The following is an 83897-nucleotide window of genomic DNA, read 5'->3' as shown; positions in this document are numbered from 1 at the left end:
GAGCCCGCCCGCCCCCATGAGCTCGTCGTAGGTCCCGTCCTCGACGATGTGCCCGTCGTCGATCACCACGACGCGGTCGCAGTTCCTGATCGTCGAGAGGCGGTGCGCGACCACGACGCGCGTGCAGCCGAGCGCGCCGAGCGAGTCGGAGACCGCCCGCTGCGTCACGTTGTCGAGCGCGCTCGTCGCCTCGTCGAAGATCAGGATGCGGGGGCGCGCCGCAACGGCGCGGGCGATGAGGATCCGCTGCCGCTGCCCGCCGGAGACGCCTCCCCCTCCGTCCGTGAGCATGGTCCTCATGCACGAGGCTCAGCGGCACGCCTCCACGAACGAGCGCCAGAGCGCGCGGTCGGTCTCCAGGGAGCGCCAGGTGTACTCGGGGTGCCACTGCACGCCAACGCAGAAGCGCGCGCCGGGCACCTCGATGCCCTCGGGAACGCCGTCGGTGGCGCGGGCGACGAGGCGCGCGCCCTCGCCGAGGCGGCCGACGCAGCAGTGGTGGCTCGAGTTCGCCTGGACGAGCGTGGCGCCGCCGAGCGCGCGGGAGAGGGCCGATCCCCCCTCGACCTCGACGGGGTGGGCGGGGTCGTTGAGCACCATCTGGTGGCGCCACAGCGCCATCCCCTCCCGAGGCTCGAGGCCCGGCACGTCCATGCAGAGCGTCCCGCCGAGCACGACGTTCAGGAGCTGCGTGCCCCGGCAGGTCGTGAGGATGGGCTTGTCGAGCTCGAGCGCGCGCCGCAGCAGGCGGCTCTCGAAGCGGTCGCGCTCGGGGCAGAGGAGACCCTCGTCGTAGGGGGCGTCGTCGCCCCACAGGCGCGGGTCGACGTCCTGGCCGCCCGGCACGGCGAGGCCGTCGGCCAGCTCGAGGTAGTGGTCGAGGACCGCGTCGTCGTCGGTGAGCGCCATCATGAGGGGGGTCGCCCCCGCCGCGACGAGCGCGTCGGCGAAGACGCAGGCCATGCTCTCCTCGGTCGCGAGCTGCTCGGGGACCTGGGCGGTCGGGGTCTTGCGCTCCCAGCGCGGGGAGACGAGGACGAGGGGACGACGCGATGCCATGCTTGGCGGCTCCTTTCGGAACGCGGGGTGCGGTGTCGTGCGAGGTCGTGCGGCGCGCGGCGCGGCGGTGCGACGCGCCTGCCTAGTGGCCCCTGATGGAGTCCAGGAAGTCGCGGGCGCGCTGGCTCCGGGGATGGTCGAAGAACTCGTCGGGCGAGCCCTCCTCCACGATCTGGCCGTCGGCCATGAAGACCACGCGGTCCGCCACGCGGCGCGCGAAGCTCATCTCGTGCGTGACCACGACCATCGTCATGCCCTCACGCGCAAGCTCCACCATGACGTCGAGCACCTCGTTGATCATCTCGGGGTCGAGCGCCGAGGTGGGCTCGTCGAACATCATTGCCTTGGGACGCATGGCGAGCGAGCGCGCGATGGCGGCTCGCTGCTGCTGCCCGCCCGAGAGCTGCGCGGGGACCTTGTGGGCCTGCTCCGCGACGCCGACGCGCTCGAGCAGCTCCATGGCCTGGCGCTCCGCCTCCTCGCGCGGCACGCCGAGCACGTCGCGCGGACCCAGGGTGACGTTGTCGAGCACCGTCATGTGCGCGAAGAGGTTGAACTGCTGGAAGACCATGCCCAGCTCGGCGCGCATGCGCGCGAGCTCGCGGCCCTCCTGCGGCAGCGGCTCGCCCTCGATGAGGATCTCGCCGGAGTCGATGGTCTCCAGGCGGTTGATGGTCCGGCACATCGTGGACTTCCCGGAGCCGGACGGCCCCACCACGACGAGCACCTCCCCCCTTCCGACCGCGAGGTTGACGTCCCGCAGGACGTGAAGGTCGCCGAAGTGCTTCTCGACGTGCCTGAGCTCGATGACGGGAGTGCCCTTCTCGGTGGCGCTCTGCATGCTGCCCCTCCGTTCGGTTCCGCTAGCGGATGATCTTGACGCCGGTGCGGTGCGCCACGTAGACGGACGCCCTGTTGATCGCGTAGTTGATGAGGATGTAGACCACGGCCACCACGAGGTACATGGAGACGAGCGCGTCGTAGCGCGTGATGAGCACGCGGGCGTTCTGCATGAGGTCGGGGTAGCTCACCACGTAGGCGACCGTCGTGTCCTTGACCACGACCACGAGCTGGGCGATCAGCGACGGGATGACGTAGCGCACCGCCTGTGGCAGGACGATCTTGAACATGGTCCTGGCCGGGGAGAGGCCGATGGACTTGGCCGCCTCCACCTGCCCCCTGGGAACGGCGTTCACGCCGGCGCGGAACACCTCGGCGAGCACGCCCGAGGCGGCGAGCGCAACCGGAAGCGTGAGCATCCAGAAGCTCGGCATCTTGACGCCGTACTGGGGCACCACGAGGAAGAAGAAGTAGATGAGCAGGAGGCTCGGGACCCCGCGGAAGAAGTCCGTGACCACGCGGCATGCCGCCGCGAGCGGACGGACGCCGCTGGTGCGCCCGAGCATGAGCAGCAGGCCCAGCACGAGCGCGATGACGCCAGCGGTCGCGGCGACCTGCACGGTGCCGAGCAGTCCCTGGAGCAGGAAGCGCCACGTGGTCCACTGCAGGAAGAACGACCAGTAGCGCGCAGAGAGCTGCCCCGTCACGTAGAACTGCCACACGACGGCGGCCGCGCCCAGGAGCACCAGGACGGCCGAGACGGCCGTCCCCAGGGCGATCCTTTTGCGCGTGCGCGGTCCGGGCGCCTCGTAGAGCGCGTCGCGCATGGTCTGCGGCTTGGGCGGGCGCGTCTTCATCGCAAGATCCTCACCTTCCGGTCGATGCGGTTGCCCACGAGCGAGATGACGAACGCGGTGACCAGGTAGCCCGCCGCGGAGACCAGAAACGCGAGGACCCCGCCGGTGGCGCGCGAGTTGACGTAGTCGACGACGCCCGTGAGCTCGGGCGGCGACAGCGGGACCTGCGAGCCGAGCGCCGTGGTGAGCATCACGGCGATGAGCAGGTTGGTCATGGGAAGCACCGTGGAGCGGAGCGCCTGGGGAATCACGACGCGCCTCAGGACCTGCCCGAAGGAGAGCCCGAGGGAGCGCGCGGCCTCGACCTGCCCCACGCCGATGGTGTTGATGCCGCTCATGAAGTTCTCGGACCCGAAGGCCGTCGCCATGAGCACGGTGGCCGAGATGACGCAGGTGCGCCAGTCAAGGACGACGCGCAGGTACGGGAGGGCGTAGGCGATGATGATGAGCAGCGCCACGCCGGGAATGTTACGGAAGACCTGCACGTAGAGGTCGCCCACCGCACGCAGCGGGGCGAAGGGCGAGACCCTCGCAACCGTGACGAGCACGGAGAGCACCATCACGAGCACGAACGACACCGCCGTCATGCTCCACGTGGCGAGCAGGCCGTCGAGGTAGTTCTGCCCAAACGTCGAGAGAAGCTCCGAGAGCCCCATGGAACCTCCTTACGCAGATGGGGCCTCCGTCGGCGCGCGCCACGGAGGCCCCAAGCGCACTTGAATCCTGGCGTCCGCTACGCGCCGATTGCGGGCGGCTCGGGGACCTCGTCGATGCCGGCACGGTCGCCGATGCAGACCTGCCAGAGGTCCGCCCAGAGGCCGGAGTCCTCGATCTCACTCAGGAACGCGTTCACGAAGTCGACGCCGTCGGAGCCCAGCGGCAGGCCGATGCCGTAGGCGTCGACCGGGCCGAAGGGATCGCCGGCGAGGCGGTAGCGTCCCGGGTTGCGCGTCATCGAGCCCATCTGCATGGTGGTGTCGATGACGTAGGCGTCCACGCGGCCCTGCGAGAGCGCCGTGCGGGCCTCCTCGTCGGTGGAGAACTCCTGGATGTTGGCGTCGGGCGCGTACTCCTCCAGGATGGAGGGGCCGGTGGAGCCGGACTGGGCGGCGACGTTGCGGCCGGCGAGGTCCTCGACGGAGTTGATGTCGGTGTTGTCGGCCATCACGAGGATGGACTGCTGCGTGGTGTAGTAGGGGCCGGCGAAGGAGATGACCTCCTTGCGGTCGTCATTGATCGAGTAGGTGGCGAAAACGCAGTCGACCTGGTCGTTCTGGAGGACCGACTCGCGCGTGTCGGAGGTGACCTGCGTGATCTCCTGCGCCCACTCGTCGCCCAGGACGTAGCGGGTGAGCAGCTGCGAGAGTCCGGCGTCGAAGCCGCGGGTGCGGCCGTCGACCTCGTTGAGCAGGCTGAAGAGCATGGAGGTCTGGACGCCGCCCACGCGCAGGGTGCCCGCGTCGCGCACCGCCGTGGCCCACTCGCTCGCCGAGACGGTGGCGTCGTCGGCGACGGGGCCGGTCGCGAGCAGCTCGTCATAGGCCGTTGCGTCGAGCTGCGCCTCCTCGCTCTGCTGCTCGTCCGATGCATCGCCGGCGGGGGCGTCCGTCCCCTCCCCGGTGTCGCACGCGGCGAGTCCCGCCGTGGCAAGCGTCGCGGCGGCGAGGCCGATCGCGCGGCGGCGGCCGATCGTGAGGTTGTCAAGCGTCATGCTGGATTCCTTTCCCTAGGTGTCCCCAGCGGCACATTCTTAAAGTCTACCCAAGAGGCGGGATTATATTCGGCTGGGCGAGCGCGGCGAAATGAAGCGCTAACCGTACGGTCGGCCGCCGGGGACTCCCGGGCAAGAGACGAGATGGGCTGAGCGCTGGGCCCTCCCGCCGTCGCGGCCCCCGCGGGCCGGGCACCCGTCGGCCGCGCCGCCGACCGGGGGCGCAGGGCCGGCAGACGCGATGCGGGGAGGCGGCAAGGCCGGCCTGCGCGACGCGGGGAGGCGGCCCGAGCATGCCTGGGCGCACGGTTCCGCCCCCTCCGGGGCCCCGTTCTGTGCCATATGGCAGTCTGGGCAATATGGCATGCTCGACCAGCCGGCAGCCCGGCCAATCGGCAGCTCGGCCAGCCGGCAGCCCGGCCAGCCGGCAGCTCGGCCAGCCGGCAGCCCGGCCAATCGGCAGCTCGGCCAGCCGGCAGCCCGGCCGGGCGGCGCCGCGGCCGGACGAAGACAGGTGCGCCCGCCGCCCTCGCCAGCTCCGGAGCGGACCGGTTTTGCCTCTCAACACTGTTCAGCTCACAGAAAAGAGGGCCCGGCTCACGCTGAGCCGGGCCCCGGGGACGCGCGACGAGCGGCAAGCGCTACCCCAGCAGCTCCTCGACGTCGAGGGCAATCATGTACTCCTCGTTGGTGGGGACCACGAGGACGGTCACAGCGGAGTCGTCGGCGGAGATGACGCGCGGCTCGCTCGCGCGGCCGGCGTTCTTCTCGGGGTCGATCTTGACGCCCATCCAGCCGAGGCGCTCCGCCACGCCGGCGCGCATCTCGTCGGAGTTCTCGCCGATGCCCGCGGTGAAGACCATCGTGTCGAAGCCCTCCATCGAGGCGGCCATCTCGGCGATGAGCTGGGAGGTGCGGTAGTAGAACATGTCGAGGGCCATCTGGCAGTTGGCGTCGCCCTTCGCGGCGCCGTCCTCGACGTCGCGGGAGTCGGACGACACGCCGGAGACGGCGAGGAGGCCGGACTGCTTGTTCATCATCGTGTCGATGTCATCGATGGAGTAGCCGCCCACGCGGTTGAGGTAGAACACCGTGGCGGGGTCGAGCGTGCCGCAGCGCGTGCCCATGATGAGGCCGTCGAGCGGGGTGAGGCCCATCGTGGTGTCCATGCACGCGCCGTCCTCGATGGCGCAGAGGGAGGCGCCGGAGCCGAGGTGGCAGCTCACGAGCTTGTGGCACTTGTCGCCCAGCAGCTCCTTGGTGGAGCGCCAGATGAAGCGGTGGCTCGTGCCGTGGGCGCCGTACTTGCGGACGTGGTACTTGTCCACGACGTCGCGCGGGAGGGCGTAGCGCCAGGCGCGCTCGGGCATGTTGTAGTGGAAGGCGGTGTCAGGGACGATGACGTTGCCGATCTCGGGGAACATGTCGCGGCAGATCTCGATGACGTCGGCCTCGGCGTAGTTGTGCAGCGGGGCGAGCGGGGCGACCTCGCGGACCCAGGCGAGGGTCTCGTCGGTCACGACCGCGGACTCGGGGAAGTACCAGCCGCCCTGGACCACGCGGTGGCCGATGCCGCCGATGGGCTTGTCGACCGTCTTGAGGATGTCGAAGACGTACTTGATGGCGGTCTTGTGGTCGGGGAGCTCGACCTCGAGCTTCTGCTTCTCCCCGCCCAGCTCCTCGTGACCGACGAACGAGCCGTCGATGCCGATGCGCTCGCAGTTGCCCTTCGCGTAGACCTCGCGCGTGTCGACGTCAAGAAGCTGGTACTTGAGCGACGAGCTGCCGGCGTTGATGACAAGGACGTTCATGACTCTCCTCTCGCGGGGGCTCCCCCGCCCCTCGTTGTGACTGTGGCACCCATGATACGCCCGCGACCCAGCCGCGGGCCCGTGCGCAGGGACAAAAAATCAGGCGGGGAGGAGCCCCTCGCCGAGGCCGCGCCCGCCGAGCACGTGCATGTGAAGATGCATGACGGTCTGGCCGGCGGCGGCGCCCGTGTTCATGATGCAGCGGAAGCCCGACTCGGCGACGCCGGTCCTCTCGGCGACGGCCCTCACGGCGCGCTCCATCGAGAGCAGCGTCTCGGCGGGGACGTCGTCGACGAAGTTGTCGTGGTGGGCCTTGGGGACCACGAGCACGTGGACGGGCGCCTGGGGGTTGAGGTCGTTGAAGGCGACGACGTTGTCGTCCTCGTAGAGGAACTCGCTCGGGATCTCCCCGTTGGCGATCTTGCAGAAGATGCAGTCGGACATGGTGGCTCCAATCGGAAGCTGGCGGCATACGGCTCCATTGTAGCCGTCCGCGAGTCGGGCGCCGGGCGGCCCCCGGGGGCCGGTGGCCGGCGCGCCGGGGGGCGCTACTCGCCGAGGTACGCGGTGCTCGGCGCGGAGGAGGTGTCCGTGACGGGCGCCGACTCGTCGGTCGCGTCGAGAAGGACGCGGACCTTCTGCTCCGCGCCGGCGAGACGCTCGCGCAGGCTCCTCAGGATCTCGACGCCGCGCGCGTACCGCTCGAGCGACTCCTCGAGCTCGAGGTCGCCGGACTCGAGCTGCCGCACGATCTGCTCGAGCTCGATGGAGGCCTCCTTGAACGTCATGGCCTCGATGTCGGCCGCTACCTTGTCTGCCATGTCCTTCTCCTATCCTGGTCTGTTGATGCGTCGCCCTCGCCCCCGCGGGACGGGGCGGCCTACTCGTCGTGCGTCGCGCTCACCGTTGCCTCGAGCTCGCCGGACCCGAGCGTCACGCGCAGCTCGTCACCGACGGAGAGGTCCCCGGCGGACCTCACGACGCGGCCCTGCGCGTCTCGCGCGATGGCGTAGCCGCGCGCGAGGACCGCGAGCGGAGAGAGCGCCTCGAGCGAGGCGGCGAGCCGCGCGAGCGCGCCCTCCGCCGGACGCGTGAGCCGCGGGGCCAGCTCCGAGAGGCGCGCGGCGGACGCCGCGAGGGCCTCCCCGCGCCTCGCGAGGGAGCGCGGGATGGCGTCGTGGAGGCGCTCGGCGGTCTGGTCGAGGTCCGCGCGGCGCGCGAGGAGGGGCGCGAGCGGGTCCCGCAGGCAGGTGCGGGAGCCGAGCGCCTCGAGCGCGACGCGCCTGCGGGAGAGCTGGGACTCCGCGGCGGCGCCCATGGCCCGCGCGAGCGCCTCGACGCGCTGCGAGCGCACCGCGACCGCGGCGGACACGGCGCGCCCGAGCCGGACCTGCCGCTGGAGCATCTGGCGCTCGACCTCGTCGATCGCGGGAGCGACCGACTCCGCGGCGGCGGTGGGCGTCGAGGCGCGACGGTCCGCCACCATGTCGGCGATGGTGGTGTCGGGCTCGTGCCCGATGCCCGTCACCACCGGGACCGGGCACGCGGCTATGGCGCGCGCGAGCGCCTCGTCGTTGAAGCACATGAGGTCCTCGAAGGAGCCCCCTCCGCGGACGAGCAGGATGGCCTCGGGGCGAGACGCGGCCGCGACGCCGAGGGCGCGCATGATCGTGGCGGGGGCGTCGGCGCCCTGCACCGAGCACCCCACGACGTCGATCTCGACGAGGGGGTTCCTGCGGGCGAGCGTGCGCCTGACGTCCTCGATGACGCTGCCCGACAGCGACGTCACCACGCACACGCGCGAGCAGAACGCGGGGATGCGGCGCTTGCGGGCCGGGTCCATGAGCCCCTCGCGCTCGAGGCGGCGCGCGAGCTCCGCGACCTGCTGGCGCAGGAGCCCCTCCCCGGCGGCCTCCACCCTGCTCGCGACGAAGGAGAGCCTTCCGGAGGCCTGGTAGACGTCGAACTTGCCCGTGAGCTGCACCGCGAGGCCGTCACGAAGCTGGAACCCCATCTTGGCGGCGGTCCCGCGCCACACGATGACGCTCATGGAGGCGCCGTCGTCCTTGACCTCGAAGTAGCAGTGCCCGGACCGGGCGTTGGGGCCACGGAACCCCGAGACCTCGCCGTTCACGACGAGCGTGGGCCATGACGAGACGGCGCCCTTGGCGAGCGCGACGGCGTCGGACACGCTGATGGGCTCCTGCCCCCCTCGGCGCTCCCCCATCACTCCTCGCCCCGTCCGCCGTAGCGACCGAGCAGGTAGACGAGCTGGATGATCGAGGTGAGGGCGGCCGCGACGTACGTGAGGGCGGCGGCGGTGAGCACCGAGCGCGCGCCCTTCTCGTCGAGGCCCGACCCCGCCGCGGAGAGGTACGCGACGGCGCGCCGCGAGGCGTCGATCTCGACGGGGAGCGTCACGACCTGGAAGAGCACGGACACCGCGAAGAGCGCGAGCGCGAGCTGGACGAGGCCGAGGGTGTTGAGGAGCACCCCCGCGAGCAGCACGACAACCCAGAACTGCTGGGCGACGTTGACCGCGGGGACGAGCGCCGTGCGCAGGCGGTAGAGCCCGAACCCGCGGGCGGCCTGGATGGCGTGGCCCGCCTCGTGGCAGGCGACCGCCACCGAGGCGACCGAGGCGCCCCGATAGTTGTCGTCGGAGAGGTGGAGCCGGTTGTCTCGCGGGTCGTAGTGGTCGGTCAGGCTGCCGGGGGTCCGCGTGATGCCCACGCCCGCCGCGCCGCCCTCCTCGAGCATGCGCCGCGCCACGTCGGCGCCCGTGCCGCCCACGCGGGCGGGCACCTGCGACCACTTGCGATAGGTGCTCCTGATGTAGGCCTGGGCGGCGCCGCCGATCACGAGGGCGACGAGGGCTATCAGGTAGTAGCCCATGTCTATGCCGTAGCCGAATCCGTAGTAGAGAGGCATGGAAAGCTCCAATCTCGGGGTCATGGGTTCATTCTACCCAGTGCGCCGGACACAAGTCGCCCCTCTCTGCCGACCCCTACAGCAGCTCGATGCGGCCCTCCTTGACGGTGAGGCCGACCTCGCCCGAGAGCAGCCGGGCCAGGGTGCGCCCCGCGAGCTCCCAGCGCCAGTCGCGCGACAGCGGGGAGCTCTCGCGGTCCTGCAGGAAGTCGAGCAGGTCGTCTCTGGTGGCGATGAGCTGGGTCGCGACGCCGCTGCGCTCGGAGACGAGCCTGAGCACCGCGTACATGAGGTCGATCACGCCCTCGGTCTCGGGCGAGGGCCTGAGGTGGCGGTTGACCTTGGGGCACTCGTCGGCCGGGCACGCCTGGCCGCGCGCGACCGCCTCGATGAGGCCGCGAGCGTCGCGCTCGGGGATCTGGTCGGTGCCGCGGATGCGCCGGAGCCGCTCGAGCGAGCCGGGGGCGCGCTTGCAGATCTCGACGACCACCTCGTCCGACGCCACCCACTTGCGGGGGATGTCCCGCTCCGCGGCGCTGCGCTCCCGCCAGGCGCAGACCTCGCGGGCGAGCGCGAGCTGCCGGCGCGTGAGCGATCCGGCGCGACGCAGCCGCAGGTAGGCCTCCTCGGGGGCGCGGCGGATGCGCGAGGGGTCGCAGAGCGCCTCCATCTCGGGGAGCACCCACGAGAGCCGGTCGCCCTCGACGAGCTGCGACACCATCCGCCCATAGATGCCGGGGAGGTAGCGGACGTCGTCCTCCGCGTAGTCGAGCTGCTCGGGGTCGAGCGGGCGGCGCGACCAGTCCGTGAGCGACTCCGCCTTGGGCAGGCGCACGCCGCAGTACGCCTCCACGAGCGCCCCGTAGCTCACCTGCTGGCGCAGCCCGAGGAACGCCGCCGCGAGCTGCGTGTCGAAGACCGGGGCGCAGACGCACCCCATGCCGTCGAGGATGACCTCGAGGTCCTGCGAGCACGCGTGGAACACCTTGGTGACCGAGCGGTCCTCGAAGAGGCGCGCGAGCGGCGAGAGGTCGTCGATCGCGAGCGGGTCAATGGCGGCGATCTCGTCGCCGAAGCTCACCTGGACGAGGCAGAGCTTGGGGAAGTAGGTCTTCTCGCGCAGGAACTCGGTGTCGACGGCGATGACCTTGGAGCCTGCGGCGCGGGCGCAGAAGGCCTCGAGCTGGTCGTAGGTAGAAAGGTACAAGGGCGCTCAGGTCCTCTCATGCGAGGTTTGGGTACACTGTGGTGAGGCGGCCATGGGCCGACACAATGATAGCCAAACCCCGGCGTCGTTCCCGATGGGAGAAGGACCGTGCGCACGCTCGTCATTCACAATCCAAAGTCCGGCTTCGGCTCGGACGCCATCTTCCAGTTCGAGCGGGCGCTCGCGCACCCCGGCGACGAGTGCGTCATGCGCGTCCTCGCGGGCGACTTCGACGCGACGGACGCCTGCGCCGACGCCGAGGAGTTCGACATGGTCGTGGTCTCGGGCGGAGACGGAACGGTGTCGAGCCTGCTCTACGCCCTGCGCGGGCGCGAGGTCCCCGCCTGCGTCTTCCCCTCCGGGACCGCCAACCTCCTGTGCGCCAACATCGGCAACGCGCCCGAGCCCTCGGCACTGGCACGCGCCTGCCGCATCGGGAAGACGGCCGCCATCGACCTCGGCGAGCTCAGCTGGCGCGACGAGACGGGCGCGACGCGCACGCGCGGGTTCGGGCTCATGTCCGGCACGGGCTTCGACGCCCAGCTCATGCAGGCCGCCCTTCCCAACAAGGCGGTCATGGGGCAGGCGGCCTACTTCGCCGCGGCGCTCGCCAACCCGCGCCCCTCGGTCGAGCGCTTCACCATCACCGTGGACGGGACGACCGTGGAGAGGGAGGGGATCACCTGCCTCGTCGCCAACAACGCGACGATCCAGGGCGACATCCAGATCGTGCCCGACTGTCGCATGGACGACGGCATGCTCAACGTCATCGTCGTCGAGACCGAGGACGCGGCGCAGCTCCTGAAGCCGCTCGCGTTCGGTCTCGTCGACCGGACCGGCAAGGCCATCGGCCGCCCCCACATCGAGAGCTTCGCGGGCAGCAGCATTACGGTGAGCTCGTCCTCGCCCGTCCCGCTCGAGATCGACGGCGAGGTCATCCCCGGCGAGGTCACCTCCTTCTCGGCACGGGCGGTGAGCGCCGCGGTGCGCGTTGTGGTCGACGCCATGAGCCCCTACGGCTCCGCCGACGACGGCTCGTCGCGCTTCGGCGAGTCCGACGTGATCGCCTACCCGCAGGCCTGACGCGGACGGCGCCGCGAGCCGCCCCTCAGAGCGCGAGCGAGAGCAGCGCGTAGGACGCCATGCCCGCGAGCGCGCACCAGATGAGCGAGCCGGTCCGGCGCGCCACCACGACCACGAGCGCCGCGGAGGCGAGCGCGGGCACGCCGATCCCCGACGCGGGGTCGAACAGGTCGTTCGCAACGAGGGCCGCGAAGGCGGCGGGAGGGATGAGCCCGAGCGCCTCGCTCAGCCGCGGCGAGAGCTCGCGGCCGCCCAGGGCGAGCAGCGGGACGCACCGGCAGGCGAGAATGACCGCGAGCACGCAGAGGTAGAACACGACGAACTCCGAGGAGCTCACCTCGAGGCCCTCCCCCCTCGCGCCCCCGAGGCGCACGCGAGCCCCGCCGCCACGCCGACGAGCGCGCCGACCAGCACGGCGAGCGAGCCCGCGCCGAGCGCCTTGAGCGCGACGACCGCCGCGGCGGAGCTCGCCGCGACGACGACCGTCGCGCGCGACCAGCGCTGCCCCGCGAGCAGGCAGATGAAGATCGAGGTCATCGCGAACGACATGACCGCCGTGGGAATCGCGAGGGCGGGGCCGACCAGGGCGCCGATCGCGTTCGCGACCGCCCACGAGAGCATGCTCGCCACGTTCACGACCGTGGCGCGGACGGGCGTCCACGACGCGTCGCCCGCGAGGCGCGAGAGGTTCACGCCGAAGCTCTCGTCGGTGACGGTGGCGGCGAAGAGCGCCGCGAGCGGGCGGGGCGCGGAGCGCAGGTAGGGCGCGAGCGCCGCCGAGTAGAGCAGCTGCCGCGTGCTCACGAGCGCCACGCTCGCCACCATCGAGACGAGCGGCACCCCGGCGAGCGCGAGCGACGCCATCATGAACTGGCCGGCGCCCGAGTAGAACGTCGCGGACAGCAGGAAGGCGGCGAGCGGCGAGAGCCCCGCCTCCGCTGCCATGACGCCGCAGGGGACGCCGATCGCGAGGTACCCCATCATGACCGGCAGCGCGACGGGGAGGGCCGCGCGGACGTCCTCGAGGCTCATCGGAGCGCGTCGTCGGCCGGGAAGCGCACGCCCGCCTGGGCGCGGATCTGGTCCATGACGAAGAGCGAGTCGAGCGTCACGGCCTCGTAGCGCCGCACGCGGTCGAGCGCGCTCCCCTCGCCGCGAACAGCGGCGACGAAGTCGGCGATCTCGCAGACCATGTCGCGCTCGGGAACGCTCGTCGAGACGGGGCGCAGCTCCGAGGCGCCCATGCGGAACACCTGGCCGCCCCCCTCGGGCTCGTGCAGGCGCAGGTTCACGGGGCACGAGATGGCGTCCCACACGAGGGTGCCTCGCTCCCCCTCCACCTGAGACCCCAGGCAGTCGTCGCTCGTCTTCCCGTAGGAGAGGCTCACGACCTTGTCCGGGTAGCCGAGCAGCGCCTCGCCGGCGAGGTCGATGGTGCGGTACGGGTCGTCCTCCGCGCACCCGGGCACCTCGGTCGTGACCGAGATGGAGCTCACGCGCTCGGGTCGCCCGAAGAGCGCGACCGCCGGCTCCACGCAGTAGACGCCGATGTCCATGAGCGCCCCGCCGGCGAGGCGCGGGTCGAAGATGTTGAGCCGCTCCCCCGCGAGCAGGCGGGCCATGCGCGAGGTGACCTTCGAGAAGCGCATCGTGGCCTTGCGGACCTGCCCGAGCTCCCCGGAGACGATGCGCTCGACCTCGGCGAAGCTCGGGACGTGCAGGCTGCGCGTCGCCTCCATGGCGACGAGCCCCGCCTCGCGCGCCGCATCGAAGACGAGGCGCGCCTCGCGCTCGTTGGACGCGAACGCCTTCTCCACGAGCACGTGCTTGACGCCCGCGACCATGGCGAGCGCCTGGGCCGCATGGGCGCCGTTGGGGCTCGCCACGTACACGGCGTCGACCGCGTCGCTCGCGGCGAGCGCGGCGAGGTCGTCGAAGAACTCCGTCGCCCCGAAGCGCTCGCCGAACTCGCGCGCCCGCGCGAGGTCGCGCGAGTACGACGCCACGAGCTCGGCGCCCGCGGCCTCGGCCAGAGCCTCGCAGAACTGCTCGCAGATGCCGCTCGTCCCGATGGTCGCAAACCTGACCGTGCCCATAGCTGTGCTCCTCTCCGCGCGCTGCCCGCGGCGCGGGCACCCGATGGGCAGATTCTACACCGCCGCGTCGCCCGCTCGCTCGGCGGCCCCCGGCGCGCGAACGTGCGAACTGCTATGGTGGAGGGGTCACTTTCGCAGAGGAGCGCCATGGACACCGAGTTCGCCTTCGAGGGACGCGTACGCTACAGCGAGTGCGACGAGGCCGGACGCCTCTCGCTCTTCTCGCTGACCAACTACCTGCAGGACTGCTCGTCCTTCCAGTCGGTCGAGATCGGGAGCGGGATCAACGGGCTCGAGGGGCGGGGGCTCGCGTGGGTGCTCGCCAACTGGCGGATCGAGGTCGACCGCATCCCCGCCTTCGGCGAGGGGGTTCGCGTGTCGACCTGGTGCTACGAGATGACGCGCGCCCACGCCCGGCGCAACTTCACGATCGAGGCGGGCGGCACGACGGTCGCGAGGGCCGACTCCCAGTGGTTCGTCTACGACGCCGCCCGGGGGCGCGCGACGCGCGTGCCCGAGGACCAGCTCGCCTACCTCGCCGACAGGCCCCCGCTCGCCATGGGGCCGCTGGGGCGCAGGATCGTGCCGGAGGGGCCGGGCGAGGCCCGTCCCCCGATCGTGGTCGAGCGACGCGACATCGACACCAACCACCACGTCAACAACGCGCGCTACGTGTCCTTCGCCCTGCGGGCGCTCGACGGGGCGGGGCTCGAGGTGCCCGAGGCGCCGCTCACGCTCCAGGTGCAGTACCGGGCGATGACGTTTCTCGGCGACGCGCTCGTGCCCGTGGTGCACCGCGCGGAGAGCGGCTGCGACGTCGACCTCACGGGGGACGACGGCGCGACGCGCGCGATGGTCAGGATCAGGGAGAGGGAGGGACGCGCATGAGCGTTCACGTGAGCGCGGGGATCATCCACCGCGACGGGAGGGTCCTCGCCGCCCGGAGGGCCGACGGGGAGCGGGCGGGGCTCTGGGAGCTCCCGGGGGGCAAGGTCGAGCGCGGGGAGGACGCCGTGCAGGCCCTGCGCCGCGAGCTGCGCGAGGAGCTCGGCTGCGAGGTCGGCGCGTGCTGGCTCTACGACACCATTGAGTACGACTACCCCGAGTTCCACCTCACGATGGACTGCTACGTCTGCACGCTCGCCGGAGCCTCCGAGCCCACGGCGAGGGAGGGGGTCCACGACGAGCTGCGCTGGCTCGCCCGAGACGAGCTCCTCGACGTCGAGTGGCTGCCCGCCGACCTCGACCTCGCGCGCGGGCTCACGTACTACTGGGACGAGGCGATCGGCGACCAGATGCTCTAGGCGCCGCGCCGCAGGGGCATGGCGGGGGGCCTCGCCATGCCCTACTATGACATGAGAGCCCGAGAGGAGACCGCATGGACGAGAAGCACGACGACGCCCCGCAGGGCGAGCCGATCATCGAGAGCGCGAGCGCGACGACGAGCCCCGACAACGCTCGGTCGGGGCACGCCGCCTACGTCATCTTCGGCGTTGCCGTCGCCCTTCTCCTCGCGCTGTGCGCGGGGCTCTCGAGCTGCGCCACGTCGATCTCGGACGTTGCGCTGCGCAACGTCGGCGTATACGGGCAGGGATACGGGTACGGGCGCGACACGGACCGAGGCTACGAGCCCGAGGACCTTCTCGACGAGATCCTCGACGAGGTCGACCTCGTCGAGCACCACACCTACGGATACCTTGGCTAGGCGCGGCGCGCGCCGGACGGGAGCCCCATGAGCAAGGCGGACGACATCTTCATCTCCATGTGCTCCGACATCATCGAACACGGCACCACCACCGAGGGCCAGCGGGTCCGCCCGCGGTGGGAGGACGGGTCCCCCGCCTACACGATCAAGCGGTTCGGCGTGTGCAACCGCTACGACCTGCGCGAGGAGTTCCCGGCGCTGACGCTTCGGCGCACGGCGCTCAAGTCGGCGATGGACGAGGTCCTCTGGATCTACCAGCGCAAGTCGAGCAACATCCACGACCTCAACTCCCACATCTGGGACGAGTGGGCGGACGAGTCGGGCTCTATCGGCAAGGCGTACGGCTATCAGGTCGGCGTGCGCAGCCGCTACCCGGAGGGCGAGTTCGACCAGATGGACCGGGTCCTCTTTGACCTGCGCGAGAACCCCTACTCGCGGCGCATCATGACCAACCTCTACACGTTTGCCGACCTCCACGAGATGAACCTGTACCCCTGCGCGTACAACGCCATCTACAACGTGACGCAGGAGCCGGGAGAGGACCGGCCCACCCTCAACATGGTGCTCGTCCAGCGCAGCCAGGACGTGCTCGCGGCAAACAACTGGAACGTCTGCCAGTACGCGATCCTGCTCATGATGGTGGCTCAGGTGAGCGGCATGGTCGCCGGCGAGCTCGTCCACATGATCGCGGACGCGCACATCTACGACCGCCACGTGGAGATCGTCCGGGAGCTCATCTCACGCCCCACCTTCCCGGCCCCCCGGGTGAGCCTCAACCCCGAGGTGACCGACTTCTACGACTTCACGACCGACGACCTCATCGTCGAGGGCTACGAGCACGGCCCCCAGGTGAGGAACATCCCCATCGCCGTCTGAGCACCCGTCCGGTGGTCGGCCCCTCACGGAAAGGACAGACATGAGTTGCAGGGTGAGCGCGATCGTTGCGGTGTGCGACGACTGGGGAATCGGTCTCGACGGTGACATGGTCGTGCGCAACCGCGAGGACATGAGGCACTTCGTCGCGTGCACGACCGGCCACACCGTGATCATGGGCCGTCGCACGCTCGAGAGCCTTCCCGGGGGGCGGCCCCTCAGGAACCGCCGCAACATCGTGCTCACCCGCGACGCCGCGTTCGCGCGCGAGGGGGTCGAGGTGGCGCACTCCATCGAAGAGGCGCTCTCCGCCGTCGCCGACGAGGACGAGGCGTGGGTCATCGGGGGCGCCGAGATCTACCGCCAGACGCTCCCCCGCTGCGAGCGCGCCGTCGTGACGCGCAACCGCTGCACACGGACCGCCGACGCGTTCTTCCCCGACCTCGACGCCGACCCGGCCTGGAGGGTCGTCGAGGAGCGTCCCGGGGGAACCACCGATGAGGGCATCGCGTTCGACTTCGTGACGTACGCACGGGCGTAGCCACCCTCCCGCGCGTCTTCGTCGCGGCCGGACGCGCCCGCGCTTCCCACAACCGCCCCTTGCGCCCGAACCCCGGGCGGTTGGGTATAACTTTTTATGTTCGAGGCAGTAGATGCGGTCGTCCCGGAGCCCCCAACGCCACGACGCACGTTCTTCTCGCCCGAAATGACGACTTTCGGCTGCGATTGGGTACCCCGGTCAAGGCGCCGGGAAGCCCGGCCTGCCGAGCGACACCCACTCGTTGGGGTTTCCCGACAAATCCGGACCATTGGGGTGCGCAGAGTCGACCAGATACCCAATCGTCCCGGTTGCCTGACATGGACCGCGCCCGAGGGGCGTCCAAACGGGACACCGGAGCGTCGGACGCGCCCGCGTGCCTCCGCCAGCGACCCCGCTACTCCCCCGTCGCCGCGAGCCCGGCCACGACGTTCGACCCGCCGTACAGGGCCGAGAAGAACCCCTCGCTGCCAGCGACCTGAGGCGACCAGGTCCCGTCCTCCCCCCGCGCGCACGGGACGTCAACCGACGTGGTGACCATGCCCTCCCCGGCGTCGAGGTGCGCGTAGACGCGCTCGACGAGGTAGTCGAAGAGCACGGCGCGTCCTCCCTGCGCGTAGGCTTCCTGCGCCTCCGGCGTCGGCTCCCATGCCCCGAAGTCGGCGGCTGCCGCGTCGAGCGCGGACGAGAGGCTCGCGTTGGTGACGCTCACGCTGACCGTCGCCGCGTCCCCCTCCGCGGTCGCCTCCCCCACCTCGAACGAGAAGTGCGCGAAGCAGTGGCGGTGCCACTCGTCGGCGCTCACGCCAAAGCGCTCGAGCGCCTCGATCGTCGCGGCGTCGCCGTAGTCGGCCGCCGGCCACGGGGAGTCCTCGGGCTCGTCCCCCTCCTCGTCGGGCACGGGCACCACATAGGTCTCGAGGAGCGACGACACGGCGTCCCGGGCCCGGTCCGCGTCGGACCGGAAGGCGCCGAGCGCCGCGGCCACGCACAGGACCGCGACCGCCACGACGGCGACCGCCGCTCCCGCGACCATTCGACGAGCGACCCTCACCATGAGCTCCTCCCTGTTGACGTCACCCAAGCTTAGCCCATCTTGGGCGGGAGCGCGCGCGAGGCCACGGCCGGGACGCGGTCGGGAGGGCCCCGCAACGAGACGGGCCCGCCAGCCGAGGCTGACGGGCCCGTGCGTTCAGAGCTTGCGCCCAGGGGCGACGACGCTAGTCGATGTCGAGCGCGGCGTCGACCTGGCTGCGGAGGAACTCCTCCTTGTCCTTGCGGCCGCGGGAGAGCTCAGCGGCGGCCATGACGGGCACCCAGTAGTGAATCTTCTGCTTGGCGACGTCGGCCTTCTTGGAGAAGAGGTCGAGGTACTCCTCGGCGTGGGCCGTGTGATACATCTTGAAGAGGATGTAGGTCATCGCGGCGTCGGCCTCGGGCAGGCCACGGGTGACGTGGGTCCAGTCGCAGGCGTAGAGCGTGCCGTCCTCGGTGACGATCACGTTGGAGGGGTTGAAGTCGCAGTGGCAGATGGCGCGGCCCTGACCCATGCGGTCGGCGCGCATCTGGAGGTCGTAGCGCACGGACGGGTCGAGCTCCTTGACCTTGCCGACCATGCCGGCGATCTTGGTCTTCTGGTCCTTCAGGAGCTCCGGGGCGGGCGTGCCCTGGATCTCGATCTGGAAGTCGACGAACTGCTCGAGGAGCTTGGCGTACTCGTCGGTGCCCTCGGCCGCGTCCATGAGCGAGCGCATGGTGACGCCCTCGATGTACTCGGTCGAGAGGGCCCAGGAGCCGTCGGCGACCTGGGAGACCTCGATGATCTTGGGCACGCGGACGCCGGCCTCGACGACGCGGGCGATGTTCAGCGCCTCGTTGAAGACGTCGGACGCCGGCTTGGTCGCCTTGAAGACCTTGACGATGCGGTCGCCATCGACGTAGACGGTCTTGTTGTGGCGCTCGACGATGGCCTGCTTGCTGTCAGAAAGTTCCATTGCTGCCTCCTTCTGGGCAACGAGAAGAACCGACTGGGACTAGTCCTCGTAGGAGCTGGGCTCGCGGCCGTAGAAGGCGTCGAGGTAGAGCTCCTTGATCTCGGACACGAGCGGGTAGCGCGGGTTGGCGCCGGTGCACTGGTCGTTGAAGGCGTTCTCGGACATCTCGTCGAGCGTGGCGAGGAAGTCCTTCTCGGTGACGCCGAAGCCGGCGATCGTCTCGGGCACGCCCACGTGGGCCTTGAGCTCCTCGATGCGGGCGATGAAGTTCTCGAAGACCTCGCGGTCGTCCTTGCCCTGGATGCCGCAGAAGCGGCCGGCCTCGGCGTAGCGGGCGAGGGTCTTCGGGTGGTCGTACTGCGGGAAGGTGCCCATCTTCACCGGGCGCTCGGCGGCGTTGTAGCGCATGACGCGGGTGAGGATGACGGCGTTGGCCAGGCCGTGGGCGATGTGGTGGTAGGCGCCGAGCTTGTGGGCCATCGAGTGGTTGACGCCGAGGAAGGCGTTGGCGAAGGCCATGCCGGCGAGGCAGGAGGCGTTGGCCATGTGGTCGCGGGCCTCGACGTCGGTGCCGTCGTCATAGGCGCGCTCGAGGTAGTTGAGCACGAGCTTCATGGCGCGCAGCGCGATGCCGTCGGTGTAGTCGGACGCCATGATGGAGACGTAGGCCTCGAGGGCGTGGGTGAGCACGTCGACGCCGGAGGCGGCGGTCAGGCCCTTGGGCTGGGTCATCATGTTGTCGGTGTCGACGATGGCCATGTTGGGCAGGAGCTGGTAGTCGGCGATCGGCCACTTGGTGCCCGTGGTGGCGTCGGTGATGATCGAGAAGGGCGTGACCTCGGAGCCGGTGCCGGAGGACGTCGGGATGGCGACGAAGAACGCCTTCTGACCCATCTCGGGGAAGGTGTAGACGCGCTTGCGGATGTCCATGAAGTCCATGGCCATGTCCTCGAACTTGGCCTCGGGGTGCTCGTACATCATCCACATGATCTTGCCGGCGTCCATGGCGGAGCCGCCGCCGATGGCGATGATGCAGTCAGGCTCGAACGCCTTGACCTGCTCGAGGCCGCGCTCGCAGTCCTGGAGCTTGGGGTCGGGCGAGATGGACCAGAAGCTGGAGTAGACGATGCCCTGCTCGTCGAGGGACTCCTCGATCTTCTTGGTGAAGCCGCTCTTGTAGAGGAAGGAGTCGGTGACGATGAAGGCGCGCTTCTTGCCGTAGACCTCGGAGAGCTCGCGCAGGGCCACGGGCATGCAGCCCTTCTTGAAGAAGACCTTCTCGGGGACTCGGAACCACAGCATGTTCTCACGCCTCTCTGCGACGGACTTGATGTTGAGCAGGTGCTGGGGGCCGACGTTGCCGGAGACGGAGTTGCCGCCCCAGGAGCCGCAGCCGAGGGTGAGCGACGGCGCCATCTTGAAGTTGTAGATGTCGCCGATGCCGCCCTGGGCGGCCGGGGTGTTGATGAGGATGCGGCAGGTCTTCATGCGCTTGGCGTGCTCCGCCATCTTCTCGGTCTCGCGCGTGTCGATGAACAGCGAGCTCGTGTGGCCGTAGCCGCCGTCGGCGATGAGGCGCTCGGCCTTGGAGAGGGCGTCCTCCCAGTCGGAGGCGCGGTACATGCCGAGGATGGTCGTGAGCTTCTCGTGAGCCCAGGGCTCGGAGGGCTCGACGGACTCGACCTCGCCGATGAGGACCTTGGTGCTGGGCGGCACGCTGACGCCCGCGACCTCGGCGATCTTGGGGGCGGGCTGGCCGACCATCTTGGCGTTGACGCCGCCGTTGACGATGACGGTGTTGCCGACCTTGGCGATCTCGTCGCCCTGGAGGAAGTAGCAGCCGCGCTTCTGGAACTCGGCCTTGACCTTGTCGTAGATGCCGTCGAGGACGATCACGTTCTGCTCGGTGGCGCAGATCATGCCGTTGTCGAAGGTCTTGGAGTGGATGATCGAGTTCACGGAGAGCTCGACGTCGGCGGTGTCGTCGATGATGGCCGGGTTGTTGCCCGGGCCGACGCCCAGGGCCGGCTTGCCGGAGGAGTAGGCGGCGTTGACCATGCCCGGGCCGCCCGTGGCGAGGATGATGTCGGCGGAGCGCATGAGCTCGGCGGTCATGTCGAGGGACGGGACGTCGATCCAGTCGATGATGCCCTCGGGGGCGCCGGCCTTGACGGCGGCGTCGCGCACGATGCGGGCGGCCTCGGCGGTGCAGGCCTTGGCGCGCGGGTGCGGGGAGATCAGGATGGCGTTGCGGGTCTTGAGGCAGATGAGGCACTTGAAGATGGCCGTGGAGGTGGGGTTGGTCGTCGGGATGACGGCGGCCACCAGGCCGAGGGGCTCCGCGATCTGCTTGTAGCCGAAGGCCTTGTCGTCGGAGATGACGTCGCAGGTCTTCATGTCCTTGTACTTGTTATAGATGTACTCGGAGGCGTAGTGGTTCTTGATGACCTTGTCCTCCATGATGCCGTAGCCGGTCTCCTCGACGGCCATCTTGGCGAGGGGGATGCGGGCCTTGTTGGCGGCCATGGCGGCCTCGTAGAAGATCTTGTCCACCTGCTCCTGGGTGAATTTCGCGAACTCGGCCTGCGCGGCGCGCATCTCCTTGATGCGAGCTTGCAGCGCCTCGACGCTGTCAATCGTGGTCGTAACGTTGTCTGCCATGCGTTCCTCCTATTTCTCGGACCGCGCGGAGACGCATCGCCGACGCGGTCGTTAAAGGACAGGTAAAGCGCTCGTTGGTTCGGCCACACTCGTGAATCCACAGAAGTATAGCATCACTTTGACGCAGGCCTCGCGGACCCCCGGCTCCGCGCGCGGGGCGGGCCCTCGCGCCCGCCCGGCAGCGCACGGCCCGCTACGCGCGCCCCGAGAGTACGTCGACGACCCAGTCCACGTCGCCGGTCGTCTTCATCTTCTCGAGGACCGCCTCGTCCTCGAGGATCCGGCAGATGTTGGCGAGCACCTCGAGGTGCTCCTCGCCCTTGCCGGCGATGCCGAAGACCAGCTGCGCGCGCTCGCCGTCGAACTCGACGCCCTCGGGGTACTGCTGCAGCACCACGCCGGTCCTCTCGACGCTGTCCTTGGCCTCGTTGGTGCCGTGGGGGATGGCGATGCCCATGCCGATGTAGACGCTCGTGAGACGGTCGCGCTCGACCATGGCGTCGACGTAGGGCTGCTCGACGCACCCGCGCTCCACCAGGAACGCCCCCGAGTCTCGGATGCAGCGCTGGCGGTCGACCGGCGCGAGGCCGAGCCGCACGTCGGCGGCCGTGATCTTGAGGCTCGGGCGGTCCTGCTCGACGGGCTCCGTCGCGCTCGCCGGCGTGGTCTCCATGAGCTCGGCGGCATGGCTGAGCTGCGTGAGCGACTTGTAGAGCGAGTCAAGGGCGGGGTCGTCGAGGAAGTTGTCGATGGTCACGATCTGGGCCTGCGGGGCGCTCTTGCGGGCGCGCTCGGAGAGCACGCGCTGGCAGACCACGATGTCGGCGTCGGCGGGGACGGTGTCGACGCTCGAGTGCTCGACGGTGAGGTCGGGGCGCTCGGCCTTGATGCGGTTGCGGAAGCGCGTGGCGCCCATCGCGGAGGAGCCCATGCCCGCGTCGCAGGCGAAGACGATCGTGCCGCCCTGGGTGTCGGAGATCACCGCGGCCTCCGCCGTGCCCTTCATCTCGCGCATCTGCTGGCTCGCGGAGTCGATGTCGGCCACGGCCATGGAGCGCACGAGCGGGACCGCGATGGCAAACGAGACGCCCGCGGCGATCGCGACGCCGATGATGTTGGTGAGCATGAGGTCGGAGGGCGTCATCGAGAGAAACGCGATGATCGACCCCGGGGAGGCGGCGGAGGTGAGGCCCGCGCCGGTGAAGCTGAACCACGCGATGGCGCACATGTTGCCCACGATGGGGGCGATGATGACCTTGGGGTTCATGAGCACGTAGGGGAAGTAGATCTCGTGGATGCCGCCGAAGAAGTGGATGATCACGGCACCGGGGGCGGACTGGCGGGTCTTGGCGTCCTTGCAGAAGAAGCAGTACGCGAGAAGGACGCCGAGGCCGGGACCGGGGTTCGCCTCGAGCATGTACATGATGGAGCGCCCGGTGGCCTCGGCCTGCGCGATGCCGATGGGCGTGAAGATGCCGTGGTTGATGGCGTTGTTGAGGAAGAGCACCTTGGCGGGCTCGATGAAGATCGCGAGCAGCGGCATGAGGCTGTACTGCATGAGGATCTGCACGCCGCCCATGAGCACGGCCAGGATGGTCGTCATGATCGGGCCGATCGCCACGTAGCCGAGCATGGCGAGCACCATGCCGAGGATGCCCACGGAGAAGTTGTCGATGAGCATCTCGAAGCCCGCGGGCGTTCGGGTCTCCATGAACTTGTCGAACATCTTGATGACCCAGCCGGCAAAGGGGCCCATGACCATGGCGCCCATGAGCATCGTGGTGTCCGGAGCGCCCGCGATGCAGCCGATGACGGCGATGGCGCCCGTGATGCGACCGCGGTCGCCGCCGGTGAGGTAGCCGCCCTGGGCGGCGATGAGCACGGGGATGAGGTAGCTGAGCATCGGGGTGGCGATGCTCGCGAACTGCGCGTTGGGCAGCCAGCCCGTCTCGATGAAGAGGGCGGTGAGGAAGCCCCAGGCGATGAACGCACCGATGTTGGGCATGACCATGCCGCTCAGGAACTTCCCGAAGCGAGAGAGACCGTCTCTGACAGACATGGGTCCCTCCTTCCTTGAGGCCCGTCGCAACGGGCCGACGCGTTGAACAGAGTGGGCGCGCAGGCGACCCAATGACTTTTGTTTCAACGACTCCGATTCTAGACTTTTGTTTTGATAAGTGACTCTCAAGCGAGAAGAACCGGGTAAATGGTCGATATTCCGGGATAAACGGTCTTCTTCTCGCAAATTTGACTGTTGGATTGACAGTCACATTGTTGTTGCTATGATAGCACTCGACTTTTGTTTCGACAGTATTCGCCATCGCAGCAACAGAGGGAAGGAGAGGACATGATCTACACCGTCACGCTCAACCCGGCGCTCGACAAGACGGCGACGGTCGACGGGTTCGTCGTGGACGAGGTCAACCGCATCGGCGAGCTGCGCGAGGACCCGGGCGGCAAGGGCATCAACGTCACGAAGGTCATCGCCAAGCTCGGGGGGACGAGCCGCGCCGTCGCCCTTCTCGGAGGCTCGGTCGGCGGCAGGATCGAGCGCATGCTCGCTGCCGAGGGGATCGACGTGTGGGCCTTCGAGGCGCACGGCGAGACGCGCACCAACCTCAAGGTCGTCGACCCCAGGCTCGACACCCACACCGACATCAACGAGCCCGGCCCCGTCGCCTCCGTCGCGCAGCTCGACGACATGCGCTCGGCGCTCGTGGCCGAGCTCTCCCCCGGCGACATCGTCGTGCTCTCGGGAAGCCTCCCCAAGGGCGCCCCGGTGGCGACCTACGCCGCGTGGGCGCGGGCGTGCTCCGACGCCGGCGCGAAGGTCTTCCTCGACGCGGACGGCGACGCGCTCGTGCGCGGCCTCGACGCGCACCCCTACCTTGTGAAGCCCAACGACGCCGAGCTCTCCCGGCTCTGCGGCGAGCGGCTCGGCGACACCGCCGACGTCGCCCGGCGGGCGCGGGAACTCGTCGAGGGCGGCGTGAGGCGCGTGGTCGTCTCCATGGGCGGCGCGGGGGCGGTGGTCGTGGACGGCGAGCGCGCGCTGCTCGCCCGCTCGCCCAGGGTCCCTGTCGGGTCGACGGTCGGCGCGGGGGACTCGGTCGTCGCGGCGCTCGCCTACGCGGAGGAGCGCGGCATGTCCCTCGAGCAGACCATGCGCCTCGCCATGGCCACGGGGGCGGCAAACGTCATGCAGTCCGGCACCCAGGCGGCCGAGCGCTCGCAGGTCGACGCGCTCGTGGACCGGGTCGTCATCGAGGAGCTCTAGGCACGGCCGCCCGCGGCCGAGCGCCGCGGGCGAGGGAACGGAAGAACACCCACAAGAGAGGAATCACCATGAAGGCACAGGCGGTACGTCTGCACGCAGCGAACGACCTCAGGCTCGAGGAGTTCGAGCTCCCCGCGATCAAGGACGACGAGGTCCTCGTGAGGGTCGTCTCCGACAGCATCTGCATGTCCACCTACAAGTGCGCCTCGCTCGGCGTCGAGCACAAGCGCGTCCACGAGGACGTCGCCGAGCACCCCGCGATCATGGGGCACGAGTTCGCCGGAGACATCGTCGAGGTCGGCGCCAAGTGGTCCGACCGGTTCAAGCCCGGCATGAAGTTCACCATCCAGCCCGCACTCAACTACAAGGGCACCATGTGGAGCCCCGGCTACTCCTACGAGTTCTGCGGCGGGGACGCCACCTACTGCATCCTGCCCGCCGAGGTCATGGAGTGCGACTGCCTGCTCGAGTACACCGGTGAGGCGTACTACCAGGCGTCCCTCGCCGAGCCCATGAGCTGCTCGATCGGGGCCTTCCACGCCGCCTACCACACCCAGATGGGCGTCTACACCCACGAGATGGGCATCCGCGAGGGCGGCAAGCTCGCCATCGTGGCGGGCGCGGGCCCCATGGGGCTCGGGGCGCTCACCTACGCGCTGCACTGCGACCGCAGGCCGAGCCTCGTGATGGTGGCCGACATCAACCAGGACCGCCTCGACCGCGCCGCCGAGCTCTTCCCGCCCGAGGAGGTCAAGGCCGAGACGGGCATCGACCTCGTCTTCGTCAACAACGGAACGCTCGACGACCCCGTGGCGGGGCTGCGCGAGGTGTCCGGCGGCACCGGCTTCGACGACGTGCTCTGCTACGCGCCGGTCGCCCCCGTGGTGACCCTCTCCGACGCGATCCTCGGGCGCGACGGGTGCCTCAACTTCTTCGCCGGCCCCACCGACAAGAACTTCTCCGCCGAGATGAACTTCTACGAGGTCCACTACGGGAGTCACCACGTGATGGGCACCACGGGCGGCAACACCGACGACATGGTGGAGTCCCTCGAGCTCACCGCCGCCGGCCGCGTCGACCCCTCCGTCATGGTGACGCACGTGGGCGGGCTCGACGCCGCTGCCGAGACCACGCTCAACCTGCCCAAGATCCCGGGCGGCAAGAAGCTCATCTACACGCACGTGCGCATGCCGCTCACCGCGCTCGAGGACCTGCGCGCCAAGGCCGCCGAGGACGAGCGGTTCGCCGGCCTGGCCGACATCGTGGAGGCGAACCGCGGCCTGTGGTGCCCCGCCGCGGAGCGCTACCTCCTCGAGCACTGGGCATAGCCTCGCCTGACGCTGGCGTCAGGTTTGACACCGATACCTGACACCGGTGCCAGGGGAAAGTGTCAAGTTCAGCGGGCGCCCCGCGGCGGCGGGGCGCCCGCGCCCTTCTCTGCCCGTGGATTGGTATCATGCGAGGAAGCGAGAGGGAGGAGCGACATGCCAGGCAACATGCAGGAGCGGCGCGAGGGGATCGTCCAGTTCGTGACGGCAGAGGGGAGCGTGACGTTCGGACAGATCAAGAAGGCGTTCCCCGACGTCTCGGAGATGACGCTGCGCACCGACCTCAAGGCCCTCGACGAGGCGCGGCGCATCGTGCGCACCCACGGCGGCGCCCGCTCGGTCGAGTTCGTCGTGGGGACCGACGACCTCCTGCTCAACCGAAGCACGAGGAACGTGGAGGCCAAGGCGGCCATCGCGCGCAAGGCGCTCTCACTCGTGCGCCCCGACACCACGATCTTCCTGGACTCAGGCTCCACCACCACCGCGCTCGCCCGCGAGATGCCCGACGACAGGCTCATCGTCTTCACCAACAGCCTCACCTGCGCGGCCGAGCTCGCTCGGCTCGAGCGCGCCCGCTGCATCATGGTGGGCGGGAACCTCAACCGCTACTCGATGAGCCTCAACGGCTCCAAGACCGTCGAGGACGTCCACGACCTCAGCTTCGACCTGCTGTTCCTCGGGGTGACGTCCTACCAGAGCGCCACGGGCTTCGCCTGCGGCTCAGATGACGAGGCCGCCCTCAAGCGCGCGCTCATCGCCCGGGCCGAGAAGACCGTGGTGCTCATGGACTCGTCCAAGACGGGGCTGCGCAGCACGTTTCGCATCTGCGGCCTCGAGGACGTGGACGCGGTCATCTCCGAGGGGGGCCTCTCCGAGCACTTCCTCAAGAGGTGCGAGGAGGCCGACGTCACGGTCCTGTAGGGCCGAGGGCGCTCCGGAGGGGGCGTCCCCTACTCGAGAAACTCCTCGAGGCCCATGACCTGATCTCGCGCGTCGCGCGCGTCAGCCTCCCAGACGAGCCACTCCCCCGCCGGCGCGCCCGACAGTCGAATCGCCACGCGCGGGCCGAAGCCGCCGACGAGCCTGCCTGCGGCGCGCTCGAAGTCGGGGTCGGACCTGAGCCCCGGGTAGCGCACCGCCTCCACGCGCGGGTGGCAGGCGAGGTAGTTCGCGACAACCTGTGCGGCGTCGGAGACGACCCGCCAGCGCTCGGCGCCAACCTCCGCCCCCATCCCCGCGAGCGCGTCAAGGGAGAGGGCGCCCGCGGCCTCTGCCGCAGACGCCCTCCGGATGTCCAGGCTCTTCTCGCCCACCGCTAGCGACGCGCCGCGATCTCGGCGCAGACGTCGGTGATGAAGTCCTCGAGGTTGGCAACGTGCGTCTCGTTGGAGCGGTCGCGCACGGAGATGGTGCCGGCCTCGACCTCCTGCTCGCCCAGGATGAGCATGTAGGGCGGGCGGTCGACGGAGCGCGCCTCGCGGATCTTGTAGCCGATCTTCTCGTCGCGCTCGTCGAGGACGGCGCGGATGCCGGCGGCCTCGAGCCGCCTCGTGACCTCGCGCGCGTAGTCGCGGCTCTTCTCGGAGACCGGGAGCACCTTGACCTGGCACGGGGCGAGCCAAGTGGGGAACTTGCCGGCGAAGTGCTCGATCAGGATGCCGATGAAGCGCTCGATCGAGCCGAAGCACACGCGGTGCAGCATGATCGGGCGCTGCTTGGAGCCGTCGGCGTCCGTGTACTCGAGGTCGAAGTTGAGCGGCATCTGGAAGTCGAGCTGAACGGTGCCGCACTGCCAGGTGCGCCCGAGCGAGTCCTCCAGGTGGAAGTCGATCTTGGGCCCGTAGAAGGCGCCGTCGCCCTCGTTGACCACGTAGTCCTTGCCGAGCTTCTCGAGCGCGAGGCGAAGCGCCGCCTCGGCGCGCTCCCAGTCCTCGTCGGAGCCCATGGAGTCCTCGGGGCGCGTGGAGAGCTCGAGGTGATAGGTGAAGCCGAACTTCTGGTACACGGAGTCGATCAGGTTCACCACGCCCACGATCTCGTCGGTGAGCTGGTCCGGACGCACGAAGAGGTGGGCGTCGTCCTGGTTGAAGCAGCGCACGCGGAACAGGCCATGGAGGGCGCCGCGCATCTCGTGGCGGTGCACCAGGCCGATCTCGCCCGCGCGGATGGGCAGCTCGCGGTAGCTGTGGGGCTGCGCCTTGTACACGAGCACGCCGCCCGGGCAGTTCATGGGCTTCACGCAGTACTCCTCGTCGTCGATGATCGTGGAGTACATGTTGTCCTTGTAGTGGTCCCAGTGGCCGGAGGTCTTCCAGAGCTCCTTGCTCATGATCATGGGCGTGGAGATCTCGACGTAGCCGGCGGCGCGGTGGATCTCGCGCCAGTAGCTGAGCAGCTCGTTCTTGAGCGTCATGCCGTTGGGCAGGAAGAACGGGAAGCCCGGGGCCTCGTCGCGCATCATGAAGATGCCCATCTCGCGGCCGATCCTGCGGTGGTCGCGCTTCTTTGCCTCCTCGAGCAGGCGCAGGTGCTCGTCGAGCTCCTCCTTGGTGGCGAAGGCGGTGCCGTTGACGCGGGTGAGCATCTTGTTGTTCTTGTCGCCCTTCCAGTAGGCGCCCGAGACGCCCGTGAGCTTGAAGGCCTTGAGGGCCTTGGTGTAGGTGAGGTGCGGGCCCACGCACATGTCGACGTACTCGCCCTGCTGGTAGAACGTGATGCGGGCGTCCTCGGGGAGGTCGCCGATGTGCTCGACCTTGTACTTCTCGCCGCGCTCCTCCATGAGGGCGATGGCCTCGGGACGGGGCAGCTCGAAGGTCGTGAACTTGAGGTTCTCCTTCACGATCTTCTTCATCTCGGCCTCGATCGCGGGGAAGTCCTCCTCGGAGATCTTCTGACCCTCCGGCAGGTCGATGTCGTAGTAGAAGCCGTTGTCGGTGGCGGGTCCGTAGGCGAAGTCGGCCTCGGGGTAGAGGCGCTTTACGGCCTGCGCCATGATGTGGGCGGCGCTGTGGCGGACGACGTGGGTGACCTCGTCGGCGGGGCACTCGTCGATGTGGCCGTCGTTGTAGAGGACCTTCATGGTTGCTCCTTTGCGAAGGGGGTCTGCTCAGACAAGAAAAACGCCCGAACGCCACGGGTGGCTTCGAGCGATATGCGGCGCCTGTCCGTGGCACGCCGGCCATGGGAAGGGACAGACGCCTAGATAGTCTGAGTTCGGGCGCTATGTGCGTTGAAGCGGCGCATCTTAGCCTTTCGTCTCGCTTGCACCCCATAGGTTTACCACATCTGGGCGCGGAGTATGCGCGAGGAAACAGATTCGCAGCACGCGGGCACGGGGCGCGGGCGCGGTGGACGTGCGGGTTGCGGACGGTCCTGGGCCCGATTCCGACCGGAACCAGCACGAGCGAGAAGTACGTGCGGGTTGCGGACGGTCCGCACCCCCATTCCGACCGGAACCAGCACGCGGGCGGGGCGCCCGGCGCGTCGCAAACTGAAAAGGGCCCCCGCCGAGGCGAGGGCCCGAGGTCGCGCGTCCGGATGCGCTACTGAATGCGGGTGCGGCAGTACGGGCACACCTTCCAGTCCGCGTTGAGCGGGCGGTGGCAGGTGGGGCAGACGTTGCGCACCTGGGTGTTGCAGATCGGGCAGACCACGAAGTCGCGGTCGATGGGGGCGCCGCACTTGGGGCAGATGCCGTAGTGGCTGAGCTGGTGCTCGCGCAGGGCGATGTCGAGGTCCTGCTCCTCGCGGTCGATGAGGTAGGAGCTCGGGCGCAGGATGACGTAGGCGAGCAGGCCCACCACGGGAATCACCGAGATGATGGCCCACATCCACCAGGGCTCCGCGCCACGGCGCTGCGCGTCGCGAATCACGTAGACGATGGAGAGGATGTAGAGCATGACGACGCACACGACCATGAGATAGAGGACCATGCGGACCTCGGGGGTGATGAGCTGGTCAAGCAGTTCGGGCATCTCGGAGACTCCTTACTTTGCGCGGCGGCGCGCCGCCCGCGACGTCACAGACAGCGGAATTGTAGCAAAAGCTAGGCGAAGTGGGCCGCAAGCTCCCCCGCGAGGGTGATGGAGCCGCACGCAACGTACGATTCTCCACACAATGCCGACGCGGCGGCCCCCACCGACGGGTAGGTCCCCACCACCTCCGCGCCCGCAACGCGGAAGAGGTCCGCAAGCTCCTCCGCGGGGAGCGCGCGCGGGCTCGAGGTCTGCGTGACCGCGACGCGCGGGAACGCGCCGGCGAGAAGCCCCACGATGCCGTCCACGTCCTTGTCGGCGAGAACCGCGGCGAGCAGGGTCGGACGCCCGTCGCGCTCGGGTGCGACGTCGTCGACGGCCGTGAGGAAGGTCTCCACCGACTGCGGGTTGTGACAGGCGTCGATGAGCACGGGGGGCTCGGGCCGCAGGAGCTGGAAGCGCCCCGGGGTCGGGCAGCGCACCACGGAGGTGAAGAGGGCCTCGGGGTCGAGCGTGCGGCCGAGGTGCTCCTCGGCGAGGGCGACCGCGCAGGCGATATTCGCGGCTTGGTAGGCGGGCTTGAGCGCCGCGAGCTCCGCGTAGGTCGCGCGCGGCGTCGTCACGTCGAGCTCGAGGGGCCCGCCGATCCGATGCGGGCGCCGCGTGATGACGTAGCTCGCGCCCGGCAGGCCCGCGTGGGCGCGCGGGGTCCCGGGGTGCATCTCCCCCGCCGCGTCGCAGGCGTGCTCGGGCCGAAGGAGCACCGGGACGACCCCCTGCTCGCGCGCGCGGGCGAGGAAGACGTCCTCGACCGAGTCGGGCGTGGCGGTGCCCGCGCCGAGCACGCAGCGCCTGCCGGAGCGGATGATCGCGGCCTTCTCGCCCGCGATCTCCTCGAGCGTGTCCCCGAGCACGCGCATGTGGTCGAGCCCGATGCCCGTCACCGCGACGGTGCGCACGGACTTCGCCGCCGAGGTCGCGTCCCACCGGCCGCCCATGCCGCACTCGAGGACCGCCACGTCCACGCCCGCCTCGGCGAACGCGACCATGGCCGCGACGGTCAGCGTGTCGAACTCCGTGATGTCGTACGGGCGCTCGCCGGCGGCGCGGCGGCGCGCGTTCACCCGCTCGCCGGCCACGTGCGCGGCGCTCACGCCGTGGGCGAAGGCCTCCTCCGAGACCGGGGCGCCGTCGACCTCCATGCGCTCCGTGTAGCTCACGAGCTCGGGGGAGGTGTAGAGCGCCGTGCGAAGGCCCTCGCCCGAGAGGATCGCCGCGGTGTAGCGCGAGGTCGACGTCTTGCCGTTGGTGCCGGCGACCTGGACGCACTCGAAGGCGAGGTCGGGGTCGCCGAGCTCGGCGAGCATGTCCTCGACGGTCTCGAGCATGGGGCAGATGCCAAAGCGCAGCGCCCCGCGCACGATGCCGAGCGCCTCCTCGTAGCCGATCTCGGGAACCTCAAACGGCACGTGGTACATGTTCTTCTCCAATCGTCGGGACGCGCCCGCGGCGGTCGGGCGCACGGCGGCATCGTCCCGCCGCGCGGCGAGCGCAGGCCGTCGCCTCGTGGCAGCGCCTCACAGCCCCAGCAGCCTCAGGGCCTCCTGACGGGTCTTGAGGTCTCTCATGCAGCCGCGGACCGCCGAGGTGGTGGTCAGCGCGCCGGCGGCGCGCACCCCGCGCATGGTCATGCACGTGTGCTCGGCCTCCATCACCACGATCACGCCGAGCGGGTCGAGCTCGCGCACCATGGCGTCGGCGACCTGCCCGGTGAGGCGCTCCTGGACCTGGAGCCTGCGAGCGTAGCCGCTCACGCACCGGGCGATCTTCGAGAGCCCGGTGATCCGGCCGTCACGCGGGATGTAGCAGACGTGGGCGCGCCCGGTGAAGGGCAGGATGTGGTGCTCGCACAGCGAGGAGAACGGTATGTCCTTGACGATCACCATCTCCTGGTTGCCCGGCTCGTGGAACTGCCGGCGCAGGTGGGCGCCCGGGTCCTCCTGCATGCCGCCGAGGATCTCCTCGCAGGCGCGCGCGACGCGGTCCGGCGTCCCCAGGAGCCCCTCGCGGTCGGGGTCCTCCCCAATCGCGAGCAAAAGCTCCCGCACCGCCGCCTCGACGCGCGGCTTGTCGATGGGCCCGTACCCCTGAGCGTTCGTCTCCACTGGCGTGCCTCCCGTCGCGCGCTATCCCCGCGCGCGGTCGCGACCGTACACGAACCAGTAGGATACCCCCACGAGCAGCGCGCCGCCCACGAGGTTTCCGAGCGTCGCCGCGCTCAGGTTGGAGGCCGCCCCCGCGAGGTCCACGCCGCCCGGCGCGCCGAGCGCCTGGAGCATGAGGGCGTAGGGCAGGAAGAACATGTTGGCCACGCAGTGCTCGAACCCGCAGGCCATGAACGCCATCACCGGGAGGAGCGCCGAGAAGAACTTGTCGGTGACCGACGTCGCGGCGTGGCCGATCCAGACCGCGAGGCACACGAGCAGGTTGCAGAGCACGCCGCGCGCGAAGGTGACGCCCCAGCCGAGCGCGACCTTGCCCTCGGCCACGGCGACGGCCGCCTCGCCGAGCGCCCCGCCGTTGGCCGAGGCGACGCCGGCGGCCGCGAGCAGCGCCGCGGCGAGCACGGCGCCGACGAGGTTGCCCGCGAGGACGAGGGCCCAGCTCGAGAGGAGCCTCCCCCACGAGAACCGGCCCGCGAGCGGGCCCATGACCATGAGGCAGTTGCCGGTGAACAGCTCCGCCCCGGCGGCGAGGATCAGGAAGAGCCCGAGCGTGAACGAGAACCCGCCGAGCAGCTGCGTGGCGGCGAAGCCCAGGGTCGCGTCGGACTTGACGACGAGCATGAACGTGGCGCCCAGCGAGATGAACGCGCCGGCCATGACCGAGAGCGCAAGCGAGCTCGCGACATCGGTCGACGCCTTGGTCTCGGCCACGCGCTCGTTCTTTCGCTCCATGGAGGCGGGGGTCATGGCCCCGCTGTAGGAGGAGGACGGCTTCTCTGTCACCTTCATTGACGGGTCCTCTCAGCAGACTCGACGACATGTCTGACCAGCATGGCGGTGGTGACGGCACCCACCCCGCCGGGAACCGGCGTGATGGAGCCCACCACGGGCTCGACGGCGTCGAAGTCGACGTCGCCGACGAGCCGGCCGGCGGCCTCGTCCCAGTTGATGCCCACGTCCACGACCGTCTGCCCGGGGCGGACGAAGTCGGCGCCGATGGCGCGGGCGCGGCCGAGCGCGGCGACGACAACGTCGGCGCGCCTGCAGCACGCGGCAAGGTCGGCGGTGCGGCTGTGGCAGGTCGTGACCGTGGCGTTTCTCTCCGTGAGCAGCGCCGCGACGGGCCGCCCGATGACCAGCGAGCGCCCGACCACCGTGACCTCGGCGCCGTCGAGCTCGCACCCGTAGTGGTCGAGCAGGGCGAGGACCGCCTCGGCGGTGCACGGCGCGAAGCCGGCCCCCCGCCCCGAGAGCGTGCGCAGCAGCGAGGCGTCGGTGAGCGCGTCGACGTCCTTCGCGGGGTCGAGGGCGCGCGCGGCGGCGGACTCGTCGAGGTGCCCGGGGAGCGGCCGCAGGAGCAGCACCCCGTGGACCGACGCGTCGGCGCTCAGGTCGCGGAGAAGGGCCTCGAGCTCGCGCTGCGAGCAGGTCTCCGGGAGCGCGCGGACGAGCGCGGAGACGCCCGTCGCCTCGCAGCGCCTGAGCGCCGCGCGCTCGTAGGAGAGGTCGTCCTCGCGCTGCCCCACGCGCACGACCGCGAGCGCGGGCTCGACGCCCGCGCGCGAGAGCCGCTCGACGCGCGCCGCGAGCCGCTCGGTCACGGCGCGGGCGACGGGGGCGCCCCGCATGAGCTCAGCCACGCTGCCCCCTCCCGCGGATCCGCGCCGTCACGGCGTCCGCGAGCGCACGCGCGCGGGGGGAGAACCCCTCGAGCAGCTCGTCGCAGCTCGCCTCGATCCTCGAGGCGAGGGCGCGGTCCCTGAGCATGGTGGCGTTGACGTACACGTTGACGCTCGCGCCCTCGAGGGCGGCCCGGGCGAGGTACGCCCCCGTGGCGACGTCGGAGGCGAGCGCCGGGGCGCAGACGCCCCCCATGCGCTCGAGCAGCGCGATGGCCCGGCAGCACTCCCCCATCGTCGCGAGCGGCGCCATGCAGGCGCCCTCGATCGCGCGCTCGACGGCGTCTGCGCGGCGCGGGTCGTCGCGGGGCAGGGCGAGGGCCTCCGTGACCGGCAGGAAGCCGGCGGCGTCCTCCTCGATGAGCTCGAGCAGCCGGCAGCGGACCTCCTCCGCCTCGTCCATGAGGGCGAGCACCTCGCCCTCGACGTCCGCGTAGCGCGGCTTGCCGGCCGTGAAGGAGCCGGCCATCGAGCACAGCGCCGCGGCGAGCGCGCCGGCGAGGGCGACGGCGCCGCCGCCGCCCGGGACGCTCGAGCGCGCCGCGAGCCGCTCGCTGAACTCCTCGCAGCTCAGCTCGGAAAGACTGTCGTCCAAGGGGCCTCCTCGTGGTAGGGCTCGCCTGGCGGCGAGGCGGGCGGGGCGCCGGGGCCGACTCGCCCCGGCGGCTGCGCGCTAGAACAGGCCGACGATGCGGCCGTCGGGGGTGACGTCGATCTTCTCGGCGGCGGGGACCTTGGGCAGGCCCGGCATGGTCATGATGTCGCCCGTGAGCGCGACCACGAAGCCGGCGCCGGCGGAGACGCGCAGGTTGCGCACCGTGATGCGGAACCCCTCGGGCGCTCCGAGCCTGGTCTGGTCGTCGGTGAAGGAGTACTGGGTCTTCGCCATGCACACGGGCAGGCCGCCGAAGCCCTGCTCCTCGAGCTGGGCGAGCTGGCGGCGCGCCGGCGCGGTGAAGTCGACGCCGTCGGCGTGGTAGACGCGCGTCGCGATGGCCTCGACCTTCTCGGCGATGGTGCCGTCGAGCTCGTAGGCGTAGCGGAAGTCAGAGGGCTCCTCGCACAGGCGCACGACCTCGCGGGCGAGCGCCTCGCCGCCCTCGCCGCCCCTGGCCCAGACCTCGGAGAGGGCCACGTTGACGCCGAGCTCGCGCACGCGGCGCTCGACGAGCTCGAGCTCGGCGGCGGTGTCCGTCGGGAAGGCGTTGATCGCGACGACCACGGGCAGGCCCCAGACGTCCTTGATGTTGGACACGTGGCGCAGCAGGTTGGGCAGGCCCGCCTCGAGCGCCTCGAGGTTCTCGGTCGTGAGCTCGGCCTTGGGCACGCCCCCGTTGTACTTGAGGGCGCGCACGGTCGCGACGAGGACCACCGCGCTCGGCGCGAGGCCCGTGGCGCGGCACTTGATGTCGAGGAACTTCTCGGCGCCCAGGTCGGCGCCGAAGCCGGCCTCGGTCACCACGTAGTCGGCGAGGCGCAGCGCCGTGGTGGTGGCCATGACCGAGTTGCACCCGTGGGCGATGTTGGCGAACGGGCCGCCGTGCACGAAGGCGGGGTTGCCCTCGAGCGTCTGCACGAGGTTGGGCTTGATGGCGTCCTTGAGCAGCGCCGTCATGGCGCCCTCGGCGTGGATGTCGGCGACGGTGACCGGCCTGCGGTCGTAGGTGTAGGCGATCACCATGCGCGCGAGGCGGGCCTTGAGGTCGGCCAGGTCGGTGGCGAGGCAGAACACGGCCATGACCTCGGACGCGACCGTGATGTCGAAGCCGTCCTCGCGCGGCGTGCCGTCGGCGACGCCGCCCAGGCCGTCGACCACGTTGCGCAGCTGGCGGTCGTTCATGTCGACGCAGCGCTTCCACACGATGCGGCGCGGGTCGATGCCGAGCGCGTTGCCCTGCTTGATGTGGTTGTCGAGCATGGCGGCGCAGAGGTTGTTGGCGGCGCCGATGGCGTGGAAGTCGCCGGTGAAGTGGAGGTTGATGTCCTCCATGGGCACGACCTGGGCGTACCCGCCGCCCGCGGCCCCTCCCTTGATGCCGAAGACGGGGCCGAGCGAGGGCTCGCGCAGGCAGAGCATGGTCTGGTGCCCCATGCGGTTCATGGCGTCGGCCAGGCCCACCGAGGTGGTGGTCTTGCCCTCGCCGGCGGGCGTGGGGTTGATGGCCGTCACGAGGACGAGCCTGCCGCGCATGGGGCGGTCCGCCAGCGAGTGGATGTCAACCTTCGCCTTGGTGCGGCCGTAGGGCTCGAGCATGTCCTCCGTGAGGCCCGCGCGCGCCGCGACCTCGGCGATGGGAAGCATCGTCGCCTCCTGCGCGATCTGGATGTCCGACTTGTACTCTGCCATGACCGTCCCCTTCGTCGTTGTCCGCCCGGCGGTCCCGCCGGAACCTCTACTATAGCGCGACGCGGCGGGGCGCTCGCGCGACCGCGCCGCGGGAGCGGGCGCGCCCTCAGGCCCGCGCGTCGGCGACGGAGCGGCGCTCCACGAGCGTCGGCGCGATGCGGACGGCGCGCGGCCGCTGGCCCGGCTCCGTCCCGCGCAGCGCCAGCTCCACCGCGACCTCGCCGCGGCGCGCCAGGTCGAAGCGGACCGTGGTGAGCCCCACGTGCGGGATCGTGCCGCGCAGGGAGTCGTCGACCCCCACCACGCTCACGTCCTCGGGCACCCGGCGCCCCGCGTCGCGCAGAGCCTCGACGACGCCGACCGCCATCTGGTCGTTCGCCGCGTAGACCGCCGTCATGGAGGCGTCGCGCGCGAGCGCCGCGCCCGCCTCGTAGCCGCTGTCCGCCGTCCAGTCGCCGCGGAGCGGCTCGGTCGGCTCGATCCCGCGCGACGCGAGGGCGTCGCGCCACCCCCGCTCGCGGAAGCTCGCGTCGACGTTTCCCGTGGGCCCCCCGACGTGGCGTATCTCGCGGTGCCCGTGCGCCGTGAGGTGGTCCATCACGAGCGTCGAGCAGCCGTACTGGTCGGAGTCGACCGTCGGGCACAGCGGGTGCTCGCGCATCGTGAGCAGCACCGTGCTGAGGCCGGGCTGGGGCTGGAAGGCCATGAAGTCCTCCGCGAGCAGGCTCATGCTGATGATGAGCGCGTCGATGGGCAGGCCCACCATCCTGCGCGTGGCCTCGGCGAGCGAGAGCGGCGCGCGCTCGTCCATCTCGACCGTGGTGACCGCGCAGCCCACCGCCCCCGCCGCGGAGAGGATGCCCTTGATCGTGACGAGGTTGCCGAACTGCTCGACGTTGTACAGGCAGAGGCCGACCGAGTTGTAGCGCCCGCTGCGCAGGGACTTCCCGGCGAAGTTGGGCCTGAAGCCGAGCTCCTCCATGGCGAGAAGGACGCGCCGCCGCGTGTCCTCGCTCACGTTGGGGAGCCCGTTGGCGACCCGCGAGACCGTCTGCTGCGAGACGCCCGCCACCTGCGCGACCCGGGCCATCGATACCGCGCCCGAGCGCCCCCGCGCCCCGCCAGAGCCCGCCATGTCCTTCTCCCCCTGCCAAGCCGACCGTTTGCAGCCCAATTCTAACCGATGGCGGGAAAGCCGACGTTCTCGCGCCGGCGCGTCATGAGTACGTTAACATTGCCTTAGGGGCGGCCTCTTCCCCGCCCATGGGCCTCGACGGAGGGAGCACCGTGATCGAGATCACCTCGTTCGGAACCACCCCGGACGGCGCGGAGGCGCGCGTCTTCGAGCTCGCGGAGGGAGCCGCCCGCGTGCGCGTGAGCGACTTCGGGGCCACGGTCGTCGGCGTCGACGTGCCCGACGCGCGGGGCTCCGTCTCCGACGTCGCGCTCGGCTTCGCCGACGTGAGCGGGTACGCGGGCCCCAACGGCGCCTGCTACGGCGGCACCATCGGCCCCGTTGCCAACCGCACCGACCGCGCGGAGGTCCCGATCGACGGGACGACCTACCGGCTCGCCGGCAACGACGGCCCGGACCGCGCCAACAACCTCCACAGCGACCTCGACCGGGGCCTGCACAAGCGCCTGTGGTCCGCGGTCGCCGACGAGGGGAGAAACGCCGTCACCATGACCTGCTCGCTCGCCGACGGGGAGCTCGGCCTGCCCGGAAACCGCGCCTTCACCGCGCGCTTCGAGCTCGCGGACGGCGCGGACGGCTCGATCGAGCTCACGGTCACGTACGGGTGCGAGTCCGACGCGCCCACGTACGTGAACATGACCAACCACAGCTACTTCAACCTCTCCGGCCACGACTCCGGCGACGTCCTCGGCACGCTCGTGAGCGTCGACGCCGACGGCTTCCTGCCGCTGCGGGACGACTGCGTCTCCGCCGGCGAGGTGCGCCCCGTCGACGGAACGCCCTTCGACTTCCGCGAGCCCCGCGCGCTCGGCGAGCGCATCGACGCCGACGACGAGCAGATTCGCATCGCCCGGGGCTACGACCACTGCCTCTGCGTGCGCGGCTGGGAGGGTGCCGGGTCGCCCCGCCACGCCCTGCGCGCGGTTGACCCCGCGAGCGGCCGGTCGCTCGACGTCCTCGTCACCGCCCCGGGCGCGCACCTCTACACCGGCAACTGGCTCGACGACCGCGACGCCAAGGGCGGCGCCGCGTACGCACCGCGCAGCGGGTTCGCGTTCGAGCCCGAGTTCTACCCCGACTGCGTGCACCACGGCGACTGGCCCCAGAGCGTCTGCGGGCCCGGCGCGCCCTACGCCTCGACCATCGTCTACCGCTTCTCGGTCGCGCGATAGCGCCCCGACGTCCCCCCTTCGGCGGGCGCGCCGCGCCCGCCGCCCCACGAGCAAGCGCCCCTCACGGGGCTCGACGAAAGGAGCAGCATGGCAAGCGAAGCAGCACAGGGGGCCCCGGCCGCGACGGCACGGGAGCTCTTCGAGCGCGAGTTCGGGGAGGCGGCCCACGGGCCGCTCCTCGGGGTCCACGCTCCCGCCCGGTCGGAGATCTCCGGCAACCACACCGACCACGAGGGGGGCCACGTCATCGCGGGCGCGCTGAACGTCGCGATCGACGGCGTCGCCGCCGCGAACGGCACCGACCGCGTGCGCGTGGCGAGCGCCGGCTACCCCACCTTCGAGATCTCGCTCGACAGCCTCGAGGCGCGCGAGGACGAGCGCGTCACCACCGCAGGCCTCGTGCGCGGCATGGCTGCGTGCATGGCCGGAACCGGGCGCACGCCCGCGGGCTTCGACCTCGCCATGACGAGCGACATCCCCTCCGGCGGCGGCCTCTCGAGCTCGGCTGCCGTCGAGGCGGCTCTCGGCCGCGTGATGGAGGCGCTCTGGGAGGGCCCCGAGGTGAGCCCCGTCGAGCTCGCCAAGATGGGCCAGCTCGCCGAGAACCGCTACTTCGGCAAGCCCTGCGGCCTCATGGACCAGGCGGCCGTGTGCCTGGGCGGCCTGGCGTTCATGGACTTCGAGGACGCCTCCGAGCCCCGCACGGCCAAGCTCGAGCTCGACTTCGACGCGGCGGGCTACGCGCTCTGCCTCGTCGACGTCGGCTGCGACCACGCCCCCTTCACCGATGACTACGCGGCGGTGCCCGTCGAGATGCAGCAGGTCGCCCGCGAGTTCGGCCGCGAGCGCCTCTGCGAGGTCGACCCCTCCGAGTTCGACGCGCGCATCCCCGAGCTGCGCGAGAGGCTCGGCGACCGCGCCATCCTGCGCGCCATCCACTACTGGCGCGAGAACGAGCTCGTCGACGCGCGCTGGGACGCCCTGCGCGCCGGCGACGTCGACCGCTTCCTCGAGCTCACCCGCGCGTCGGGCGCGAGCTCGGCGATGTTCCTCCAGAACGTCTCGACCGGCGGCTCGTTCCAGCCGGCCATGCTCGCCCTCGGCCTCGCCGAGCGCATCCTCGACGGCCACGGCGCCGCGCGCATCCACGGCGGCGGCTTCGGTGGGTCCATCCAGTGCTTCGTGCCGCTCGACATGGTCGACGACTTCACCGCGCAGATGAACGCCTGGCTCGGCGACGGCGCCTGCGTCCACTACCAGATCGCCGAGAAGGGGGCGCACGCGGAATGGCTGTAGAGATGACGGACGAGCTCACGCCCGAGGGCCTGCGCGGCTGCCTCCAGGGCCTCGTCGACTACGCCGCGGCGCGCGGGCTCGTCCCCTGGGGCGACCGCGTGTGGTCCTACAACGCCACGCTCGAGGCGCTCGGCGCCACGGGCCCCGGCCCCGACGAGTCCTGGGTGCTCGCGGAGGAGCCCGCCAACGACGCGGAGCGCGAGGCGCTCGCCGAGCTCGACCTTGAGGCCACGCTCGCGGCGCTCGCCGACGTCGCCGCGGCGAACGGCCGCGTCGAGGACACCGCGGGCGGGCGCGACCGCGTCTCCATGCAGGTGATGGGCACCCTCATGCCCCGCCCCTCCGAGACGGCGGCGCGGTTCTTCTCGCTTCTTTCCGAGGGTCGGGCCAAGGACGCCACCGACTGGTTCTACGGCGTCTGCTGCGACGCCGGCTACGTGCGCCGCGCGGCCATCGCCCGCAACGTCCAGTGGAGCTCCCCCACCCGCTGGGGCAACCTCGAGATCACGATCAACCTCTCCAAGCCCGAGAAGGACCCGCGCGACATCGCCGCCGCGGGCGCGGCCAAGGCCACGGGCGAGAAGTACCCCGCCTGCCAGCTCTGCATCGAGAACGAGGGCTACCCCGGTCGCGGCGCGGCCATGGCCGGCGGCGAGCACCCCGCCCGCCAGAACCTGCGCATCATCCCGATCGAGCTCGACGGCGAGCGCTGGGGCCTGCAGTACAGCCCGTACGCCTACTTCAACGAGCACAGCATCGCCATGAGCTCGCACCACCGTCCGATGCACATCGACGAGAAGGCCCTGCGCTGCCTGCTCGACTTCGTCGACCTGCTCCCCCACTACTTCATCGGCTCCAACGCCGACCTGCCCATCGTGGGGGGCTCGATCCTCTCGCACGACCACTTCCAGGGCGGCGCCCACGAGTTCCCGATGATGCGCGCCGAGGTCGCGGGGACCTTTGCCATGGATGCCTTCCCGGGCGTCGAGGGCGCCGTGCTCGCCTGGCCGCTCTCCGTGCTGCGCCTGCGCAGCGCGAGCCGCAACGAGCTGCTCGCCGCCGCCGTGCACGTCATCGACGCGTGGCGCGCCTGGACCGACGAGTCCGTGGGCGTGGTCGCGCTCGACGCGGACGGCACGCGCCACAACACCGTCACGCCCGTCGTGCGCCGCGTCGACGCCGAGGGCAACGTGGGCGGCGACCGCTACGAGGCGTACCTCGCGCTGCGCTGCAACGTCACGAGCGAGGAGCACCCGCTCGGCGTGTTCCACCCGCACGCGGAGTACCACCACATCAAGAAGGAGAACATCGGACTGATCGAGGTCATGGGCCTGGCCATCCTCCCGCCGCGCCTCGTGGGCGAGCTCGGCGCCGTTCGCGCGCACCTGCTCGAGGGCGTCTCCGCCGGCGCCGACGCCGACGCCGTGCGCGCCGCGCTCGACGCCGACCCGCTCTGCGCGAGCCACGCCGCCTGGGCCGAGGACGTCTACGAGCGCCGTCGCGACGAGCTCACCGAGGACGGGGCCGAGCGCATCCTGCGCGACGAGGTCGGCGAGGTCTTCGGCCACGTGCTCGAGGACGCCGGCGTCTTCAAGTGGGACGAGGCGGGCGTCGCCGCCCGCGACCGCTTCGTCGAGAGCCTGTGACGTGGCACTGGCGTCACGTCATAGCGTCAACCCCGGGGCCGCCCGCGACGACATCGGTCGCGGGCGGCCCTCGTGCGCGGGTCCCGGCGCGTCCCGCCCGCCCGGCGCGAGCCGCGGGCGCCGCGACGGGACCTACTCGTAGCGCTCGTCGAAGACGCGCCGCGTCTTCTTCTCGCTCCTCGGCAGGACGCCGAGCTCGACGACCTTCACGAGCGGCGTGAAGCCGATGCGCCGCTTCACCTCGTGCGCCACCTCGTCCGCGAGCTCGAGGAAGTCCTGCGTGCCGTCCGTCTCCACGTAGATGCGCATGGTGTCGCGCCCCTCGAGGTGGGAGATGCGGATCTGGTACTCGCTCGAGAGCTGCGGGTACTCCTGGAGCACCTCCTCGATCTGGCGCGGGAAGACGTTGACGCCCTTGATCTTGACCATGTCGTCGGAGCGGCCCTGGAGCGAGTCGATGCGCGGGAAGCCGCAGCCGCAGGGACACGGACCCGGGATGATCCGGCTGAGGTCGTGCGTCCGGAAGCGGATGAGGGGCGCGCCCTCCTTCACGAGCGTGGTGATCACGATCTCGCCCCACTCGCCGTCGGGCAGCGGCACGCCCGTGGCGGGGTCGACGATCTCTATGTAGATTAAGTCGTCCCAGTAGTGCATGCCGTCCTCGGCGTCGCAGGAGATGCCGATGCCCGGGCCGTAGACCTCGGTGAGGCCGTAGATGTCGTAGACCTGGATGCCGAGGCCCTCCTTCACGCGCTCGCGCATCTTCCTGCCCCAGCGCTCGGAGCCAATGACGCCCTTGCGCAGCGCGATCCGGTCGAGCATCCCGCGCCGCTCGACCTCCTCGGCCAGCAGCAGCGCATAGCTCGACGTGGCGCCGATCACGGTGGTCTGGAGGTCGACCATGAACTGGAGCTGCTTCTCGGTGTTGCCGGGGCCCATGGGCACCGCCATCGCGCCGAGCTTCTCGGCGCCCGCCTGAAACCCGATGCCCGCCGTCCAGAGGCCGTAGCCCGGCGTGATCTGGATGCGGTCCTCGGAGGTGATGCCGGCGAGCTCGTAGCACCGCGCGAACTGCACGGCCCAGTCCTCGACGTCGCGTGCCGTGTAGGGGATGATCACGGGCGTGCCCGTGGTGCCCGAGCTCGAGTGGATGCGCACGATCTCGCGCTCGTCGACGGCGCTGACCCCGAGCGGGTAGCAGTTTCGCAGGTCCTCCTTCTCCGAGAAGGGCAGCGCGAGGAAGTCCGCCTCGGTCCGGACCTCGGTGACGCCCGCCTCCCGGAGGCGCCGACCGAAGTAGTTGTCGGACGCGACGAGGCGCCGGACCTGGTCGTTCACGAGCTTGAGCTGGGACTCGCTGATCTTCATGCGGGGCTCCTTTCACCGTGCAAAGGGGACAGTCACTTTTGCACGCCTGCCCGTGCAAAAGTGACTGTCCCCTTTGCACGGTGCAGGGCGAGAAGGTCGAGGTCGAGGAAGCGGGGCGAGACGGTGGCGCGGACGGCGGCCTCGAGGTCGTCCACGGTGACGGGGCCAAGGGCGCCGGCGCGAGCCGCGGCGCCCAGGAGGACGACGTTGAGCACGCGCGCGGTGCCGAGCTCCGCCTCCGCGGCCGCGGCGTCAACGACCGCGAGGCTCCCCGCGCCAACGCGCTCGCGCAGGTAGCCCATGATGGCGGGCAGGTCGTAGGCGGGGCCTCCCGTGGCCGCGGAGACCGGGACCACCGGGGCGTCGCTCGTGACGACCATGCCGCCCGGCCGCAGGAACGGCAGCTGGCGAACGGCCTCAGCGGGCTCGAAGGCCACGATCGCGTCCGCGCGCCCGCGCCCGATGAGCGGGGAGCGCGCCCCCTCCCCCAGCCTCACGTGGCTGAACACGGAGCCCCCGCGCTGGGCCATGCCGATGGTCTCGGCGGTCCTGACGGGAAGGCCGCGCCCCATGGCGGCGCGGGCGAGCAGCTTCGACGCGAGGACGGCCCCCTGGCCGCCCACGCCGGCAAGGATGATGTCCGTGCTCCTGGCGGTCTCGCTCACAGGCGCTCACCTCCCGAGATGGCGTTCGTGGGACAGACCTGCTCGCACAGCGTGCAGCCCGTGCACTGCGCGGCGTCGATGCGGACCTTGCCGCTCGCCGCGTCCGGCACGAGGGCGGGGCAGCCGAGCTCGCGAACGCACCGCTGGCAGCCCACGCACCTCTCGGCGTCCACGGTGCTTCTCGCCTGCGGACGGGCGAGCACCACGCACGGGCTCCGGAAGATGATGGCCTTGACGCCCGGCTCGTCGGCCACGCGGCGCACGGTCTCGACGGCGCGCTCGTGATCGAGCGGGTCCACGGTCTCCACCACCGTGAGCCCGATGGCAAGAAGGACGCGCTCGATCGAGACCTTCTCCACGACCTGGCCCATCATCGTGCGACCGGTGCCGGGGTGCGGCTGGTGGCCCGTCATGGCGGTGGTCGAGTTGTCCAGCACCACGAGCGTCATGCTCGCCTGGTTGTAGAAGGCGTTCACGACGCCGGTGATCCCTGAGGCGAAAAACGTCGAGTCGCCCACGAACGCGAAGGCCGCGGTGTCCGGCTCGACGCGCGTGACGCCCTGCGCGATGTTGATGCCCGCCCCCATGCACAGGCACGTGTCCACCATGTCGAGCGGCGCGGCGTTGCCGAGCGTGTAGCAGCCGATGTCGCCACAGAAGAGCGTCTTGCGGCCGCGCATGGCCCTCTTGACGGCATAGAAGCTCGCGCGGTGCGGGCAGCCGGCGCAGAGGACGGGCGGGCGGATGGGGAGCGTGGGCGGGACCGGCCGGTCCTTCTCCGTGCTCAAGCAGCTTTGGCCTTCGGCCTGCAGAACTGCGCGCGGAGAAGGACCGTCCGGCTTGGGCACGCGCGCGTCGCGGCCGAGAAACGCGTCGAGCGCCGCGCCCACGCTCTCGACGGTGTTCTCGCCCGACGGCTGGACGTCGCCGCTGAGCTTGCCGCGAATCGTGACCCGCAGGCCGCGCCGCCCGCAGGTGGCGACGAGCGCGCGCTCGATCACCGGGTCGAGCTCCTCGACGCAGAGGACCTCGTCGAGGCCGTCGAGAAAGTCGGCGGCGAGGTCCTCGGGGAACGGGTGCGGCGTCGCCACGCGCAGGACGCGGACGTCGTCCCCCTCGCCGAGGTTCTCGGCCACGTAGGTGGCGCTGATGCCATGGGTGGCGATGCCGCGGCGCGGGCGGGCGTCCGGTCCGGCCGTCTGCGTCACCGTGTTTCTCGCGTAGCTGGAGAGGCGCGCGGCGAGCTCGGCGTCGCGCCGCTCGATGGCGGCGTGGGCGCGCACGGAGAGCGCGGGGAAGATGACCCAGCGACCCGGGTCGCGCACGAAGCCCTCGGGGTCGACCGAGCGCCACTCGCCCGGGTCGGCCACGAGCACGTCGGCGTAGCCGTGGTCCACGCGCGTGGTCGGTCGCAGCAGCACGGGGCAGCCGAGCTCCTCGGAGAGGTCGAAGGCCTCGACCATCATCTCGTAGGCCTCCTGCGGGTCTGACGGGTCGAGGATGGGGAGCTTGGCATAGGCGGCAAAGGTGCGGGTGTCCTGCTCGGTCTGCGAGGAGATGGGGCCGGGGTCGTCGGCCACGAGCACGACCATGCCGCCCTTGACGCCTATGTAGGAGAGGCTCATGAGCGGGTCGGAGGCCACGTTGAGCCCAACCTGCTTCATGGTGACGAGCGCGCGTGCCCCCGCGTAGGCGGCACCGGCGGCGACCTCGAGCGCCGCCTTCTCGTTGACCGACCACTCCACGTAGGTACCCTCGGCGCGACGGCGCGCGACGGTCTCGAGGACCTCCGTCGACGGCGTGCCGGGGTACCCCGCGACGACCCCCACGCCCGCGGCGAGCGCGCCGAGGGCCATGGCCTCGTTTCCCATCAGGAACTCTCTGTGCATGGCGCCCCCCTTCGTTGCGCTGCACTCTACCAGAGCGCGGGCGCGGGCGGGCGAGGCGTCGCGAACCGGTAACGAAGGGCCGCTCGAGCGGCGCGGAAGGCGCCAGCCCGAGCGAAACGCACGGTTCTTCTCGCCGGGGCGTGCGAAGGGCTCGGGGCAGGCGCCCCGCCCGCGTGTCGTACACTCTTGGGCGGCATGGCAGGGCGAGAGGGGCGGAGGCACCGTGGCGGAGACGGCAACGGACAGGCTGAGGTTGGTGATCGGCGACGAGGGGCTCGCGCGGCTCGCGTCGTCGCGCGTGGCGGTGATCGGGCTCGGCGGCGTGGGGTCGTCGTGCGCGGAGGCGCTCGCCCGCGGCGGCGTGGGGCACCTCGTGCTGCTCGACCGCGACGTCGTGGCGCCGAGCAACATCAACCGCCAGGCGCTCGCGTTCACGAGCACCATAGGTCGCCCCAAGGCCGAGGTCATGCGCGCCATGGCGCTCGACATCAACCCCGCCGCCGACGTCGTCGCCGTGACCGCGTTTCTCGACAAGGACGCGCTGCCCGAGCAGATGGACGCCCTCGGACCCCTCGACTACGTGATCGACGCCATCGACACCGTCGCCCAGAAGCTGCGCCTGGCGGCCTGGTGCCAGGAGCGCGGCGTCCCGGAGCTCTCCGCGATGGGCGGCGCCAACAAGCTCGACCCGTGCCGGCTGCGCTTCGCCCGCATCGAGGACACCGTCAACTGCCCGCTCGCGCGCGTGATGCGCAAGGAGTGCCGCCGCCGCGGCATCCGCGGCCTGTGCGTGCTGTTCTCCGACGAGGAGCCCGTGCGCATGGAGGCGATCTCCGACGAGCGCTGGATGCGCGAGGGGTCGCTCCTGGGCACGATGAGCTACCTGCCGCCCATCATGGGGCAGATGCTCGCGAGCCGCGCCATCCGCGACCTCCTGGGCTGGGCGTAGGGCGTCAGTCGCGCAGGGCGCAGGCGAGAAGGACGTCCACCACCAGCGCGCACGCAAGCGCCGGGAGGATGCCGAGCAGTCCCGCGAGCCCGACGGCGAACAGGGACAGCGCGCCGCACACGAAGCCCGTCGCCCGAAGCGAGCCCGAGCCCCGCGCACGACGCGGGTCGTCGAAGGCCGCGCTGAGCGTGAGGGCCACGATGAGCGCCCAGGCGAGCAGGACGGTCGGCGCCGCGGGCGCGGTCCCGAGCGCGGGGGTCGCCAGGGCGACGCCCGCCGCCGAGGCGGCCAGCGCCACCACGAGCGCGGGCAGCGAGTCGAGCGCGAGGAGCTGGAGCGTCCCCATGGGCAGCTGCGCACGGACGAGGCGGTTTCGGCAGTCCTCCCGGAAGACGTGGGCGAGCGGGCACGGCTCGCGCAGGGCGAGCGTCGCGCAGAGGTACCACGAGAGCAGCACGCCCGCGCTGGCGCGCGCCTCGATGAGCAGCGCCCCCATCGGGACCATAAGCGCCCCCCACGACAGGATCCCCAGCAGCGCCGAGGGGTGGCGCGCTAGGCTCGCGAGGGCGTGGGAGACGGCCGCCGCGGGACCGTGCCAGAAGTGCCAGGTCCTTCTCGCCCGGGGGTGATGCGCCAGGCGGCGGCGCCGGCACGCCTCCCGATAGGCGCCGGAGTTGACGAGGGAGAGAAAGCGCAGCGACCGGCGCGCCGCATAGAGCTCGTTGTCGTCGACGACGAAGGCCATGTCGGCGCGCGACGCGAGCCTGAGCGCGGCGGCGAACAGGACGACGCCGAGGACGAGCGCCGCGGGCGCGAGGGCGACGCCCGCCAGAAAGACGAGCGTCGGCAGGAAGGCGAGCAGGGCGACGGACGCCAGCGCGGCAAGGGCGCCGGAGGCGAGCGTGACCGCGAGGCGGCGACGGCGTGGCGCGGCGCTTCTCGCCAGGCCGGCGAGGGTGCCGAGCAGGCGGACGGCGGGCATCACGGTCGCGCCGAGCGCCGCCCAGGCGAGCCGGCTCGGGGCGAGCGCGAGCACGCCGAGGAGGTAGGACCCCAGCGCGCCCGCCGCACAGGCGGCGACGAGTCCCCGGACGAGCTGGACGGCGAGCAGGTCGCGCGGGCTCGCGACGCGGGAGAGCCAGGCGATGTCGGGGCCGGCGAGGCGCAGCGGGGTCTCGCGCAGGGCGAGGAGCGACCAAGCGGCGAGCGCCGACGCAGGAACGAGGGCGAGAAGGAGCATCGAGAGCGCGCCCGCGACCGAGCCGAGGGCGTCGCGCGCGCCCTCCACGAGGGAGACGACCTGAGCCCACGAGAGCGCAACCACCACGGCGGCGATCGCCAGCAGGTAGAGCTGGTAGGCGCGCTCGAGAAAGCCGCGGTCCTCGTCGATGTCGGCGCCCGCGGCGAACAGCAGGAAGCGCAGGTCGCTTCTTGCGTGGCGCAGTTCGAGCCGGGCGAGGAGCCCCAGGGGGCCGCGGGCGCTCACCCCAGGCCCCCGGCCGGGCGGAGGGTCCCGTCAGCGAGCTCGAGCGTGAGGTCCGGATTGAGGCCGGGAACGTCGTGATGGCAGCTCAGCAGCACGGCCGTGCCCTCGGAGGCCGCCGCGGCGAGCTCCCCGGAGAGCACGAGCGAGGCCTCGTGGTCGAGCGGTCCGTGGGGCTCGTCGAGCAGGAGCACGCGCGGGCGCAGCGCGAGGGCGAGCACGAGCGCGAGCTTCTCCCTCATGCCGCGCGAGTACGCGGAGGGAAGGAGGCGCTCGCGACCCGCAAGCCCAAAGCGCTCGAGGAGCTGCTCGGCGCGCGGGCGGGCCTCGTCGGCGCGGTTTGCGGCGAGGATGAGCTCGACGTGCTCGATGGCCGTGAGGTCGTCGTAGAAGGTGGGCACGTCGGGCACGAAGGAGAGCGTGCCCGGCTCCAGGCGCGTGCGGCCGGTGAAGGGGCTGCCCAGGAGGCGTATCTCGCCCTCGCGCGGCGCGAGCCAGCCCGCCAGGCAGCGGAAGAGCGTCGACTTCCCCGCCCCGTTCGGACCGACGAGAAACGCCACCTGCCCGGGCGCGAGCGAGAACGACACGTCCTCCCAGACGGGCACGTCCCCGTATCCGAAGCTAAGGTCGCGAACCTCAAGTGCAGCGCCCATGCGCCCCCTCCCCTCGCGATGCGAGGCAGCATATCACCACCGCCGCCCAGCTCCAAGCCGACCTCCTTGTAGGCGCATGCCGACACGTTCCCGGCCAGAAGTGTCGGTACGCGCCTACGGACCCCACCGCGTAAGCGCTTGCCGACACTTTCCCCTCAAAAACCGTCGGCACGCGCCTACAGACCCGCCCCCCAGCCCGAGCGAGGGCCACAACGCAGGGCGCCCGCCCTTCTCGGCCGGCGACTTCTGCGCAACGCGCAGTGAGCCGGCGAGAAGGACGGGCGCCCCCAGGTGCGTACGGACCTACGAGAAGTCGGCGATCTGCGCCTTGAGCTGCTCGATCGTCGCCGTGAGCTCAGCGGCCTGCGCGCGCTTCTTCTCGATGACGGCCGGCGCAGCCTTGGCGACGAAGCCCTCGTTGGCAAGCGTGCGCTCGACGCCCGCGAGGTCCTTCTCGGCACGGGCGAGCTCCTTGGCGAGGCGCGCGGACTCCGCAGCGAGGTCCACGAGGTCGCCCACGCGGACGAAGATCTCGAGCGCCCCGTCGGCGACCGACACGCAGCCCTCGCCCTTCTCGACGTCGGACCCGGCGGAGAACGCGGCGACGTGGCCGACGCTCCTCACGAAACCCTCCTGGCCGACGAGCACGGCCGCGTCGTCGTCGGAACAGCGCACGAGCACGTCGAGCTCGGCGCGGGGCGAAAGGCGGTAGCGGGCGCGCGTGGAGCGCACGCAGGAGATGACGCGCTTGGCGAGCTCGAAGTCGCGCTCGGCGCGCTCGTTCACGAACTCGGAGAAGCGCTCGGGCTCGGGCCAGGCGGCGACCATGAGGAACTGCGCGGAGTGGTCGTCGAGGCCGCTCGCGGGCAGCGCGTCCCAGACGCTCTCGGTCACGAAGGGCATCACGGGGTGGAGCAGCCGCATGCAGGCGTCGAGCACGAAGACGAGGTTGCGCTGGACCTGGAGGCGCTCGTCGGGCGTCCCGTCGAGCAGGCGGCCCTTGCACAGCTCGATGTACCAGTCGCAGACGTCGCCCCAGAAGAAGCTCTGGATCTCGCGCGCGTAGTCGCCGAAGGCGTAGGTCTCGAGCTGCTCGGTGGCGCGCGCCACGGCGCGGGCCAGGCGGCTGAGCATCCAGGCGTCCTCGGGCGTCACCGCCGCGGGCGCGCCCGGCTCGTAGCCCTCGAGGTTCATCTGGACGAAGCGGCTCGCGTTCCAGATCTTGGTCACGAAGCCGCGGGCCTGCTCGGTGCGCGGGCTGTCAATAAGCTCGTGGGTCTTCTTGTCGATGTTGGCGTCGAACTTGACGTCCTGGTTGTTGGTGATGAGCGTGAGGAGGTTGTAGCGCATGGCGTCGGCGCCGTACTTCTCCATGAGCTCCATCGGGTCGACGCCGTTGCCCTTGGACTTGGACATGCGACTGCCGTCCTTGGCCAGGATCGTGGCGTAGATGTAGACGTCGTGGAAGGGCACCTCGCCCGTGAAGTACAGCGAGCTCATGATCATGCGGGCCACCCAGAGGGCGATGATGTCGCGCGCGGTCACGAGGACCTTAGTGGGGTGGTGCTCGGCGAGCTCGGAGGCGTCGTCGGGCCAGCCCTGCGTGGCAAAGGTCCACAGCTGGGAGCTGAACCAGGTGTCGAGCACGTCCTCGTCCTGGTGGACGTGGTGGCCGCCGCACTTGGGGCACGTGTCCACGTCCTCCATGAGGGCGTCCTCCCAGCCGCAGTCCTCGCAGTAGAAGACCGGGATGCGGTGGCCCCACCACAGCTGGCGCGAGATGCACCAGTCCTTGAGGTTGTCCATCCAGGTGAGGTAGGTCTGGGTCCAGCGCTCGGGGTGGAACTTCACCTCGCCGGACTTCACGACCTCGGTGGCGCGCTCCTTGAGCTTGTCCACGGCAACGAACCACTGCTCGGAGAGCCAGGGCTCAAGCGCGGTGTCGCAGCGGTAGCAGTGCATGACGGAGTGGTCGAGCTCCTCGACCTTCTCGAGCAGGCCGTGCTCCTCGAACCACGCGACCACGGCCTCGCGGCACTGGTCGCGGTTCATGCCGGAGAACTCGCCGTAGCCGTCCACGACGACGGCGTGCTCGTCGAAGATGTTGATCTGCTCGAGGTCGTGGGCCTGGCCCATCGCGTAGTCGTTGGGGTCGTGCGCGGGCGTGACCTTGACGAAGCCCGTGCCGAAGCCGGCGTCGACGTGCCAGTCGGAGAAGATGGGGATCTCGCGGTTCACGATGGGCAGCATGACCTTGGCGCCCACGAGCTTGGCCTTCTCGGGGTCGCTCGGCGAGACCGCCACGCCCGTGTCGCCGAGCATGGTCTCGGGGCGCGTGGTTGCCACGGTCACGTACTCGACGCCGTCCACCGGCTCCACGAGCGGGTAGCGCAGGTACCAGAGGTGGCCCTTCTCGTCCTTGTACTCGGCCTCGTCGTCGGAGATGGCGGTGCAGCAGGAGGGGCACCAGTTGACGATGCGCTTGCCGCGGTAGATGAGGCCGTCGTGGTACCAGTCGCAGAAGACCTTGCGCACGGCGCGGGAGAACTCGGGGCTCATCGTGAACTTCTCGTCGGAGAAGTCGATCGAGCAGCCCATGCGCTTGATCTGGGAGACGATGGTGCCGCCGTACTCGCGCGTCCAGTCCCAGCAGGCGTCGAGGAACTTCTCACGGCCGATCTCGAGGCGGCTCACGCCCTCGCTCTTGAGCTTCTTGTCGACCTTGGTCTGCGTGGCGATGCCCGCGTGGTCGGTGCCGAGGATCCAGCGCGTGGAGCGCCCGCGCATGCGGCTGTAGCGCACGTAGGTGTCCTGGATGGAGTCGTCCATCGCGTGGCCCATGTGCAGGATGCCCGTCACGTTGGGCGGCGGGATGACGACGGTGCAGTCGCCCACCCCCTTGCTGCGCTGGTAGCAGCCGGCGTCGATCCACCTCTGGATGAGCTCGGGCTCTGCGGTCTGGGGGTCGTAGGTCTTGGGCATCTCTTCCACGGCATGTCCTCTCGTGGCGCGCGTTCATATCAGCCCAACAGGATAGCACGTGAGCGGGGGCGGGGCCGGGCTCCTCGTCGCGGCGCCGCGCGGGGCGCGACATCGGCGGCGCCTTGGGGTACCGTGGGGAGCGTGCGACGGCTTCGGGAGGACGCGGAGGACCCATGTGCGAGAAGGACGAGACGGCCGGCACCCCATCGCGGACGGACCCGCGGCTCTTTGACGCGCACTGCCACCTCGGCTGGTTCGCCGATCCCGTCGCCGCGGCGCGCGACGGCGCGGCGGCGGGGCTCTCCGCGCTGGCCGTCACGGTGAGCCCGGGCGAGTACCTGGCGCTGCGCGGGCGCCTTGCGGGCGAGAGGAACGTGGCGCTTGCCGCCGGCCTCCACCCGTGGTGGGTGCGCGACGCGCGCGACGCCGACGAGCTCGCCGCCCTGCTGCCGGGTGTGCGCCACGTCGGCGAGGTCGGCCTCGACGCCGCGCCCCGGCGCGTCGCGACGTGGGAGGCGCAGCTCGCCTGCTTCGAGCGCATCTGCGAGGCGTGCGCCCGCACGAGCGACCCCGACGCCCCCAAGGTCGTCTCGGTCCACGCGGTGCGGAGCGCCGGGGCCGCGCTCGACGCCCTCGAGCGCACCGGGGCCGCGGGGTCGTGCCGCTGCGTGCTGCACTGGTTCTCAGGCAGCTCGGACGAGCTCTGGCGCGCGGTGCGCCTGGGGTGCTGGTTCTCGCTCGGGGAGCGCGCGCTCGCGACGCGGCGCGGGCGGGAGTACGCGCGCGTCCTGCCCGCGGGGCGCATCCTCGCCGAGACGGACCTCCCCGAGGCCGAGGGCTCCCCCGCCACAGCCCGTGACGTCATCTCGTCGCTCGAGCGCGCGGTCGCCGGCATCGCCTCCGCGCGCGGGGCCTCCCCCGACGAGACGCGCGCCCTCGTCGCCCGCAACGCGGAGCGCCTCCTGGGCTGACGCGGCACGCGCCGCCGGGTCCGACGGAGGCGCGGCACGAAGTCCTTCTCGCCGGTTTGTGACCGACCGCCCGCAATGGTAGAGTTGACAGGTCGTACAGGACAAGGAACCGAGGACCCATGAAGCCGCTGCGCAAGACAACGCACGTGAGAAACCCGCTCTCGTCCACGATGCTCGCGAGCACCTCCGGCGACCTTGACCTGCCGCTCGACGACGTCGTCATCGTCTTCGCCTGCAGCGAGAACTTCGTCCCGTACCTCTCGGTGGCGATCCAGTCGATCCTCGAGAACGCGAGCGCGAGCCGTCGCTACGACATCGTGGTCCTCACGCGCGACATCTCGCCGGCGAGCATGATCTTGCTCACGCGCCAGACCAAGTCCGACAACGTCGGCATCGGCTTTCTCGACGTGGACGCCGCGCTCGGCGACATCGAGCTCCCCCACCACGGGCACTTCCGGCCCGAGACCTACTACCGCCTGCTCGCGCCGCAGCTGCTGCCCAACGTGGACAAGGCCATCTACCTCGACTCGGACCTCATCGTCGACGACGACGTTGCCGCCCTCTTCGACGTCGACGTCACGGGCTACCCGCTCGCCGCGACGCGCGACGCCGACACCATCGGCCAGATCGACGGGTACGACGCCACCGTGGGACCCTACCTCGCCCACGAGCTCGGCATGAGCGACCCGCACGACTACTTCCAGGCCGGCGTTCTGCTGATGAACCTCGCCGAGCTCAGGCGCACCGTGACCCCCGAGGAGTTCCTCGCCCTGTCGACCGAGCGCATGTGGCGCTGGCTCGACCAGGACGTCCTCAACAAGGTCGTCAACGGAAACTACGTGCGCGTCCACATGCGCTGGAACTACCTCATGGACTGGCAGCACCTGCGCCGCACCCACATCGTCGCCAACGCACCGGCCGACGTGCGCGAGGAGTACGAGCAGGCCGCCGCGGACCCCGCGATCATCCACTTCGCCGGACCGGACAACCGACCCTGGCTCTACCCCGACGCGGACCGCGCCGACCTCTTCTGGCACTACGCCATGCGCTCCCCCTACCTCGACGAGATTCGCGGCCAGCTCGAGGAGTCCCGCGCGTCGGCTGCCGGCCTCGCCAAGCGCCTGCAGGTCATCGCCCTCTACAAGGGCATCATGCCCGCCTTCGACAAGGTGTGCCCCGCGGGCACGCGTCGCCGCAGGGCAATCATCACCACCTACATGAACCTCGGCGGCTCCAACCTGTAAATTGCGGCCAGGCCTCGACTCAAATAACGGATATGCGTACATCGAGGCACGCCCCCAAGGTGCATGATTAGCTCTTCTCGGCCGTTGCGCGGGAGGCGGATGCGGCGCTTAGGAATCCCCGCCCGTTTGCGTCGCGTGCGTCAAGCCTCCGGTTCGGAGCGCGTCGCACGCGGCGGCGATTCCTCTTGTGCTTACGTTCTCTCTGCCGTTGCACCACCGTTCTTCTCGGTGCATAGAAACCCCCGTGCGTTTGAGGGAACGGGAAGCCGCGGGCGAGAAGGACCGAAGAGGGGCGCGCGTCCGATCGCAAACGGGCGCGGATTCCTAAGCGCTCCAAACTCCCCCCGCGCAACGGCCGAGAAGAACAAAGCGCACTCCGGACCAAGCGCTCCCAAACCAAGCGCCAGCCCCACGGCATCGCCGCGAACAAAAAGCGGCGCGCCCGGGCTCGAGGCACCGGGCGCGCCGCGCAGGGGCTTCTTCTTCGCCTGACTAGCCCTCCAGGTGGTGCTTGCCGTGCGCCTTAGTGACCAGGCGCGGGCTCGCGCCGCCCCCGACGCTCTCCTTGGTGACGATGACCTTGGTGATGTCGAGGTCGCTCGGCAGGTCGAACATCGTGTCCTGCAGCGTGGCCTCGCAGATGGCGCGCAGGCCGCGGGCGCCGGTGCCGCGCTCGAGCGCCTGCCGCGCGATCTCCACGAGCGCGTCGTCCTCGAAGACCAGCTCGACGCCCTCGAGCTCGAACATGCGCCTGTACTGCTTGACGAGGGCGTTGCGGGGCTGCGTGAGGATGGCGACGAGGTCGTCCTCGGTGAGCTCCCGCGTCGCGGTGATCACGGGGATGCGGCCGAGGAACTCGGGGATCATGCCGAACTTGTGGAGGTCCTGGGGCATGACCTGGCCCATGAGGTAGTCCTCGTCCTTCTCGGCGTTCCTCCCGACCTCGGCGGCAAAGCCGACGCCCTTCTTGCCGATGCGGTCGGCGACGATCTTGTCGAGCCCGACGAAGGCACCGCCGCAGATGAACAGGATGTTGGTGGTGTCGATGCGAATGAGCTCCTGCTGGGGGTGCTTGCGGCCGCCCTGCGGGGGCACGCTCGCCTCGGTGCCCTCGAGGATCTTGAGGAGCGCCTGCTGCACGCCCTCGCCGGAGACGTCGCGCGTGATGGAGAGGTTCTCGGCCTTGCGGGCGATCTTGTCGATCTCGTCCACGTAGACGATGCCCACCTGCGCGCGCTCCACGTCGCCGTCAGCGGCGGTGATGAGCTTGAGCAGGATGTTCTCGACGTCCTCGCCAACGTAGCCGGCCTCGGTGAGGGTGGTGGCGTCCGCGATGGCAAACGGCACCTCGAGGAAGCGGGCGAGCGTCTGCGCGAGCAGCGTCTTGCCGGTGCCGGTGGGGCCCAGCAGCAAGATGTTGCTCTTGGCGATCTCGACCTCCTCGGCGCCCTCCTCAACCTCGTCGTTTCCGGAGAGGATGCGGCGGTAGTGGTTGTAGACGGCCACGCTCATGGCGCGCTTGGCCTGCTCCTGCCCCATGACGTACTGGGAGAGCTCGTCGTAGATCTCGTGGGGGGTGGGGAGGTCCTTGATGGGCGGCATCCCCTCCTCGAGCTCGAGCGCCTCGTCGTCATCGGGGAACTCCGCCTCGTCGATCATGTCGGAGCACGCGTGGACGCACTCGTCGCAGATGTAGACGCCGCCGGGGCCCGCGATGAGCTTGCTCACCTGGCTGCGGGTCTTGCCGCAGAACGAGCAGCGCATCTCGCTCCCGAAGCCACCGTAGCTGTCGTTGTTGGACATGGGCTACTCCTGGCTCTGGTCGGCGCGCGACGTGATGACCTTGTCGACCAGGCCGTACGCGCAGGCCTCCGAGGCGCGCATGTAGTTGTCGCGCTCGGTGTCCGCGTTGATCCGCTCGATGGGCTGGCCGGTGGCCTCGGCGAGGATCTCGTTGAGGCGGTTGCGGATCCAGCGGGTCTCGTCGGCCACGATCTGGATGTCGGTCTGCTGCCCCTGGACGCCCGAGCTCGGCTGGTGGATGAGCACCATCGAGTTGGGCAGGGCGAGGCGCTTGCCCTTTGCGCCGGAGGCGAGGATGGCGGCGCCCATGGAGGCGGCCATGCCCACGCAGATGGTGGAGACGTCGGGCTTGATGAAGTTCATCGTGTCGATGATGCCGAGGCCCGAGTAGACGTCGCCGCCGGGCGAGTCGATGTAGAGCGCGATGTCCTTGTCGGGGTCCTGGCTCTCGAGGTGGAGGAGCTGCGCGATCACGAGGTTCGCCGAGTCGCGCGTCACCTCCTCACCAAGAAACACGATGCGGTCGTTGAGCAGGCGGGAGTAGATGTCGTAGCTGCGCTCGCCGCGCGGCGTCTGCTCGACGACATAGGGTATGAGCGGGATGTTGGTGGGCTGGTGCATGGATGCTCCGTTTCTTGTAGAAAGCCCCGGACGAGGTCGGGCTCGCCCGGGGCGCTTCGTCGTGCGGAGCGAGGGACTACTCGGCGTCCTTCTCGCCCTGCTCCTTGGCGCGCTCGGCCACCTCGTCGACGATGTTCACCTTGCAGTTCTCGACGAGCCAGTCGAGGGCCTTGGTGCGACGGATGGAGTCGCGGATGGCGGGCAGGCGACCCTCGTTCTTCCACTCCTTGTAGGAGGCGTCGACGTCCTCGACGCCGGCCTTCTCGAACTCGGCGCGGACCTCGTCCTCGCTGGCCTCGAGGCCGAGCTTGGCGGCCACGGCGTCGAGGGCGAGCGACTGGCGCGCACGCTCCTCGGCCTGGACGCGCAGGTCGGCGATGAAGTCGTCGGACTTGATGCCGCGGGCGCGCAGGAACATGTCGAGGGAGACGTTCTGGCGCTGCAGCTGACCGAGGAACTCCTGCGCGAGCTCGTTGAAGATCTCGTTCTGGTAGGCCTCGGGCACGGTCTCGAGGTCGAGCAGCTTGCCCACGGCCTCGACGACGCGGTCCTCCTTGAGGTTGAGGATGGAGGTCTTCTTGTCGCCCTCGATCTCCTCCTTGACGGCCGCCTTGAAGGCGTCGACGGTGTCGTAGCCGTACTTCTTGGCCATCTCGTCGTCGAGCTCGGGGGTGACGGCCTTCTTGATGGCGTTGAGCGTCACCTTGACGGAGAAGGTGTGGGAGTGCTCCTCGCCCTCGTGGACGTGGGTGTGCGTCCACTCGATGGCCTTCTCCTCCCCCTTCTTCATCCCGACGATGCCCTCCTGGAGCTGCTCGGGGACCTGCTGGCCGTCGAGGGCGAGCAGGCGGTTCTTGCCCGCGAGGTGGCCGGCGCCGTCAACGTTCTCGATGTCGACGGAGACGACGTCGCCGGGCTCGACGGCGCGGTCCTCCTCGACGTCCTCGTAGGTCACCTGGTAGCTGAGGAGCTGGTTGATCTGCCAGTCGATCTCGGCCTCGGTGGCCTCCTCGGGCGGGAGGTTGATCTCGGGGGCGTCATAGGAGGTGAGCTCAGCCGCGGGGCGGACGCCGATGGTGGCGTCGACGACGTAGTCGGCGCCCTCGGCGGCGAGCTCGGGGTCGGCGCCCTCGGGGCCAAAGCTCACGCGGCCCACGGGAGTGACGTCGAGCTCCTCGAGCATCATGGGCTCGAGGGCATTGAGCAGGTCGTTGGTGGCCTGGGCGAGCACCGCCTCGCGGCCGATGATGCCGTCGATCACCGGACGGGGCGCGTGGCCGCGACGGAAGCCCTGGAAGTTGTACTTCTTGGCGATGTCGCGATAGGTCTTCTTGATGGCTGCGTTGACGTCGGCGGCGGGGACGGTGACCTTGGCGGCCATCTTCTCGTCGACGGGCTGCTCAGCGGTGACGGTGATCTTCAACGTTCCTCCAGTGTCTCGTGCCTGGCGGGCCGGCCCCGCCATGTTTCCCTGCGTGGTGCGGGCGAAAGGAATCGAACCTTCACGGGGTCTCCCCCACTGGAACCTAAATCCAGCGCGTCTACCAGTTCCGCCACGCCCGCGGTTTTCACAGCCTTTGAATCATAGCAAACTTCTACAGGATACCCGCATCTCGGCAGATAATTCACGCGCGGCGAGAAGAACCGGCGAGCCGGGGGCGCGGGCGCACGGTCCAAGGCGCCGGCCCGAGCCGGACGCACGGAATCGGACGCAAGGGCGTGCGCCTGGCTCGGGGCATGCGAGAAGAGCGCGCAGGCCGTCAGTTCTTCTCGCCGTCCACGTAGTAGCTGGCCTGAGCCTCCCACATCCTTGCGTAGAGGCCACCCGCGGCGAGCAGCTCCTCGTGGGAGCCGCGCTCGGCCACCCGCCCGCCGTCGAAGACGATGATGTCGTCGCAGAAGCGGCAGCTGCTCATGCGGTGCGAGATGTAGATCGCGGTCTTGCCGGCAACCATCCGGTCGAAGCCGGCGTAGACCTCGGCCTCGCTGATGGGGTCGAGCGCGGCCGTGGGCTCGTCCAGGATCACGACCGGCGCGTCCTTGTAGAGCGCGCGGGCGAGCGCAAGCTTCTGCGCCTGGCCGCCGGAGGGCGCCACGCCCGGGCCCAGGTCGTTGTAGAGGCGGGTCTCGAGGCCGTCCGGCCACCCGCGCACGAAGCCGGCGTCGGCCTGGTCAAGCGCCGCCCAGAGGCGAGCGTCGTCGCGCGGGTAGCCGGCGGCGAGGTTCTCCCACACCGGGAAGGCGAAGAGCTTGAAGTCCTGGAAGACCACCGCCATGAGGTCGCGGTACTCGTCCTCGTCGTACTTCTCGACGTCGATGCCGTTGAGCGTGATGCGACCGGACGTGGGGCGGTACAGGCGGCACAGCAGCTTGATGAAGGTGGTCTTGCCCGCGCCGTTGGGGCCCACCACGGCCATCTTGCGTTTGGTGCCCAGCCTGACACGTGGGGCGCGGCGGGCCGGCAACCCACGCGACGCCGTTGCGGCCCCTATGGGAGGGGCGACCGCGCACACCTTTCCATTTTTGGGGCGCCGCTCGCCAAAATGAGAGGGTGTGCGCGGTCGGCGACGGCGCACTCCGGCCGAACGGCCCGCCCGTCGCCAAGCGAGGCGGGCACGCGGCGAGAAAGCCCCGGCCTGTGCTTTGGGGGTCGCGGATTTGCGCGCGTCCCGCGCGCACCGAGCGGCGTCTGCCCAGTTGGGCGAGACACGCCCCCCATCGGCGGTTCGGCCGGCGGGGGCAGAGGCTCGGCAAGTGCGATAATGGCGCGCGAGCACACGCACGGAAGGGAGCCGCATGCAGCCCATCAATGCCAGGCCTTTGCCGGACGACCGGCACGCGTGCATCCTCTGGCTGTCGCGCGCGGGCTTCGTGCCCGGGGCGGACGGCAGCCCCGTCGAGGCCGAGCCCTCCCCCGCCTCCGCCGCCGCGCGCGTGGCCGAGGGCCTCCTCTCCTCGCGCCTCTTCCCGCCGGGGCGCCACGGTGCCGGCATGAGCCGGCTGCAGGTCAGCGAGATCTGCTCGCTCCGGCACGGGCTCGTGGTCGGGCCCGACATGAAAAGCGTCGCCGCCCTCCACGAGGCCATCGTGCTCGTCACGCCGCTCGCGGACGGCCGGCTGCCGGGCGTCGTCGCCGATGCGCTCACGCGGTTCGGCCCGCACGACCTTACGGGCGCCACCGTGCTGCCGGTCGTGACGCTCGCGGACAGCACGGGGGAGCCCGGCGAGGCGCTTCTCGCGGACCTGCGCTCCGTGCTGCCCGGCGCGGCGATCGCCGATCCCGTCGCCCTTCTCGGCACGACGGAGTACGAGATGGCGCCTCAGCTCGAGCCTCGCCTCGACGAGCTCGTCCGCTAGGCCCGAGTCGCCCGACCTAGGCGCGGCGCAGGCGCACGGCCGTCCCCGAGCAGCAGGTCATGATCATGCCCTCGAAGGTCTCGTAGCCGATGCTCGCGCCCACGACGGCGTCGGCGCCGAGCTGGGCGGCGCGCTGCTGCATCTCGTCGAGCACCTCGTTGCGGGCCTGCTGGAGCTCCTCCTCGTAGCCCGCCGAGCGCCCTCCGAAGACGTTCCTGATCCCGGCGCCGAGGTCGCGGAACATGTTGATGCCGCTCACGGCCTCGCCGGTGACGATGCCCAGGTACTCCACGATCTGGTGCCCCTCGACGGAGTTGGTGGTGGTAACGATCATCGCGTCTCCTCTCTCGACGATGCGAAGGGACCGTCCCCTCGCATCACTAGCGTAATGACAAGGGCGGCGCCGTCGAGGCGAGCCGAGAGCCGCATCCCCTGGGCGGCGGCGAGCTGGGCGGCAACGGCGAGCCCGAGGCCGGAGCCGGCCGTCGCGCGCGAGGCGTCGGCCTGGTAGAAGCGCTCGAAGAGCCGATCGGCGTCGATGGCGCCGGGGTCGGCGACCGGGTTGGAGAACTCCACGTCGACGCGGTCCCCCTCGCCCGTCGCCACCCGCACGGAGAGCGGCCCGCTCCCGTGCCTCAACGCGTTTGCCACGAGGTTCTCCGCGATGCGCGAGAGCGCGTCGGAATCGGCGATCACCGTGGGCGCGGGGTCGCGCACCTCGAGCGCGGGCTCCCAGCCACGCGCCTCGAACTCGGGGTAGTGGCCCAGGAGGGCCTGCTCGAGCAGCGGGCGCAGCGCGACCGGCCCCAGCTCGAGCGGGGTGTCCGGGTCGGCGGCGCGCGCGTAGGAGAAGAGCTCGTCGAGAAGCCCCGACATCGCCGCGAGACGGGCGTCTGCCGCGGCGAGCTGGGCGTCCTTGCGCCCGGGATCGGCCTCCTCGCGCGCGAGCTGCAGATAGCCACGGGCCCCGGTGAGCGGCGTCCGCACGTCGTGGGAGAGCGCGGAGAGCCCGCGGGAGAACTCGTCGGCTGCCCGCAGCGCCTCGACGCGCTCGGCGTCCGCCGCGTCGAGCTCGGCGTTCACGGCATCCACGAGGCCCACCATCCCGGGCAGGCGACTGCCGCAGGTGAGCCGCGCGTTGCTCGCGCGCTCGCGGCTCACGAGGAAGCGCGACTGTCGGGCGAGCTCGCTCGCGTAGCACGCGAGCACGAAGAGCGCGCCAAACCCCATGCCGAGCGCGATGGCCACCACGAGCACGAGTCCCTCTGCCATGCGAAACCTCTCCACGACACGTCCCAGCCATTCCATCCTAGAGCCTGCGAGCAGCCATTCCGCCACAGAGTAGAGCCAGTGGTAGAGCGGCTCGAGGAGCGCGTCCGGGCTCATGCCACGTCACGCCTCGAGCCCACGGCGGCCGAGAGCGCCGCGCACGCGAGGCAGAGCGGCGCGCAGACGACGAGCGCGCGGAGGGCCGGGGCCACGCCGGTCGAGTCGACGGCGAGCATCGCGGCCGCGCCCTGCTCAATCGAGCGCATCGTGACGTAGGGCGTCCACGCCAGCGCTGCCTCCAGGGCAGGCCCCCAGCCAAGGCCGAACATGTTGCTCACGAGCAGGAGGAACGAGAAGAACCCCTGCTCGAACACAGCCGAGAGCAGCAGGAAGGCGACGATGAACGCTATCGCTCGAATGCGCGTGAGCTGGCCCGCGAGCAGCACGACGAATGCGTAGGCGCACGCCACGAGCCATCCCTCGACCGCCCAGACAGCAATCTGCCAGAGCGGCTCGACGTTTGCCACCGGGCGCATGGTCACGAAGGCCCCGACGCCGCTGAGGGCGAGGTAGGCGAGCAGGGCAGCGCCCGAGAGGATGACCGTGAGCAGGCACTTCTCGGCAAAATAGGCGCTGCGCCCACGAAGCGACGAGAGGAGCGTGCGGTCAAAGCCGGTGTCCGAGTCGGCGGTCGAGAGATGCGCGGCCACGAATGGCGCGACCATGACAGCGAGCCCGATGCTCGAGCCGCGGCCGGCGAGGCGGAGGGCGCCGGAGCTCGTAGTGAGGCCGTCGTAGACGACCCCGGGCTCGAGCGGCCACCAGATCGTGAAGACGGCCGAGCCCAGGGTGGCGAGCGCCACGAGCGCGAGCACCACCCACGGCCATCGCGAGCGGGCCACACGGTAGAGATCGGACCTGAGCAGGGCGATCATGCGACATCCCTCCTTGAGACGAGCAGCGCGTCGGCGGCGACGGTCGCCACGATGGTCGGCATGCAGACGACGAGCGCGCGCACGGCGGGCGCCAGGCGCACCGCGTTGTCCGCCGAGAGGAGCGCCCCGGCGCCCTCGCCGATGGCGCTGACGACCTGCGCGGGCAGCCACGGGGCAACGGCGGCGGAGAAGTCGAGGAAGCTGCCCCCCGCAAGGTAACAGAGGGCGTCGATGCCCACGACGACACCCCCCTCGAGCAGCCCCGTGGACGCGAGGATCGCAAAGCCCATGCTCACCGCCTCGCTGCGAGTGAGGTGCGCCACGAGCACGGTGAGCACCGCGTAGGTCGAGCCCACGAGCCAGTTGCATCCAAACCAGACCGCCACCTGCCACGCGGGCTCGGGGGCGAGGACGGGCACGCCGGAGATCGGCACGGCAATAAGCCCCAGCACCAGCGCGACGACCAGCGTGGCCATGGCGAGAAGGACCGAGAACGCGCACTTCTCGACAAACCACGCCACGCGCCCGCGGCGGCTCAGCGAGGAGAGGACCGAGCGGCCAAAGCCGATGTCATTCCGGTCGCTGCACACGATCGCCGCCATGACGGCGGCGAGGATCTCGATGCCGCCGAGGCTCAGCGCCGACCCGGTGAGGCTGTCGAAGGCGACGGGGCCCATGCTCGTCCAGCGCATGAGCAGGGCGGGAGCGAACGTCAGGAGCGCCATGAGGGCAAGAATCACCCAGGCCCAGCGGGAGCGCACGACGCGATAGGCGTCCGCGCGCAGCAGGGCCATCATCGGGCCTCACCGTCTTCAGCGTGCAAAGGTGCCTGTCCCTTTTGCACGCCCATGAGCTCGACGAAGTACTCCTCGATGTCGCGCTCGACGGTCGCGAGCTCGCGGACCTCGACGCCGGCCGAGAAGCACGCGGAGCTCACCTCGTCGAGCGAGGAGCCCGTGACCACGAGGGCACCGTCGGGCTCCGCGCGGAAGGCGGCGGACGGGAGCGCCTGCTCGAGGAGGGCCAGGCCGCGCTCGGGGCGGGCGAGGCGCACGCGCACGGAGCTGCCGCAGCGCTCGTGGAGCTCCACGTCGGTAAACTCCGCGGTGAGGCGACCCGCGGAGATGACGCCGAAGCGCGTGGCCACGCGGTCGAGCTGGTCGAGGACGTGGCTCGAGATCACGACGGTGACCCCGTGCTCGTGGTTGAGCCGCACGAGGGCGAGGCGCATGGCGCGCGTAGCCTCGGGGTCGAGCCCGTTGAACGGCTCGTCGAGCATCAGCAGGTCGGGCGCGCCCACAAGCGCGAGCGCGAGCCCCAGGCGCTGCCGCATGCCGAGCGAGTAGGCCTTCACGCGGCGGTGGTCGCACGGGTCGAGGCCGACGAGCGCGAGCAGGTCGTCCGCAACGGCGCCGGCGTGCGTGAGGCCGAGGGCGAGGGCCTTGGCAACGAGGTTGTCTCGGGCGGTGAGGCTGGCCAGGACGCCGGGGCTCTCGATGAGGGCACCGATGCGCGAGAAGCCCTGCGGGGTGGCGCCGCCGCCCACGGGGTCGCCGAAGAGGACGACCTCGCCGGCCGTGGGGCGCGCCAGGCCGCAGACCATCTTCATCGTGGTGGACTTGCCCGACCCGTTCCTGCCCACGAAGCCGTAGATGTCGCCCGCGGCGACGGTCATGTCGAGGCCGTCGACGGCAAGCTTGCTCCGGTAGCGCTTGGTGAGGCCGTGCGTCTCTATGACGTTCACGCTCGCTCCTTTCTAGAGGCTGCCTCTCAGTCTGGCGGGCAGTCCTTTAGAAACCGTGAGCCAAATCTAAAGAAATCTTGAGAGTGATCCAATTGGGGATAGGCCCCTCTTTGATCACGCGAGCTTGAAGCCCATGCCCCAGACGGTCTTGAGGTAGTCGTCGGTGCCGGTGGCACGCAGCTTGGCGCGGATGTTGGAGACGTGCGCCGCAACGGTGGAGTCGTCGCCGGCGAAGGGCTCGCCCCACGCCAGCTCGAAGAGCTCCGACTTTGAGAACACGCGGTTGGGCCTGCGAACGAGGGTCTCGAGAATGTTGAACTCGATCTTGGTGAGCGCGACCTCCCCGCCCTTCTCGCCGGCCTCACCGGGAGCCACCGCGAGCGTGCGGGCCTCGGGGTCAAGCTCCCAGCGCCGCCAGGTCAGGACTCCTCCCACGGGGCCCGTCGACCCGCGGTGCCGCAGCTGCACCTCCACGCGCGCGGCCAGCTCGTCGAGGTCGAAGGGCTTGGTGAGGTAGTCGTCGGCGCCTAGGTGCAGCAGGTCGATCTTGTCCGCGGCGGCAGTGCGCGCGGAGATCACGATCACGGGCGTCGCCTCGTCGCGCTCGCGAATGAGCCCCACGAGCTCCTCCCCCGTCGCGCCCGGAAGCATGAGGTCGCAGATGACGACGTCGTAGGACGCGTCCCTCTCGCCCGCGCCGCCCAGCAGCAGGCGCGCCTCAGAGCCGGAGAACGCCTGCGTAACGGCGTGGCCGTCGCGCGAGAGCCGAGTGGCCACCACGTCGTTGATTGCCGCGTCGTCCTCTATCACCAGCACCCGCGCCATGATTCTCCAAAGTAATGAAGTGACCGTCCCTTCGTATCATAGCGGCATGGACCCCAGAATGATTCAAAAGGGGACTGTCCCCTTTTGAATCATGGGGATGTAAGGGCGGCCATCCAAGCGTAAGTATCCGCTCCCCCTTGTTAAGAGCGCCGTAATCAACGGTCAGCGCAGCGAAAGGGCTCCCCAAACGCGAACGATTCCACCGCAAGCGGACTCTAACGTAACTCTCGGCTTGGCCGACGACACGAAGCCGTCGGCAAATGGGAAAGGCAATCGAAGGGAGCTCTTGTGAACAACACCAGCGCGCGTGGCATCTCTCGCCGCTCATTCCTCGGCATGCTCGGCATGGCGGGCTTTGCCTGCGCGGCGGGCCTCGGCCTCACCGGCTGCGAGGACAGCGCCGCCCCCGCGACGGAGGCCGTGGACTACAACTCCATGTCGCTGGACGACATCATCGCCCAGGCCAAGGAGGAGGGCCAGATCAACTCCGTGGGCATGCCGGACACCTGGGCCAACTGGGTCGGCACCTGGGATGACATCGAGGAGAAGTACGGCATCACGCAGGCCGACCAGGACATGTCCTCCGCCGAGGAGATCGCCATGTTCAAGCAGGAGGGCACCGACGGCACCAAGGACATCGGCGACGTGGGCCAGCAGTGGGGCCCCACCGCCGAGGCCGAGGGCGTGACCCTCAAGTACAAGACCAGCTACTGGGACGAGATTCCCGACTGGGCCAAGGACGACGACGGTGACTGGGTCGTGGGCTACTACGGCACGATGTCGATCATCTCCAACGACGACCAGGTCCCCAACCCGCCCACGACGCTCGCTGAGCTCGCCGACGGCGACTACAAGGTCTCCATCGGCGACATCACGGCCGCCGCGGCCGCGCAGCACGCGGTGCTCGCCATCGCCGTCGCCCTGGGCGGCGGTCTTGACGACATGCAGCCCGCCTACGACTTCATCACCAAGATCGCCGAGGCCGGCCGCCTGGACGTCTCCGACGTCTCCGTCGCCCGCCTGGAGTCCGGGGAGGTCGCCGTGGGCCTCAACTGGGACTACAACTCCCTCAACTACCGCGCCCAGATCGTCGAGAACAACCCCGACGCCAAGTTCACGGTGAGCATCCCCACGGACGGCTCCGTGCAGTCCGGCTACGCCACCATCATCAACGCCAACGCGCCGCGCCCCGCCGCCGCCTGCCTCGCCCGCGAGTACATCCTGTCCGACGAGGGCCAGATCAACCTCGCCCGCGGCTACGCCACGCCCATCCGCAGCTCCGTGGAGCTTCCCGAGGACGTCAAGGCGCTGCGCCTCCCCGATGAGCAGTACGGCGACCAGGTCCAGTCCATCGACTACGACAAGTGGACTGACGTCACCAACGAGCTCGTGACCTGGTACCAGGAGAACATCATCCCCATCCTGGGCTAAACGCACGACGATCACCCGCCGCCGTCATCGGCGCACCCGGGCGGCCTCAGGGCCGCCCTTCTTCTTGGGGCCCAGCGTTCTTCTCGCCAGCAGGCCCTGCGGGGCGAGAAGGACGCGGCCTCTCACCACTGACCAGCACAGAAACCGTGTAAGGAGGTACCGTGGCAGACATCTCTCAGGCAGGCGCCGCCCTCGCCGCAGACGCCGCCGCGTCAGGAGCAGGACGGACCGCCGCCCACGCCTCGGCCGAGGAGGCCAGGCCACCGAGGGGCCGCAAGTGGGTCGGCTACATCGCCTTTCTCCCCTTCCTGCTCGTGATCGTGGGATACGAGCTGCTCCCGCTCGCGCAGCTCGTCCTGGACAGCCTTATTGGCAAGGAGTCCGGCGCCTTCGGCCTCGAGAACTTTATCAAGGTCTTCACCACCCCGCTCTACCAGCAGTCCATTATCAACAGCGTGTGGATCAGCCTGGTCTCAGCCGTTGTGGGCATCGTCGTGTCGTTCCTTGCGGCGCGCTTTGCCTACGAGTCGAGCGAACGCGTGCGCAACGCCTTCACGATGGTCCTCAACATGATGTCCAACTTCTCCGGCGTGCCCCTGGCGTTTGCCTTCATGATCCTCATGGGCAACTCCGGCGTCCTCACCATCCTGGGCGAGCAGTGGGGAATCCCCTTCCTCGCTGACTTTGACCTCTACACCGGCGAGGGCCTGCTCGTGCTCTACATCTACTTCCAGATCCCGCTGGCGACGCTGCTGCTCCTGCCCGCCTTCAGCGGCATCAAGAAGTCGTGGCGCGAGGCGGCGATCATCCTGCAGGCATCCCCGCTGGACTACTGGTTCAGGATCGTGATCCCCAACCTCATGCCGTCCATCCTGGGCACCCTCTCCGTGCTCTTCTCCAACGCGCTGGCCGCGTACGCCACCGCCTTTGCCGTCGTCATGAACAACTACGCGCTGCTCCCCCTGCAGATCACGTCCAAGTTCAAGGGCGACGTGCAGATCGACGCCGCGACGGGCGGGGCGCTGGCCGTGGTGCTCATCATCCTGATGGTCGTCTGCACGCTCATCAACAACTACTTCACCAAGCGCGCATCCAAGGGGCGTGAGATCATATGAGTCTGAAGACCAAGGCCGTCGGGGCATCCGCCCCTGACAAGAAGACCCCGCTCGCCGCAAGGATCTTCCTGGGCGTCGTCGCCCTGTACCTGCTGGTTCCGTTTCTCACCACGCTCGTGTACTCGCTCTTCGTCGAGTGGACCGACGTCCTTCCCTCGGGCTTCACGCTGCGCAACTACGCGGAGCTCTTCACCAACTCGACGTTCTGGTTCTCCATCGGCCGCACGCTCGTCCTGTGCCTGGTGAGCGTGGCCATCACCATCGTTCTTCTCCTCCTGGCCATGTACGTCGTCGTGGCCGTGAACCGCAGGCTGGGGCGCTTCATGCAGTTTGTCTGCATGATTCCCTACGCTCTCCAGGGCGTCATCCTCTCCATCGGCATCATCTCGCTCTACACCGGAACCGGGACGATCCTCTCCAACCGCATGTTCATGCTCTTTGGCGCCTACACCATCCTCGTGCTGCCCTACATCTACCAGGGCATCCGCAACGCGCTCAACGCCATCGACGCGAACATGCTCATCCAGGCGGCAGAGATGCTCGGCTGCGGCCGCTTCCGCGCCTACGTGCAGGTGGTGCTCCCCAACATCGTGTCGGGCATCCTTGTCTCGAGCCTCCTGGCCGAGAGCATCGTCTTTGGCGACTTCGTTCTCGCCAACAACATCGCGGGCACCAACTACCAGAACATCCAGGTGTTCCTCCAGGCCAACATGGCCCGCTCCAGCGGCCTGTCGAGCGCCATCGTGGTCGTCATCTTCCTCGTGGTGGCGGCGGTGACCGCGCTCGTCCTCAAGCTCCAGCACACCTCTCAGAACAAGTAAGGAGTCAGCCAGATGGCCTACATTGAGTTCAGGGACGTCGTCAAGCGCTTCGGCGACAACACCGTCCTCGACCACATCAGCTTTGGCATCCAGCAGGGCGACCTCGTGACGCTGCTCGGACCCTCCGGCTGCGGCAAGTCCACGCTGCTGCGATGCCTCTCCGGGCTCGAGACCGTCACCGAGGGCCAGATCGTGCTCAACGGCCGCGACGTCACCAACGTGCCCGCCAGCAAGCGCAACATCGGCATGGTCTTCCAGCAGTACAGCCTCTTCCCCAACATGACCGTCGAGCAGAACGTGGCCTTTGGCCTCAAGATGAAGAAGGTCGACCCGGCCACCACCGAGCGCAAGGTGCGCGAGGCCATCGCCATGGTCGAGCTCACCGGCAAGGAGCGGGCGTACCCCGCCAACCTCTCCGGCGGCCAGCAGCAGCGCGCCGCCCTCGCGCGCTCCATCGTGACCGAGCCCTCCGTGCTCCTGCTCGACGAGCCGCTTTCGGCGATCGACGCCAAGCTCCGCAAGGCCCTCCAGTCCCGCATCCGCGAGATCCACCAGGAGCTCGGCCTCACCACGATCTTCGTCACGCACGACCAGGACGAGGCCATGGTCATGTCCGACGTGATCCAGCTGTTCCACGCGGGCCGCATCGAGCAGGCCGGCAGCCCCGTCGAGGTATACACGAGCCCCGTCTCCGAGTTCGCCGCGAGCTTCATCGGCAGCTACAACCAGCTCTCCGGCGCCCAGTTCAAGGCGATCTCCGGCAGCGACGTGCCCGCGGGCAACGTCGTCGCCATCCGCCCCGAGACCATCGGCATCTCCCGCGAGCGCCCGACCGACGCCGACGGCTACGTCGTCGTGGGCACCGTCGCCGACAGCACGCCGCGCGGCAACGTCCTGCGCTACACCGTGCGGGTCGGCCAGACCACGCTGCTCGTCGACGTGCTCTTCCGCAGCTTCCACATGTTCGACGACGGCGAGACCGTCTACCTCACCCTCCCCGAGCGCGACTGCCTCGTCATCCCCGAGAACGCCCGCAGCGCGGCGTAGCGCCGGGCGAGAAGACCCTCCCTCCCGGCCCGCACGCCCCGGCGTGCGGGCTCCCCGCGTGCAAAGGGGACCGTGCAAAGGGGACAGGCACTTTTGCACGGCCGGAGGCAGCGTGCAAAAGTGCCTGTCCCCTTTGCACGGTCCCCTTTGCACGCCCCACCGACAGCAAGGAGTGAACATGCCCTTCCACGACCAGGTATTTCTCGCCCCGGGCAGCAACCGCTACAAGGGCAACCTCCACAGCCACACCACCAACTCCGACGGGCTCCTCACCCCCGCGGAGTCCGTCGCCGCCTTCCGCGAGCGCGGGTACGACTTCCTCTGCCTCTCCGAGCACGACCTCTACACGGACCTCTCCGGCGAGTTCGACGACGAGGGGTTCGTCATCCTGCCCGGTCTCGAGGCGTCGGCCTACCTCTACGCCGACGAGACCGAGACCGTGCGTCTGAGGTGCCACCACATGCACGGCATCCTGGGCACCGACGAGATGGTCGCCGCGGCCGAGCGGCGGTTCTCGCACCTGGAGCGCCTCGAGCCCCTCCGCTTCCACGGGTCCTGGGACGGGGAGGCGGTCGCCGAGCGGCTGGCCGCCGAGCTCGCTGCGCGCGGGTGCGCCGTGACCTACAACCACCCCATCTGGAGCCGCGTCGAGCCCGACGACTTCTGCGGCGCGAAGGGCTACTTCGCGCTCGAGATCTTCAACTACGACACGGTGAACGAGTCGGGCACCGGATATGACGTCACGTACTGGGACCTCATGCTGCGACGCGGCAGGCGCGTGCTCGGCTTCGCGTCCGACGACAACCACAACGAGGGCCTCTTCGACGACGCCTTTGGCGGCTGGGTCACGGTGTGCGCGCCCGAGCTCACGCGCGACGCCGTGGTGCGCGCGCTGCTGGCGGGCGACTTCTACTCGAGCTCGGGCCCCGAGATCTGCGGCTGGGGCGTGCGTGACGGCGTCGCGTGGGTGGAGTGCAGCCCGTGCGAGCGCGTGAACTTCGTGGCGGGCGGCCCCGTCAACGCGGGTGGCACCGTGATCGCCCCCGAGGGCGAGCTGCTCGAGCGCGCCGAGTTCAGGCTGCGCGGCGGCGAGACCTACCTGCGCGTCGAGTGCGTCGACGCCCATGGGCGCACGGCGTGGTCGAACCCCGCCTTCGCGGACGAGGCGTAGGCGTCCGCGAGCCCTTCTCGCCTGCCGCGGCCGCCTCGGCTGCGTGCCCTTCTCGCCTGCACGGCCGCCTCGTCCGAGCTAAACGCACGGAATCGGAGTCAAAAGCGTGCGCGCGGCTCGGACAACCGCTCGAACCCGGGCGAGACCATCGCAGCTCCGCCCAGAAGGCACGTTTCGTTGAGCCGAAGCGTGCCTTTTGCTCGGACTAGCCTCGCAACAGAAGCGGCGAGAAGGACCGTGCGGCGGCGAGAAGAGCGCCCGCCCCGGCGACCTACCTGAGCGGCATCGACTCCCAGGAGCCGTCCGCGCGCGGGACCTCGACCGCACGGTAGCCGACCTCCCAGGCGTGCGCATAGGCGCCGGAGATACCGTCGCAGATGTCGGCGGGAACGTGGCCGTCCGACCCCACGGTGATGGGCACCCCGGCGGCACAGAAGCGCTCGAGCAGCCCGCGCGCGGGGTAGTAGTCCCCCACCCCCTTGCGCCAGCCCGCCGTGGAGAGCTCCACGCGCCTGCCCGTGTCGTGCGCGCAGGCGACCATCTCGTCCCAGAGCGGCGCGAGGTCGATCGTGGGGGCGAATCCGGCGTTGACGAAGCGCATGGCTAGGTCGGGGTGGGCCATCGTCGCAAAGGGCAGCGGGCTCTCGCAGGCGCGGCACCACGTCCGCGCGTAGCGCCTCCAGACCTCGTCGGGGCCGAGCTCGCGCCAGATGCGCTGGTCGGTCGGGTCGTCGATCCAGGCCCCGTCGTCCTGCTCGCCGAGCCAGTGCACGCTGCCCAGGAGCACCTGCGCCCCGGACGCCCACCGCTCGACGTTCGGCTCGCAGCCGGGGTACCAGTCGCACTCGAAGCCGTAGATCATCTCGAGCTCGGGGTGAGCGTCGCGAGCCGCCTCCCACGCGGCGCGATGCTCCGCGAGCTGCGACTCGACCACCTGCACGGCGCCCTCCGGGTCCATGACGCGCGGCAGCGTGAGATGGTCGGTCGAGACGAGCACGCGGCACCCGGCGGCGAGCGCCGCGGCGGCGTTCTGGTCAAAGGTGCCCACGCCGTCCGAGAAGTGCGTGTGGGTGTGGGTGTCGACGATCGACCCGGGGTCGAGCGGTCGGGCCATGGCGCCTCCTTGGGGCCGCGGGTTCTTCTCGCCCCATTGTGCCGCATCGGGGCGCGCGGGAGTGTAAGCGTTTCACAAAGGCGGGCCGCCGGGCGAGAAGCCCGACGGCCCGCAAGCGTGCAAAAGTGCCTGTCCCCTTTACACGCTACAGGTCCTGGAGGGCGTAGACGGAGAGCGGTCCCTCGCGAAGTGCCGCGATGGCCTGGACGAGCGCCACCGCGCCCGACATGGTCGTTGCCATGTCGATGCCGCGGCTCACCGCCTCGCTGCGCATCCTGGTGCCGTCACCGCGCGAGCTGTGGCCCTTCGGGGTGTTGATGAGGAACGAGATCTTGCCCTCGGCCATGAGGTCGCACACGTTGGGGTGCCCCTCGGAGATGGGCTTGACGACCTCGCACGGGATGCCCGCGGCGCGCAGCGTCTTTGCCGTGCCGCGCGTCGCCAGCAGGTCGTAGCCGAGGTTGCGCAGCGACAGCGCAACCGGCGCGATGGAGCGCTTGTCGCGGTCGCACACCGAGACGAAGACGGTGCCGGACTGCGGCACGTCGTACTCGATGGCCTCGCGCGTCTTGGCGTACGCCTTGGGGAAGGTCACGTCGAGGCCCATGACCTCGCCCGTGGACTTCATCTCGGGCCCGAGGGTGACGTCGGCGCCCGGGAAGCGGCTCCAGGGCATGACGGCCTCCTTGACCGCGTAGTAGCCGAGGTCGCGCCCCTCCTCGGGCAGGCCGAGGTCGCAGATCTTCTCGCCGCTCATGATGCGGGCGGCGCACTTGGCCAGCGGCACGCCCGTCGCCTTGGACGAGAAGGGCACCGTGCGGCTCGCGCGCGGGTTGAGCTCGATCACGAAGACCTGCTCGTCGCGGACGGCGTACTGCACGTTGAGCAGGCCCCTGATGTGGCAGGAGAGGGCCAGGCGACGCGTGGTCTCGCGGACCTTCTCGACCAGGCGGTCGGAGAGCGAGAAGGGCGGGAAGCAGCAGGCGGAGTCGCCGGAGTGGATGCCGCACTCCTCGATGTGCTCGAGGACGGCGCCCACGTAGCATTGCTCGTCGTCGCACAGGGCGTCGACGTCGAGCTCGATGGCGTCCTCGAGGAAGGCGTCGAGGTAGACGGGGTGGTCCGGGGAGACCTTGGTGGCCTCGGCCATGTAGCCCACGAGGTCCTCGTCGTCGTAGACGATGCCCATGCCGCGACCGCCGAGCACGTACGAGGGCCGGACGAGCAGCGGGTAGCCCACGCGGCGCGCCACGGCCTTCGCCTCGTCGACGGTCTCCGCCGTGCTCGAGGGCGGGTAGGCGATCTCGAGGCGGTCGAGCAGGCTCGCGAAGCGGTCGCGGTCCTCGGCGAGGTCGATGGCCTCGGGCTGGGTGCCCATGATGGGCACGCCCGCGGCCTTGAGGCGCTTGGCGAGGTTGATCGGGGTCTGCCCGCCGAGGGTCACGATCACGCCCACGGGCCTCTCGACCTCGATGACGTTCATGACGTCCTCGAAGGTGAGCGGCTCGAAGTAGAGGCGGTCGGAGGTGTCGTAGTCGGTGGAGACGGTCTCGGGGTTGCAGTTGACCATCACCGTCTCGTAGCCCTTGGCGGCGAGCGCGTAGGCCGCGTGGACGCAGCAGTAGTCGAACTCGATGCCCTGGCCGATGCGGTTGGGGCCCGCGGAGAGAATGACCACGCGCGGCTTCTCCGCCTCGTGGAACTCGGTCACGCCGCCCTTCTCGTAGGTGAGGTAGTGGTAGCTCGTGCGGGCCGCGAACTCGCCGGCGCAGGTGTCGACGGTCTTGATGCACGGGCGCACGCCGAGCACCTCGCGCACCGCGCGCACGGTGTCCTCGCGCTGGCCGGTGAGGTGCGCGAGCTGGGCGTCGGAGAAGCCCAGCTGCTTGGCGGCCATCATGTGGTCGGCGTCGAGGCCGGCGATGCCGAGCTCGCGGATGACGCCCTCGGCGGCCACGATGTCGGCGATGCGCGAGAGGAACCAGCGGTCGATCTTGGTGAGCTCGAAGACGCGCTCCACGCCGTAGCCGCGGCGCAGGGCCTCGGCCACGTAGAGGATGCGCTCGGGCGTGGGCGTCGCGACGCGCTCGTCGAAGGCGTCCTCGTCGAAGGAGTCGTTGCCGTCGGCGCCCAGCCCGGCGTGACCCTGCTCGAGCGAGCGCATGGCCTTCTGCATGGCCTCCTCGAAGGTGGCGCCGATCGACATGACCTCGCCGACGGCCTTCATGCGCGTGGTGAGGGTGTCGTCGGTGCCCTTGAACTTCTCGAAGGCGAAGCGCGGCACCTTGACGACGCAGTAGTCGATCGAGGGCTCGAAGCACGCCGGGGTCTCGCGCGTGATGTCGTTCTCGATCTCGTCCAGGGTGTAGCCCACCGAGAGCAGCGCCGCCATCTTGGCGATGGGGAAGCCCGTCGCCTTGGAGGCGAGCGCGGAGGAGCGGCTCACGCGCGGGTTCATCTCGATCACGATGACGCGGCCGTCGTCGGGGTTGACGGCGAACTGCACGTTGGAGCCGCCGCAGGCGACGCCCACGCGCTCGAGGATGGCGATGGAGTAGTCCCTCAGGCGCTGGAGCTCGAAGTCGTTCAGGGTCTGGCAGGGCGCCACGGTGATGGAGTCGCCGGTGTGCACGCCCATGGGGTCGAGGTTCTCGATGGAGCAGATGACGACGCCGTTGCCCGCGGAGTCGCGCATCACCTCCATCTCGATCTCCTTCCAGCCCTCCACGGACTGCTCCACGAGGACCTCGCTCTCGGGCGAGAGGGCAAGGCCCTGCTCGGCGATGCGCACGAGGTCGTCGTGGGTGTGGGCCATGCCGCCGCCGGCGCCGCCGAGGGTGAAGGCCGGGCGGATGACCACCGGGTAGCCGAGCTCGTCGGCGATCTTCTCGCACTCCTCGATGGTGTGGGCGATGCCGGACTTGGCGACCTCGAGCCCGATGTCGCGCATGGCGTTGGCGAAGAGCTCGCGGTCCTCGCCGGTCTCGATCGAGTCGACGTCGCAGCCGATGACCTCGACGCCGTACTTCTCGAGCACGCCCGACTTGCCGAGGGCGACGGCGCAGTTGAGGCCCGTCTGGCCGCCCATGTTGGGGAGCAGCGCGTCCGGGCGCTCCTTCTCGATCACCTTGGCGACGGACTCCACGGTGATGGGCTCGATGTAGGTGCGGTCGGCGGTCTCGGGGTCGGTCATGATGGTGGCCGGGTTGGAGTTCACGAGCACGACCTCGTAGCCCTCGGCGCGCAGCGCCTTGCAGGCCTGGGTGCCGGAGTAGTCGAACTCGCAGGCCTGGCCGATGACGATGGGGCCGGAGCCGATGATAAGGATCTTCTTGATGTCGGTGCGCTTGGGCATCTAGAAGCGCCTCCCCTCGCGGACGTCGATGGCGAGGTAGTCGTCCTCGCCGCGCATGAGCTTGGCAAACGCCGAGAAGGCGTAGGTGGAGTCGTTGGGGCCGGGCTTGGCCTCGGGGTGGTACTGCATGGAGAAGGCGGGGACGTCGAGGAACTGGATGCCCTCGGGGGTGCCGTCGTTGAGGTTGACGTGCGTGAGGCGGATGCGTCCGTAGCGCTCGTTGCGGACGACCGGCGCCACGCGCATGCGGCTCCAGAAGCGCAGGTCCTCGTCGGCCGGGTGCTCAGTCACGCCACCCGAGAGCTCGGGCACGAGCGCCCCGAAGGTCGAGAAGACCGGGCCGTAGTTGTGGTTCTGCGCGGTGATCTCGACCTTGCCCGTGAGCAGGTTCATGACGGGCTCGTTGCCGCCGTGGTGGCCGTACGGGAGCTTCTCGATCTGGGCGCCGGCGGCCATGGAGATGACCTGGTTGCCCAGGCAGATGCCGAAGACGGGGAGCGTGCCCAGGCACGCGCGCACCGCCTCGACCACGGGCGGCACGCTGACCGGGTCGCCGGGGCCGTTGGAGAAGAACACGCCGTCGGGCTCGAGCGCGAGGACGTCCGCGGCCGGGGTGTCCCAGGGGACCACCGTGACCTCGCAGCCCGCCGCGGAGAGGCGCTTCGCGATGCCGCGCTTCTCGCCGCAGTCGTAGGCCACCACGGAGAGGCGCGGCTGCCCGTCGGCGTCCTGGCCCGGCACGACGTAGCGCTCGCTCGTGGAGACGTCGGCGACGTAGTTGTGCTCGGCGATCGAGGGGGACGCCTTCACGCGCGCGACGAGGCTCTCGGGGTCGAGGTCGGTCGTGGAGATGGCAGCGCGCATGGCGCCGCCCTCGCGGATGGCCAGGGTCAGCGCGCGCGTGTCCACGTCCTCGATGGCCACGACGCCGCGGCTCGCGAGGAAGTTGGGCAGGGACTCGACGCTCTGCCAGTTGCTCGGGGTGTAGCACATGTCGTGGACCACGAGGCCGGCGAGGTTGAGCGGGTCGCCCTGCATGTCCTTCTCGTTGATGCCGTAGTTGCCAATCTGGGGGTAGGTGAGCGTCACGATCTGGCCCGCGTACGACGGGTCGGAGACGATCTCCTGATAGCCCACCATCGAGGTGTTGAACACGACCTCGCCGAAGGTCTCGCCCTCGGCGCCGGCAGAGCGCCCGAAGAAGTACATGCCGTTCTCGAGCGCAAGGAGCGCCCTCGGATGCCTGCCGCCATCTACCAGTAGGTTCACAGCAACACCGCCCTTTCGTCCGCGCGCGCCCTCATCAGAGGCAGCCGCAGCTACAAAAAACGGAGCACCCGCACGCGAGGACTCCGACTAAGGCTGCGACGCTAAGTTGTGGACGCCTTTTCGGTCTCTCGTACCGTCTTAAAGGTCATAGATAGCATAGCAGGTCTGGCGTTGCTCGTGTGACGGGACAACGCCTTCGCAATATTGGCACGTCGGGTCGCCCGTCCCGCTACGCGTCCAGCGCCGCGAGCGCCTCGGGGAAGGGTGCGAGGCTCCGGCGCAGGATGCCGTGCATGTGCGCGATCGCCACGCCGTAGTTGGTCATGGGGACCCCCTGCTCCTCGGCGCGCTCCTGTCGCGCGCGCATCTCTCGCGCGCCCAGCGTGCACCCGCCGCAGTGGACCACGGCCGAGAAGGGCGTGAGGTCCTCGGGGAACTCCCCGCCGCTCGTGAACGAGAGCCTGAGGTCGGCGCCCGTGTGGGCGGCGAGCCACGCCGGTATCTTGACGGTCCCGATGTCCTCGCACTGGCGGTGGTGCGTGCAGCCCTCGCTCACGAGCACGCGGTCGCCGTCGCGCAGGACGTCGAGCGCCGCCGCTCCGCGCACCGCCGCCACGAGGTCGGCCTTGTAGCGCAGCATGAGGATCGAGAAGGACGTGAGCGGCACCGAGTCCGGCACGACGCGCGCCACCTGGGCGAAGACCTGCGAGTCCGTGACCACGAGCGCCGGGGGCCCGACGAGGGCGGCGAGGGCGGAGGCGAGCTCGGTCTCGCGGCAGACGAGCGGCAGGCACCCGGCGTCGAGCAGGTCGCGGATCGTCATCTGCTGCGGCAGGATGAGCCGCCCCCGGGGCGCGGAGGCGTCGATGGGGCACACGAGCGCCACGACGTCGCCCGGCTCCACCAGGTCGGCGACCACGCGCCGGGCGCGGGGCGCGGGGGCGGCCAGGCGCGCGAGGCGCTCCTTGAGCTCGCGGACGCCCGCTCCGGAGCGGGCGCTCACGGCGACGCAGCGCTCCGCGAGGTCGGCCTCGCGCTCGCCCAGCCCGACGAGGGCGGCGCGGGCGGCGGGGAGGTCGCACTTGTTCCACGCGACGACGAACGGCACGCCGCGGCGCCCGAAGGCGTCCAGGAGGTCGCGATCCGGCCCCGCGAGGCCGCGCGCGCCGTCCACGACGAGCACCGCGGCGTCGCACCCCTCGAGCTCCCGGCGGGCGGCGGCCACGCGGCGCGCCCCGAGCTCGCCGGCGTCGTCGTCGACCCCGGGGGTGTCCACCACCACGACCGGGCCGAGCGGCAGAAGCTCCATTGCCCTGCGCACCGCGTCGGTGGTGGTGCCCGCCACGTCCGAGACGACGCTCATGCCCTGCCCGGTCACGGCGTTCACCACGCTCGACTTGCCGGCGTTGCGCACGCCGAAGAAGCCGATGCGCGCCCGCTCGCCGGACGGCATGTCGTTGAGTCCCATGCTCCCCCTCCCCGTCGTCTCGCTAGAACCGGAAGTCGCGACGGTTGGAGGCGCGGATGTCGGCAACGTGCTCGGACGCGAGCGCGCGCGTGCGCTCGTTGGGGATGCGCGCGAGCTCGCGCTCCACGAGGGGCCAGCCAACCTCGCGCGTCTTTGGCGATGCGTAGTCGACCAGGTACTCCGAGAGCGTCATGAGCGCGTTGGGGTGGCAGCAGTTGAGGATCTGCCCGCTCTTGCACAGGCTCATGAAGCGGTCGCCGGTGCGTCCCTCGCGGTAGCACGCCGTGCAGAAGCTCGGGATGTGGTCGAGCTCCATGAGCCAGCGCACGACCTCGTCGAGCGACCGCTGGTCCGAGACGTCGAACTGCTCGGAGTCGTGCGGGCGCTCGGCCTCCTCGTAGCCGCCCACGCTCGTGCGCGAGCCGCCGGAGATCTGCGAGATGCCCAGCTCGAGCGCGCGGGCGCGGACGGCCTCGTTCTCCCGCGTGGAGATGATCATGCCGGTGTAGGGCACGGCGACGCGGATGCAGGCGATGATCTTGGCGAAGGTGTCGTCGTCGATCCCGTTGTCGAACTCGTCGGGGTCGATGTCGTCGGCGCGCTTGAGGCGCGGGACCGAGATGGTGTGCGGCCCCACGCCGTGCACGGCCTCGAGGTGCTCTGCGTGCATGAGAAGGCCCGCGAACTCGTAGCGGTACTTCTCGAGGCCAAAGAGCACGCCGAGGCCCACGTCGTCGATCCCTCCGTCCATGGCCCGGTCCATGGCCTCGGTGTGATAGTCGTAGTCGTGCTTGGGACCGGTGGGGTGCAGCTCCAGGTAGCTCCTCTTGTCGTAGGTCTCCTGGAAGAGGATGTAGGTGCCGATGCCCGCGTCCTTGAGCATGCGGTACTCCTCCACCGTGGTGGCGGCGATGTTGACGTTCACGCGCCGGATGGCGCCGTTTCTGTGCTTTATCGAGTAGATCGTGTCGATGCACTCGAGGATGTACTCGATCGGGTTCATGCGCGGGTCCTCGCCGGCCTCGATGGCAAGGCGCTTGTGGCCCATGTCCTGCAGGGCGATGACCTCGCGGCGCACCTCGTCCTGCGTCAGCCTCTTGCGCGCGATGTGCTTGTTCCTGGCGTGATACGGGCAGTACGTGCAGCCGTTGACGCAGTAGTTCGAGAGGTAGAGCGGCGCGAACATCACGATGCGGTTGCCGTAGTAGGCGAGCTTGATCTCGCGCGCGAGCTCGAAGATGCGCTCGTTGAGCTCGGGGATCTCGCAGGCGAGAAGGACGCTCGCCTCGCGGTGCGTGAGCCCGGCGCAGCGGCAGCCGGCTCCCGACGGGCGCGGGCGCGCCTTCTCGAGCAGGTCCTCGATGAGCGCGGCGTCGCGCGCGTGCGCGGCCGCGTAGTCGAGCGTCTCGCGAATCTCCTCGTCGTTGATGAAGTCCTCGGCGTGACGGGACCTCGGGTCATACGTCGCCATGTGTCTCCCCTCCTTCGCGGTCAGGTGCGGGCGCGCCCGTCCTTCTCGCTCAGACTCAAGGCCTCCTCGGCCGGTCGGCGGGCGATGCGCCGCCGGCCCGTTGTCGGGGAATCAGCGCCTCGCGTCGCCGCGGTCCACGACGACGCAAAGACCCATGTCCCCCATGCGACGCCTCAGCTCGGCGAGCCCCTCGGCAGCCTCGCTCCCGGCGTGCGCCTTATTATCGTACAGCTCGTACTTCTCGCGTGCCTCCATCGGCGAGAGGTTGGGCATGACCACGTTGGCCCCCGCGAGCATGCCCAGCTCCCGGCCTCGCGGGTCGAGCGTGGCGAGCGCCGTCGTGGCCGGGAGCAGCAGCCGGGGGTCGATCAGGCGCAGCAGCGAGAGCAGGTAGCACGTGAGCCCCACCGAGCCCGCGGGCGCGTCGGCGAACGGCGTGGCGTGATGGGGGACAAAGGGCCCGATCCCGCACATGGCCGGGCGGATTCGCTCCACGAGCTTGAGGTCCTCCGCGAGCGAGGACGCGGTCTGGCCCGGCGAGCCCACCATGAAGCCGCAGCCCACCTGGTAGCCGATCTCGGCGAGGTCGCGCAGGCAGGCCAGGCGGTGCTCGAGCGTGAGCTCGGCGGGGTGCAGGCGCGCGTAGTGGGCGGGGTCCGCGGTCTCGTGCCGCAGCAGGTATCGCTCCGCTCCGGCGTCGAAGAGCGCCCGGTAGCTGTCACGGGAGCGCTCGCCCAGCGAGAGCGTGACGGCGCAGTCCGGGTGCGCGGCCCTGATGGCGCGCACGAGGTCGCAGACGCGCTCGTCCGTGAGCGCGGGGTCCTCCCCGCCCTGGAGCACGAAGGTCCTGAAGCCCAGGTCGTAGCCCCGCTCGCAGCAGGCGAGCACGGCCTCGGGCGTAAGGCGGTAGCGCTCCGCGGACCGGTTGGAGCGGCGCAGCCCGCAGTAGAGGCAGTCGTTCCTGCAGAAGCTGCTCAGCTCGATGAGGCCTCGGATGAAGACCTCGTCGCCGTAGACCGCGCGTCGGGCCTCGCGGGCGAGCTCGGCCGCGCGGGCGGCGAGGCTCGGCGAGAAGGACCTCACGAGCTCCTCGTACTGCCCGGTCGGGAGGGAGTGCTCGCGGGACAGGACCTCGAGGAGCTCGGGGGCGCTAGGCACCCGCGCCGCCCTGCTCGGCAACCACGTTGGAGTACAGCGTCTTCACGCTCACTCCGGGGAGCGCCCCCACCTTCCCGGCGAGCGCGGAGGTGACGTCCTGCGGCGCGTCGAGCGCGACGGAGATCACGCTCACCCCTCGCTCGCGGTAGGGCACGCCCATGCGACCGAAGATGTGGTCGCGATACTCGTGCAGAAGCTCGTTCAGGGCCTCGACGGACGCGGGGTCCTCGACGATGATGCCCATGATGGCGACGCGCGTGGTCATGGCTCCCCTTCCCCTCAACGGACGCGATGAGAGCATCATAGGGCTTTCTCGGGAAGCCCGGGACGAGCCTCGGCCCTCCGAGAAGGCGGGCGGCACGGCTCCCAGCCGCCGGCGCCCCCATCCGGCGTGGCCCGAGCCTCTCGCACGGAAGCGCGCGCGGAAGCGTTCCAGACGCTCGGGCGAGCGCCGTCAGCGCTGCGGACGAGAAGAACCGGACGCAGCGACAACCTACCCCCAGTTCACCCAGAAGCCCCCGGCTCCCTGAGGGGGCCGGGGGCCATCGAGCCCATGTTCTTCTCGCAGGCGCTAGCAGACGCCCTGGGCCATCATGGCGTCGGCGACCTTGAGGAAGCCGGCGATGTTGGCGCCCATGACGAAGTTGCCCTCGTGACCGTACTCGCGAGCCGTGTCGTCCACGTTGTGGAACATGCCGCGCATGAGGCTCTCGAGCTTGCCGTCGACCTCCTCGAAGGTCCAGGAGAGGTGCTCGGCGTTCTGGCTCATCTCGAGACCCGAGACGAGCACGCCGCCGGCGTTGGCCGCCTTGCCGGGCATGAAGGCGACGCCGTTCTCCTGCAGGTAGATGGTGGCGTCAGGCGTGGTGGGCATGTTCGCGCCCTCGCCCACGACCTTGCATCCGTTCGCCACAAGCGCCTTGGCGTCGTCGAGGTCAAGCGTGTTCTCGCGGGCGCACGGCAGCGCGATGTCGCAGGGGAGCTGCCAGACGCCCTTGCCGTCCCCCTCGTGCCAGACGGCGCCGGGGCGCTCGTCGACGTACATCGCGAGGCTCACGCCCTGGTCGTGACCGGAGCGCTTCTTGTTGTAGATGTGCTCGAGCACCTGGTAGTCGATGCCGTCGGGGTCCTCAACCCAGCCCTTGGTGTCGGAGCAGGCGATCGTCTTGCCGCCGAGCTGCGCGACCTTCTGGATGGCGTAGATGGCAACGTTGCCGGAGCCGTGGACGACGACCTTCTTGCCCTCGAAGGAGTCGCCGGCACTCTTGAGGTACTCGTCGACGAAGTAGACCAGGCCGTAGCCGGTGGCCTCGGTGCGGGCGAGCGAGCCGCCGAAGGTGAGGCCCTTGCCGGTGAGGACGCCGGTCCACTCGTTCCTGATGCGCTTGTACTGGCCGAACATGTAGGCGACCTCACGGCCGCCCACGCCCAGGTCGCCCGCGGGGACGTCGGTGTTGGGGCCGATGTGGCGGCAGAGCTCGGTCATGAACGACTGGCAGAAGGCCATGACCTCGCGGTTGGACTTGCCCTTGGGGTCGAAGTCCGAGCCGCCCTTGCCGCCGCCCATGGGAAGGGTGGTGAGGCTGTTCTTGAAGATCTGCTCGAAGCCGAGGAACTTGAGCATGCCGGGGGTGACCGTGGGGTTGAAGCGCAGGCCGCCCTTGTAGGGGCCGATGGCGGAGTTGAACTCGACGCGGTAGCCGCGGTTGACCTGGACCTTGCCCGCATCGTCAACCCACGGCACGCGGAACATGACCACGCGCTCGGGCTCGACGATCCGCTCGAGAAGGGAGGCCTCCTCGTACTCGGGGTGCGCGTCAAGCGCGGGCTGCAGGGTCTCGAGGACCTCCTTGGCGGCCTGGATGAACTCGGTCTGCTCGGGGTAGCGAGCCTCAAGCTCGGCGATGACCCTCTCGGAATACGTCATGGTTGCTCCAATCTCTGGACGACCTCGGGCCGGTTTTCGGCGCCTGGAAGAGAATACGTCGGAAACGTCATGGTGCACATTCGGTGCGTCATGTGTAACGGCATCGAACCTCGCGCGAAATCTCCCGTACACACGGAAAACAGGGGGACAACACATCGAAATCGGGCAGAAAAAAGCCGGCCCGAAGGCCGGCTGACTTCTCTGGAGCGGGTGACGGGAATCGAACCCGCGTCATCAGCTTGGAAGGCTGAGGTTCTACCATTGAACCACACCCGCACATATGGTCGGGGCGACTGGATTCGAACCAGCGACCCTCTGCTCCCAAAGCAGATGCGCTACCAAGCTGCGCCACGCCCCGGTCGCGAGATGTAAGTATAGGCGAGCGGGCCCGCTCCGGCAACGGGAAAAACGGAACGCACCCATTTTCACGACCGACGGGCGGACGATGGTCGGAGGCCTCCGGCGAGCGGGCCGGTCGCGGAGCCCGGGCGCTGGCGTACAATCGAGCGAGCACAGGACCGCGAGAAGGGTGAGACCGATGCCCCACTCCCCGCTTGGACGCACGCTGCTCATCGCCAACCCCGCCGCCCACAGCGGGCGGGGCGCCGCCGGCGCGGACTTTGCCCGGCGCTTCCTCGGAAGCTACGCCTCGGCGACGCGGGGCTACGAGGTTCGGCTCACCCGGGGCCCGGGCGACGCCGTCGGCGTCGCGGCCGACGCGGCGGGCTTCGACACGGTGCTCGCCCTCGGCGGCGACGGGGTGATCCACGAGGTGGTGAACGGCCTCATGACGCTCCCCACCACCGCGCGCCCGCAGCTCGGCGTGATCCCCCTCGGCTCGGGAAACGACTACGCGAGGACGCTCGGCATGCCGAGAAACGACGTCGAGGCGGCCTTCGCCCGCCTCGTGCGCGGCACCGCGCACGAGGTCGAGGTCGGCCGCGTCAACGGCGTGCACTTCATGCAGACGCTCTCCTTCGGACTCGACGCCGCCATCGCGCTCGACACGACGGAGCGGCGCGCCGCCGACACCTCGCAGGAGGGCGAGGCGCTGTTCGTCACGTCGGGCATCAAGATTCTCTCGAGGGCGCGCGGCGGATACCCGTGCGTCGCGAGCTTCGACGGCGAGCGGGCGCAGGAGCTCTCAACCCTCATCTTTGCCATCCAGGTGGGACCGAGCTACGGCGGGGGCTTCAGGGTGTGTCCCGACGCCGACCCCCGCGACGGGATGCTCGACGTCTGCTACAACGTTCGGAGGCCTGCGCTCCCCCATCTCATGGCGCTCTTCGGGCTGGCCCGCTGGGGGCGTCACGCGGGGTCGGGGGTCGTCAGGCTTCGCAGGATGCGTCACGCCGAGATCGAGTTCTCCGAGGAGCCGCCCTGCCAGGTCGACGGCGAGCGCCTCGAGGGCACGCACTTCTCTGTGGAGGTCGTCCCACAGGCCCTGCGCGTCATCTTCCCCCGGTAGGTCCACGATCTTCTCGCCCTGAGCGCTGGTCCGAGCCGTGCGCACGGTCCGGGCGCCGCTTCCGTGCGAAAGACTCGGGCCATCCCCTCGCGACGCACAAGACGGCGCCCCGGACCCTGAGATGGGCCCGGGGCGCCGCAAGGAATCGCTCAGCGAGGGGCAACGCTAGCGGGCAGCGGCCTGGAGCATCGCCTTGACCTCGGTCGCGGTCTTGAGCGCCATGACCTTCTCGGTGAGGGCGTCCGCGTCGGCCTTGGTCCACTCGGAGATGATGCGGCGCGTGCGCAGGATCGACGGGGCGCTCACGGAGAACTCGTTCAGGCCGAAGGAGATGAGCACCGGGATGAGCAGCGGATCGGCCGCGGCCTCGCCGCACATGCCGACCATGATGCCGGCCTTGTTGCCCTCCTCGATGATGCGCTTGAGCGAGCGCAGGACGGCGGGCTGGTAGACGTCGTAGAGATAGGCGACCTTGTCGTTGCCGCGGTCGGCGCACATGGTGTAGCCGATGAGGTCGTTGGTGCCGATGGAGAAGAAGTCGCACTCGGCTGCGAGGTCGTCGGCGATGAGGGAGGCCGCGGGGGTCTCGATCATCGTGCCGACCTCGATGTCCTTGTTGTAGGCGACGCCGCGGGCGTCAAGCTCGGACTTGCACTCCTCGACGAGGGCCTTGACCTGGCGAATCTCGTCGATGTTGGTCACGAGCGGCACCATGATCTTGATGTCGCCGAAGGCGGAGGCGCGCAGCAGGGCCGTGAGCTGGACCTTGTACTGGTCGGGGTTGGCGAGGCAGTAGCGGACCGCACGGTACCCCATGAA

The 83897-nt window shown here is 70.1% G+C and carries 76 protein-coding genes and 3 tRNA genes (1 of these 79 only partly in view); 22 read left to right on the top strand and 57 right to left on the bottom strand.

What is annotated here, in order from left to right:
- The 12 genes from BQ7106_RS02135 to rnd form a co-directional block, all read right to left on the bottom strand.
- A partial coding sequence (locus BQ7106_RS02135) for an ATP-binding cassette domain-containing protein (RefSeq protein WP_205407652.1) occupies nucleotides 1-291 on the bottom strand: 291 nt, incomplete at its 3' end.
- Nucleotides 292-309: 18 nt separating this feature from the next.
- A complete protein-coding gene (locus tag BQ7106_RS02130; protein WP_072370504.1) occupies nucleotides 310-1059 on the bottom strand; it encodes a gamma-glutamyl-gamma-aminobutyrate hydrolase family protein in 750 nt (249 codons plus the stop codon).
- A gap of 82 nt (nucleotides 1060-1141) precedes the next feature.
- Complete coding sequence (locus tag BQ7106_RS02125) at nucleotides 1142-1900, bottom strand: amino acid ABC transporter ATP-binding protein (protein ID WP_072370501.1); 759 nt, start codon at nucleotides 1898-1900, stop codon at nucleotides 1142-1144.
- A gap of 22 nt (nucleotides 1901-1922) precedes the next feature.
- A complete protein-coding gene (locus tag BQ7106_RS02120; RefSeq protein ID WP_072370498.1) occupies nucleotides 1923-2756 on the bottom strand; it encodes an amino acid ABC transporter permease in 834 nt (277 codons plus the stop codon).
- Complete coding sequence (locus BQ7106_RS02115) at nucleotides 2753-3412, bottom strand: amino acid ABC transporter permease (protein ID WP_072370495.1); 660 nt, start codon at nucleotides 3410-3412, stop codon at nucleotides 2753-2755. The genes BQ7106_RS02120 and BQ7106_RS02115 overlap by 4 nt, the downstream gene beginning before the upstream one ends.
- A 77-nt stretch (nucleotides 3413-3489) precedes the next feature.
- Nucleotides 3490-4467, bottom strand: coding sequence for a glutamate ABC transporter substrate-binding protein (locus tag BQ7106_RS02110; protein WP_072370492.1), 978 nt, complete (start codon nucleotides 4465-4467; stop codon nucleotides 3490-3492).
- A 641-nt stretch (nucleotides 4468-5108) separates the two neighbouring features.
- Nucleotides 5109-6278, bottom strand: a complete 1170-nt coding sequence (locus BQ7106_RS02105) for an acetate/propionate family kinase (RefSeq protein ID WP_072370489.1) — start codon at nucleotides 6276-6278, stop codon at nucleotides 5109-5111.
- A 99-nt stretch (nucleotides 6279-6377) separates the two neighbouring features.
- On the bottom strand, nucleotides 6378-6722 hold the full coding sequence (locus tag BQ7106_RS02100) for a histidine triad nucleotide-binding protein (RefSeq protein ID WP_072370485.1): 345 nt from the start codon (nucleotides 6720-6722) through the stop codon (nucleotides 6378-6380).
- Nucleotides 6723-6826: 104 nt separating this feature from the next.
- The gene (gene xseB / locus BQ7106_RS02095; protein ID WP_072370482.1) at nucleotides 6827-7099 is read right to left on the bottom strand and encodes an exodeoxyribonuclease VII small subunit; all 273 of its coding nucleotides are present in this window, start codon (nucleotides 7097-7099) and stop codon (nucleotides 6827-6829) included.
- Between the two features lie 59 nt (nucleotides 7100-7158).
- The gene (xseA, locus tag BQ7106_RS02090) at nucleotides 7159-8469 is read right to left on the bottom strand and encodes an exodeoxyribonuclease VII large subunit (RefSeq protein WP_240307403.1); all 1311 of its coding nucleotides are present in this window, start codon (nucleotides 8467-8469) and stop codon (nucleotides 7159-7161) included.
- 35 nt (nucleotides 8470-8504) lie between these two features.
- Complete coding sequence (locus BQ7106_RS02085) at nucleotides 8505-9209, bottom strand: zinc metallopeptidase (RefSeq protein ID WP_072370476.1); 705 nt, start codon at nucleotides 9207-9209, stop codon at nucleotides 8505-8507.
- Between the two features lie 76 nt (nucleotides 9210-9285).
- Nucleotides 9286-10416, bottom strand: coding sequence for a ribonuclease D (gene rnd, locus BQ7106_RS02080; protein WP_072370473.1), 1131 nt, complete (start codon nucleotides 10414-10416; stop codon nucleotides 9286-9288).
- 108 nt (nucleotides 10417-10524) lie between these two features.
- Between rnd and BQ7106_RS02075 the strand changes: the two genes are divergently transcribed.
- On the top strand, nucleotides 10525-11499 hold the full coding sequence (locus tag BQ7106_RS02075; RefSeq protein WP_072370470.1) for a diacylglycerol/lipid kinase family protein: 975 nt from the start codon (nucleotides 10525-10527) through the stop codon (nucleotides 11497-11499).
- Nucleotides 11500-11524: 25 nt separating this feature from the next.
- Here the strand turns inward: BQ7106_RS02075 and BQ7106_RS02070 are convergent, their stop codons facing one another.
- The 3 genes from BQ7106_RS02070 to BQ7106_RS02060 are packed head-to-tail and all read right to left on the bottom strand — an operon-like array spanning nucleotide 11525 to nucleotide 13595.
- Nucleotides 11525-11836 carry an AzlD domain-containing protein gene (locus BQ7106_RS02070; RefSeq protein ID WP_072370466.1) on the bottom strand — a complete coding sequence of 104 codons (312 nt, stop codon included), beginning with the start codon at nucleotides 11834-11836 and terminating at the stop codon, nucleotides 11525-11527.
- A complete protein-coding gene (locus tag BQ7106_RS02065) occupies nucleotides 11833-12531 on the bottom strand; it encodes an AzlC family ABC transporter permease (RefSeq protein ID WP_072370463.1) in 699 nt (232 codons plus the stop codon). The genes BQ7106_RS02070 and BQ7106_RS02065 overlap by 4 nt, the downstream gene beginning before the upstream one ends.
- Nucleotides 12528-13595: a Gfo/Idh/MocA family protein gene (locus tag BQ7106_RS02060; RefSeq protein ID WP_072370460.1), complete on the bottom strand. Its 1068-nt coding sequence runs from the start codon at nucleotides 13593-13595 to the stop codon at nucleotides 12528-12530. Before BQ7106_RS02060 ends, BQ7106_RS02065 begins: the two co-directional genes overlap by 4 nt.
- A 147-nt stretch (nucleotides 13596-13742) precedes the next feature.
- Between BQ7106_RS02060 and BQ7106_RS02055 the strand changes: the two genes are divergently transcribed.
- The 5 genes from BQ7106_RS02055 (at nucleotide 13743) to BQ7106_RS02035 (ending at nucleotide 16714) form a co-directional block, all read left to right on the top strand.
- Complete coding sequence (locus BQ7106_RS02055; protein ID WP_159431256.1) at nucleotides 13743-14483, top strand: acyl-[acyl-carrier-protein] thioesterase; 741 nt, start codon at nucleotides 13743-13745, stop codon at nucleotides 14481-14483.
- Nucleotides 14480-14899, top strand: a complete 420-nt coding sequence (locus BQ7106_RS02050; RefSeq protein ID WP_072370454.1) for a (deoxy)nucleoside triphosphate pyrophosphohydrolase — start codon at nucleotides 14480-14482, stop codon at nucleotides 14897-14899. The genes BQ7106_RS02055 and BQ7106_RS02050 overlap by 4 nt, the downstream gene beginning before the upstream one ends.
- 74 nt (nucleotides 14900-14973) lie before the next feature.
- The gene (locus BQ7106_RS02045) at nucleotides 14974-15300 is read left to right on the top strand and encodes a hypothetical protein (protein WP_072370450.1); all 327 of its coding nucleotides are present in this window, start codon (nucleotides 14974-14976) and stop codon (nucleotides 15298-15300) included.
- Nucleotides 15301-15327: 27 nt separating this feature from the next.
- Nucleotides 15328-16176, top strand: a complete 849-nt coding sequence (gene thyA / locus BQ7106_RS02040) for a thymidylate synthase (RefSeq protein WP_072370447.1) — start codon at nucleotides 15328-15330, stop codon at nucleotides 16174-16176.
- Between the two features lie 40 nt (nucleotides 16177-16216).
- Nucleotides 16217-16714 (top strand): dihydrofolate reductase, encoded by a 498-nt coding sequence (locus BQ7106_RS02035; RefSeq protein WP_205407651.1) that lies wholly within the window; start codon nucleotides 16217-16219, stop codon nucleotides 16712-16714.
- Nucleotides 16715-17108: 394 nt separating this feature from the next.
- Here the strand turns inward: BQ7106_RS02035 and BQ7106_RS02030 are convergent, their stop codons facing one another.
- The 4 genes from BQ7106_RS02030 to BQ7106_RS02015 form a co-directional block, all read right to left on the bottom strand.
- On the bottom strand, nucleotides 17109-17795 hold the full coding sequence (locus BQ7106_RS02030; RefSeq protein WP_129583759.1) for a hypothetical protein: 687 nt from the start codon (nucleotides 17793-17795) through the stop codon (nucleotides 17109-17111).
- 136 nt (nucleotides 17796-17931) lie between these two features.
- Nucleotides 17932-18705 (bottom strand): aminoglycoside phosphotransferase family protein, encoded by a 774-nt coding sequence (locus tag BQ7106_RS02025; protein WP_072370437.1) that lies wholly within the window; start codon nucleotides 18703-18705, stop codon nucleotides 17932-17934.
- 39 nt (nucleotides 18706-18744) lie between these two features.
- On the bottom strand, nucleotides 18745-21366 hold the full coding sequence (gene adhE, locus BQ7106_RS02020; RefSeq protein WP_072370434.1) for a bifunctional acetaldehyde-CoA/alcohol dehydrogenase: 2622 nt from the start codon (nucleotides 21364-21366) through the stop codon (nucleotides 18745-18747).
- A gap of 193 nt (nucleotides 21367-21559) precedes the next feature.
- Nucleotides 21560-23425, bottom strand: a complete 1866-nt coding sequence (locus tag BQ7106_RS02015; RefSeq protein ID WP_072370431.1) for a PTS mannitol transporter subunit IICBA — start codon at nucleotides 23423-23425, stop codon at nucleotides 21560-21562.
- 288 nt (nucleotides 23426-23713) lie between these two features.
- Here BQ7106_RS02015 and pfkB point away from each other — a divergent pair, with 288 nt between their 5' ends.
- The 3 genes from pfkB (at nucleotide 23714) to BQ7106_RS02000 (ending at nucleotide 26892) form a co-directional block, all read left to right on the top strand.
- Nucleotides 23714-24643 carry a 1-phosphofructokinase gene (gene pfkB, locus BQ7106_RS02010; RefSeq protein WP_072370428.1) on the top strand — a complete coding sequence of 310 codons (930 nt, stop codon included), beginning with the start codon at nucleotides 23714-23716 and terminating at the stop codon, nucleotides 24641-24643.
- A gap of 68 nt (nucleotides 24644-24711) precedes the next feature.
- A complete protein-coding gene (locus tag BQ7106_RS02005) occupies nucleotides 24712-25971 on the top strand; it encodes a zinc-binding dehydrogenase (RefSeq protein ID WP_072370424.1) in 1260 nt (419 codons plus the stop codon).
- A 156-nt stretch (nucleotides 25972-26127) separates the two neighbouring features.
- Nucleotides 26128-26892 carry a DeoR/GlpR family DNA-binding transcription regulator gene (locus BQ7106_RS02000; RefSeq protein WP_205407650.1) on the top strand — a complete coding sequence of 255 codons (765 nt, stop codon included), beginning with the start codon at nucleotides 26128-26130 and terminating at the stop codon, nucleotides 26890-26892.
- A gap of 29 nt (nucleotides 26893-26921) precedes the next feature.
- Here BQ7106_RS02000 and BQ7106_RS01995 read toward each other — a convergent pair whose 3' ends face one another.
- The 10 genes from BQ7106_RS01995 to BQ7106_RS01950 all read right to left on the bottom strand — a co-directional run bounded on the left by BQ7106_RS01995 (nucleotide 26922) and on the right by BQ7106_RS01950 (nucleotide 37331).
- A complete protein-coding gene (locus BQ7106_RS01995; RefSeq protein ID WP_072370421.1) occupies nucleotides 26922-27284 on the bottom strand; it encodes a PLP-dependent transferase in 363 nt (120 codons plus the stop codon).
- 2 nt (nucleotides 27285-27286) lie between these two features.
- Nucleotides 27287-29050: a threonine--tRNA ligase gene (gene thrS, locus BQ7106_RS01990; protein WP_072370418.1), complete on the bottom strand. Its 1764-nt coding sequence runs from the start codon at nucleotides 29048-29050 to the stop codon at nucleotides 27287-27289.
- Nucleotides 29051-29513: 463 nt separating this feature from the next.
- The gene (locus BQ7106_RS01985) at nucleotides 29514-29945 is read right to left on the bottom strand and encodes a zinc ribbon domain-containing protein (RefSeq protein ID WP_072370415.1); all 432 of its coding nucleotides are present in this window, start codon (nucleotides 29943-29945) and stop codon (nucleotides 29514-29516) included.
- A 71-nt stretch (nucleotides 29946-30016) separates the two neighbouring features.
- Nucleotides 30017-31423: a bifunctional folylpolyglutamate synthase/dihydrofolate synthase gene (locus tag BQ7106_RS01980; RefSeq protein ID WP_072370413.1), complete on the bottom strand. Its 1407-nt coding sequence runs from the start codon at nucleotides 31421-31423 to the stop codon at nucleotides 30017-30019.
- Nucleotides 31424-31522: 99 nt separating this feature from the next.
- The gene (gene folE / locus BQ7106_RS01975; RefSeq protein WP_205407649.1) at nucleotides 31523-32110 is read right to left on the bottom strand and encodes a GTP cyclohydrolase I FolE; all 588 of its coding nucleotides are present in this window, start codon (nucleotides 32108-32110) and stop codon (nucleotides 31523-31525) included.
- Between the two features lie 21 nt (nucleotides 32111-32131).
- Complete coding sequence (locus BQ7106_RS01970) at nucleotides 32132-32959, bottom strand: formate/nitrite transporter family protein (RefSeq protein ID WP_072370410.1); 828 nt, start codon at nucleotides 32957-32959, stop codon at nucleotides 32132-32134.
- Entirely contained in the window at nucleotides 32956-33810 is an 855-nt protein-coding gene (locus BQ7106_RS01965; protein WP_072370407.1) for a bifunctional 5,10-methylenetetrahydrofolate dehydrogenase/5,10-methenyltetrahydrofolate cyclohydrolase, read from the bottom strand. Before BQ7106_RS01965 ends, BQ7106_RS01970 begins: the two co-directional genes overlap by 4 nt.
- The gene (locus BQ7106_RS01960) at nucleotides 33803-34444 is read right to left on the bottom strand and encodes a cyclodeaminase/cyclohydrolase family protein (RefSeq protein ID WP_072370404.1); all 642 of its coding nucleotides are present in this window, start codon (nucleotides 34442-34444) and stop codon (nucleotides 33803-33805) included. Before BQ7106_RS01960 ends, BQ7106_RS01965 begins: the two co-directional genes overlap by 8 nt.
- A gap of 78 nt (nucleotides 34445-34522) precedes the next feature.
- Entirely contained in the window at nucleotides 34523-36196 is a 1674-nt protein-coding gene (locus BQ7106_RS01955) for a formate--tetrahydrofolate ligase (protein ID WP_072370401.1), read from the bottom strand.
- Between the two features lie 106 nt (nucleotides 36197-36302).
- On the bottom strand, nucleotides 36303-37331 hold the full coding sequence (locus BQ7106_RS01950; RefSeq protein ID WP_072370398.1) for a LacI family DNA-binding transcriptional regulator: 1029 nt from the start codon (nucleotides 37329-37331) through the stop codon (nucleotides 36303-36305).
- Between the two features lie 152 nt (nucleotides 37332-37483).
- Here BQ7106_RS01950 and BQ7106_RS01945 point away from each other — a divergent pair, with 152 nt between their 5' ends.
- The 3 genes from BQ7106_RS01945 (at nucleotide 37484) to BQ7106_RS01935 (ending at nucleotide 41505) form a co-directional block, all read left to right on the top strand.
- The gene (locus BQ7106_RS01945; RefSeq protein WP_072370394.1) at nucleotides 37484-38563 is read left to right on the top strand and encodes an aldose epimerase family protein; all 1080 of its coding nucleotides are present in this window, start codon (nucleotides 37484-37486) and stop codon (nucleotides 38561-38563) included.
- An 87-nt stretch (nucleotides 38564-38650) separates the two neighbouring features.
- On the top strand, nucleotides 38651-39859 hold the full coding sequence (locus BQ7106_RS01940) for a galactokinase (protein ID WP_072370390.1): 1209 nt from the start codon (nucleotides 38651-38653) through the stop codon (nucleotides 39857-39859).
- A complete protein-coding gene (locus BQ7106_RS01935) occupies nucleotides 39850-41505 on the top strand; it encodes a UDP-glucose--hexose-1-phosphate uridylyltransferase (protein ID WP_240307402.1) in 1656 nt (551 codons plus the stop codon). Before BQ7106_RS01940 ends, BQ7106_RS01935 begins: the two co-directional genes overlap by 10 nt.
- Before the next feature lie 132 nt (nucleotides 41506-41637).
- Here BQ7106_RS01935 and BQ7106_RS01930 read toward each other — a convergent pair whose 3' ends face one another.
- Genes BQ7106_RS01930 through iorA form a run of 3 tightly spaced genes read right to left on the bottom strand, consistent with a single transcriptional unit; the run spans nucleotide 41638 to nucleotide 45427 of the window.
- On the bottom strand, nucleotides 41638-42873 hold the full coding sequence (locus tag BQ7106_RS01930) for a phenylacetate--CoA ligase family protein (protein WP_072370383.1): 1236 nt from the start codon (nucleotides 42871-42873) through the stop codon (nucleotides 41638-41640).
- Between the two features lie 32 nt (nucleotides 42874-42905).
- Complete coding sequence (locus tag BQ7106_RS01925; RefSeq protein WP_072370380.1) at nucleotides 42906-43538, bottom strand: 2-oxoacid:acceptor oxidoreductase family protein; 633 nt, start codon at nucleotides 43536-43538, stop codon at nucleotides 42906-42908.
- Nucleotides 43535-45427, bottom strand: coding sequence for an indolepyruvate ferredoxin oxidoreductase subunit alpha (gene iorA / locus BQ7106_RS01920; RefSeq protein ID WP_072370377.1), 1893 nt, complete (start codon nucleotides 45425-45427; stop codon nucleotides 43535-43537). Before iorA ends, BQ7106_RS01925 begins: the two co-directional genes overlap by 4 nt.
- A gap of 223 nt (nucleotides 45428-45650) precedes the next feature.
- On the opposite strand from iorA, the gene BQ7106_RS01915 reads away from it, so the two are divergent.
- On the top strand, nucleotides 45651-46376 hold the full coding sequence (locus BQ7106_RS01915) for a tRNA threonylcarbamoyladenosine dehydratase (protein WP_072370374.1): 726 nt from the start codon (nucleotides 45651-45653) through the stop codon (nucleotides 46374-46376).
- A 4-nt stretch (nucleotides 46377-46380) separates the two neighbouring features.
- Here the strand turns inward: BQ7106_RS01915 and BQ7106_RS01910 are convergent, their stop codons facing one another.
- The 3 genes from BQ7106_RS01910 to BQ7106_RS01900 all read right to left on the bottom strand — a co-directional run bounded on the left by BQ7106_RS01910 (nucleotide 46381) and on the right by BQ7106_RS01900 (nucleotide 51503).
- Nucleotides 46381-47862 carry a hypothetical protein gene (locus BQ7106_RS01910; protein WP_072370371.1) on the bottom strand — a complete coding sequence of 494 codons (1482 nt, stop codon included), beginning with the start codon at nucleotides 47860-47862 and terminating at the stop codon, nucleotides 46381-46383.
- Nucleotides 47859-48512: an ABC transporter ATP-binding protein gene (locus BQ7106_RS01905; protein WP_072370368.1), complete on the bottom strand. Its 654-nt coding sequence runs from the start codon at nucleotides 48510-48512 to the stop codon at nucleotides 47859-47861. Before BQ7106_RS01905 ends, BQ7106_RS01910 begins: the two co-directional genes overlap by 4 nt.
- A gap of 303 nt (nucleotides 48513-48815) precedes the next feature.
- Nucleotides 48816-51503 carry a valine--tRNA ligase gene (locus BQ7106_RS01900; protein ID WP_072370364.1) on the bottom strand — a complete coding sequence of 896 codons (2688 nt, stop codon included), beginning with the start codon at nucleotides 51501-51503 and terminating at the stop codon, nucleotides 48816-48818.
- 164 nt (nucleotides 51504-51667) lie between these two features.
- Between BQ7106_RS01900 and BQ7106_RS01895 the strand changes: the two genes are divergently transcribed.
- Complete coding sequence (locus BQ7106_RS01895; protein ID WP_072370360.1) at nucleotides 51668-52465, top strand: TatD family hydrolase; 798 nt, start codon at nucleotides 51668-51670, stop codon at nucleotides 52463-52465.
- A gap of 119 nt (nucleotides 52466-52584) precedes the next feature.
- Nucleotides 52585-53709, top strand: coding sequence for a glycosyltransferase family 8 protein (locus BQ7106_RS01890; RefSeq protein ID WP_240307401.1), 1125 nt, complete (start codon nucleotides 52585-52587; stop codon nucleotides 53707-53709).
- Nucleotides 53710-54201: 492 nt separating this feature from the next.
- Here BQ7106_RS01890 and clpX read toward each other — a convergent pair whose 3' ends face one another.
- From clpX to BQ7106_RS11420, 5 genes are all read right to left on the bottom strand, one after another.
- Nucleotides 54202-55512 (bottom strand): ATP-dependent Clp protease ATP-binding subunit ClpX, encoded by a 1311-nt coding sequence (gene clpX, locus BQ7106_RS01885; RefSeq protein ID WP_072370357.1) that lies wholly within the window; start codon nucleotides 55510-55512, stop codon nucleotides 54202-54204.
- 3 nt (nucleotides 55513-55515) lie between these two features.
- Nucleotides 55516-56133 carry an ATP-dependent Clp protease proteolytic subunit gene (locus BQ7106_RS01880; protein WP_072370354.1) on the bottom strand — a complete coding sequence of 206 codons (618 nt, stop codon included), beginning with the start codon at nucleotides 56131-56133 and terminating at the stop codon, nucleotides 55516-55518.
- A gap of 76 nt (nucleotides 56134-56209) precedes the next feature.
- Nucleotides 56210-57556: a trigger factor gene (gene tig, locus BQ7106_RS01875; protein WP_205407648.1), complete on the bottom strand. Its 1347-nt coding sequence runs from the start codon at nucleotides 57554-57556 to the stop codon at nucleotides 56210-56212.
- 53 nt (nucleotides 57557-57609) lie between these two features.
- Nucleotides 57610-57696: transfer RNA gene (locus BQ7106_RS01870), tRNA-Leu, on the bottom strand.
- Nucleotides 57697-57893: 197 nt separating this feature from the next.
- Nucleotides 57894-58931: an ABC transporter ATP-binding protein gene (locus BQ7106_RS11420; protein ID WP_275886717.1), complete on the bottom strand. Its 1038-nt coding sequence runs from the start codon at nucleotides 58929-58931 to the stop codon at nucleotides 57894-57896.
- Here BQ7106_RS11420 and BQ7106_RS11120 point away from each other — a divergent pair.
- Nucleotides 58930-59490 (top strand): hypothetical protein, encoded by a 561-nt coding sequence (locus tag BQ7106_RS11120; protein ID WP_205407646.1) that lies wholly within the window; start codon nucleotides 58930-58932, stop codon nucleotides 59488-59490. The two genes, BQ7106_RS11420 and BQ7106_RS11120, sit on opposite strands and share 2 nt — an antisense overlap.
- A gap of 16 nt (nucleotides 59491-59506) precedes the next feature.
- Here the strand turns inward: BQ7106_RS11120 and BQ7106_RS01855 are convergent, their stop codons facing one another.
- The 6 genes from BQ7106_RS01855 to BQ7106_RS01830 form a co-directional block, all read right to left on the bottom strand.
- Complete coding sequence (locus BQ7106_RS01855; protein ID WP_072370345.1) at nucleotides 59507-59824, bottom strand: YbjQ family protein; 318 nt, start codon at nucleotides 59822-59824, stop codon at nucleotides 59507-59509.
- Nucleotides 59821-60876 carry a sensor histidine kinase gene (locus BQ7106_RS01850; protein WP_240307400.1) on the bottom strand — a complete coding sequence of 352 codons (1056 nt, stop codon included), beginning with the start codon at nucleotides 60874-60876 and terminating at the stop codon, nucleotides 59821-59823. The genes BQ7106_RS01855 and BQ7106_RS01850 overlap by 4 nt, the downstream gene beginning before the upstream one ends.
- Nucleotides 60873-61694, bottom strand: coding sequence for a hypothetical protein (locus BQ7106_RS01845; protein ID WP_072370337.1), 822 nt, complete (start codon nucleotides 61692-61694; stop codon nucleotides 60873-60875). Before BQ7106_RS01845 ends, BQ7106_RS01850 begins: the two co-directional genes overlap by 4 nt.
- Nucleotides 61691-62488, bottom strand: coding sequence for a hypothetical protein (locus tag BQ7106_RS01840; protein ID WP_072370333.1), 798 nt, complete (start codon nucleotides 62486-62488; stop codon nucleotides 61691-61693). Before BQ7106_RS01840 ends, BQ7106_RS01845 begins: the two co-directional genes overlap by 4 nt.
- Entirely contained in the window at nucleotides 62488-63438 is a 951-nt protein-coding gene (locus tag BQ7106_RS01835; RefSeq protein ID WP_072370330.1) for an ABC transporter ATP-binding protein, read from the bottom strand. The genes BQ7106_RS01840 and BQ7106_RS01835 overlap by 1 nt, the downstream gene beginning before the upstream one ends.
- Nucleotides 63439-63552: 114 nt before the next feature.
- Nucleotides 63553-64263 carry a response regulator transcription factor gene (locus BQ7106_RS01830; RefSeq protein ID WP_072370328.1) on the bottom strand — a complete coding sequence of 237 codons (711 nt, stop codon included), beginning with the start codon at nucleotides 64261-64263 and terminating at the stop codon, nucleotides 63553-63555.
- A gap of 288 nt (nucleotides 64264-64551) precedes the next feature.
- Here BQ7106_RS01830 and BQ7106_RS01825 point away from each other — a divergent pair, with 288 nt between their 5' ends.
- The 5 genes from BQ7106_RS01825 (at nucleotide 64552) to BQ7106_RS01805 (ending at nucleotide 69848) form a co-directional block, all read left to right on the top strand.
- Nucleotides 64552-65694: an ABC transporter substrate-binding protein gene (locus BQ7106_RS01825; protein ID WP_240307399.1), complete on the top strand. Its 1143-nt coding sequence runs from the start codon at nucleotides 64552-64554 to the stop codon at nucleotides 65692-65694.
- Nucleotides 65695-65855: 161 nt separating this feature from the next.
- Nucleotides 65856-66809 (top strand): ABC transporter permease, encoded by a 954-nt coding sequence (locus BQ7106_RS01820; RefSeq protein WP_205407645.1) that lies wholly within the window; start codon nucleotides 65856-65858, stop codon nucleotides 66807-66809.
- Nucleotides 66806-67630: an ABC transporter permease gene (locus tag BQ7106_RS01815; RefSeq protein WP_072370325.1), complete on the top strand. Its 825-nt coding sequence runs from the start codon at nucleotides 66806-66808 to the stop codon at nucleotides 67628-67630. Before BQ7106_RS01820 ends, BQ7106_RS01815 begins: the two co-directional genes overlap by 4 nt.
- A 12-nt stretch (nucleotides 67631-67642) precedes the next feature.
- Nucleotides 67643-68677 (top strand): ABC transporter ATP-binding protein, encoded by a 1035-nt coding sequence (locus BQ7106_RS01810; RefSeq protein WP_072370322.1) that lies wholly within the window; start codon nucleotides 67643-67645, stop codon nucleotides 68675-68677.
- A 178-nt stretch (nucleotides 68678-68855) separates the two neighbouring features.
- Complete coding sequence (locus tag BQ7106_RS01805; RefSeq protein WP_072370319.1) at nucleotides 68856-69848, top strand: CehA/McbA family metallohydrolase domain-containing protein; 993 nt, start codon at nucleotides 68856-68858, stop codon at nucleotides 69846-69848.
- Between the two features lie 271 nt (nucleotides 69849-70119).
- On the opposite strand, the gene BQ7106_RS01800 is transcribed toward BQ7106_RS01805, so the two are convergent.
- From BQ7106_RS01800 to BQ7106_RS01755, 10 genes are all read right to left on the bottom strand, one after another.
- Nucleotides 70120-70962: a PHP domain-containing protein gene (locus BQ7106_RS01800; protein ID WP_072370316.1), complete on the bottom strand. Its 843-nt coding sequence runs from the start codon at nucleotides 70960-70962 to the stop codon at nucleotides 70120-70122.
- 145 nt (nucleotides 70963-71107) lie between these two features.
- Complete coding sequence (gene carB / locus BQ7106_RS01795; RefSeq protein WP_072370313.1) at nucleotides 71108-74317, bottom strand: carbamoyl-phosphate synthase large subunit; 3210 nt, start codon at nucleotides 74315-74317, stop codon at nucleotides 71108-71110.
- Complete coding sequence (gene carA / locus BQ7106_RS01790) at nucleotides 74318-75586, bottom strand: glutamine-hydrolyzing carbamoyl-phosphate synthase small subunit (RefSeq protein WP_072370310.1); 1269 nt, start codon at nucleotides 75584-75586, stop codon at nucleotides 74318-74320.
- 229 nt (nucleotides 75587-75815) lie between these two features.
- On the bottom strand, nucleotides 75816-77054 hold the full coding sequence (hydF, locus tag BQ7106_RS01785; protein WP_072370305.1) for a [FeFe] hydrogenase H-cluster maturation GTPase HydF: 1239 nt from the start codon (nucleotides 77052-77054) through the stop codon (nucleotides 75816-75818).
- A 22-nt stretch (nucleotides 77055-77076) separates the two neighbouring features.
- Entirely contained in the window at nucleotides 77077-78525 is a 1449-nt protein-coding gene (gene hydG / locus BQ7106_RS01780; RefSeq protein ID WP_072370302.1) for a [FeFe] hydrogenase H-cluster radical SAM maturase HydG, read from the bottom strand.
- A 111-nt stretch (nucleotides 78526-78636) separates the two neighbouring features.
- A complete protein-coding gene (gene hydE / locus BQ7106_RS01775; protein WP_072370299.1) occupies nucleotides 78637-79683 on the bottom strand; it encodes a [FeFe] hydrogenase H-cluster radical SAM maturase HydE in 1047 nt (348 codons plus the stop codon).
- Nucleotides 79676-79948, bottom strand: a complete 273-nt coding sequence (locus BQ7106_RS01770; protein WP_072370297.1) for a TM1266 family iron-only hydrogenase system putative regulator — start codon at nucleotides 79946-79948, stop codon at nucleotides 79676-79678. Before BQ7106_RS01770 ends, hydE begins: the two co-directional genes overlap by 8 nt.
- 306 nt (nucleotides 79949-80254) lie before the next feature.
- Nucleotides 80255-81610 carry an NADP-specific glutamate dehydrogenase gene (gdhA, locus tag BQ7106_RS01765; RefSeq protein ID WP_072370294.1) on the bottom strand — a complete coding sequence of 452 codons (1356 nt, stop codon included), beginning with the start codon at nucleotides 81608-81610 and terminating at the stop codon, nucleotides 80255-80257.
- A 202-nt stretch (nucleotides 81611-81812) separates the two neighbouring features.
- Nucleotides 81813-81886: transfer RNA gene (locus BQ7106_RS01760), tRNA-Gly, on the bottom strand.
- A 5-nt stretch (nucleotides 81887-81891) separates the two neighbouring features.
- A tRNA-Pro gene (locus tag BQ7106_RS01755) sits at nucleotides 81892-81968 on the bottom strand.
- A 180-nt stretch (nucleotides 81969-82148) separates the two neighbouring features.
- On the opposite strand from BQ7106_RS01755, the gene BQ7106_RS01750 reads away from it, so the two are divergent.
- Complete coding sequence (locus BQ7106_RS01750) at nucleotides 82149-83078, top strand: diacylglycerol/lipid kinase family protein (RefSeq protein ID WP_072370292.1); 930 nt, start codon at nucleotides 82149-82151, stop codon at nucleotides 83076-83078.
- A 165-nt stretch (nucleotides 83079-83243) separates the two neighbouring features.
- On the opposite strand, the gene ptsP is transcribed toward BQ7106_RS01750, so the two are convergent.
- A protein-coding gene (gene ptsP, locus BQ7106_RS01745; protein ID WP_072370289.1) for a phosphoenolpyruvate--protein phosphotransferase crosses the window boundary here: on the bottom strand, nucleotides 83244-83897 show its final stretch. It continues 1050 nt past the right edge of the window; the window shows 654 of its 1704 coding nt (coding positions 1051-1704); its start codon lies beyond the right edge, outside the window; it ends in the stop codon at nucleotides 83244-83246.

Source organism: Thermophilibacter mediterraneus (assembly GCF_900119385.1).
GTDB classification, from domain to species: Bacteria; Actinomycetota; Coriobacteriia; order Coriobacteriales; family Atopobiaceae; genus Thermophilibacter; species Thermophilibacter mediterraneus.
The sequence above is the reverse complement of the archived record's forward strand: the minus strand, read 5'-3'. Positions and strand labels throughout refer to the sequence as shown.

Excerpts from the sequence above, each read along its gene's own strand:
- BQ7106_RS02025 (WP_072370437.1), bottom strand. The coding sequence starts at position 18,705 with ATGGAACTTTCTGACAGCAAGCAGGCCATCGTCGAGCGCCACAACAAG.
- BQ7106_RS01770 (WP_072370297.1), bottom strand. The coding sequence starts at position 79,948 with ATGACCACGCGCGTCGCCATCATGGGCATCATCGTCGAGGACCCCGCG.
- BQ7106_RS02105 (WP_072370489.1), bottom strand. The coding sequence starts at position 6,278 with ATGAACGTCCTTGTCATCAACGCCGGCAGCTCGTCGCTCAAGTACCAG.
- BQ7106_RS02085 (WP_072370476.1), bottom strand. The coding sequence starts at position 9,209 with ATGCCTCTCTACTACGGATTCGGCTACGGCATAGACATGGGCTACTAC.
- BQ7106_RS01880 (WP_072370354.1), bottom strand. The coding sequence starts at position 56,133 with ATGCACCAGCCCACCAACATCCCGCTCATACCCTATGTCGTCGAGCAG.
- BQ7106_RS02055 (WP_159431256.1), top strand. The coding sequence starts at position 13,743 with ATGGACACCGAGTTCGCCTTCGAGGGACGCGTACGCTACAGCGAGTGC.
- BQ7106_RS02060 (WP_072370460.1), bottom strand. The coding sequence starts at position 13,595 with ATGGGCACGGTCAGGTTTGCGACCATCGGGACGAGCGGCATCTGCGAG.
- BQ7106_RS01845 (WP_072370337.1), bottom strand. The coding sequence starts at position 61,694 with ATGATCGCCCTGCTCAGGTCCGATCTCTACCGTGTGGCCCGCTCGCGA.
- BQ7106_RS01955 (WP_072370401.1), bottom strand. The coding sequence starts at position 36,196 with ATGGCAGAGTACAAGTCGGACATCCAGATCGCGCAGGAGGCGACGATG.
- BQ7106_RS01805 (WP_072370319.1), top strand. The coding sequence starts at position 68,856 with ATGCCCTTCCACGACCAGGTATTTCTCGCCCCGGGCAGCAACCGCTAC.
- BQ7106_RS02005 (WP_072370424.1), top strand. The coding sequence starts at position 24,712 with ATGAAGGCACAGGCGGTACGTCTGCACGCAGCGAACGACCTCAGGCTC.
- thrS (WP_072370418.1), bottom strand. The coding sequence starts at position 29,050 with ATGAAGGTCCTCTACAACGACGGCCACATCGACGAGTGCCCCGCCGAC.
- gdhA (WP_072370294.1), bottom strand. The coding sequence starts at position 81,610 with ATGACGTATTCCGAGAGGGTCATCGCCGAGCTTGAGGCTCGCTACCCC.
- BQ7106_RS01985 (WP_072370415.1), bottom strand. The coding sequence starts at position 29,945 with ATGCCCGAACTGCTTGACCAGCTCATCACCCCCGAGGTCCGCATGGTC.
- BQ7106_RS01895 (WP_072370360.1), top strand. The coding sequence starts at position 51,668 with ATGTGCGAGAAGGACGAGACGGCCGGCACCCCATCGCGGACGGACCCG.
- BQ7106_RS02120 (WP_072370498.1), bottom strand. The coding sequence starts at position 2,756 with ATGAAGACGCGCCCGCCCAAGCCGCAGACCATGCGCGACGCGCTCTAC.
- BQ7106_RS01855 (WP_072370345.1), bottom strand. The coding sequence starts at position 59,824 with ATGATCGTTACCACCACCAACTCCGTCGAGGGGCACCAGATCGTGGAG.
- BQ7106_RS01940 (WP_072370390.1), top strand. The coding sequence starts at position 38,651 with ATGGCAAGCGAAGCAGCACAGGGGGCCCCGGCCGCGACGGCACGGGAG.
- BQ7106_RS01850 (WP_240307400.1), bottom strand. The coding sequence starts at position 60,876 with ATGAGCCCGGACGCGCTCCTCGAGCCGCTCTACCACTGGCTCTACTCT.
- BQ7106_RS02130 (WP_072370504.1), bottom strand. The coding sequence starts at position 1,059 with ATGGCATCGCGTCGTCCCCTCGTCCTCGTCTCCCCGCGCTGGGAGCGC.
- BQ7106_RS01815 (WP_072370325.1), top strand. The coding sequence starts at position 66,806 with ATGAGTCTGAAGACCAAGGCCGTCGGGGCATCCGCCCCTGACAAGAAG.
- BQ7106_RS01980 (WP_072370413.1), bottom strand. The coding sequence starts at position 31,423 with ATGTACCACGTGCCGTTTGAGGTTCCCGAGATCGGCTACGAGGAGGCG.
- BQ7106_RS01890 (WP_240307401.1), top strand. The coding sequence starts at position 52,585 with ATGAAGCCGCTGCGCAAGACAACGCACGTGAGAAACCCGCTCTCGTCC.
- BQ7106_RS02125 (WP_072370501.1), bottom strand. The coding sequence starts at position 1,900 with ATGCAGAGCGCCACCGAGAAGGGCACTCCCGTCATCGAGCTCAGGCAC.
- pfkB (WP_072370428.1), top strand. The coding sequence starts at position 23,714 with ATGATCTACACCGTCACGCTCAACCCGGCGCTCGACAAGACGGCGACG.
- hydG (WP_072370302.1), bottom strand. The coding sequence starts at position 78,525 with ATGGCGACGTATGACCCGAGGTCCCGTCACGCCGAGGACTTCATCAAC.
- BQ7106_RS01830 (WP_072370328.1), bottom strand. The coding sequence starts at position 64,263 with ATGGCGCGGGTGCTGGTGATAGAGGACGACGCGGCAATCAACGACGTG.
- BQ7106_RS02050 (WP_072370454.1), top strand. The coding sequence starts at position 14,480 with ATGAGCGTTCACGTGAGCGCGGGGATCATCCACCGCGACGGGAGGGTC.
- BQ7106_RS01840 (WP_072370333.1), bottom strand. The coding sequence starts at position 62,488 with ATGGCCCTGCTGCGCGCGGACGCCTATCGCGTCGTGCGCTCCCGCTGG.
- BQ7106_RS01950 (WP_072370398.1), bottom strand. The coding sequence starts at position 37,331 with ATGGCGGGCTCTGGCGGGGCGCGGGGGCGCTCGGGCGCGGTATCGATG.
- BQ7106_RS11420 (WP_275886717.1), bottom strand. The coding sequence starts at position 58,931 with ATGCGGCTCCCTTCCGTGCGTGTGCTCGCGCGCCATTATCGCACTTGC.
- BQ7106_RS01750 (WP_072370292.1), top strand. The coding sequence starts at position 82,149 with ATGCCCCACTCCCCGCTTGGACGCACGCTGCTCATCGCCAACCCCGCC.
- BQ7106_RS01810 (WP_072370322.1), top strand. The coding sequence starts at position 67,643 with ATGGCCTACATTGAGTTCAGGGACGTCGTCAAGCGCTTCGGCGACAAC.
- BQ7106_RS01935 (WP_240307402.1), top strand. The coding sequence starts at position 39,850 with ATGGCTGTAGAGATGACGGACGAGCTCACGCCCGAGGGCCTGCGCGGC.
- BQ7106_RS02045 (WP_072370450.1), top strand. The coding sequence starts at position 14,974 with ATGGACGAGAAGCACGACGACGCCCCGCAGGGCGAGCCGATCATCGAG.
- BQ7106_RS02065 (WP_072370463.1), bottom strand. The coding sequence starts at position 12,531 with ATGAGCCTCGAGGACGTCCGCGCGGCCCTCCCCGTCGCGCTGCCGGTC.
- thyA (WP_072370447.1), top strand. The coding sequence starts at position 15,328 with ATGAGCAAGGCGGACGACATCTTCATCTCCATGTGCTCCGACATCATC.
- BQ7106_RS01930 (WP_072370383.1), bottom strand. The coding sequence starts at position 42,873 with ATGAAGATCAGCGAGTCCCAGCTCAAGCTCGTGAACGACCAGGTCCGG.
- BQ7106_RS02115 (WP_072370495.1), bottom strand. The coding sequence starts at position 3,412 with ATGGGGCTCTCGGAGCTTCTCTCGACGTTTGGGCAGAACTACCTCGAC.
- BQ7106_RS02035 (WP_205407651.1), top strand. The coding sequence starts at position 16,217 with ATGAGTTGCAGGGTGAGCGCGATCGTTGCGGTGTGCGACGACTGGGGA.
- BQ7106_RS02000 (WP_205407650.1), top strand. The coding sequence starts at position 26,128 with ATGCCAGGCAACATGCAGGAGCGGCGCGAGGGGATCGTCCAGTTCGTG.
- adhE (WP_072370434.1), bottom strand. The coding sequence starts at position 21,366 with ATGGCAGACAACGTTACGACCACGATTGACAGCGTCGAGGCGCTGCAA.
- hydF (WP_072370305.1), bottom strand. The coding sequence starts at position 77,054 with ATGGGACTCAACGACATGCCGTCCGGCGAGCGGGCGCGCATCGGCTTC.
- clpX (WP_072370357.1), bottom strand. The coding sequence starts at position 55,512 with ATGTCCAACAACGACAGCTACGGTGGCTTCGGGAGCGAGATGCGCTGC.
- BQ7106_RS02100 (WP_072370485.1), bottom strand. The coding sequence starts at position 6,722 with ATGTCCGACTGCATCTTCTGCAAGATCGCCAACGGGGAGATCCCGAGC.
- carB (WP_072370313.1), bottom strand. The coding sequence starts at position 74,317 with ATGCCCAAGCGCACCGACATCAAGAAGATCCTTATCATCGGCTCCGGC.
- BQ7106_RS01905 (WP_072370368.1), bottom strand. The coding sequence starts at position 48,512 with ATGGGCGCTGCACTTGAGGTTCGCGACCTTAGCTTCGGATACGGGGAC.
- BQ7106_RS02015 (WP_072370431.1), bottom strand. The coding sequence starts at position 23,425 with ATGTCTGTCAGAGACGGTCTCTCTCGCTTCGGGAAGTTCCTGAGCGGC.
- BQ7106_RS01970 (WP_072370410.1), bottom strand. The coding sequence starts at position 32,959 with ATGAAGGTGACAGAGAAGCCGTCCTCCTCCTACAGCGGGGCCATGACC.
- BQ7106_RS02110 (WP_072370492.1), bottom strand. The coding sequence starts at position 4,467 with ATGACGCTTGACAACCTCACGATCGGCCGCCGCCGCGCGATCGGCCTC.
- iorA (WP_072370377.1), bottom strand. The coding sequence starts at position 45,427 with ATGCACAGAGAGTTCCTGATGGGAAACGAGGCCATGGCCCTCGGCGCG.
- BQ7106_RS11120 (WP_205407646.1), top strand. The coding sequence starts at position 58,930 with ATGCAGCCCATCAATGCCAGGCCTTTGCCGGACGACCGGCACGCGTGC.
- BQ7106_RS01800 (WP_072370316.1), bottom strand. The coding sequence starts at position 70,962 with ATGGCCCGACCGCTCGACCCCGGGTCGATCGTCGACACCCACACCCAC.
- xseB (WP_072370482.1), bottom strand. The coding sequence starts at position 7,099 with ATGGCAGACAAGGTAGCGGCCGACATCGAGGCCATGACGTTCAAGGAG.